The 109527-nt window shown below is 72.6% G+C and carries 116 protein-coding genes, 1 tRNA gene and 1 pseudogene (2 of these 118 cut by a window edge); 77 read left to right on the plus strand and 41 right to left on the minus strand.

Annotated elements, in window-relative coordinates; translation table 11 throughout:
* From AC6EI4_RS09060 to AC6EI4_RS09140, 17 genes are all read left to right on the plus strand, one after another.
* Nucleotides 1–187 carry the end of a sugar ABC transporter ATP-binding protein gene (locus AC6EI4_RS09060; RefSeq protein WP_498451253.1) on the plus strand. It extends 1454 nt beyond the left edge of the window, so only the last 187 of its 1641 coding nucleotides appear in the window; its start codon lies off the left edge, out of view; its stop codon occupies nt 185–187.
* Nucleotides 180–1208, plus strand: coding sequence for an ABC transporter permease (locus AC6EI4_RS09065; RefSeq protein ID WP_498451254.1), 1029 nt, complete (start codon nt 180–182; stop codon nt 1206–1208). Before AC6EI4_RS09060 ends, AC6EI4_RS09065 begins: the two co-directional genes overlap by 8 nt.
* Nucleotides 1205–2245: a galactofuranose ABC transporter, permease protein YjfF gene (gene yjfF / locus AC6EI4_RS09070; RefSeq protein ID WP_498451255.1), complete on the plus strand. Its 1041-nt coding sequence runs from the start codon at nt 1205–1207 to the stop codon at nt 2243–2245. The genes AC6EI4_RS09065 and yjfF overlap by 4 nt, the downstream gene beginning before the upstream one ends.
* Nucleotides 2242–3309 carry a LacI family DNA-binding transcriptional regulator gene (locus AC6EI4_RS09075; protein ID WP_498451256.1) on the plus strand — a complete coding sequence of 356 codons (1068 nt, stop codon included), beginning with the start codon at nt 2242–2244 and terminating at the stop codon, nt 3307–3309. Before yjfF ends, AC6EI4_RS09075 begins: the two co-directional genes overlap by 4 nt.
* Nucleotides 3309–5000, plus strand: a complete 1692-nt coding sequence (gene araB / locus AC6EI4_RS09080; RefSeq protein ID WP_498451257.1) for a ribulokinase — start codon at nt 3309–3311, stop codon at nt 4998–5000. Before AC6EI4_RS09075 ends, araB begins: the two co-directional genes overlap by 1 nt.
* Entirely contained in the window at nt 4997–5674 is a 678-nt protein-coding gene (locus AC6EI4_RS09085; RefSeq protein ID WP_498422311.1) for an L-ribulose-5-phosphate 4-epimerase, read from the plus strand. The genes araB and AC6EI4_RS09085 overlap by 4 nt, the downstream gene beginning before the upstream one ends.
* 60 nt (nt 5675–5734) lie before the next feature.
* Entirely contained in the window at nt 5735–7246 is a 1512-nt protein-coding gene (gene araA, locus AC6EI4_RS09090) for an L-arabinose isomerase (protein WP_498422313.1), read from the plus strand.
* A gap of 27 nt (nt 7247–7273) precedes the next feature.
* A complete protein-coding gene (locus tag AC6EI4_RS09095) occupies nt 7274–8269 on the plus strand; it encodes an aldo/keto reductase (protein ID WP_498422314.1) in 996 nt (331 codons plus the stop codon).
* A 35-nt stretch (nt 8270–8304) separates the two neighbouring features.
* The gene (locus AC6EI4_RS09100) at nt 8305–9300 is read left to right on the plus strand and encodes a LacI family DNA-binding transcriptional regulator (protein ID WP_498422316.1); all 996 of its coding nucleotides are present in this window, start codon (nt 8305–8307) and stop codon (nt 9298–9300) included.
* The gene (locus AC6EI4_RS09105) at nt 9297–10361 is read left to right on the plus strand and encodes an aldose epimerase family protein (RefSeq protein WP_498451258.1); all 1065 of its coding nucleotides are present in this window, start codon (nt 9297–9299) and stop codon (nt 10359–10361) included. Before AC6EI4_RS09100 ends, AC6EI4_RS09105 begins: the two co-directional genes overlap by 4 nt.
* Nucleotides 10362–10611: 250 nt before the next feature.
* Nucleotides 10612–11541 (plus strand): cysteine synthase A, encoded by a 930-nt coding sequence (gene cysK / locus AC6EI4_RS09110; RefSeq protein ID WP_498422318.1) that lies wholly within the window; start codon nt 10612–10614, stop codon nt 11539–11541.
* 1 nt (nt 11542) lies between these two features.
* On the plus strand, nt 11543–12145 hold the full coding sequence (cysE, locus tag AC6EI4_RS09115; protein ID WP_498422319.1) for a serine O-acetyltransferase: 603 nt from the start codon (nt 11543–11545) through the stop codon (nt 12143–12145).
* Between the two features lie 94 nt (nt 12146–12239).
* Entirely contained in the window at nt 12240–13751 is a 1512-nt protein-coding gene (locus tag AC6EI4_RS09120; protein WP_498451259.1) for a methylmalonyl-CoA carboxytransferase subunit 5S, read from the plus strand.
* Nucleotides 13752–13788: 37 nt separating this feature from the next.
* Nucleotides 13789–15327, plus strand: a complete 1539-nt coding sequence (locus AC6EI4_RS09125) for an acyl-CoA carboxylase subunit beta (RefSeq protein WP_498451260.1) — start codon at nt 13789–13791, stop codon at nt 15325–15327.
* Nucleotides 15324–15602: a hypothetical protein gene (locus AC6EI4_RS09130; RefSeq protein WP_498451261.1), complete on the plus strand. Its 279-nt coding sequence runs from the start codon at nt 15324–15326 to the stop codon at nt 15600–15602. Before AC6EI4_RS09125 ends, AC6EI4_RS09130 begins: the two co-directional genes overlap by 4 nt.
* Before the next feature lie 6 nt (nt 15603–15608).
* Entirely contained in the window at nt 15609–15974 is a 366-nt protein-coding gene (locus AC6EI4_RS09135; RefSeq protein ID WP_498422325.1) for a biotin/lipoyl-containing protein, read from the plus strand.
* A 34-nt stretch (nt 15975–16008) separates the two neighbouring features.
* Nucleotides 16009–17160: an AI-2E family transporter gene (locus tag AC6EI4_RS09140; protein WP_498451262.1), complete on the plus strand. Its 1152-nt coding sequence runs from the start codon at nt 16009–16011 to the stop codon at nt 17158–17160.
* Nucleotides 17161–17166: 6 nt separating this feature from the next.
* Here the strand turns inward: AC6EI4_RS09140 and AC6EI4_RS09145 are convergent, their stop codons facing one another.
* The 3 genes from AC6EI4_RS09145 to AC6EI4_RS09155 all read right to left on the minus strand — a co-directional run bounded on the left by AC6EI4_RS09145 (nt 17167) and on the right by AC6EI4_RS09155 (nt 20279).
* Complete coding sequence (locus tag AC6EI4_RS09145; RefSeq protein ID WP_498451263.1) at nt 17167–18075, minus strand: universal stress protein; 909 nt, start codon at nt 18073–18075, stop codon at nt 17167–17169.
* A gap of 102 nt (nt 18076–18177) precedes the next feature.
* Nucleotides 18178–19755, minus strand: a complete 1578-nt coding sequence (locus AC6EI4_RS09150; RefSeq protein WP_498451264.1) for an MXAN_6640 family putative metalloprotease — start codon at nt 19753–19755, stop codon at nt 18178–18180.
* Between the two features lie 125 nt (nt 19756–19880).
* Nucleotides 19881–20279, minus strand: coding sequence for an FAD synthase family protein (locus AC6EI4_RS09155; RefSeq protein WP_498422334.1), 399 nt, complete (start codon nt 20277–20279; stop codon nt 19881–19883).
* Between the two features lie 59 nt (nt 20280–20338).
* On the opposite strand from AC6EI4_RS09155, the gene AC6EI4_RS09160 reads away from it, so the two are divergent.
* Together AC6EI4_RS09160 and AC6EI4_RS09165 are read left to right on the plus strand one after the other, a co-directional pair.
* Nucleotides 20339–21598 carry a DUF445 domain-containing protein gene (locus tag AC6EI4_RS09160; RefSeq protein WP_498451265.1) on the plus strand — a complete coding sequence of 420 codons (1260 nt, stop codon included), beginning with the start codon at nt 20339–20341 and terminating at the stop codon, nt 21596–21598.
* 74 nt (nt 21599–21672) lie between these two features.
* Complete coding sequence (locus tag AC6EI4_RS09165; protein ID WP_498451266.1) at nt 21673–21918, plus strand: RNA-binding S4 domain-containing protein; 246 nt, start codon at nt 21673–21675, stop codon at nt 21916–21918.
* 63 nt (nt 21919–21981) lie between these two features.
* Here the strand turns inward: AC6EI4_RS09165 and AC6EI4_RS09170 are convergent, their stop codons facing one another.
* The 3 genes from AC6EI4_RS09170 to hisN all read right to left on the minus strand — a co-directional run bounded on the left by AC6EI4_RS09170 (nt 21982) and on the right by hisN (nt 23866).
* Nucleotides 21982–22350: an FKBP-type peptidyl-prolyl cis-trans isomerase gene (locus tag AC6EI4_RS09170; RefSeq protein WP_498451267.1), complete on the minus strand. Its 369-nt coding sequence runs from the start codon at nt 22348–22350 to the stop codon at nt 21982–21984.
* 82 nt (nt 22351–22432) lie between these two features.
* Nucleotides 22433–22864 (minus strand): CBS domain-containing protein, encoded by a 432-nt coding sequence (locus tag AC6EI4_RS09175; RefSeq protein ID WP_498451268.1) that lies wholly within the window; start codon nt 22862–22864, stop codon nt 22433–22435.
* Between the two features lie 93 nt (nt 22865–22957).
* The gene (hisN, locus tag AC6EI4_RS09180; protein ID WP_498422343.1) at nt 22958–23866 is read right to left on the minus strand and encodes a histidinol-phosphatase; all 909 of its coding nucleotides are present in this window, start codon (nt 23864–23866) and stop codon (nt 22958–22960) included.
* A 41-nt stretch (nt 23867–23907) separates the two neighbouring features.
* On the opposite strand from hisN, the gene AC6EI4_RS09185 reads away from it, so the two are divergent.
* Complete coding sequence (locus tag AC6EI4_RS09185) at nt 23908–24393, plus strand: DUF2231 domain-containing protein (protein WP_498422345.1); 486 nt, start codon at nt 23908–23910, stop codon at nt 24391–24393.
* A gap of 26 nt (nt 24394–24419) precedes the next feature.
* On the opposite strand, the gene rsgA is transcribed toward AC6EI4_RS09185, so the two are convergent.
* From rsgA to AC6EI4_RS09205, 4 genes are read right to left on the minus strand one after another with little or no spacing between them, the layout of a single operon-like run.
* Nucleotides 24420–25436 (minus strand): ribosome small subunit-dependent GTPase A, encoded by a 1017-nt coding sequence (gene rsgA / locus AC6EI4_RS09190; protein ID WP_498422346.1) that lies wholly within the window; start codon nt 25434–25436, stop codon nt 24420–24422.
* Between the two features lie 7 nt (nt 25437–25443).
* Complete coding sequence (gene aroA, locus AC6EI4_RS09195; protein ID WP_498451269.1) at nt 25444–26739, minus strand: 3-phosphoshikimate 1-carboxyvinyltransferase; 1296 nt, start codon at nt 26737–26739, stop codon at nt 25444–25446.
* Between the two features lie 22 nt (nt 26740–26761).
* The gene (locus tag AC6EI4_RS09200) at nt 26762–27292 is read right to left on the minus strand and encodes a DoxX family protein (RefSeq protein WP_498451270.1); all 531 of its coding nucleotides are present in this window, start codon (nt 27290–27292) and stop codon (nt 26762–26764) included.
* A 29-nt stretch (nt 27293–27321) separates the two neighbouring features.
* Nucleotides 27322–28749: a sigma-70 family RNA polymerase sigma factor gene (locus AC6EI4_RS09205; protein WP_498451271.1), complete on the minus strand. Its 1428-nt coding sequence runs from the start codon at nt 28747–28749 to the stop codon at nt 27322–27324.
* A gap of 257 nt (nt 28750–29006) precedes the next feature.
* Between AC6EI4_RS09205 and AC6EI4_RS09210 the strand changes: the two genes are divergently transcribed.
* The 5 genes from AC6EI4_RS09210 to AC6EI4_RS09230 all read left to right on the plus strand — a co-directional run bounded on the left by AC6EI4_RS09210 (nt 29007) and on the right by AC6EI4_RS09230 (nt 31659).
* Complete coding sequence (locus AC6EI4_RS09210; RefSeq protein WP_498451272.1) at nt 29007–29819, plus strand: SOS response-associated peptidase; 813 nt, start codon at nt 29007–29009, stop codon at nt 29817–29819.
* A 7-nt stretch (nt 29820–29826) separates the two neighbouring features.
* Nucleotides 29827–30474, plus strand: coding sequence for an alpha/beta hydrolase family protein (locus AC6EI4_RS09215; RefSeq protein WP_498451273.1), 648 nt, complete (start codon nt 29827–29829; stop codon nt 30472–30474).
* A 128-nt stretch (nt 30475–30602) separates the two neighbouring features.
* Nucleotides 30603–31232 carry a sigma-70 family RNA polymerase sigma factor gene (locus tag AC6EI4_RS09220; RefSeq protein WP_498422352.1) on the plus strand — a complete coding sequence of 210 codons (630 nt, stop codon included), beginning with the start codon at nt 30603–30605 and terminating at the stop codon, nt 31230–31232.
* Nucleotides 31229–31489 carry a mycothiol system anti-sigma-R factor gene (gene rsrA / locus AC6EI4_RS09225; protein ID WP_498422354.1) on the plus strand — a complete coding sequence of 87 codons (261 nt, stop codon included), beginning with the start codon at nt 31229–31231 and terminating at the stop codon, nt 31487–31489. Before AC6EI4_RS09220 ends, rsrA begins: the two co-directional genes overlap by 4 nt.
* Before the next feature lie 95 nt (nt 31490–31584).
* Nucleotides 31585–31659, plus strand: coding sequence for a 50S ribosomal protein bL37 (locus AC6EI4_RS09230; protein WP_369759046.1), 75 nt, complete (start codon nt 31585–31587; stop codon nt 31657–31659).
* Nucleotides 31660–31721: 62 nt separating this feature from the next.
* Here the strand turns inward: AC6EI4_RS09230 and AC6EI4_RS09235 are convergent, their stop codons facing one another.
* From AC6EI4_RS09235 to AC6EI4_RS09270, 8 genes are all read right to left on the minus strand, one after another.
* The gene (locus AC6EI4_RS09235; RefSeq protein ID WP_498451274.1) at nt 31722–32216 is read right to left on the minus strand and encodes a bleomycin resistance protein; all 495 of its coding nucleotides are present in this window, start codon (nt 32214–32216) and stop codon (nt 31722–31724) included.
* Nucleotides 32217–32258: 42 nt separating this feature from the next.
* Entirely contained in the window at nt 32259–32639 is a 381-nt protein-coding gene (locus AC6EI4_RS09240; protein ID WP_498451275.1) for a hypothetical protein, read from the minus strand.
* 155 nt (nt 32640–32794) lie between these two features.
* Nucleotides 32795–34252 (minus strand): HNH endonuclease, encoded by a 1458-nt coding sequence (locus AC6EI4_RS09245; RefSeq protein ID WP_498451276.1) that lies wholly within the window; start codon nt 34250–34252, stop codon nt 32795–32797.
* 163 nt (nt 34253–34415) lie between these two features.
* Nucleotides 34416–34745: a hypothetical protein gene (locus tag AC6EI4_RS09250; RefSeq protein ID WP_498422360.1), complete on the minus strand. Its 330-nt coding sequence runs from the start codon at nt 34743–34745 to the stop codon at nt 34416–34418.
* Nucleotides 34746–34909: 164 nt separating this feature from the next.
* Entirely contained in the window at nt 34910–35308 is a 399-nt protein-coding gene (locus AC6EI4_RS09255; RefSeq protein ID WP_498451277.1) for a thioesterase family protein, read from the minus strand.
* Nucleotides 35290–35811, minus strand: coding sequence for a GNAT family N-acetyltransferase (locus tag AC6EI4_RS09260; RefSeq protein WP_498451278.1), 522 nt, complete (start codon nt 35809–35811; stop codon nt 35290–35292). The genes AC6EI4_RS09255 and AC6EI4_RS09260 overlap by 19 nt, the downstream gene beginning before the upstream one ends.
* Complete coding sequence (locus tag AC6EI4_RS09265; RefSeq protein ID WP_498422365.1) at nt 35811–37511, minus strand: acetolactate synthase; 1701 nt, start codon at nt 37509–37511, stop codon at nt 35811–35813. Before AC6EI4_RS09265 ends, AC6EI4_RS09260 begins: the two co-directional genes overlap by 1 nt.
* A 13-nt stretch (nt 37512–37524) precedes the next feature.
* A complete protein-coding gene (locus tag AC6EI4_RS09270) occupies nt 37525–38382 on the minus strand; it encodes a DUF2785 domain-containing protein (protein WP_498422366.1) in 858 nt (285 codons plus the stop codon).
* Between the two features lie 68 nt (nt 38383–38450).
* Between AC6EI4_RS09270 and AC6EI4_RS09275 the strand changes: the two genes are divergently transcribed.
* Nucleotides 38451–39965 (plus strand): histidine kinase N-terminal domain-containing protein, encoded by a 1515-nt coding sequence (locus tag AC6EI4_RS09275; protein WP_498451386.1) that lies wholly within the window; start codon nt 38451–38453, stop codon nt 39963–39965.
* 31 nt (nt 39966–39996) lie between these two features.
* On the opposite strand, the gene AC6EI4_RS09280 is transcribed toward AC6EI4_RS09275, so the two are convergent.
* The gene (locus AC6EI4_RS09280) at nt 39997–40248 is read right to left on the minus strand and encodes a WhiB family transcriptional regulator (protein ID WP_011755173.1); all 252 of its coding nucleotides are present in this window, start codon (nt 40246–40248) and stop codon (nt 39997–39999) included.
* Nucleotides 40249–40489: 241 nt separating this feature from the next.
* On the opposite strand from AC6EI4_RS09280, the gene AC6EI4_RS09285 reads away from it, so the two are divergent.
* Nucleotides 40490–40876, plus strand: a complete 387-nt coding sequence (locus AC6EI4_RS09285; RefSeq protein ID WP_498422368.1) for a hypothetical protein — start codon at nt 40490–40492, stop codon at nt 40874–40876.
* On the opposite strand, the gene AC6EI4_RS09290 is transcribed toward AC6EI4_RS09285, so the two are convergent.
* The 3 genes from AC6EI4_RS09290 to sodN all read right to left on the minus strand — a co-directional run bounded on the left by AC6EI4_RS09290 (nt 40873) and on the right by sodN (nt 42683).
* Complete coding sequence (locus AC6EI4_RS09290) at nt 40873–41733, minus strand: RNA polymerase sigma factor SigF (protein ID WP_498422370.1); 861 nt, start codon at nt 41731–41733, stop codon at nt 40873–40875. The two genes, AC6EI4_RS09285 and AC6EI4_RS09290, sit on opposite strands and share 4 nt — an antisense overlap.
* A gap of 1 nt (nt 41734) precedes the next feature.
* Nucleotides 41735–42130 (minus strand): anti-sigma factor, encoded by a 396-nt coding sequence (locus tag AC6EI4_RS09295; RefSeq protein WP_498422371.1) that lies wholly within the window; start codon nt 42128–42130, stop codon nt 41735–41737.
* 151 nt (nt 42131–42281) lie between these two features.
* A complete protein-coding gene (sodN, locus tag AC6EI4_RS09300; RefSeq protein WP_498422373.1) occupies nt 42282–42683 on the minus strand; it encodes a superoxide dismutase, Ni in 402 nt (133 codons plus the stop codon).
* A gap of 61 nt (nt 42684–42744) precedes the next feature.
* Here sodN and AC6EI4_RS09305 point away from each other — a divergent pair, with 61 nt between their 5' ends.
* From AC6EI4_RS09305 to AC6EI4_RS09320, 4 genes are all read left to right on the plus strand, one after another.
* On the plus strand, nt 42745–43074 hold the full coding sequence (locus tag AC6EI4_RS09305; protein ID WP_498451387.1) for a S24/S26 family peptidase: 330 nt from the start codon (nt 42745–42747) through the stop codon (nt 43072–43074).
* A gap of 193 nt (nt 43075–43267) precedes the next feature.
* The gene (locus tag AC6EI4_RS09310; protein WP_498422375.1) at nt 43268–44485 is read left to right on the plus strand and encodes an NAD(P)-dependent malic enzyme; all 1218 of its coding nucleotides are present in this window, start codon (nt 43268–43270) and stop codon (nt 44483–44485) included.
* 115 nt (nt 44486–44600) lie between these two features.
* Nucleotides 44601–45569, plus strand: a complete 969-nt coding sequence (locus AC6EI4_RS09315) for a zinc-binding dehydrogenase (protein ID WP_498422376.1) — start codon at nt 44601–44603, stop codon at nt 45567–45569.
* The gene (locus AC6EI4_RS09320) at nt 45566–46276 is read left to right on the plus strand and encodes an SDR family oxidoreductase (RefSeq protein ID WP_498451279.1); all 711 of its coding nucleotides are present in this window, start codon (nt 45566–45568) and stop codon (nt 46274–46276) included. Before AC6EI4_RS09315 ends, AC6EI4_RS09320 begins: the two co-directional genes overlap by 4 nt.
* Before the next feature lie 12 nt (nt 46277–46288).
* Here AC6EI4_RS09320 and AC6EI4_RS09325 read toward each other — a convergent pair whose 3' ends face one another.
* From AC6EI4_RS09325 to AC6EI4_RS09340, 4 genes are all read right to left on the minus strand, one after another.
* Nucleotides 46289–46948: a TetR family transcriptional regulator gene (locus AC6EI4_RS09325; protein WP_498422379.1), complete on the minus strand. Its 660-nt coding sequence runs from the start codon at nt 46946–46948 to the stop codon at nt 46289–46291.
* Nucleotides 46949–46984: 36 nt separating this feature from the next.
* Complete coding sequence (locus tag AC6EI4_RS09330; protein ID WP_498451280.1) at nt 46985–47569, minus strand: acetoacetate decarboxylase family protein; 585 nt, start codon at nt 47567–47569, stop codon at nt 46985–46987.
* 73 nt (nt 47570–47642) lie between these two features.
* A complete protein-coding gene (locus AC6EI4_RS09335; RefSeq protein ID WP_498422383.1) occupies nt 47643–47819 on the minus strand; it encodes a DUF6104 family protein in 177 nt (58 codons plus the stop codon).
* Between the two features lie 7 nt (nt 47820–47826).
* Nucleotides 47827–51603, minus strand: coding sequence for a multifunctional oxoglutarate decarboxylase/oxoglutarate dehydrogenase thiamine pyrophosphate-binding subunit/dihydrolipoyllysine-residue succinyltransferase subunit (locus tag AC6EI4_RS09340; RefSeq protein ID WP_498451281.1), 3777 nt, complete (start codon nt 51601–51603; stop codon nt 47827–47829).
* Nucleotides 51604–51769: 166 nt separating this feature from the next.
* Between AC6EI4_RS09340 and AC6EI4_RS09345 the strand changes: the two genes are divergently transcribed.
* Nucleotides 51770–52354 (plus strand): hypothetical protein, encoded by a 585-nt coding sequence (locus AC6EI4_RS09345; protein ID WP_498451282.1) that lies wholly within the window; start codon nt 51770–51772, stop codon nt 52352–52354.
* A complete protein-coding gene (locus AC6EI4_RS09350; protein WP_498451283.1) occupies nt 52354–53274 on the plus strand; it encodes an LCP family protein in 921 nt (306 codons plus the stop codon). The genes AC6EI4_RS09345 and AC6EI4_RS09350 overlap by 1 nt, the downstream gene beginning before the upstream one ends.
* Nucleotides 53275–53305: 31 nt before the next feature.
* On the opposite strand, the gene AC6EI4_RS09355 is transcribed toward AC6EI4_RS09350, so the two are convergent.
* The 4 genes from AC6EI4_RS09355 to AC6EI4_RS09370 are packed head-to-tail and all read right to left on the minus strand — an operon-like array spanning nt 53306 to nt 57217.
* Entirely contained in the window at nt 53306–54115 is an 810-nt protein-coding gene (locus AC6EI4_RS09355; RefSeq protein ID WP_498422390.1) for an ABC transporter ATP-binding protein, read from the minus strand.
* Entirely contained in the window at nt 54112–55146 is a 1035-nt protein-coding gene (locus AC6EI4_RS09360; protein ID WP_498451284.1) for a FecCD family ABC transporter permease, read from the minus strand. The genes AC6EI4_RS09355 and AC6EI4_RS09360 overlap by 4 nt, the downstream gene beginning before the upstream one ends.
* Entirely contained in the window at nt 55143–56195 is a 1053-nt protein-coding gene (locus tag AC6EI4_RS09365) for a FecCD family ABC transporter permease (RefSeq protein ID WP_498451285.1), read from the minus strand. The genes AC6EI4_RS09360 and AC6EI4_RS09365 overlap by 4 nt, the downstream gene beginning before the upstream one ends.
* The gene (locus AC6EI4_RS09370) at nt 56192–57217 is read right to left on the minus strand and encodes an iron-siderophore ABC transporter substrate-binding protein (RefSeq protein ID WP_498451286.1); all 1026 of its coding nucleotides are present in this window, start codon (nt 57215–57217) and stop codon (nt 56192–56194) included. The genes AC6EI4_RS09365 and AC6EI4_RS09370 overlap by 4 nt, the downstream gene beginning before the upstream one ends.
* A gap of 148 nt (nt 57218–57365) precedes the next feature.
* On the opposite strand from AC6EI4_RS09370, the gene AC6EI4_RS09375 reads away from it, so the two are divergent.
* From AC6EI4_RS09375 to AC6EI4_RS09385, 3 genes are read left to right on the plus strand one after another with little or no spacing between them, the layout of a single operon-like run.
* Entirely contained in the window at nt 57366–58145 is a 780-nt protein-coding gene (locus AC6EI4_RS09375; RefSeq protein WP_498451287.1) for a siderophore-interacting protein, read from the plus strand.
* Nucleotides 58142–59938: an ABC transporter ATP-binding protein gene (locus tag AC6EI4_RS09380; RefSeq protein WP_498451288.1), complete on the plus strand. Its 1797-nt coding sequence runs from the start codon at nt 58142–58144 to the stop codon at nt 59936–59938. The genes AC6EI4_RS09375 and AC6EI4_RS09380 overlap by 4 nt, the downstream gene beginning before the upstream one ends.
* Nucleotides 59935–61677, plus strand: coding sequence for an ABC transporter ATP-binding protein (locus tag AC6EI4_RS09385; protein WP_498451289.1), 1743 nt, complete (start codon nt 59935–59937; stop codon nt 61675–61677). Before AC6EI4_RS09380 ends, AC6EI4_RS09385 begins: the two co-directional genes overlap by 4 nt.
* Nucleotides 61678–61746: 69 nt before the next feature.
* On the opposite strand, the gene AC6EI4_RS09390 is transcribed toward AC6EI4_RS09385, so the two are convergent.
* Nucleotides 61747–61821: transfer RNA gene (locus AC6EI4_RS09390), tRNA-Arg, on the minus strand.
* Between the two features lie 71 nt (nt 61822–61892).
* On the opposite strand from AC6EI4_RS09390, the gene argS reads away from it, so the two are divergent.
* From argS to AC6EI4_RS09525, 27 genes are all read left to right on the plus strand, one after another.
* On the plus strand, nt 61893–63557 hold the full coding sequence (gene argS / locus AC6EI4_RS09395; protein ID WP_498422405.1) for an arginine--tRNA ligase: 1665 nt from the start codon (nt 61893–61895) through the stop codon (nt 63555–63557).
* Nucleotides 63558–63564: 7 nt separating this feature from the next.
* Nucleotides 63565–64971 carry a diaminopimelate decarboxylase gene (gene lysA, locus AC6EI4_RS09400; RefSeq protein WP_498451388.1) on the plus strand — a complete coding sequence of 469 codons (1407 nt, stop codon included), beginning with the start codon at nt 63565–63567 and terminating at the stop codon, nt 64969–64971.
* Complete coding sequence (locus AC6EI4_RS09405) at nt 64968–66308, plus strand: homoserine dehydrogenase (RefSeq protein WP_498422406.1); 1341 nt, start codon at nt 64968–64970, stop codon at nt 66306–66308. Before lysA ends, AC6EI4_RS09405 begins: the two co-directional genes overlap by 4 nt.
* The gene (gene thrC, locus AC6EI4_RS09410) at nt 66305–67396 is read left to right on the plus strand and encodes a threonine synthase (protein WP_498422407.1); all 1092 of its coding nucleotides are present in this window, start codon (nt 66305–66307) and stop codon (nt 67394–67396) included. Before AC6EI4_RS09405 ends, thrC begins: the two co-directional genes overlap by 4 nt.
* 17 nt (nt 67397–67413) lie before the next feature.
* Nucleotides 67414–68382 (plus strand): homoserine kinase, encoded by a 969-nt coding sequence (thrB, locus tag AC6EI4_RS09415; RefSeq protein WP_498451290.1) that lies wholly within the window; start codon nt 67414–67416, stop codon nt 68380–68382.
* A 336-nt stretch (nt 68383–68718) separates the two neighbouring features.
* Nucleotides 68719–70824, plus strand: a complete 2106-nt coding sequence (rho, locus tag AC6EI4_RS09420; protein ID WP_498451291.1) for a transcription termination factor Rho — start codon at nt 68719–68721, stop codon at nt 70822–70824.
* Nucleotides 70825–71028: 204 nt separating this feature from the next.
* Nucleotides 71029–71397 carry a response regulator transcription factor gene (locus tag AC6EI4_RS09425; RefSeq protein ID WP_498422411.1) on the plus strand — a complete coding sequence of 123 codons (369 nt, stop codon included), beginning with the start codon at nt 71029–71031 and terminating at the stop codon, nt 71395–71397.
* On the plus strand, nt 71397–72938 hold the full coding sequence (locus AC6EI4_RS09430; RefSeq protein WP_498451292.1) for an ATP-binding protein: 1542 nt from the start codon (nt 71397–71399) through the stop codon (nt 72936–72938). Before AC6EI4_RS09425 ends, AC6EI4_RS09430 begins: the two co-directional genes overlap by 1 nt.
* Nucleotides 72935–74155: a multidrug effflux MFS transporter gene (locus AC6EI4_RS09435; RefSeq protein WP_498422414.1), complete on the plus strand. Its 1221-nt coding sequence runs from the start codon at nt 72935–72937 to the stop codon at nt 74153–74155. The genes AC6EI4_RS09430 and AC6EI4_RS09435 overlap by 4 nt, the downstream gene beginning before the upstream one ends.
* 116 nt (nt 74156–74271) lie before the next feature.
* Nucleotides 74272–74490 carry a 50S ribosomal protein L31 gene (gene rpmE, locus AC6EI4_RS09440; RefSeq protein WP_498422415.1) on the plus strand — a complete coding sequence of 73 codons (219 nt, stop codon included), beginning with the start codon at nt 74272–74274 and terminating at the stop codon, nt 74488–74490.
* 81 nt (nt 74491–74571) lie between these two features.
* On the plus strand, nt 74572–75645 hold the full coding sequence (gene prfA / locus AC6EI4_RS09445; protein WP_498422418.1) for a peptide chain release factor 1: 1074 nt from the start codon (nt 74572–74574) through the stop codon (nt 75643–75645).
* A complete protein-coding gene (gene prmC, locus AC6EI4_RS09450; RefSeq protein ID WP_498451293.1) occupies nt 75642–76499 on the plus strand; it encodes a peptide chain release factor N(5)-glutamine methyltransferase in 858 nt (285 codons plus the stop codon). Before prfA ends, prmC begins: the two co-directional genes overlap by 4 nt.
* Before the next feature lie 29 nt (nt 76500–76528).
* The gene (locus AC6EI4_RS09455) at nt 76529–77188 is read left to right on the plus strand and encodes an L-threonylcarbamoyladenylate synthase (protein ID WP_498422421.1); all 660 of its coding nucleotides are present in this window, start codon (nt 76529–76531) and stop codon (nt 77186–77188) included.
* Nucleotides 77189–77192: 4 nt separating this feature from the next.
* Nucleotides 77193–78374, plus strand: coding sequence for a glycosyltransferase family 4 protein (locus tag AC6EI4_RS09460; RefSeq protein ID WP_498422423.1), 1182 nt, complete (start codon nt 77193–77195; stop codon nt 78372–78374).
* 70 nt (nt 78375–78444) lie between these two features.
* Complete coding sequence (locus AC6EI4_RS09465) at nt 78445–78939, plus strand: hypothetical protein (RefSeq protein ID WP_498451294.1); 495 nt, start codon at nt 78445–78447, stop codon at nt 78937–78939.
* Between the two features lie 30 nt (nt 78940–78969).
* Nucleotides 78970–79251, plus strand: coding sequence for an AtpZ/AtpI family protein (locus AC6EI4_RS09470; protein WP_498422427.1), 282 nt, complete (start codon nt 78970–78972; stop codon nt 79249–79251).
* Nucleotides 79252–79273: 22 nt separating this feature from the next.
* Nucleotides 79274–80098, plus strand: a complete 825-nt coding sequence (gene atpB, locus AC6EI4_RS09475; protein ID WP_498451295.1) for a F0F1 ATP synthase subunit A — start codon at nt 79274–79276, stop codon at nt 80096–80098.
* A gap of 60 nt (nt 80099–80158) precedes the next feature.
* Complete coding sequence (locus AC6EI4_RS09480; RefSeq protein ID WP_275887100.1) at nt 80159–80362, plus strand: ATP synthase F0 subunit C; 204 nt, start codon at nt 80159–80161, stop codon at nt 80360–80362.
* A 34-nt stretch (nt 80363–80396) separates the two neighbouring features.
* Complete coding sequence (locus tag AC6EI4_RS09485; RefSeq protein ID WP_498422431.1) at nt 80397–80945, plus strand: F0F1 ATP synthase subunit B; 549 nt, start codon at nt 80397–80399, stop codon at nt 80943–80945.
* Nucleotides 80945–81760, plus strand: a complete 816-nt coding sequence (locus tag AC6EI4_RS09490) for a F0F1 ATP synthase subunit delta (protein ID WP_498422433.1) — start codon at nt 80945–80947, stop codon at nt 81758–81760. The genes AC6EI4_RS09485 and AC6EI4_RS09490 overlap by 1 nt, the downstream gene beginning before the upstream one ends.
* 53 nt (nt 81761–81813) lie before the next feature.
* A complete protein-coding gene (atpA, locus tag AC6EI4_RS09495) occupies nt 81814–83454 on the plus strand; it encodes a F0F1 ATP synthase subunit alpha (protein WP_498422434.1) in 1641 nt (546 codons plus the stop codon).
* A gap of 2 nt (nt 83455–83456) precedes the next feature.
* Nucleotides 83457–84389: a F0F1 ATP synthase subunit gamma gene (locus AC6EI4_RS09500; protein ID WP_498422437.1), complete on the plus strand. Its 933-nt coding sequence runs from the start codon at nt 83457–83459 to the stop codon at nt 84387–84389.
* Nucleotides 84390–84394: 5 nt separating this feature from the next.
* The gene (atpD, locus tag AC6EI4_RS09505; RefSeq protein WP_498451296.1) at nt 84395–85855 is read left to right on the plus strand and encodes a F0F1 ATP synthase subunit beta; all 1461 of its coding nucleotides are present in this window, start codon (nt 84395–84397) and stop codon (nt 85853–85855) included.
* A gap of 62 nt (nt 85856–85917) precedes the next feature.
* Nucleotides 85918–86310 carry a F0F1 ATP synthase subunit epsilon gene (locus AC6EI4_RS09510; RefSeq protein ID WP_498451297.1) on the plus strand — a complete coding sequence of 131 codons (393 nt, stop codon included), beginning with the start codon at nt 85918–85920 and terminating at the stop codon, nt 86308–86310.
* Between the two features lie 79 nt (nt 86311–86389).
* Nucleotides 86390–86830 (plus strand): DUF2550 domain-containing protein, encoded by a 441-nt coding sequence (locus AC6EI4_RS09515; RefSeq protein ID WP_498422442.1) that lies wholly within the window; start codon nt 86390–86392, stop codon nt 86828–86830.
* Nucleotides 86831–86922: 92 nt separating this feature from the next.
* On the plus strand, nt 86923–87849 hold the full coding sequence (locus AC6EI4_RS09520; protein ID WP_498451298.1) for an ATP-binding cassette domain-containing protein: 927 nt from the start codon (nt 86923–86925) through the stop codon (nt 87847–87849).
* Complete coding sequence (locus AC6EI4_RS09525; RefSeq protein ID WP_498451299.1) at nt 87846–88658, plus strand: ABC transporter permease; 813 nt, start codon at nt 87846–87848, stop codon at nt 88656–88658. The genes AC6EI4_RS09520 and AC6EI4_RS09525 overlap by 4 nt, the downstream gene beginning before the upstream one ends.
* 3 nt (nt 88659–88661) lie before the next feature.
* Here AC6EI4_RS09525 and AC6EI4_RS09530 read toward each other — a convergent pair whose 3' ends face one another.
* Entirely contained in the window at nt 88662–89234 is a 573-nt protein-coding gene (locus AC6EI4_RS09530) for a cob(I)yrinic acid a,c-diamide adenosyltransferase (protein ID WP_498422447.1), read from the minus strand.
* 64 nt (nt 89235–89298) lie between these two features.
* Between AC6EI4_RS09530 and AC6EI4_RS09535 the strand changes: the two are divergent.
* Nucleotides 89299–89700: pseudogene (locus AC6EI4_RS09535) on the plus strand (FAD-dependent oxidoreductase); the annotation flags it as partial.
* A 10-nt stretch (nt 89701–89710) separates the two neighbouring features.
* A complete protein-coding gene (locus AC6EI4_RS09540; RefSeq protein WP_498451300.1) occupies nt 89711–91183 on the plus strand; it encodes a PAS domain S-box protein in 1473 nt (490 codons plus the stop codon).
* 6 nt (nt 91184–91189) lie between these two features.
* Here the strand turns inward: AC6EI4_RS09540 and AC6EI4_RS09545 are convergent, their stop codons facing one another.
* Complete coding sequence (locus AC6EI4_RS09545; RefSeq protein WP_498451301.1) at nt 91190–91405, minus strand: hypothetical protein; 216 nt, start codon at nt 91403–91405, stop codon at nt 91190–91192.
* 1 nt (nt 91406) lies between these two features.
* Nucleotides 91407–92099 (minus strand): endonuclease NucS, encoded by a 693-nt coding sequence (gene nucS, locus AC6EI4_RS09550; RefSeq protein ID WP_498451302.1) that lies wholly within the window; start codon nt 92097–92099, stop codon nt 91407–91409.
* A 102-nt stretch (nt 92100–92201) separates the two neighbouring features.
* Here nucS and AC6EI4_RS09555 point away from each other — a divergent pair, with 102 nt between their 5' ends.
* Nucleotides 92202–94004, plus strand: a complete 1803-nt coding sequence (locus tag AC6EI4_RS09555) for a 3-hydroxyacyl-CoA dehydrogenase family protein (RefSeq protein ID WP_498451303.1) — start codon at nt 92202–92204, stop codon at nt 94002–94004.
* 51 nt (nt 94005–94055) lie between these two features.
* Here the strand turns inward: AC6EI4_RS09555 and AC6EI4_RS09560 are convergent, their stop codons facing one another.
* Both AC6EI4_RS09560 and AC6EI4_RS09565 read right to left on the minus strand, forming a co-directional pair.
* Entirely contained in the window at nt 94056–94652 is a 597-nt protein-coding gene (locus tag AC6EI4_RS09560; protein ID WP_498422466.1) for a DinB family protein, read from the minus strand.
* The gene (locus tag AC6EI4_RS09565; RefSeq protein ID WP_498422468.1) at nt 94652–95269 is read right to left on the minus strand and encodes a DinB family protein; all 618 of its coding nucleotides are present in this window, start codon (nt 95267–95269) and stop codon (nt 94652–94654) included. The genes AC6EI4_RS09560 and AC6EI4_RS09565 overlap by 1 nt, the downstream gene beginning before the upstream one ends.
* A gap of 61 nt (nt 95270–95330) precedes the next feature.
* Here AC6EI4_RS09565 and AC6EI4_RS09570 point away from each other — a divergent pair, with 61 nt between their 5' ends.
* Genes AC6EI4_RS09570 through AC6EI4_RS09585 form a run of 4 tightly spaced genes read left to right on the plus strand, consistent with a single transcriptional unit; the run spans nt 95331 to nt 97710 of the window.
* Nucleotides 95331–96299, plus strand: coding sequence for a helix-turn-helix transcriptional regulator (locus AC6EI4_RS09570; protein ID WP_498451304.1), 969 nt, complete (start codon nt 95331–95333; stop codon nt 96297–96299).
* 4 nt (nt 96300–96303) lie between these two features.
* Nucleotides 96304–97074, plus strand: a complete 771-nt coding sequence (locus AC6EI4_RS09575) for an endo alpha-1,4 polygalactosaminidase (protein WP_498451305.1) — start codon at nt 96304–96306, stop codon at nt 97072–97074.
* Nucleotides 97075–97130: 56 nt separating this feature from the next.
* Complete coding sequence (locus AC6EI4_RS09580; protein ID WP_498422473.1) at nt 97131–97325, plus strand: helix-turn-helix transcriptional regulator; 195 nt, start codon at nt 97131–97133, stop codon at nt 97323–97325.
* On the plus strand, nt 97312–97710 hold the full coding sequence (locus AC6EI4_RS09585; protein WP_498422475.1) for a hypothetical protein: 399 nt from the start codon (nt 97312–97314) through the stop codon (nt 97708–97710). The genes AC6EI4_RS09580 and AC6EI4_RS09585 overlap by 14 nt, the downstream gene beginning before the upstream one ends.
* Nucleotides 97711–97729: 19 nt before the next feature.
* Here AC6EI4_RS09585 and AC6EI4_RS09590 read toward each other — a convergent pair whose 3' ends face one another.
* The gene (locus AC6EI4_RS09590) at nt 97730–98266 is read right to left on the minus strand and encodes a CGNR zinc finger domain-containing protein (RefSeq protein ID WP_498451306.1); all 537 of its coding nucleotides are present in this window, start codon (nt 98264–98266) and stop codon (nt 97730–97732) included.
* 39 nt (nt 98267–98305) lie between these two features.
* Between AC6EI4_RS09590 and AC6EI4_RS09595 the strand changes: the two genes are divergently transcribed.
* Entirely contained in the window at nt 98306–99274 is a 969-nt protein-coding gene (locus tag AC6EI4_RS09595) for an EamA family transporter (RefSeq protein ID WP_498451307.1), read from the plus strand.
* A gap of 6 nt (nt 99275–99280) precedes the next feature.
* Here AC6EI4_RS09595 and AC6EI4_RS09600 read toward each other — a convergent pair whose 3' ends face one another.
* From AC6EI4_RS09600 to ccrA, 3 genes are all read right to left on the minus strand, one after another.
* Nucleotides 99281–100261, minus strand: a complete 981-nt coding sequence (locus AC6EI4_RS09600; protein WP_498451308.1) for an AI-2E family transporter — start codon at nt 100259–100261, stop codon at nt 99281–99283.
* A 110-nt stretch (nt 100262–100371) separates the two neighbouring features.
* Entirely contained in the window at nt 100372–101616 is a 1245-nt protein-coding gene (locus tag AC6EI4_RS09605) for a hypothetical protein (RefSeq protein WP_498451309.1), read from the minus strand.
* A 135-nt stretch (nt 101617–101751) separates the two neighbouring features.
* Nucleotides 101752–103089: a crotonyl-CoA carboxylase/reductase gene (gene ccrA / locus AC6EI4_RS09610; protein WP_498422484.1), complete on the minus strand. Its 1338-nt coding sequence runs from the start codon at nt 103087–103089 to the stop codon at nt 101752–101754.
* A gap of 173 nt (nt 103090–103262) precedes the next feature.
* Between ccrA and AC6EI4_RS09615 the strand changes: the two genes are divergently transcribed.
* From AC6EI4_RS09615 to AC6EI4_RS09625, 3 genes are read left to right on the plus strand one after another with little or no spacing between them, the layout of a single operon-like run.
* The gene (locus AC6EI4_RS09615) at nt 103263–104027 is read left to right on the plus strand and encodes a LamB/YcsF family protein (protein WP_498422485.1); all 765 of its coding nucleotides are present in this window, start codon (nt 103263–103265) and stop codon (nt 104025–104027) included.
* Nucleotides 104024–104686, plus strand: coding sequence for a 5-oxoprolinase subunit B family protein (locus tag AC6EI4_RS09620; RefSeq protein ID WP_498451310.1), 663 nt, complete (start codon nt 104024–104026; stop codon nt 104684–104686). The genes AC6EI4_RS09615 and AC6EI4_RS09620 overlap by 4 nt, the downstream gene beginning before the upstream one ends.
* Nucleotides 104683–105555, plus strand: coding sequence for a 5-oxoprolinase subunit C family protein (locus tag AC6EI4_RS09625; protein WP_498422489.1), 873 nt, complete (start codon nt 104683–104685; stop codon nt 105553–105555). The genes AC6EI4_RS09620 and AC6EI4_RS09625 overlap by 4 nt, the downstream gene beginning before the upstream one ends.
* Nucleotides 105556–105601: 46 nt before the next feature.
* Here AC6EI4_RS09625 and mce read toward each other — a convergent pair whose 3' ends face one another.
* Nucleotides 105602–106054: a methylmalonyl-CoA epimerase gene (mce, locus tag AC6EI4_RS09630; protein WP_498422490.1), complete on the minus strand. Its 453-nt coding sequence runs from the start codon at nt 106052–106054 to the stop codon at nt 105602–105604.
* Nucleotides 106055–106248: 194 nt separating this feature from the next.
* Here mce and AC6EI4_RS09635 point away from each other — a divergent pair, with 194 nt between their 5' ends.
* The 3 genes from AC6EI4_RS09635 to AC6EI4_RS09645 form a co-directional block, all read left to right on the plus strand.
* On the plus strand, nt 106249–107436 hold the full coding sequence (locus tag AC6EI4_RS09635; RefSeq protein WP_498422491.1) for an acetyl-CoA C-acetyltransferase: 1188 nt from the start codon (nt 106249–106251) through the stop codon (nt 107434–107436).
* Nucleotides 107437–108429, plus strand: a complete 993-nt coding sequence (gene meaB / locus AC6EI4_RS09640; RefSeq protein WP_498422493.1) for a methylmalonyl Co-A mutase-associated GTPase MeaB — start codon at nt 107437–107439, stop codon at nt 108427–108429.
* A gap of 96 nt (nt 108430–108525) precedes the next feature.
* Nucleotides 108526–109527: the 5' portion of a FecCD family ABC transporter permease gene (locus AC6EI4_RS09645; RefSeq protein WP_498451311.1), read on the plus strand. Its footprint extends 81 nt past the window's final position; 1002 of the gene's 1083 nt are visible here — the first part of the coding sequence; it begins with the start codon at nt 108526–108528; its stop codon lies off the right edge, out of view.

Here is a 109527-nt window from a genome sequence, read left to right on the forward strand (position 1 = left end):
GGTGCTCCGGCTCAGCGACCGGCTCGTGGTGATGCGCGAGCACCGCAAGATCGCGGACCAGCCGAACGACGGGACGACCGTCAGCGACCTCCTGGAGATCATCGCGGCGCAGGCCGTCGGGCCCGAGGAGGACGCCGGGGGCGCGCCCGCCGACTCGCCGGCCACCGAGGAGGCGTCACATGCCTAGGATCCTCGGCCACCGACTCTTCTGGCCGCTCTTCGCGCTGGCGCTGCTGGTGGCGGTCAACGTCGTGGCCACGCCGTCGTTCCTGGAGATCAGGCTGCAGGACGGGCACCTCTACGGCAGCGTGATCGACATCCTGCGCAACTCCGCCCCGGTCCTGCTGGTGGCGTTGGGGATGACCCTGGTCATCGCCACCCGCGGGATCGACCTCTCGGTGGGAGCCATCGCGGCCATCGCCGGCGCGGTCTCCTGCGTCTACATCGCCGGCTCACCCGAGCAGAGCGCCGCGGCCACCGCGCTCGTCGCGATCTCCATGGCCCTGGGGGTGGCGGTGCTGCTGGGACTGTGGAACGGCTTCCTGGTCAGCGTGCTCGGGATCCAGCCGATCATCGCGACGCTGGTGCTGATGACCGCGGGCCGCGGCCTGGCGATGCTGATCACCGACGGCCAGATCACCACGATCAACAACCCGACGTTCAAGAAGCTCGGCACCGGGTTCGTCGCCACGCTGCCGGTCGCCATCCTGGTCGCGCTCGCCATCTTCGCGGTGGTCGCCGTACTGACCCGGTACACGGCGCTGGGGCTGCTGATCGAGGCGGTCGGGATCAACCCGGGCGCGAGCCGGCTCGCGGGGGTGCGCGCACGCACGATCATCTGGACCGTCTACGTGTTCGCCGGCTTCTGCGCCGGCCTGGCCGGGCTGATGATCGCGGCCAACACGAGCGCGGCGGACGCCAACAACGCCGGCCTGTGGATCGAGCTCGACGCGATCCTGGCCGTCGTCATCGGCGGCACCTCGCTGGCCGGCGGCCGGTTCTCGCTCGCCGGCACCCTGATCGGCGCGATGTTCATCCAGACCCTCGCCACCACGATCACCACGATCGGCATCCCGGTCGAGACCAACTACGTGTTCAAGGCGGTCGTCGTCATCGCGGTGTGCCTGCTGCAGTCGCCCAAGGCACGCGCATCGCTGAGCCTCGGCCGACGCGGCGCCCCCGCTCTCGCAAAGGCAGGCCAGGCATGAGCACCACCACCGCCCCCGCCGGCACCACCCCCCGCCCGACCGGCCCGGGTCCCGCGCCGAGCTCGGCGTGGAGCCGGGTACGCCGCTACAGCCCGCCCTCGCGCTACTACCCGGTGCTCGCCACCCTGGCCCTGCTCTTCGGGCTGTTCGGCAGCGGCGCGGCACGCTACGAGGGGTTCTCCTCCCCGCAGGTCGTGATCAACCTCTTCATCGACAACGCGTTCCTGATCGTCCTCGCCGTCGGGATGACCTTCGTGATCCTCACCGGGGGCATCGACCTCAGCGTCGGCTCGATGATGGCGCTGTCCACGATGATCGCGGCCTCGACGCTCGAGGCCGGCTGGCCGCCGCTGCTGGTGATCGCGGCGGTGCTGCTCAGCGGCACCGTGCTGGGCCTGCTGATGGGGCTGATCATCCACTTCTTCGACATCCAGCCGTTCATCGCGACCCTCGCCGGGATGTTCCTGGCCCGCGGCCTGTGCTACCTGATCAGCGTCGAGTCGATCGCGATCCGCGACGACACCTTCCGCGAGATCGCGACGTACTCGCTGGTGATCGGGGACTACTACATCACCGCGCCGGTGATCATCTCGCTGATCGTGCTCGCGGTGGGGCTCTGGGTCCTGCACCTGACCCGGTTCGGGCGCACCGTCTACGCCGTCGGCGGCAACGAGGGCTCGGCGATGCTGATGGGGCTCGGGGTCGGACGGGTCAAGGTCGGGGTCTACGCGATCAGCGGTTTCTGCTCCGCACTCGCCGGACTGCTCTTCGCCCTCTACATGCTCTCCGGCTACAGCCTGCACGCGATGGGCATGGAGCTCGACGCGATCGCGGCGGTCGTGATCGGCGGGACCCTGCTCACCGGTGGCCGCGGCTTCCTGATCGGGTCGCTGCTGGGGGTCCTGGTGCTCGGCACCATCCAGACGTTCATCTCCTTCGACGGCACGCTGAGCTCGTGGTGGACCAAGATCACCATCGGCGCCCTGCTCCTGCTGTTCGTGATCCTGCAGCGGGTGCTCACCCGGCGGCAGCCGTGAGCACCGGGAGCCGGGGCCGTGCACGCGAGCCCGCCAAGGCCCCGGTGATGGCGGACGTCGCCCGACTGGCCGGGGTGTCACACCAGACGGTCTCCCGGGTGGTCAACGGCCGCAGCAACCTGCGTCCCGCCACCCGCGAGCGGGTCGAGCAGGCGATCGACCAGCTCGGCTACCGTCCCAACACGCTGGCCCGGGCACTGGTCACCCGACGCTCGGGGACCATCGGGGTGATCGGCACCAAGAGCGGCTTCTGGGGCCCGGCCAGCGTGCACCGCTCGGTGCAGGCCGCGGCCCGGGAGGCGGGGTTCTTCGTCAGCTCGGTGAACCTGCCCAGCGTCAGCCGCGAGGACTTCGCCGGGGCGGTGGACCACCTGCGGGCCCAGCCCGTGGAGGGCATCATCCTGATCGCCGCCCAGGACGAGGCGCTCGAGGTCGCGCGGGCCCAGGAGATCGGGGACTTCCCGCTGGTGGTGGTCGAGGGTGACCTCGCCGAGGCCCGGCGCACCGTCGGCGTGGACCAGGTCAAGGGCGCCGAGCTCGCGGTCCGTCACCTGGTCGATCTCGGGCATCGCGAGATCGTGCACGTCGCCGGGCCCCAGGACTGGACCGAGGGCAAGGCGCGACTGCGCGGGTACCGCGAGGAGATGGCACGCGCCGGACTGCGTGCCTCGCGGCCCTACACCGGCGACTGGTCCCCCGAGAGCGGCTACCGCGCCGGGCTCCGGCTGGTCGAGCGCCCCGGCGTCACCGGGGTCTTCGTCGCCAACGACCACATGGCCATCGGGCTGCTGCGGGCGCTGCACGAGGCCGGGATCGCCGTCCCGGACGACGTCAGCGTGGTCGGCTTCGACGACCTCCCCGAGTCGGCCTACCTGATCCCGCCGCTGAGCACCGTCCGCCAGGACTTCACCGCCGTCGGGCGCCGCGCCATCGAGGTGCTCGGCTCCGCGATCAACGACGCCGTGACGGGTGCGGCGCCGGGCGCCGAGGGCCTGCACCAGCTGATCGACCCCGAGCTGGTGGTCCGCGCCAGCACCGCACCGGCACCGGGAAGGAACCCATGATGGACCAGGTTCAGTACGTCGTCGGCGTCGACTTCGGCACGCTCTCGGGGCGGGCCCTGGTGGTCCGGGTCGGCGACGGCGCGGAGCTGGGCGCCGCGACCCACGAGTACCGCCACGGCGTGCTCGAGGAGCGCCTGCCGGGTACGCAGCGGCGGCTGCCGCCGGACTGGGCGCTGCAGGTGCCCGACGACTACCGGGAGGTGCTGCGCACGGCGGTCCCCGAGGCGGTGGCCGCGGCCGGGATCGACCCGGGCGACGTGATCGGCATCGCCACCGACTTCACCGCCTGCACGATGGTGCCCACGCTCGCCGACGGCACCCCGCTGTGCGAGCTCCCCGAGCTGGCACAGCGCCCGCACGCCTACGTCAAGCTGTGGAAGCACCACGCCGCGCAACCCCAGGCCGACCGGATCAACCGGCTCGCCCGCGAGCGCGAGGAGGCCTGGCTGCCCCGCTACGGCGGACTGATCTCCTCGGAGTGGGAGTTCGCCAAGGCACTGGAGCTCTTCGAGGAGGACCGCGAGGTCTACGACCGCATGGAGCGCTGGGTGGAGGCGGCCGACTGGATCGTGTGGCAGCTGTGCGGGCGCTACCTGCGCAACGCCTGCACCGCCGGCTACAAGGGGATCCGCCAGGACGGCCGCTACCCGTCGCCGGACTACCTGGCGGCGCTGTCGCCGGGCTTCGAGACCTTCGTCGAGGACAAGCTCGACCAGGTCATCGGCCAGCTGGGGGAGCGCGCCGGCGGGCTGAGCGCGCAGGCGGCCGCCTGGACCGGGCTGCCCGAGGGCATCGCGGTGGCGGTCGGCAACGTGGATGCGCACGTGACCGCCCCGGCCGCCCAGGCGGTCGGGCCGGGGCAGATGGTCGCGATCATGGGCACCTCGACCTGTCACGTGATGAGCGCCGACGTGCTGCGCGAGGTGCCCGGCATGTGCGGGGTCGTGGACGGCGGCATCGTCGCCGGCAGCTGGGGCTACGAGGCCGGGCAGAGCGGCGTGGGAGACATCTTCGGCTGGTTCACCCGGACCTCGGTCCCCGCGCCGTACGCCGCCCGGGCCGAGGCCCGCGGGGAGTCGGTGCACGAGCTGCTGACCCGGCTCGCGGCCGAGCAGGAGGTGGGCGAGCACGGCCTGGTGGCCCTGGACTGGCACAGCGGGAACCGCTCGGTCCTCGTCGACCACGAGCTGTCCGGGCTGGTGGTGGGTCAGACCCTCGCGACCCGCCCCGAGGACGTCTACCGCGCCCTGCTCGAGGCGACCGCGTTCGGGACCCGCGTCATCGTGGAGACCTTCGGGCGGGCCGGGGTGCCGGTCGAGGAGTTCGTCGTGGCCGGGGGGCTGGCCAAGAACCGCCTGCTGATGCAGATCTACGCCGACGTCACCCGGCTGCCGCTGTCGGTGATCGGCTCGGCTCAGGGTCCCGCCCTGGGCTCGGCCATCCACGCGGCCGTCGCGGCCGGCGCCTACCCGGACGTCGCGCTGGCCGCGAAGAGCATGGGCAAGGTGCAGCGCGCGGCGTTCGTGCCCGACGAGGCCCGGGCCGCGGCGTACGACGCGATGTTCGAGGAGTACCTCGCGCTGCACGACCACTTCGGCCGCGGCGGCGACACCGTGATGCGGCGGCTGCGGGCCATCCGGCGCGCGGCCGCCGACCGCAGGCTCACCCGCGAGCAGGAGGCCCAGGCATGAGCGTCGTCACCGAGGTCCGCGACACCATCACCGCACTGCGCCGCGAGGTCTGCGCGCTGCACGCCCAGCTCACCCGCTACCAGCTGGTGGTCTGGACGGCCGGCAACGTCTCGGCCCGGGTGCGCGGCGCCGACCTGATGGTGATCAAGCCCAGCGGCGTGGCCTACGACGAGCTGACCCCGGAGAACATGGTCGTCTGCGACCTGCACGGGCGCGTGGTGGAGGGCGAGCTCGCGCCGTCCTCGGACACCGACGCGCAGGCCTACGTCTATCGGCACCTGCCCGGAGTGGGCGGCGTCGTGCACACCCACTCCACCTACGCCACCGCCTGGGCGGCGCGGGCCGAGCCGATCCCGTGCGTGCTGACCATGGTCGCCGACGAGTTCGGCGGGGAGATCCCGGTCGGGCCGTTCGCGATCATCGGCGACGACTCGATCGGGCGCGGCATCGTCGAGACGCTCAGCGCCAGCCGCTCGCCCGCGGTGCTGATGCGCAACCACGGCGTCTTCACCGTCGGCCCGGACGCCCGGGCGGCCGTCAAGGCGGCCGTGATGTGCGAGGACGTCGCCCGCACGGTCCACGTCGCGCGCCAGCTCGGCGAGCCGGTGCCGATCGAGCAGTCGTGCGTGGACAGCCTCTTCGAGCGCTACCAGAACGTCTACGGCCAGCACTGACCCACCGCCCGCACCCGCACCTACCGTCGGCCCGCGCCGGCCTGCACCTGGAGGACCACCATGACCACCGCCGAGACGTCGCTGCCCGAGATCTGGTTCCTCACCGGAAGCCAGGGCCTCTACGGACCCGAGACGCTCGAGCAGGTCGCCCGGCAGTCCCGGGAGATCACCGAGCGCCTGCACGCGGCGCTGGACCTGGCCTGTGAGGTGGTGTGGCAGCCGGTGCTGCTGGACGCGTCCGCGATCCACCGCCAGATGCTGGAGGCCAACGCGGCTCCGGCGTGCGTCGGCGTGATCGCCTGGATGCACACCTTCTCGCCGGCCAAGATGTGGATCTCCGGTCTCGACGCGCTGACCAAGCCGCTGCTGCACCTGCACACCCAGGCCGGCATGGAGCTGCCGTGGTCGAGCATCGACATGGACTTCATGAACCTCAACCAGGCCGCGCACGGCGACCGGGAGTTCGGGTTCATCCAGAGCCGGCTCGGAGTCGCCCGCAAGACCGTGGCCGGGCACGTCGCCTCGCCCGAGGTGGGGCGCCGGGTCTCGCAGTGGGCCCGGGCCGCGGTGGGGCGCGACGAGCTGCGCCACCTGCGCCTGGCCCGCTTCGGCGACAACATGCGCGAGGTCGCGGTCACCGAGGGCGACAAGGTCGAGGCGCAGCTGCGCTACGGCGTGTCGGTCAACACCTACGGCGTCAACGACCTGGTCGCGGTCGTCGACGACGTCGCCGACGCGGACATCGACAAGCTCGTCGACGAGTACGCCGACAGCTACCGGGTGGCCCCCGAGCTGCTGCCCCAGGGGGAGCGGCACGACTCGCTGCGCGACGGGGCCCGCATCGAGCTCGGCCTGCGGGCCTTCCTGGAGGCCGGCGGGTTCGGCGCGTTCACCACGAACTTCGAGGACCTGGGCGGGCTGCGCCAGCTGCCCGGCCTCGCCGTGCAGCGGCTGATGGCCGACGGGTACGGCTTCGGTGGTGAGGGCGACTGGAAGACCTCGGTGCTGCTGCGCGCGACCAAGGCGATGGCCGCGGGCCTGCCCGGCGGCACGTCGTTCATGGAGGACTACACCTACCACCTGGTCCCGGGCGAGGAGAAGATCCTCGGCGCGCACATGCTCGAGGTCTGCCCCTCGATCACCGCCCAGACCCCGTCGCTGGAGATCCACCCGCTCTCGATCGGCGCCCGCGAGGACCCGGTGCGGCTGCGGTTCACCGCGGCCCCCGGCCCCGGCGTGGTCGCCGGGCTCTGCGACCTGGGCGACCGGTTCCGGCTCACGGTCAACGAGATCGACGTCGTCGAGCCCGACGCGGAACTGCCGAGGTTGCCGGTGGCCTGCGCCGTGTGGCGCCCGCGGCCCTCGTTGGCCGTCTCGGCCGAGTCGTGGCTGATGGCGGGTGCGCCGCATCACACGGTGCTGTCGAAGGCGATCGGTGTGGAGGTGCTGGAAGACTTCGCGGAGATGACGGGTACCGAGCTGGTCGTCATCGACCGCGACACCACCACCCGCGCCTTCGGGCGCGAGCTGCGCTGGAACGCGGCGTACCACCGGCTCGCGCAGCGGCTGTAGCGGGCATCGGACAACGAGGAGGACGGCATGGAGCAGCGGCGTCTGGGACGCACCGGTCGAGAGGTGTCGGTCGTCGGGCTGGGCACGTGGCAGCTGGGCGCCGACTGGGGCGAGGTCTCGACGACGGCCGCCCGCGAGGTGCTCGAGGGGTCCCTGGAGGCCGGGGTCACCTTCTACGACACCGCCGACGTGTACGGCGACGGGCGCAGCGAGCAGATCATCGGGGGCTTCCTCGCCGCGCACCCCGACGCCGACCTCACGGTCGCCACGAAGATGGGACGCCGCGCCGAGCAGGTGCCGCAGAACTACGTGCTGGAGCACTTCCGGGCCTGGACCGACCGCTCGCGCACGAACCTCGGCGTGGACCGGCTCCAGCTGGTGCAGCTGCACTGCCCGCCCTCGGAGGTGATCGACGCGGACGCGACCTACGACGCGCTGGACACCCTCGTCGAGGAGGGCCGGATCGCCGCCTACGGGGTCAGCGTGGAGACGGCCGCCCAGGCGCTGAGCGCCCTCGCGCGCCCGCACGTGGCCTCGGTGCAGATCATCCTCAACGCGTTCCGGCTCAAGCCGCTCGACGAGGTGCTGCCCGCCGCCGAGGCGGCGGGCGTCGGGATCATCGCCCGGGTCCCGCTGGCCTCGGGGCTGCTGTCGGGCCGCTACCGCCGCGACACCACCTTCGCCCCCGACGACCACCGCTCCTTCAACCGCGACGGCAGCGCCTTCGACGTGGGGGAGACCTTCTCCGGGGTGCCGTTCGAGACCGGCGTGCTGGCCGCGCAGGAGTTCGCCGACCTGGTGGCGCGGGTGGCGCCGCCGGGCGTCACACCCGCCCAGGCGGCGCTGGCCTGGGTGTGGCAGCAGCCCGGGGTGACCACGGTGATCCCCGGTGCCCGCAGCCTCGAGCAGGCGCGCGCCAACGCCGCCGCGGGCGCCGTCGCGCCGCTGGGGGAGGAGTTCGTCCAGGGCGTGCGCCGCATCTACGACGAGCACCTGCGGGCCGGCGTGCACCCGCGATGGTGAGCGCCGACACCGTCCGGCCGCGACGACCGCCGAGCATGGCCGACGTCGCCCGCATGGTGGGCGTCTCCCACCAGACCGTCTCCCGGGTCCTCAACGACTCGCCGCTGGTGCGCCCCGAGACGCGCAGCAGGGTGCTGGCGGCCATCGACCAGCTGGGCTACCGCCGCAACGGGGCCGCCCGGGCGCTGGCGACCAACAGGTCCGGGCGGATCGGGGTGGTCGGCGCCGACCTCATCGAGCGGGGCCCGGCGATGGTGGCCACCGCCCTGCAGGAGGCGGCCCTCGCGGCCGGCTACGAGGTCGCCCTGGTCGGCCTCGGGGAGGTCACCGCCGCCACCCTGCGCGGCGCCGTGGACCGCCTCCTCGAGCAGTCCGTGGAGGGGCTGGTGGTCGCGGTCACCCATCGCGAGGCGCTCGCCCTGAGCCAGCAGCTCGACACCGGGGTGCCGGTGGTGCTCGTCGAGGGCGTCACCGGGGGACAGCCGCTGACCGCGGGCGTCGCCCAGCGTGAGGGCGGGCTGCTGGCCACCGCGCACCTGCTCGAGCTGGGACACCGCAGCGTGGCGCACCTGGCGGGTCCTACGGCGTGGATCGAGGCGAGCGAGCGCCGCGAGGGCTGGCTCGCCGCGCACGCCCGCGCCGGGGTCGAGCCGGGACCCGAGTGGGCCGGCGACTGGACCGCCGCCAGCGGGTACGCCGCGGGGCTGGGCATCGCCGCGGATCGTGACGTGAGCGCGGTCTTCGTCGCCAACGACCAGATGGCCCTGGGGGTGCTGCGCGCGCTGGGCGAGGCGGGCCGCGAGGTCGGACGCGACGTCAGCGTCGTGGGCTTCGACGACCTGCCCGAGGCGGAGTACTTCAGCCCACCGCTGACCACCGTGCGCCAGGACTTCCCCGAGCTGGCCGCGCGAGCGATGGACCTGCTGGTGCGCGTCCTGGCCGGCGAGGTGGACCCGGTGGTGCCGCTGGTGCCCGCCCAACTGGTGGCCCGGGCCTCGAGCGGGCCACCGCAGCCAGGAGAGCGACGATGACCGAAGCCGGCGGTGCCGCGCTCGCCACGATGCCGGACACGATGCCCGACGGGCGCCCGGTCCACCGGGTGCGGCTGGGCCGGGCGCCCGGCCTGGTCGCCGAGCTGCTCACGCTGGGCGCCACCCTGCACCGCCTGGAGGTCGCCACCGCCTCGGGCGCGCGGCGCAACGTCGTGCTGGGCCACCCCACGGTCGCCGAGCACCTGGCCAGCACCGACTACGTCGGCGCGGTGGTCGGCCGCTACGCCAACCGGATCGCCGGCGCCCGGTTCGTCCTCGACGGCGTGGAGCACACGCTCGGCGCCAACGACCGCGGCCACAGCCTGCACGGCGGCCCCGACGGCTTCGACCGCCGGCTCTGGTCGGTGCTCGAGGCCGGCCCCGAGCACGCGGTGCTCGCCCTGGACAGCCCCGACGGGGACCAGGGCTTCCCCGGCGCCCTCGCCGTCCGGCTCACGGTACGTGTGGAGGACGACACGTTGCGCAGCGAGTACGTCGCGACGACCGACGCTGCCACCGTGGTGAACCTCAGCAGCCACGCCTACTTCAACCTCGACGGCGAGGGGGCGCCGAGCATCGACGCTCACCTGCTGCAGGTGCACGCCGAGCACTACACGCCCACCGACGCCTCCTCCATCCCATCCGGCGGGCACGAGCCGGTGCTCGGGACGCCGTTCGACTTCCGCGAGCCGGCCCGGATCGGCGAGCGGGTGCGCCGCCCCCACCCGCAGGTGCTGGCGGCGAAGGGCATCGACCACAACCTGGTGCTGCGCGGCAGCGGCCTGCGCGAGGTCGCGGTGCTCGAGTCCGGTGCCGGCGACCTGCGCCTGGCCCTGCACACCGACCAGCCGGGTCTGCAGGTCTACACCGGCAACTTCCTCGACGGCACCACGGTAGGGACGAGCGGGCGCCTGTACCGCCAGGGCGCCGGCATCGCCCTCGAGCCCCAGCTCTTCCCGGACTCCCCGCACCGGCCGCAGTGGCCCAGCGCGGTGCTGCGCCCGGGAGAGACCTACCGTGCGGTCACCGAGCTGCGGCTCAGCCGCCCGGGCGCGGGCTGAGCGCCGCGGCGACGACCGCGCCGGTCGACCGCTGGGCGCATGCGCCATGCTTGAGCGTGGTCAGTGCTCCAGGCTCCGACCTCTCGTCGTGCGTGCCCTCGGTCGGCGCCGGGCCCGCCCGGTCCGGTTGATCCGGCGGCGCGTGGTGGACCACTGCCACGTCTCCTCGGCGAGGTGTCGGAGGTCCTGGACGTCCTGACCGCGGCCCGCCCGCCGGCGGCGCCGACGACACACGCATCAAGGAGCACACATGCACATCCATGACGACGTCACCCAGCTCGTGGGCAACACCCCCCTGGTCCGCCTGAACCGCGTGGTGGGAGACGCCGGCGCCACCGTCGTGGCCAAGCTCGAGTACTTCAACCCCGCGCACAGCGTGAAGGACCGCATCGGCGTCGCGATGGTGGAGGCCGCCGAGGAGGCGGGCGCCCTCGAGCCGGGCGGCACGATCGTCGAGGCGACGTCGGGCAACACCGGCATCGCGCTGGCCATGGTGGGCGCCGCCCGCGGCTACAAGGTCGTGCTGACCATGCCCGACACGATGTCGCGCGAGCGCCGGGCGCTGCTGCGCGCCTTCGGGGCCGAGCTGGTGCTCACCCCGGGCAGCGACGGGATGAGCGGCGCGGTCGCCAAGGCCGAGGAGATCGGCAGCCAGTCCGGCGCGGTCCTGGTCCGTCAGTTCGACAACCCGGCGAACCCGGCCGTGCACCGCCGCACCACCGCCGAGGAGATCTGGCGCGACACCGACGGCACCGTCGACATCGTGGTGGCCGGCGTCGGCACCGGCGGCACCATCACCGGGGTCGGCCAGGTGCTCAAGGAGCGCAAGCCCGGCCTGCAGGTGATCGCGGTCGAGCCGGCCGAGTCGGCGATCCTCAACGGCGCCGAGCCGGGCCCGCACAAGATCCAGGGCATCGGCGCCAACTTCGTCCCCACGAACCTCGACACCGAGGTGTACGACGAGGTCGTCGACATCGACTCCGAGACCGCCGTGGCCTGGGCGCGGCGTACCGCCGTCGAGGAGGGCCTGCTCGTGGGCATCTCGTCGGGGGCCGCCATCGCCGCCGCGGTGCAGGTGGCCGCGCGCCCGGAGAACGCCGGCAAGACGATCGTCGTGATCGTCCCCTCCTTCGGCGAGCGGTACCTGTCCACGGTGCTCTTCAGCGACCTGATGGACTGAGATGACGACGACGCAGATGCCCTCCCGGGCCCAGCCGGGTGCGCTGGTGCGCCTGCGCGAGGACGTGTCCGCCGCCCTCACCCGCGACCCGGCGGCCCGCTCCCGCCTCGAGGTGGTGCTGACCTCCCCGGGCCTGCACGCGGTGTGGGCGCACCGGGTGGCGCACCGGCTGTGGGCGCGCCCCGGCCTGCGCCTCGCGGCCCGGCTGGTCGCCTACGTCTCCCGCTCGGTCACCGGGATCGAGATCCACCCGGCTGCCGTGATCGGGCGGCGGTTCTTCATCGACCACGGGATGGGCGTGGTGATCGGCGAGACCACCCGGGTCGGGGACGACGTGATGATCTACCACGGCGTGACGCTCGGGGGGCGCTCGACCGCCAAGGGACGGCGCCACCCGGTGGTCGGCGACCGGGTGGTGATCGGCGCCGGAGCCCGGGTCCTGGGGCCGGTCACCATCGGCGACGACGCCCGGGTGGGGGCCAACGCGGTGGTCGTCCACGACGTCGAGCCGCACACCACGGTGGTCGGCATCCCCGCCTCCACCCGGGTCGCCCGAGGAGGCGACAGCCGCGGCGAGATGGTGGACCCGGCCCTGTTCATCTGATCCTCCGACACCACCGCAGGCGCACGAGATGCGTCAGCCAGACAATTGCTCGCGGGGGCTGCAAGTCCCGGCGAGATGGTGCAGGGTGGGGGGCATGACGGAGAACCCCACTCCCCGCGAGATCGGTGTCACCGAGCTGGTCCTGCGCGATGCGCACCAGAGTCTGATGGCCACCCGGCTGGCGATGGAGGACATGGTCGACGCGTGCGCCGACATCGACGCGGCGGGCTACTGGTCCGTGGAGTGCTGGGGCGGCGCGACGTTCGACGCGTGCATCCGCTTCCTCAACGAGGACCCGTGGGAGCGGCTGCGCACGTTCCGCGAGCTGATGCCGAACAGCCGGCTGCAGATGCTGCTGCGCGGGCAGAACCTGCTCGGCTACCGCCACTACGAGGACGACGTCGTGAACCGCTTCGTGGAGCGGTCGGCCGAGAACGGCATGGACGTCTACCGCGTCTTCGACGCCCTCAACGACGTCCGCAACGTCAAGCAGGCGATCGCCGCGGTCCGCCGCGTCGACAAGCACGCGCAGGGCACGATCTGCTACACCGAGTCGCCGCTGCACACCGTCGAGGGCTACGTGCAGATGGCGCGCGACCTGATGGAGCTGGGCTGTGACTCGCTGTGCATCAAGGACATGGCGGCCCTGCTCAAGCCGCAGCCGGCCTACGACATCGTCAAGGCGATCAAGGACGACCTCGGTCCCGAGACCCGCATCCACGTGCACTGCCACTCCACGACCGGGGTGACGCTGGTCAGCCTGATGAAGGCGATCGAGGCCGGCGCGGACGTCGTCGACACCGCCATCTCCTCGCTCTCCCTGGGCCCGGGGCACAACCCCACCGAGTCGCTGGTGGAGATGCTGCGCGGCACGCCATACACCACCAACCTCGACGACGACCGGCTGCTGAGCATCAAGGACCACTTCGCGAAGGTGCGTCCGAAGTACAGCCAGTTCATGTCCGCGATCACCGGCGTGGAGACCGAGATCTTCAAGAGCCAGATCCCCGGCGGGATGATCTCGAACATGGAGAGCCAGCTGCGCCAGCAGGGGGCCGGCGACCGGCTGCGCGAGGTGCTCCTCGAGGTGCCCCGGGTCCGCGCGGTGGCGGGCTACCCGCCGCTGGTGACGCCGTCGAGCCAGATCGTCGGGACCCAGGCGGTGTTCAACGTGCTGATGGGCCCCTACAAGGTGCTCACCGCCGAGTTCGCGGACCTGATGCTGGGCTACTACGGCGAGACGCTCGGCGGGCGCGACCCCGAGATCGTCGAGGCGGCCCGGGTGCAGACCGGGAAGGAGGCCATCGAGGTCCGGCCCGCCGACCTGATCGCGCCCGAGTGGGGCCGGCTGTCCAGTGAGGCCGGTGCGCTCGAGGGATCCGACGGCAGCGACGAGGACGTGCTCACCTACGCGATGTTCCCCGGCGTCGCTCCCGGGTTCTTCCGCGATCGCCCCGAGGGGCCCAAGAACGTCGGGCGAGACCCCGCCGAGGTGGCCGCCGACGAGCTGTCGAAGTCCAGTGGCAGCGGACCCGTCAAGGGGCCGATCCGCTACGACGTGCGGCTGGACGGCAAGTCCCACCACGTCACCGTCGAGAGGGCGTGAGGCCACCGTGACCAAGAAGCTGCACCACCAGGCATCCATGGCAGAGCGGACCGAGGAGCTCCTCGAGCGCCGCGCGGTGATCGAGCAGGGCGGCGGTGAGAAGCGACTGGCCAGGCAGCACGAGCAGGGCAAGCTGACCGCCCGCGAGCGGATCAGCGCGCTGCTCGACCCCGGCACCTTCGAGGAGTCCGGGATGTTCGCCCGGCACCAGTCGACGTACTTCGGGCTCGACCAGGCCGAGCTGCCGGCCGATGGCGTGGTCACCGGTGAGGGGGCCGTGCTCGGCCGACCGGTCCACGTCGCCAGCCAGGACTTCACCGTGGCCGGTGGCAGCGCCGGGGAGATGCACTCCAACAAGGTCGCCGCGACGATGCGCGCCAGCCTCGCCACCGGCTCGCCGTTCGTGTTCATCAACGACTCCGGCGGCGCCCGCGTCCAGGAGGGGATCGGCTCGCTGGCCGGCTACGGCCGGGTCTTCTACAACAACGTCCTGCTCTCCGGGGTGGTGCCGCAGATCTCGATCATCGCCGGCCCGTGTGCCGGGGGAGCCGCGTACTCCCCGGCGCTGACCGACTTCGTGATCCAGACCCGCAAGGCCCACATGTTCATCACCGGGCCGAACGTGATCGCCAAGGTGACCGGTGAGCAGGTGACCTCCGACGCGCTCGGTGGCGCCGACGCGCACATGGTGCTCTCCGGGGTCAACCACTTCGTCGCCGATGACGACGAGCAGGCCATCCTGATCGCGCAGAAGCTGCTCAGCTTCCTGCCGCAGAACAACTCCGAGGACCCGCCGATCGTCGACCCCGACTTCGTCGTGGAGCCGGACCCCTCGCTGGGCGACGTCGTCCCGGTCTCGGACAAGAAGGGCTACGACGTCCGCGAGATCATCGTCCGGATCGTCGACCGCGGGGACTTCCTCGAGGTGCAGGCCGGCTACGCGGCCAACATCGTGATCGGCTTCGCCAGGATCGCCGGACGCACCGTGGGCGTGGTCGCCAACCAGCCGCTGGTCCTCTCCGGGGTGCTCGACATCAACGCCTCCGACAAGGCCTCGGCGTTCGTGCGGTTCTGCAACGCCTTCAACATCCCGCTGGTGACGCTGGTGGACGTGCCCGGGTTCCTGCCCGGGGTGGGCCAGGAGCACGGCGGGATCATCCGGCACGGCGCCAAGCTGCTCTACGCCTACTCCGCGGCCACGGTCCCGAAGATCACGGTGGTCCTGCGCAAGGCGTACGGCGGGGCCTACGTCGCGATGTGCTCCAAGGACCTCGGCGCCGACAAGGTGCTCGCCTGGCCCACCGCCGAGATCGCGGTGATGGGCGCCGAGGGCGCCGCCGAGATCGTCTTCCGCCGCGAGATCGACGGCGCCGACGACCCGGACACCCGCCGCGCGGAGCTGGTGGAGGAGTACCGCTCCACGTTCGCGACGCCGTACGTGGCCGCCTCGCGTGGCCTCGTCGACGACATCATCGAGCCGGCGCGGACCCGCGAGCACGTGTCGCGCGCCCTGGCCATCCTGGTCAACAAGCGCACCATCCGGCCCGCCAAGAAGCACGGGCTGGGGCCGACGTGAGCACGGCGGACCCGACGGCCGGCGAGCTGCTCGCCGCCGTCCGCTCGCTCACCGAGCGGGTCAGCCAGCTGGAGTCGGAGCTGGCCGAGCTGCGCGCCGTCGTCCCCGTCGACGAGGTCCCCGAGGACGTCGTGGTCGCGATCTCCGCGGCCGTGGCCGCGTTCCTGGGCCACCGGGCGAAGGTCAAGCAGGTGCACTACCGGACCGGGCAGGCCTACGCCCAGCAGGGCCGGGCAGTGGTCCAGGGCCGTCACAACATCCCACGGGCGAGGTAGGTAACCATGCTGCTCAAAGTGACCGTCAACGGTGTCGAGTACGGCGTCGAGGTGGAGGTGGAGGAGGAGCCGAGGCCCTCCCTCGGCGCGATCTTCATGACCGGTGGCGGATTCGCGCCGCCCGCGGCGGCGGCGGCACCCAGCTCCACCGGCGGCGGGGGAGACGGGGTCCGCGCGCCCTTGGCCGGCACCGTCGCCCGGGTCCTGGTCGAGGAGGGCCAGGAGATCGAGGCGGGAGCCGTCGTCGTGGTCCTCGAGGCGATGAAGATGGAGACCGAGATCACCGCGCCCACCGCCGGGAAGGTGTCTGCGGTGCTGGTCGCCCCCGGCACGGCGGTGAGCGGAGGACAGGTTCTCGTCGAGCTCGCCTGAGTGCGACGCAAGACCGGGGCCACGGACCAGGGCAATGATCGTCGTGGAGGGGCCGGTCAACTTCCGGCGCGCGGTGGTCTTCGTCCTGCTCGCGGTCGCGGCCTACCACGCGGCCGTCTGGTTGTTCCTGGGCCTGCGCGACTTCCTGGGGCTGGTCTTCCTGTCCTGGATGCTGAGCATCAGCATGGAGCCGATCGTCTCGCGCCTGGAGCGCCGGGGCTGGCGCCGCGGCCTGGCCACCGGGGCGGTGATGCTGGCGCTGGCGGTCTTCGCGATCGCCTTCGTCGGTGTCTTCGGGGCGCTGCTGGTCGATCAGCTGGCCGAGCTGGTCACGAGCCTGCCCTCGGTGGTCGGCGACGTCGTCACCTGGGTCAACCGCACGTTCGGGACCAGCCTGCGCTCGCGCGACGTCGTCGACGCCCTGCAGCTGACGCCGGACCACACCGGTGAGCTGGCCCGGGACCTGGCGCCGGGCTTCTTCGGCATCCTCGCCTCGCTGCTCGGGTTCCTCTTCCACGCGCTGACCCTGACGCTGTTCACGTTCTACATGTCCGCGCAGGCCCCCCACCTGCGGCGCACCCTGTCGAGCTGGCTGCCGCCGGCGCGCCAGCTGATCGTGATGACGGTGTGGGAGATCGCGGCCGAGAAGACCGGCGGCTACGTCACCTCGAAGGTGATCCTGGCCGTGCTGAGCTCGGCCTTCTCGGGGGTGCTGATGTGGGGGCTGGGGGTGCCCTACTGGCTGCCGCTGGCGATCTGGACCGGTTTCGTCTCGCAGTTCATCCCGACCGTGGGGACCTACATCGCCATCGCCGTGCCGGCGCTGATCGCGCTGGCGCACGACCCTCTGGACGCGCTCTGGATCGTCCTGTTCGGGATCGCGTACCAACAGGTGGAGAACTACATCTTCTCCCCGCGGATCACCTCGCGGACGATGGCGATCCATCCCGCGGTGGGCTTCGGCGCCGCGATCGTCGGCGCGACGCTGTTCGGCGCACTGGGCGCGCTCGTCTCCGTCCCGGTGGTCGCGGCCATCCAGGCGCTGGTGCAGACCTACGGTCACCGCTACGAGCTCGTCGCTGAGGTCGAGGAGGCGACCGCTGCGGCCAACGCGACCGCTGCGGCCAACGCGGCCGCTGCGGTGGAGGAGGAGCCACCCCCGCCGGGACCCCCCGGCCCGGTCTAGGGCCGGCTAGTGCCGAGCGTCCGGTGCCGCGCCCTGGTGGGTGGGCACGAGCGCCAGCGGGCACCGGGCCTCACGCAGCACGGCCCGGGCGATCGAGCCGAGGTGCGGGATGTGGTGCGGTCCGCGGTGGCCCAGGAGCAGCACGTCGGAGTCGACCGAGGCCTCGGCCAGCGCGTCCGCGGGGCGCATGTGGACGACGGCGACCCGCACCGCCACGTCCGGGAAGCGCTCGCTCCAGGGAGCCAGCCGCTCGGTGATGCCGAGCTCGGCGCGCGCGGTCCAGTCGTTGGTCTCCGTGCGGTCGACGAGCATGTCGTCGTACATCGACGGCACGTACCAGGCGTGCAGCACGGTGAGCGTGGCTCCGAGCCGGGCGGCGGTGGTGAAGGCCTCCTCGAGCAGGTGCTCGTCGCTGTCGGCCTCGTCGATCCCGACCGTCACGCGCGGCTCGCCGTCGCGCGGCGCCCAGTCCTCCGGCACCGAGACCACGGTGACCGCGGCGCGCGACGCCACGCCCGAGGTGATCGAGCCGGTGAGGATCCGGCGCGCCCGGCTCTGGCGGCGGTGCTGGAGCACGACGCAGTCGCTGGACTCGGAGAGGCCGACAAGCATGTCGACGGTGCTGCCGTGCCGGATGAGGGTCTCCACCTTCACCGTGTCGTCGCTCAGCTGGCGGACCCGCTCGGCGGCCGAGGCGATGGCCTCACGGCCGATCTGGTCGGCCGCCTCGAGGTCCAGGGCGTACGCCTCGGGCACCACGAAGCCGCTCGTCGGATGCACGACGTGCACCAGGCGCAACACCCGGTCCTCCTGTTGCGCGCGGGTGACGCACCAGCGCAGCAGCGCGTCGTGGCCGGCGTCGCTCCCGGGGGCCCCGACTGCGACGAGCAGCGGGAGGTTGGCGTGCTGGGTCATGATCATCCCTTCGATGGTCCTGACCCCACCCTCTCCTCGCGGCGAGAGGGCCGTTAGGGCCCTACGTCCCGCCGCCGGTGAGCAGAAGGGCGTGCGGCCGCCTCAGCGCACGGCACGAGCCGAGACCGTGAAGATCTGGCCGTTGTCACGCGGGGTGCCGGAGCAGGCGAAGGGCGTGCCGCTCCAGCAGCTCGCGTAGCGCGAGGACCCGTTGGCCACGGTGACGGTGACGCGGCGGACCTGGCTGGGGGTGAACCGGACCCGGATCCCGCCCCGGCCCTTGGCGTCGAGGTTGATCGGCTTGCGCACCACCTTCCCGCTGCGCAGGAAGACCAGCGCGTGCGCGCCGGGACCGGCTGCGCGCGCCGGACCGTCGACGTCGATGCGCAGCCCCCACCTGCCCTTCAGCGCGGCGGCGGGGCGCACCTGCAGGCTCTTGGTGGTCAGGTGCGAGAGTCGCGCGCTCCAGCCGCGCAGCTGGCGCCGCGCCGGGCGCAGCGTCACCTTCTTGGCGAGCGGGGCCGCGCGGTAGGCCGAACCCTCGGCGTACGTCACCGAGGGCGCGAGGTTGCCGGCGCCGAAGGCGGCGTAGAAGGCCGGCAGGGTGGTGCCGCGGTTGCGAAGCACCCGGGCGATGGCCTGCACGGAGAACTCGTCACGCGCGCCCGGCGCGGAGTCGAGCCGCTCCCAGATCTTGCGCACGATGTCGACGCCGTAGGTCCGGCTGAGCTTCTCGATGAAGATCCACTGGCCGTAGTGCGCCAGCCCGCCGAACTTGTCGAGGGGGATGCCCGGGCGGCCCAGCTGGCCGTGGCGCAGGTACTGCCGGTTGTCGTTGACGCCGGTGGCGTAGCGCTCCTCCATCCAGGTCGCGGTGGCCTCCTTGAACCAGGAGTCCTCGCTCGCGTCGTAGCCGAACTGGATGGCGTGGAAGAACTCGTGGGCGGCGGTCACGGCGAGGCTCTGCGCGGCGCTGCCGCGGAACTCGCTGAAGTCGTTGTCGAGCACGCAGTAGCCCGAGCGGCGGAAGTCGTCGGTGCGGTCGCTCAGGCGGCCCTCGGGCACGCAGTAGCCGTAGATGCCCTCGGTGCCGACGTCGGCGAGGTAGACGTCGAACTCGGCGGTGCCGCCGCGTCCGCCGTCGGCGGGGGGCTGGCGGTAGCCCATCGCGGTCTGCTGGCGCCACACCGCGATCACCTCGGCGAGGGAACGCTCGACCCAGGCGTCCATCTGGGTGGCACTCGAGCCCGCACCGGCCGGGCGGTGCCGGCCGCTGGTGAGGTGCTGGACGCAGACGTTGCTGCGGCACTTCTTGGCCGGGGTCGCGCCCGTGGGGTACTTCGCCGTGCCGGGGTCGATCGAGCTGTCGTCGTTGGGACGCGCGAGCAGCGCGTCGGCGCGACGCTGCTGCGCGGGGGTGAGGGCGTCGTAGGAGGCGCTGAGCTCGCTGAGCGCGATGGAGGGGCTGACCGCGCTCTCTCCGGCCAGCGAGCGGGCCGCGACGGTGAGCGCGGTGCGCGCCGCCTCGCGCGCCTGGGCGGTGGTCTCCGACGCGACGTCGGGCTTGATCACCCCGGCGTGCTCGGGAGCCGACGGCTGCTCCTCGGCGGCCAGCGTGGGCGACAGCGTCGTCATCGCGATGGCCAGGGCCAGGATGCTGGCGGCCAGGGATCGGCGCATGGAGGAGCCCCCTCGGGAACAGTTCGGGTCTGGACATCGAGGACGTCGCCCCGCGCCCGGCGACCAATGTAGCCGCAGAGCGTGAGGTGTCGAGAACCGAGCATGCGGCCGATCGGCCACCGGCCTCAGGGAATGGCGGCGATCTTCTCGATCAGCGCGGTGGTGGAGATCGCCGGCGTGCGCGGCAGGTACACGACCTCGCAGATGTCCTTGAACTCGTCGAAGCGCCCGGCCCAGTCGTCGCCCATCACCAGCACGTCCGCGCCGTACTTGACGATGTAGTCGCGCTTGAGCTCCAGGCTCTCCTCCACGAAGACCTCGTCGACGGCCTTGAGCGCCGCGACGATGGCGAGGCGCTCGTCTTCGCCGAAGACCGGCTCGCGGCCCTTCTTGCGAACGTTGAGCGCGTCGGCCGACACGCCCACGACGAGACGGTCGCCGAGTTCGGCGGCGCGCTGGATCACCCGGAGGTGACCGACGTGGAACACGTCGAACGTGCCGAACGTCATAACGGTGCGTGACATGTCCGGAATTATGGCATCGGGGCGGTCGTCTTGACCGACGTGGGCAAGAATCGACGGTGATGACTACCTTCTCGCTGGTCGCCGACCCCTCTGCCGACGCGGAACGCCGCACCGCCCTGCGCCGGATGCGGATGGTGGCGCTCGCCCTGCTGCTCTTCGCCGCGGTCGTGTACGTCGCGACGCTGGACCGCGACGGATGGCTCGGGTTCGTCAACGCCGGGGCGGAGGCCTCGATGGTGGGCGCCATCGCCGACTGGTTCGCGGTCACCGCGCTCTTCCGGCACCCGCTGGGGCTGCCGATCCCGCACACCGCGCTCATCCCGAAGCGCAAGGACGAGCTGGGCCGCGGTCTGCAGGAGTTCGTCGGGGAGAACTTCCTGCACGAGGAGATCATCCGTGAGCGGGTCGGCGCCGCCACCATCTCGCTGCGCGCCGCGCGCTGGGTGGGGGAGGAGGCCAACGCCCGCCGGGTGGTGGACGAGGTCTCCGAGCTCGCGGCCCTCGGGCTGGCGCGGGTGCGCGACGAGCACGTGATCTCCCTGGTGGAGGAGGCGGTCGTGCCCCGGTTCCGTACCGAGCCGATCGCGCCGCTGCTGGGCGGCCTGCTCGGCGAGGTGGTCCGCGACGACCTGCACCACGGGTTGGTCGACCTGGCCCTGGAGGAGCTGCACCGCTGGCTGGTGAGCAACGAGGAGACCTTCTCGCAGGTGCTCGGTGAGCGGGCGCCGTGGTGGTCCCCGCCGCGGCTCAACGAGGCGGTCACCGGCCGGGTGCATCTCGAGGTGATCCGCTGGGTCGCCGACATCCGCGAGGACCCGCACCACCACGCCCGCCAGGCGCTCGACTCGATGCTGGTCCAGCTGGCCAGCGACCTGCTCGAGGACCCGGACACCCAGGCGCGCGCCGAGCGGCTCAAGGAGCGGGTCCTGGACCACCCGCAGGTGATGGCGACCGTCGTCTCGGTGTGGCAGAGCTTCCGCACCGCGCTGCTGGAGGCCCTGCACGACCCGGAGGGGGCGGTGCGCGCGCGGATGCTGAGCGAGCTCACCGCGTTCGCCGCGCGGCTGAGCGAGGACGAGCGTCTGCGCCGACGCCTGGACGGGTTCGCGGCCGACGCGGCCGTCTTCGCGGTCTCGCGCTACGGCGCGGAGCTGACCACGGTGATCACCCACACCATCGAGCGGTGGGACGGCAAGGAGGCGGCCGAGCGGATCGAGCTGCACGTCGGCCGGGACCTTCAGTTCATCCGGATCAACGGCACCATCGTCGGCGGCCTGGTCGGTGTGCTGATCCACACGGTCGCGGTGCTGGTGGGCTGAGGCTTGGTGGGGCTGAGCCTGGCGGGCTGAGGCTGGTGGACTGAGCACCTGCCCGGGGGGCGCACAATGGCCCCATGAGCGCACCGGTCGACGTACCCATCCGAGACGAGTCGATCCGGCTCGGGCAGTTCCTCAAGCTCGCGAACCTGATCGAGAACGGCGCCGACGCGAAGCCGCTGATGGCCGACGGGGCGGTCCAGGTCAACGGCGAGGTGGAGACCCGCCGCGGGCGTCAGCTCGTCCGCGGCGACGTGGTCACGCTGGCCGGGATGTCGGCGCGCGTCGCCGACGAGGCAACGCCCGACAACCTCCCCTGGTAGCCGACCCGTCACTGCCTCGACCAGACACGCCGTGCCCGGCCGAGTCAGTGACGGGTCGACGGGTCAGGAGACGTCGAGCAGGTCGACGACGAAGATCAGCGTCTCGCCCGGCTTGATGATGCCGCCGGCGCCGCGCTCGCCGTACCCGAGGTGCGAGGGGATCACCAGTTGGCGACGGCCGCCGACCTTCATCCCCTCGACGCCCTGGTCCCAGCCGGAGATGACCTGGCCGGTGCCGAGGCGGAACCGCAGCGGGGTGCCGCGGTTGTAGGAGGCGTCGAACTCCTCGCCGGTCGAGTGCGCGACCCCGACGTAGTGCACGGACACGGTCGACCCCGAGGTGGCGACCTCTCCGTCGCCCTCGACGAGGTCGGTGACGACCAGGTCGGCGGGCGGCTCGAAGTCGGGGAACTCGATCTCAGGCTTGTCCATCGTCTCGCTTTCGTCTGAAGTGGGTCCACCACCGTAGCGGAGGCGCTCTGGGCGCAGCCGCGGCGTGCCCGCCGGGGTCGGCTCAGCCGCCGTGGACGTACTTGTCGAGCTCGTCGCGCTCGAACTCCAGCTCGCCGATGCGGCTCTTGACGACGTCGCCGATGCTGATGATCCCGGTGAGCACGTCGCCCTCGACCACGGGCAGGTGGCGGACGCGGTGCTCGGTCATCGTGCGCATCAGCTCCGGCACCGAGTCGTCGGGGGCGCAGCTGCGCACCTCGACGGTCATGATCGAGGAGACCGCCGCGTCCAGGACGCGCTCGTCACGGGCCAGGTGCCGTACGACGTCGCGCTCGCTGACGATGCCCTCCACGTGCGAGCCGTCGCTGCTCACGACCAGGGCGCCCACGTTGTGCTCGGTCAGGAGCGCCACCAGCTCACGCACTCCGGCGGTCGGGGCGATCGTGACGACCTCGGAGCCGCCCTTGCCCTGCAGCACGTCGTTGATGCGCATCTGCCACCTCTTGTCCTGTGAGTCGTCGAGCCGTGACCCACCACGCTAGTGCTGCCCTGCCCCGCTGAACAGAGGCCCGATGGCGCCGTGAGATCAGGGCGCGGCCGGCCCGTTGACGTCGGTGCGCCGGGCGCGCTGGGCGCTCAGGTCGTGGACCGACCCGACCCCGTGCGGGACCGAGTCCGGGTCGTCAGCGTCGTGGGGCAGGGAGCCCAGGAACGCCAGCGCCGCCTCGTGCAGGTGGCCGTTGGTGGCCAGCGCGTTGCCGCCCCAGGGGCCGTCGTTCCCGTCCAGCCCGGTGAACCGCCCGCCGGCCTCGCGCACGATCACGTCGAGGGCAGCCATGTCGTAGAGCTCGAGCTCGGGCTCGGCGGCGATGTCGACGGCTCCCTCGGCGAGCAGCATGTAGGACCAGAAGTCGCCGTAGGCCCGGGTCCGCCAGCAGCGCCGCGACAGGGAGAGGAAGTCGTCGAGCCGGCCGCGCTGGTCCCAGCCGGACAGGGAGCTGTAGGAGAACGAGGCGTCCTCGAGGCGCCGTACGTCCGAGACCTGGCACGCGGTCGCCTTGAGCAGCGAGCGGCCGGTCCAGGCGCCGCCGCCCTTGGCCGCCCACCAGCGGCGCTGCAGCTGGGGGGCCGACACCACGCCGGCGACCACCTCGCCCTCGACCTCGAGGGCGATCAGCGTGGCCCAGACCGGCACGCCGCGCACGAAGTTCTTGGTGCCGTCGATGGGGTCGATGATCCAGCGCCGCTGGCTGTGCCCGGTCTCGCCGGTCTCCTCCCCGAGCACCGCGTCGCGCGAGCGGGCCCGGGACAGGGTCCGCCGGATGCCCTCCTCGACGGCCTGGTCGGCGTCGGTCACCGGGCTGAGGTCCGGCTTGCTCATCACGTGCAGGTCCAGGGCGCGGAACCGGTTCACGGTGAGCGAGTCGGCGTCGTCGGCGAGGACGTGCGCGAGCCGCAGGTCGTCGGTGTAATCGGGTGCCCCGGTGTTGGCCATGGGCACAGGCTATTCCCAGGTACCTGGTTTAACGTTCACCCATGGAGTTCGACGGCCTTCCGGTTCATGTCCTCGCCGTGCACGGTGCGGTGGTGCTGGCGCCGCTGACCGCGCTGGTGGCGCTCGCGTACGCCGTGCTGCCGCGGTGGCGGTGGGCGCTGCGCTGGCCGATGCTGGCGGGCGCGGTGGTGGCCGCCGGCGCGACCGGGCTGTCCTACCTGAGCGGGGAGGATCTGTTGGAGCAGCGGCCGAACCTGCTCGAGGTCCCCGCGCTGGCCGAGGCCATCCGCCTGCACCAGGACCGCGCCGAGGTGCTGCTGTGGGTCGCGCTGGCCTTCGTCGTCATCGCGGCCTTCGCGGCCTGGGCGCTGGGCGGGCCCAGCGCGCTGGTCTCCGACGGCGGGGCCCGGGAGACGCGTGCGGGCTGGGGCGTGCTCGCGCTGATCGCACTGGTCGCCGGTGCGCTCGCGCTGATGGTGCTGACCTACCTGACCGGCGAGGCGGGCGCCCGGGCCGTCTGGGGCTGAGCCCCGTCTGCGACTGAGCGGGGCGCTCAGTCGCTGCCGGCGTCGGACACCGAGCCGTCGCGCGCGGCGAGCAGCCGACGGAACGAGCTGACCCGGTCGGGGTCGGCCTGGCCGGCGGCGAGTGCCTCGTCGAGGCCGCACTCGGGCTCCCCGAAGCCGTGGGTGCATCCGCGCGGGCACTCCTCGGTCATCTCGTCGAGATCGGGGAACGCCTCGATGAGCCGCTCGGGCTGCACGTGGGCCAGCCCGAAGGAGCGGATCCCGGGGGTGTCCACGATCCAGCCCTCGCCGCCGGGCAGCGCCAGCATGATCGCCGAGGTCGAGGTGTGCCGCCCGCGCCCGGTCACGGCGTTCACGTGCCCGACCTCCCGCCTGGCCTCGGGCACCAGCGCGTTGACCAGCGTGGACTTGCCGACGCCACTGTGACCGATCAGCACGCTGGTGCGCCCGCGCAGCTGCTCGCGGACCTCCTCGAGGTCGCCGCCGCGCTGGGTGACCACCCAGGGCACCCCCAGCGAGCGGTACGTCGCCAGCAGGGTCTCGGGGTCGGCCAGGTCGGACTTGGTCATGCACAGCAGCGGCTGCATGCCCGAGTCGTACGCCGCGACCAGGGCGCGGTCGATCAGCCGGGGCCGGGGCTCGGGGTCGGCCAGCGCCGCGACGATCACCAGCTGCGAGGCGTTCGAGACGATCACCCGCTCCACCGGGTCGTCGTCGTCGGCGGTACGGCGCAGGGTGGTGGTGCGCGGGTGCACCTCCACGATGCGGGCCAGCGACCCCTCCTCGCCGGAGGTGTCGCCGACCACCCGGACCCGGTCGCCCACCACGACGGCCTTGCGGCCCAGTTGGCGCGCGGTCATGCAGACGATGGGCGGGTCCTGCGGCGACGCCTCGAGGATGACGGCGTACCGGCCGCGGTCCACCCGGGTCACCAGCCCGTCCACGGCGTCGTCGTGGCTGGGCCGCTCCTTGGTCCGGGGGCGGGTGCGTCGCCGCGGCCGCTCGTAGTGCTCGTGGTCGTGCTCGGTGTAGCGGCTCCTCACGACTGGCTCACAGCAGGCCGGCCCAGAACCGGGCGAAGTCGGGGAAGGTCTTGGCGGTGGTGGCGACGTTCTCGACCAGGACGCCGTCGACGCCCGCGCCCACGATCACGCCCGCGTGCGCCATCCGGTGGTCGGCGTAGGTGTGGAAGACGCCGCCGTGCAGCCGGGCGGGGCGGATGCTCAGGCCGTCGGGGTGCTCGGTGACGTCGGCGCCGAGCGCGCTCAGCTCGGTGGCCAGCGCACTGATCCGATCGGTCTCGTGGGCCCGGATGTGGGCGATGCCGCGCAACTGCGAGGGCGAGTCGGCCAGCGCGCAGAGCGCCGCGACGGCCGGGGTCAGCTCGCCGACGTCGTGCAGGTCGAGGTCGACTCCCTGGAGGCGGTCGGGGCCCTGGACGCGCAGGCCCTCCTCGACGTACGTCACGGTGCAGCCCATCGCGGTGAGGATGTCGCGCAGGGCGTCGCCGGCCTGGGTGGTGTGCCGCGGCCAGTCGCGCACCACGACGCTGCCGCCGGACACCGCGGCCAGGGCCAGGAAGGGCGCGGCGTTGGACAGGTCGGGCTCGATCAGGTGGTCGACCCCGCGGATCGGGCCGGGGGCCACGGTCCACCGGTCCGCGGCGGAGTCGTCCACCGCGACGCCGTGCTCGCGCAGCATCGCGACGGTCATCTCGATGTGCGGCAGCGACGGGACCGGCTCGCCCTCGTGGCGCACGTCCACGCCGTGCTCGTAGCGGGCGCCGGCCAGCAGCAGCGCGGAGATGAACTGCGACGACGCGGAGGCGTCGACGACCACGGTGCCGCCGGGGACGGCGCCGCGGCCCCGGACGGTGAACGGCAGCGCACCGCGCCCGGCGTCGTCGACGTCGATGCCGAGGCCGCGCAGGGCGCTGAGGACCTCGCCGACCGGGCGGTTGCGCATGTGCGGGTCGCCGTCGAAGGAGATGGTGCCCGACGAGAGCGCCGCGACCGGCGGCACGAAGCGCATCACGGTGCCGGCCAGCCCGCAGTCGACGCTCGCGTCGGCCGTGAACGGGCCGGGGGTCACGGTCCAGTCGTCGCCGCTGGTGTCCACCGGCGAGCCGAGAGCGGTCAGCGCCGCCGCCATCAGCGACGTGTCACGCGAGCGCAGGGCACGGCGTACGACGCTGGGGCGGTCGGCGAGGGAGGCGAGCAGCAGCGCCCGGTTGGTCAGCGACTTGCTGCCGGGCAGCGTGAGGGTGGCCTCCACCGGCTCCCGCACGCGCGGCGCTGGCCAGGGGTCGGCGGGGGCACTGCTCGGCTCGATGGGCGCTCTCGTCACGCCGGAAGACTACCGAGCCCGCTCAGCCGACCTTGGCGGCGGCGAGCCTTGCCTCACGGCGAGCGGCCCGACCCAGGTGCGTGGCCTCGCGCCGTACGTCGTGCGCGGCGTGCTGGGCACGCCAGGCGACCCCCGGCTTGCCGGCGGTGTCGGCGCTGGCCAGGAGCAGACCGCCGAGCGTGGAGAGGTTGGCCAGGAAGGCGTTGCGCTGGGTGCGGCGGGCCTGCGGGTCGGTCTCCTCCCAGAAGGGGTGTCCGGCGACGGTGGTCGGGATCAGGGAGGCGGCGAGCGCCGCGGAGCTGAGTCGGGGGGCGCGACCGGTGGCCAGGGCGAGGCCGGCGGCGAGCTGGACGCCGGCGTTGATCCGGACCAGCGTGGTCGGGTCCTCGGGGATCGGGACCTGGGGGACCAGCCGCTTGACCGTGGGCACCAAGCGGTCGGTGATCGGCTTGGCGGTGGCGGCCAGGGCGTCGGCGTTCTTGAGGGCCTGTGCGCCCCCGACGACGAACATGGACGCGAGCATCGGGCGGGCGAGCAGTCTGATGGCGGTCATGGGTGGCTCCATACCCGATCCCGGCGGTTCTAGTCCCTCCGCTCCTCCTGGACGCCGCCCGAGATGTCCGGCTCGGCGGCGGGCGGCGCCTCGGGGGGCGCCTCGGGAGGCACGGGGGCCTCAGTGGCGGCCGGCGCGGGCCCGGGGTCCGTCGGCGGGGCCGGGGCGTCGGTCGGTGCGGGTGGCTGGTCCGCGGTGCCCGGGGGAGAGCCCGGCTCCACCGGGGGCGACGGCGCGGGATCTGCGGCGGGTGTCTCGGTGGCGGAGGGCCCGGCCGGGTCCGGCGCCGCCGGGGTGCCGGCCGGGTCCCCGGGTGCGGTGGGGGAGGCGGGCGCAGAGGCGGAGGGGCCGGGCGAGGCCGGGTCGCGGGCGGAACCCTGGCGTCGAGGGTGTCGCCCGTCGTCGGCCAGGGGAGCGCGGTACGGAGCCGGGTCGGCCCACAGGTCGCTGCCGGCGGCCTGGGGCGCGGTGGGCCGGTGGGTGAGGACGACGGCGGGCGGGCGCCCGTTGCGCTCGGCGGTGCCGGGGTCGGGCAGCGTCACCACGGTGCCGCCGGTGACCACGGTGGTGGCGGCCACCCCCGCCACGGCGCTCGCCTGGGCATGGGTGAGCACGAAGTCCCTGGCCCGGTCCAGGAGCATCAGCAGCGTGCCGGGGAGCGCCACCGCCCCGGTGGGGGCGCCGAGGTAGCCGGCGGCGACGCCGCCGAGGACGACGGGCCCGAGCAGGGCCGCCAGACCGGAGTTGACCTCGGCGAGCTCCAGGTGCGTGCCCAGGCAGCGCGGACAGCCGCGCAGGTGCTCGGCGACACGCCTGGCGTCGCGGCGGGCGAGGCCCTGGCGGACGTAGCTGCCGAGGTGCGCCCGCGTCCACCGGCAGGTGTCCGCGTCGAGGCCGCTCGCGTGCATCGTCAGGTAGGCCTGGCGCAGCCCCTCGCGGGCTCGGTAGGCCAGCGCCGAGACCGAGTTCGGGCTCATCCCGAGCACGGTGGCCACCTCGGCCGGCTTCTGGCCCTCGACCTCGGTGTGCCACAGCACCACCTGCCAGCGCTCGGGCAGGGAGGCGAAGGCCCGTGCCGTCGCGCTGCTCTCGAACCCCTCGACGGCGGTGTCGCGGAACGGGACGCCGGGAGCGAGCGGCTCGAGGTCGTCGGTGGTCTGCAGCCGGGAGACCGCACGGGCCCGGTCGACGTGCAGGTGGCGCAGCGTGGTCAGCAAGTAGGCGCGGAAGGCCAGGTCGGGGCCACCGCCACGCTGCAGGACTCCGAGCACCCGGGCGAACGCGTCGGAGACCAGGTCGTCGACATCGCCCGGGCGGGCCAGCTGACGCGCCAGGCGCCGGGCGGCGTCGACGTGGCGCGCGAAGAGCGCGCCGTAGGCCTCGACGTCGCCGGTTCGGACCGCCGAGATCAGCTCTCCGTCGGAGGGGGCCTCCGGCTGGGCGAGGGTCTCGCTCACGTAGGGAACAACGAGCCGGTGGGCCCGAGGCGACGCCCGTGGGTAAAAAAAGTTGCCGGTCTCGCGTCATAGCGCGCCCGGCCCTGCGTCTCACTGAGGAAGGGCCGGCCGAGAGGCCGTCTCGAGGCCGGGGCCGGGGGAGCTGCCGGACCGGGTGCGCAGGGGGATGTCGCACCGGTCCGGGCAGCGGGGGGAGGCCCTCGGCCGCGGGATCCGAGGCGGTGGAGGCGGGGCGGCCCGCGGGCTAGCCTGAGCGCATGTGTGGTCGCTACGCCTCCAATCGCCGGCCCGAGGATCTCGTCGAGGAGTTCGAGATCGAGCAGCCGGCCATCGCCGCGCCGCTGCCGGCCGACTACAACGTCGCCCCCACCAAGGAGGTGTACGCCGTGCTCGAGCGCCCGCCGCGCAGCGAGGAGCGTGAGCGCGCCGAACCCGAGCGCCAGCTGCGGGTGCTGCGATGGGGGCTGGTGCCCTCGTGGGCCAAGGACCCCGGCATCGGCAACAAGATGATCAACGCCCGGATGGAGACCGTGGCCGAGAAGCCGGCGTACCGCAAGGCGTTCGCGGCGCGGCGCTGCCTGCTCCCGGCAGACGGCTACTTCGAGTGGTACCCGACCTCGGCGCTGACGAAGGCGGGCAAGCCTCGCAAGCAGCCCTTCTTCATCCGCCCCCGCGACCACGGGGTGCTGGCGATGGCCGGGCTGTACGAGATCTGGCGCGACCCGACCCGCGCCGACGACGACCCCGAGCGCTTCCGCTGGACCTGCACGGTGATCACCACGCAGGCCGAGGACACGCTGGGCCACATCCACGACCGGATGCCGATGATGGTCGAGCGGGAGCGCTGGGGTGCCTGGCTGGACCCGCGGACCGCGGGACGCGACGAGCTCCTCGCCCTGCTCGCGCCGGCCGCGCCGGGCAGCCTGGAGGCGTACCCGGTCTCGACGCTGGTCAGCAACGTGCGCAACAACGGCCCCGAGCTCCTCGAGCCGCTGCCGCTGGAGGACGTGCCCGAGGAGGTCCGCGGCGACGTCCATCTCGGCGCGGCCGCCGGCCCGGACCTGCGATGATGCCCCCGTGCCCAGCGAGCTGACCGTCCGCACCCCGCACGGGGACGCGCGCCTGGAGACCCACCGGTCGCGTCACCCGGTGGCCACGCTGCTGCTCAGCCACGGAGCCGGCAACGGCATCGAGACCCCCGACCTGCAGTGCCTGGCTCGCCACCTGCCGGGGCAGGGCATCTCGGTGGTCCTGCTGGAACAGCCGTGGAAGGTGGCCGGGCGCAAGATCGCGACCGCGCCGCGCACCCTCGACGACGCGCTGCGTGCGGCCGCCGACCGGATCCGTCCCCGCACGCCGCTGGTCGTGGGCGGCCGCTCGGCAGGCGCCCGATCGGCGGCGCGCAGCGCCCGCGAGCTGGGCGCGTCGGGATGCCTGGCGCTGGCCTTCCCGCTGCATCCACCCGGCAGGCCGGAGAAGAGCCGGGTCGAGGAGCTCACCGGGGCCCGGGTGCCGGTGTTGGTGATCCAGGGCGAGCGGGACCCGATGGGTCGGCCCGAGGAGTTCCCCGAGGGCGTGGACCTCGCGGTCGTCCCCTCGGCCGATCACGGCTTCAAGGTCCCCAAGCGGGGGCCGCTCACCGAGAAGGACGTGCTCGCGATCATCGTCGAGGCCACCTTGGAATGGATCATCCGGGATGTGGTCGGGAATCCCTCGGCGCGCTGAGCTGTTCACCCCCCGTGACCTGCCTGCTCTCCGAACCCGAGGTGAACCCGTCCGCCCCGGCCGATCCCGCGCCCACGCGGCCGGCCGCGCAGCGGACTCCGGACGACGCCGGGCTACTCTGGAAGGCGATGACCGAATCCCTGAGTGGCACCGTCCCCGAGACCGCGCCTGAGACCGAGGAAGAGCGCTCACTTCGTTTCGAACGTGACGCGCTCCAGTACCTGGACCAGCTGTACTCCGCGGCCATGCGCATGACGCGCAACCCGCAGGACGCCGAGGACCTGGTGCAGGAGACGTTCGCGAAGGCGTACTCCTCGTTCCACCAGTTCCGCGAGGGCACGAACCTCAAGGCCTGGCTCTACCGGATCCTGACCAACACCTTCATCAACACCTACCGCAAGAAGCAGCGCCAGCCGCAGCAGTCGATGTCCGAGGACGTCGAGGACTGGCAGCTGGCTCGCGCGGAGTCGCACACCTCCGCGGGGCTGAAGTCCGCGGAGACCGAGGCGCTCGAGCGGCTGCCCGACAGCGAGGTGAAGGAGGCGCTGCAGCGGCTCCCGGAGGAGTTCCGGCTCGCGGTCTACCTGGCAGACGTAGAGGGCTTCCCCTACAAGGAGATCGCCGAGATCATGGACACGCCCATCGGGACGGTGATGTCGCGTCTGCACCGCGGACGTCGCCAGCTGCGCGACATGCTGTCGGACTACGTGCGCCGCAACGACCTGCTCCCCGCGGGCACCGTGGAGGCGAAGTCATGAGCGACAAGACCGATGAGGGTTGCGCCGAGTACCTCGAGCAGATCATCTACCTGATCGACAACGAGCTCGACGAGGCCGACTGCTCCGTCGTACGCCGCCACCTCGACGAGTGTGGTCCGTGCCTGGAGAAGTACGACCTCGAGCGCACGGTGAAGTCGGTGGTGGCGCGGTCGTGCTCGGAGGCTGCTCCGGCATCGCTGCGTGAGCGGGTGATGGTCCAGATCCGCGAGGTCCACGTCCGCATCAGCGAGCCGTGAACGGCGCGCAGATGAGACCGATTAGCCCGTAGCGCTGTCGTTTGACAAGATATCCCTCGGCCTCACGGCCGACGACCCCGATCCAGGAGGACACCATGGGCAAGACCGGCCGCAAGCGCCGCGCTCGTAAGAAGAAGGGCGCGAACCACGGCAAGCGCCCCAACGCCTGAGCGCAATCAGCATCGCGAGCCCCCAGCCTCTCGGCCGGGGGCTCGAGTGCATTTCGGGGCGGCTAGGAGCCGGCTGCCGGTGAGGTGATCGTCCGGCGGCCCAGGGAGGTCTGGAACCGGACGAGGTACCCGTCGGGGTCTTCGACGAGGAACTGCTCGACGCCCGCCTCCTGATCGCCTACGCCGTACCACTTCGTCTCCGGCGCCATGAAGAGCGGATAGCCCGCCTCGTGCAACGAGGAGAGCACCGATGCCAGGTCGGTCAGGGTGACCTGGAAGTTGACCCCGCGTCCGAAGGGCCGCTCCAGCGGCCCGGTGATCCAGTCCCGGCCGAGTCCGCGCTGCTCGAGCATGAGGTGCGCGGACCCACGCGAGATGTAGGCGAACCCCTCGTCTGCGCGCTGGTAGTCGATCTCGAAGCCGCAGAGACCGCACCAGAACGCGATGCTGCTCGAGGTGTCCGTGACGAGGAGCTCGGGGACGAGGGCAGGCTCAGCCGGTGGCCCGGGTGTGGGGGCGGCTGCACGTGCGGTGGGAGGGTCGGTAGCGGGAGTCACGCTGCCATGTTGACAGTCCCCCTGGGGTGCGCAGCCGGTGCGTCAGTCGCTGCCTGGACGCGGGGGCCGGCAAGCGGGAGAGCGCGCGTACTTCGACATCTGGCAGGCGCCGTCCACCAGCTCCCTGCCCGCGAGCGGCGCCGCCAGCTCGACCCGGATGGCGTGGGAGACGGCCACGTCGCTGCACGACATCGCACGGCCCGTCTCTCGGACCGTGATGGTGACTCGCTCCGAGTCCTCGTCCACGTCCACGTACGCACCGGCCCTGCACTCGCTGCCGGTGTAGGTCAGCTGCACGATCGCCCCGTCCACCCGCGCGGGCTTGTGCCAAGGCGTCGGCTCGGATGGGCCGAAGAAGTACCACGCAGCGACGCCGACCACCGCGATCACCGAGGCAGTGGCGAGGACGAGCCGCACTGTCACGGCTCCACGCTGCGTCGGCGTCGACATCGAACCTCCTCCGACCGGGGTCCTCACTATGACGCGTCGGAGTCATCAGCGGTTTCGGCGCGGGTAGCGACCGGCGTTCCCACCCCGCTCACACGGCTCGCTGCTCCCACACTCGGGTCCAGACCACGCTAGGGGTCGGGCGCCGCGCGCGTGGGGGACGACGAGCGGCCTGCGGGGCGTGGGCGGCGTCGGTCGTGGGAGACGTCGAGGGTGCCGGTGTGGTCGCGGAGGTACTGGTAGCCCTGGGGGCTGGTCCAGAGGTAGCTGCCCGTGTCGAGGGCGGTGTAGCTCCAGGGGCTGTGGGTCTTGTGGCGGTGATGTCGTCGGCAGAGCGGGGCGAGGTTGCATGAGCAGGTGGTGCCGCCGGTGGCGTGGTCTTGGATGTGGTCGCAGTCGGCGCGATGGCCGTCGGGGGTGAGTCTTCGGGCGGGGCGGGTGCACCAGGGGAAGACGCAGGTGTGGTCGATGAGGGCGAGGCGTTCGACGAGGCGGTCGGGGGTCTCGTAGGCGTTGACGTGGACGTGGTCCTCGAGGTCGATGACCGGCTTCACGGTCACCCGGGCATCGGGGGTGGAACACCAGTCGCGGACCTGGTCGAGCGAGACGAACGAGGCGGTGTTCTCCACGCGAGCCAGGTGGACGCCGGTGTCGTCGAGGCCTCGGGCGCGCAGCGCGTCGTGGGAGAGGTGGACGTAGAGCACCACCTGACGCGACCGCGCCGGGCCGGTGCTGGCCGGCTTGTGCGGTTGATCGGGAGCACCTGGTGCGTCGGATCCACCGCACTGACCGGTGACCGCGCCGTCGGTCGCCTCAGTCGATGTCGCGACGACCAGATCGAGGGCGAGCTGGCGTCGGGCGAGGTCTCCGGCGGCCTTCGCGCGCCGCACGTCCAGCGGGTCCACCGATCCGAGCGCTTGCTGCTGCGCCGCCCCAGCGGCGACCGCAGCGTCGAGGTCGAGGGCGTCGGCGAGGTCGAGCTCGCCGCGCACGGTCATGGTGCCGTCGTAGGAGACCTGGTCGGTGTCGATGTCGAAGCACCGCCCGTCCGCAGCGGCCCGGCGCCGCTGCTCGGCCTTCTCGGGCTGGAACCGCACCCGCGCCTCCTCGACCAACCGGTCCAGGGCGGCGAGACCGATCTTGTGTGCGACTGCGGCGACGTGGGTGTCCACGAACCCCGCACCGGCCGGGACCAGGCTCATCGTGGCGTCCGCGATCCGGCGTGCCTTCCACGCCACGAGATCCCCAGCCAGCACCCGCTTCCAGACCTTCGGGAGCCGGTGGCGCAGCTCCAGGGCCTGACCCACATACCGGCGTCCGGCGTCGGTGGACATGCCGATCGCGAGGGCGAACTCGGTGACCGCGAACTCCGCCACCAGGGGCGCTCCTGGCCCGGCGACGGGGATGCCGTGGTCGCCGTACGGGCCGTGGATGACCGCGGCCGCCTCCAGAGAATCCACCGAGTGCATCGCAGCCCAGTCCACCGCCAGCTGCAGCTGACGTGCCTCGGCCGCATCCGCAGCACCGCGTGAGACCCGGGCGGCGTCCAACACCGCACGAGCGGTGTCAGGGGTAGCGGTCCGGGTCATGGCTCCACTCAAGCAGGCGCCACCGACAGTCCTGCCCCCAGAGACCGCCACGACACGCGGACTGTGGAGAACTCGCTATGGGTCGTCGCTCCGTAGCCGAAAGCCCAGTTCCGAGCTCGATGCCCGAGGGCGGCCGAGCGACGCAAGACGAGAGGCGCAGGCGTCACAGCCACACGAGGATCACCACGAGCGCCCACGCGATGGAGAGGGCGAGCTCGACCGGCACGGCCACGGCTGCCGCGACGAGAAGTCCATTGCCCGCCCGTGGCGCGGCCAGCCGCAGAACCACACCCAGGGCGGCGCTCACGACCGCGAACACGCCCCCGGCGCCCAGCACCAGTGGACTGAACAGGTACGAGTCGAGCAGCACCATGACCGCGACCGTTGCCAGGGTGTTGGCGAGCAGGCAGACGATGAGTGCCCGGACGGAGAGCCATCCACGTGGCCGCGCCGGCGCACCGTCGCTGGCGTCAAGAAGGGGGGAGCTGGCCATGTGTCTCCTTCGCCAAACGTGGTCATGCGGGCCGGGTGCATGCGGAGTCAGGACCCCCACTCGCGAAGTCACGCCGACTCGGCACCCTCAGCGCGCGAAGTTACGCCGACTCGGCACGCTCAGCGCGCGAACTCAAGCCGACTCGGCACCCTTAGCGCGCGAAGTTACGCCGACTCGGCGGGGGGTGGGGTTTGGCGGGTGAGGAAGCGGTCGGCGTCTACTACTACGCGGGTGATGTCGCCGGTGGCTACCAGCTTGCCGTCGCTGTGGCGGGCGGAGACGGTGAAGCGCATCAGGCGACCGTCCGCGTAGGAGCGGGAGGCGCTCACCTCGACGGTGCGCCCGACCAGGCTGGCGCCGCGGTGCTCGAGCTCGACGCGGGTGCCGACGCTGGTCTGGCCGGCCTCCAGGCGGGGGTCGATCGCCGCGCAGGTGGCGGCCTCGCACCAGGCCAGCAGCCGCGGGGTGGCCAGCACCGGCAGGCTGCCCGAGCCGAGGGCGGCGGCGGTGTCGTCGTCGCCGACCGTGAAGGTCAGCACGGCGCTCACGTCGTCGGTGTCCATGGTTCCTCCTCGGGTCGTAGGGCGAGCTTGAAGCCGAGCAGGGCGAGCCCCTCCTCGGGGTACCAGTCGCGCTCGGGGTCACGGACGAAGCCCATCCGCTCATAGAGGCGGTGGGCCGTCGTCTGTCCGGGCAGGCTGCACAGCACGACCGCGCCGTTGCCGGCGCCGCGGGCCTCCTCGATGCAGTGCTCGACCAGCGCGGAGCCGACTCCCCGGCCGCGAGCCGCGGCAGCCACGGCCAGCATCCGGAACTCGCCCTCCCCGTCCCGCGAGACCTCGCGCCACGGCGAGCCCTCGGGGCAGATCGTCACGGTGCCGAGCAGCTCGTCGTCGGGGCCGTCCACGGCCACCCAGACCTCCGCCTGGGCGGCCCGACCGGCGGTGTCGCGCAGCCGCTCGACGTAGCCGTGGTCGTGCTCCACGTGCCCGTCCCCGACGTAGGCGTCCACCACGAGCTCCCCGATCGCGTCGTACTCGGCGACGCTCGCGAGCCTGACCCGCATCAGATGCCGAAGGTGCTGCGGGGGTAGGCCGCGTCCACGTCGGTGACGATGTTGACCAGGTAGGGGACCCCGGAGGCGAAGGCCCGATCCAGCGCCGGACCGATCTGGCGCGGGTCGGTGACCTTCTCGCCGCCGCCGCCGAGCGCCTTGACCACCCCGTCGTACGACGTCGCCGGCGAGAGGTCGGCGACCACGTCGTAGCCGTAGAGCATCTGCATCGGGCCCTTCTCCAGGCCCCACGCGGAGTTGTTGCCCATCACCATCACCACCGGCAGGTTGTGGCGCACCAGCGTGTCCACGTCCATCAACGAGAAGCCCGCGGCGCCGTCGCCGAGCAGCAGCACCACCTGCGCCGAGGGGCGGGCCAGCCGGGCCGCGATGGCGGCGCCGAGACCTGCCCCCAGGCACCCGTAGGGGCCCGGGTCGAGCCAGCCGCCGGGGCGCTTCGGCTCGACGTACTTGCCGGCGAAGCTGACGAAGTCGCCACCGTCGCCGATCACCACCGCGTCGTCGGCGAGCCGGGGGACCAGCTCGCCGTAGATCCGGGCCGGGTGGATCGGGTCGGCCTCGGCGGACAGCAGCGCGCGGTCCCGCTCCGCGGCTGCCGCGACGGTGTCCTGGAGCCGGCTGACCCACGGTCCCCACGCGGGGCGGCTGGGCAGGCGCTCCACGGCCGCGTGCAGGCCGTCGAGGACGAGCGTGAGGTCGCCGGCCACGGAGCCGGCGAGCTCGGCGTGCCCGGAGAGCTGGGCGGGGGAGTCGGCGACGTGGACGACCCTGGCCGGCGGCGCGTCCTCCTTGCCGCCGAAGGCGCCGTAGGAGAGCCGGAAGTCCAGCGGCGTCCCGACGACGACCACCAGGTCGCTGGTGCCGAGCGCCTGGCTGCGCGCCTTGGTCACCAGCAGCGGATGCCCGCCGGGGACGATGCCGCGGCCCATGCCGTTGGTGATGACCGGGACGCCCAGGCCCTCCACCAGGCGCAGCGCTGCCTCCTCGGCACCGTCGGCCCAGACGTCGGTGCCGAGCACGAGGACGGGACGCGAGGCCGCGCCGAGCAGGCCGGCGATCGCGGTGAGGGCGTCCGGGTCCGGCTCGAGACGCTCGACGCGCCGACCGGTCGGCGCGGCGCCCGAGGCGGAGTTGAAGAACTCGTCCATCGGCACGTCGACGAAGACCGGCCCGCGGTGCGACGACCCGGCGGCGGTGAACGCCTCGTCCATCCCGCCGAGGATGTCGTCCGCGGTGTGCAGGGTGCGGGCCAGCTTGGAGACCGACGCCACGATCGGGGGCTGGTCGAGCTCCTGCAGGCTGCCGGTGCCCCACCGGTTCGCCGGCGCCCGGCCGCCGACGACGACCATCGGGGACCCGGCGAACTGGGCCTGGGCGATGGCGCTGACCCCGTTGGTCACGCCGGGGCCGGCGGTGAGGACCGCCAGGCCGGGGACCCGGGTGAGCTTGCCGGTCGCCTCGGCGGCGAACGCGGCCGTCTGCTCGTGGCGGACGTCGAGCAGCCGCATCGGCGGGTCGGCCTTCACCGCCCCGTCGTACATCGGGAACACGTGGGCCCCCGAGAGCGTGAACATGGTCTCGACCCCGTGGGCCCGGGCCACCGCGACGGCCAGCTCGCCGGAGTGACCGGACAGGGAGCCGTCCTTCGGGGCGTCGGAGGCGGTGGGCGCTGCGTCGTCAGTAGCCGTCATGGCTGCAGGTTACTCACGAGAAGCGGGTGCGCGGGGCCTCCAGATGATGTGCGTTGCTGATTCGCAGCGCATCGACCAGCACCAGGAGCAGGTCCGAGCGCACGGCGGGCGGGCGGGGCGCCAGCGCCAGCTGCAGGTGCAGGGCGCGCAGGAAGGCCTCGGCGTTCCCGGTGGACAGGTACGGGTCTCGGTCCTCGTGCGGCGGGTTGCTCGCCGTCGCCGCGATCCGGGCCACCCAGGGCTCGAGGATCCGCAGCGGGACCACGTCGCGGCGCAGCAGCCGCAGCGTGGCGCGGGCCATCCGGTCCGGCTCGCCGGCCTGCAGCAGCCTCGGGGTGGGCTGGACCACCCGGTCGGCGAGGACGTCGAGCACCACGGTGAGCTCGGGCACTCCCAGGTGCGGGGACGCCGCCAGGCTGCCCAGCGCGTCGGCGCCGTGCGCCAGCGCGCGCGCCCAGCCGTGACCGGGCACGTAGCCGCGGGTGTCGCGCTCGCGCAGGAACCAGGTGGCGATCCGGTCGCCCCACTCGAGCACCTTGCCGCCCGGCACCAGCGCCAGCGCGGTGTCGCGCTCGATGCAGTCGGCCAGCACCAGCGCGGAGTAGCTGCGCCGGAACACGGTGTCGCTCTCGCGCTCGCCGACGCCCACGCCGAGCCCCGCGGCCATGCCGTCGCCCAGCCCGGTGAGGAGGTCGTCGTAGACCCCGCGCTCGAGCCACGTCGACAAGGTGGGGTACGCGGTCCCGTCCCGCTCCGCGGCGTCGGCGGAGCCGAGCATCGTGGTCAGCTCGGCGGTGAGCTCGGCGAGGGGGCGATCGGACGGGACGGCCAGCCCCCGGGAGAGGACCTGCTTCCAGTACGACGCGGACATGGCACCTATCCTGCCAGCCGGTGCCGGCACGCGCCGAACCGGTCACTAGGCTGACGGCCGTGCCGTCGATGACCGAGCTCGTGCGGGCCCACACCGACCTCGCCGAGGACGACGTGGCCTGGCTGCAGCTGCTCATGGCCGACTGGCAGATCGTCGCCGACCTGTCTTTCGCCGACCTCGTGCTGTGGCTGCCCGACCGCGCCGGCGGCGGATTCTGGGCGGCCGGTCACATGCGGCCCACGACCGGCCCCACGGCGTACGTCGACGACGTCGTCGGCACCTTCGTGCCCGTCGGGCGCCGCCCGCTGCTCGACGAGGCGTGGCTCACCGGCCGCCTGGTCCGCGAGGGCGACCCCGAGTGGCGCGACGACGTGCCGGTGCGGGTCGAGTCGATCCCGGTGCGGCGCGAGGGCCGGGTGATCGCCCTGGTGGCCCGCAACACGAACCTGCTCGGGGTGCGCACCCCCAGCCGCCTGGAGCTGTCCTACCTGCAGACCGCCGCCGACCTCACCCAGATGATCGCGCGCGGCCTCTTCCCGGCCCCCGGGCAGCGCAGCGACCACGCCGACAGCCCCCGGGTCGGCGACGGCTTCCTGCGCGTCGACGCCGCCGGCCGGGTCGTCTACGCCAGCCCCAACGCGCTCTCGGTCTACCGCCGCCTCGGCCTGTCGGGCGACCTCGCCGGGTTGGTCCTGGCCGACCTCACCCGCGAGCTGGTGGCGCCGCGTCACCGTCCCGACGAGGAGACGCTCAGCGCGGTGCTGGGCGGGCGGACCCATCGCGACACCGAGCTCGGCTCGGCCACCCCCGGCGCGCCCGGCTCGGGGGAGGTCTCGCTGATCGTCCGCTCGATCCCGCTGCGCCCCGAGGGCGAGCACATCGGCGCGCTCATCCTGGTGCGCGACGTCACCGACCTGCGCCGACGTGACCGGGAGCTGATCACCAAGGACGCGACCATCCGCGAGATCCACCACCGGGTGAAGAACAACCTGCAGACCGTCGCGGCGCTGCTGCGGCTGCAGGCGCGCCGGATCGAGGCCCCGGAGGCGAAGTCCGCTCTGGAGGAGGCCGTGCGGCGGGTGGGGTCGATCGCGATCGTGCACGAGACGCTCAGCCAGGCGGCCGCGGAGGAGGTCGACTTCGACGACATCGCCGACCGGCTGGGACGGATGGTCACCGAGGTCAGCGCCGCGGGCGACCAGGTGCGGGTGCGTCGTGAGGGGACGTTCGCGTCACTGCCCTCGGAGCAGGCCACCGCACTGGCGATGGTGTTGACGGAGGTGCTGCAGAACGCCGTCGAGCACGGCTACCGGGCCGCCGACGACGAGGCCGCGAGCGGGGAGATCCTGCTCGCCACGCGCCGGACGGCGGACCGGCTGCACGTCACGGTGGACGACGACGGGGCCGGTCTTCCCGAGGGCTTCGACCTCGACGGGTCGACCAACCTCGGACTGTCGATCGTGCGGACCCTCGTGGAGTCGGAGCTCGGGGGACGACTCCGGATCGGTCCCCACGACAGCGCCGAGGGCGCTGCCGGGGGACGGCGGGGGACCAGGGTCGCGATCGATCTCCCGCTCGGATGAGCGACGACGGCTCGTGGGCCTCGGGCCCGGATCAGGCGGTGCGGACCCGTGCGCGGGCGTTGCGGCGCTTGAGGGCCCGCCGCTCGTCTTCGCTGAGACCACCCCAGACGCCGTGGTCCTGACCAGCCTCGAGCGCCCAGGCGAGGCACTGCTCGCGCACCTCGCAACGTCGGCACACCTGCTTGGCCTCCTCGATCTGGAGAATGGCCGGACCGGTGTTGCCGATCGGGAAGAACAGCTCCGGGTCCTCGTCGAGGCAGGCAGAGCGATGGCGCCAATCCATGGCTGGGGGTTCCTTCTTTCTTTCAGCGTCTGCGGCAGGGGACTGCGGGGCCCTGCGTGAAGGGCACGGCAAGACGGGCTCAGTTGTGGTGAGCGCGATGCCCAGCGTTGCAAGAACTCGGGACCGGCACAACCCCTGGTGCTGGTCACCTTTGTCACAGGCGCTTCTGCGGACAGCCACCCGGCCGGGATGCGCACCGCCCGGCCGAGGGTCGAGAGGCGCCGGGCTAGGCTCTCAGGTCGTGACCACCTCGACCCGTTCCCCCCAGCCAGCACCCCTCGTGGTCGCCGTCTCGCTCGTCGCCGTCGAGGGCGTCGTCTTCGTGCTCCTGGCGCTGATGGAGCTGGCGAGCCTCTCCTCGGGCCGGATGACGATGGCCCTGACCACGGCCGTCTTCTTCGCCGGGTACGGCGCCGGGCTGGTCCTCTGCGCCTGGGTGGTACGGCGTGGACAGTCCTGGGCGCGCAGCCCCATCGTGCTCGCGCAGCTGATCCACCTGCTGCTCGCCTGGTCGTTCCGGGGTGGGGAGACCACGACGTACTCGATCGTGCTGGCGGTGGTGGCCGTCATCGTGCTTGCCGGTCTCTTCCATCCCGCCAGCATCGACGCCCTCTCCGACGAGTCCTAGGACTGCTCCTCGAGGGAGACGCGCAGCTGCTCCAGGGTGCGGTTGAGGAGCCGGGAGACGTGCATCTGCGAGACGCCGATCTCGGCGGCGATCTGGGACTGCGTCATGTTCTTGAAGAAGCGCAGCAGCAGGATCTTCTTCTCGCGCGGCTCGAGACGGTCCAGCAGCGGCTTGATCGACTCGCGGATCTCCACGTGCTCCAGGCCGGCGTCGTCCACCCCGATCGCGTCGAGCATCGTCGCGGCGCCGTCGTCGGAGCCGTCGGTGGCGTCGAGGGAGAGGGTCGAGTAGGCGTTGCTCGACTCCAGGCCCTCGACGATCTCCTCCACCGTGCAGCCGACGCGCTCGGCCAGCTCGGTGGGCGTCGGGGAGCGGCCCAGGCTCTGGGTCAGCTCCGCCGTGGCCGTGCTGATCTGCATGCGCAGCTCCTGCAGGCGCCGGGGGACGCGGATCGCCCAGCCCTTGTCGCGGAAGTAGCGCTTGATCTCGCCGATGATGGTGGGGGTGGCGTAGGTGGAGAACTCGACGCCGCGGTCGGAGTCGAACCGGTCGATCGACTTGAGCAGGCCGATGGTGCCGACCTGGACCAGGTCCTCGAACGGCTCGCCGCGGTTGCGGAAGCGACGGGCGCAGTGCTCCACCAGAGGCAGGTGGAGGTGGACCAGATCGTCGCGGGCGGCGCTGCGGGCCGCCGAGCCCGGCTCGGCCGCGCGCATCTGCACGAAGTAGTCCGCGCTGCGGCGTCGGGTCAGGTCGATGCCGGTCAGCTCGTCGAGGTCCAACTCGTGGACGGGCTCGAGCACCGGCTGCTCGCCTGTCGAGGCGCCGGGCCGCCCGGCTACGGGATCGGGAGTCATCTCAGAGGCCGGATCCCGACCGCAGCGTGAGGCTGACGGTGAGCTGCTGGTCGTCGACCTCGGAGGAGGCCTCCGCGAGGGTGCTCAGCACCTGCCACGCGAAGCTGTCCTGGTCGATCGGGTGGGCGGATCCCTCGACGCTCACGCTGACGGTGAGCACGCCGGGAGCCAGGAAGAAGCGGCACAGCATCGAGGAGCCCGGGGCGGACTCGGGGAGCACCAGCGCGCTGGCCTCGCCGACCGCGATCCGCAGGTCCTCGATGTCGTCGATGGTGAAGTCCAGGCGTGCGGCCAGCCCGGCGGTGGTGGTGCGCAGCACCGAGACGTAGGCGCTGTCGGCCGGCAGGCGCAGCTCGACGTCCGCGAGGCGCTCGCGCTGTAGTCCACCCATAGCCATGTCTGCCCGTCCTTCGAGACCGAGTGTGTCACCTGCGGGGACAGGCTAGCGGCGAGACTAGTCGGGGCCGAGGCCCTGGTGTGTCACCAGGGCCCCGGCCCCGACCGTGTCGTTGCGCGAGCGCCGCTCCTGCACGCGGGCAGGGGGTGGTTCAGGCCTTCTTGGTCGCCCAGAAGATCTCGGCGATCTCGTCGATCTTCGCGAGCAGCTTGTCGGCCACCTCGGCGTCCAGGACGCCCTTGGTGCCGGACGCACCGGCCAGCTTGGTGGCCTCGTTGAACAGCGTGTGCAGCTGCGGGTACTTCTCGAAGTGCGGAGCCTTGAAGTAGTCGGTCCACAGCACCCACAGGTGGTGCTTCACCAGCTCGGAGCGCTGCTCCTTGATGAGCACGGCACGCGTGCGGAAGTCGGGGTCGTCGTTGTCGGCGACCTTGGCGATGATGGCCTTGATCGACTCGGCCTCGATACGGGCCTGGGCCGGGTCGTACACGCCGCAGGGAAGGTCGCAGTGTGCGGAAACCTCGACGGTCGGTGCGATGAGTCGCGCGAGCATCCGGGGTCCTCTCGTTGTCATGGGTCGGTGATCGACTGCGACACTACTCCGCGTGGAAGAGGTGGCACAGACGGGCCGACCGCCCCTCGGTCTGGCGCGGGTGCGCGGACGATCCATGCAGCCGACGCTGCATGAGGGCGATCTGCTGCTGGTGCGCCACCGAGCCGCGGTGCGGCCTGGCGCCCTGGTCGTCGCCCGGTTCGTGGACGGGACCGTCGCGGTCAAGCGCGCCGTCGAGCGTCGTACGACGCGGACCGGGGCCCCGGCCTGGTGGCTGCTCAGCGACAACCCCGCGGAGGGCGTCGACTCGCGCCACCGCGGCCCGGTGCCCGACGCCGAGGTCCGGGCGGTCGTGCTCGGGCGGCTCTGGCCGCGGCCCCGCCCGCTGTGAGCCCGCCTGGGCCGGCGGTTTGTCTGCTGCGCCACATGGGCGGGCCGAACCGGACGCGGGGCGGCGGGCTGTGTCACACTTGCCCGCGGGAGACCCCCGGTCCATGTAGTTCCGCGACACACCTCTCGCGTCGAGCTGCGCCCACCCGTTCGCCGAACGGCCAGCTGGCCACCCAGGAGAGTTCTGATCCGCCATGTCTGCTGACGCCACCTCGCCCGACCTCGCCCCCGCTCCCGTCGTCCCCGCGCACCCGCATGCCGGGGACCCGGTCTTCGACCTCCACGTCGGCGGCAAGATGGAGATCCGCTCGCAGGTCGCGCTGGCCGGCAAGGACGAGCTCTCCCTCGCCTACACCCCGGGCGTGGCCCGGGTCTGCGAGGCGATCGCGGCCGACCCCGAGCTGACCCAGCACTACACCTGGGTGCCCAACACCGTCGCGGTCGTCACCGACGGCACCGCGGTGCTGGGCCTGGGCGACATCGGCCCCGCCGCCGCGATGCCGGTGATGGAGGGCAAGGCGGTGCTGTTCAAGCAGTTCGGCAACGTCGACGCCGTCCCGATCTGCCTGGCCACCACCGACGTCGAGGAGATCATCGAGACCGTCGCCCGGCTGGCCCCGAGCTTCGGTGGCATCAACCTCGAGGACATCTCGGCGCCGCGCTGCTTCGAGATCGAGGACCGGCTCAAGGCCATGCTCGACATCCCGGTCTTCCACGACGACCAGCACGGCACGGCGGTCGTCGCGCTGGCCGCGCTGAAGAACGCGCTGGTGATCACCGGCCGGGTCATGGAGACCACCCGCGTGGTGATCTCCGGGGCCGGCGCCGCCGGCGTCGCCGTCGCCAAGATCCTGCTCGCCGCGGGCGTGCGCGATCTCGCGGTCATCGACCGGCAGGGCGTGGTCACCTCCCAGCGCAGCGACCTGACGCCGGTCAAGCGCGCCCTGGCGGCCGAGACCGCCGACAAGACCGGCCGCGCCGGCTCGCTGGCCGACGCCCTGGACGGGGCGGACGTCTACATCGGCGTCTCCGGCGGCACCGTGCCCGAGGAGTACGTCGCCACGATGGCCGACGACGCGATCATCTTCGGCCTCGCCAACCCCACCCCCGAGGTGCTCCCCGAGGTCGCCCACCGCCACGCCCGCGTGGTGGCGACCGGCCGCTCCGACTTCCCCAACCAGATCAACAACGTGCTCGCCTTCCCGGGGATCTTCCGCGGCGCGTTCGACGTGCACGCCACCGCGATCACCGAGGGCATGAAGCTCGCCGCCGCCAACGCGCTGGCCGAGCTGGTGGGCGAGGAGCTGAGCGAGGAGATGATCATCCCCTCGCCGTTCGACCCCCGGGTCGGCACCGCCGTGGCCACCGCGGTCGCCGAGGCCGCTCGACGCGACGGGGTCGCCCGCCGCTGATCCGCCCCGCCGGCGCCGCGCCCTCGGGTGCCCGCGCCGGTCGGGTCGGCTCGCAGTGTGGACGTGCCGCGTCCGCACGCGCCCGAGGTTGTGCTCTGCCGCTAGCGTGAGCGTCATGTTCGCCGTCTACGCAGAGTCCTTCTCCTCCGACGACCCGCTGAGCGGCCTGGTGGTGGGGGAGCGCCCCGACCCGGTCGCCCCCGACGGGTGGACCACGGTCACCGTCAAGGCCGCCTCGCTCAACCACCACGACCTCTGGTCGCTGCGCGGGGTCGGGCTCAAGGAGGAGTCGCTGCCGATGATCCTCGGCTGCGACGCGGCCGGGCTCGACGAGGACGGCAACGAGGTCGTCGTGCACGCGGTCGTCAGCGACCCCTCGTGGACCGGCGACGAGACGCTGGACCCGCGACGCTCGCTGCTCTCCGAGCGCCACCAGGGCACCTTCGCCGACAAGGTCGTCGTACCCCGGCGCAACGTCGTGGCCAAGCCGGCGTCGCTCTCCTTCGAGGAGGCCGCCTGCCTGCCGACCGCCTGGCTGACCGCCTACCGGATGCTGTTCGTGCAGGGCGGGCTCAAGGCCGGCGACTGCGTGCTCGTGCAGGGTGCCGGCGGCGGCGTGGCGACGGCGCTGATCGTGCTGGCCCGGGCCGCCGGCCTGCGGGTGCTCGCCACCAGCCGCGACGAGGCCAAGCGGGCCCGGGCGCTGGAGATCGGCGCCCACGAGGTGTACGAGAGCAACGCCCGGCTCCCGCGCAAGGTCGACGCGGTGATGGAGACCGTCGGGCGGGCCACCTGGTCGCACTCGGTGCGCGCGCTGCGTCCCGGCGGCGCGATCGTCATCTCCGGCACCACGTCCGGGCCCAAGCTCGACGACGCCGAGCTCACCCGGATCTTCTTCCTGCAGCTGCGGGTGATCGGCTCGACCATGGGCACCCGTGGCGAGCTGGCCTCGCTGGTGGAGATGCTGGACGCGACCGGCACCCGCCCGCTCGTCGACCGGACCCTGGCGATGACGGACGCGCGCGAGGGCTTCGCGGCGATGGCCTCCGGCGACCTCTTCGGCAAGGTCGTCTTCACCCGGTGAGCGCGCCGCGCACCCACCTGATCACCGGCGCGAGCTCCGGCATCGGGGCCGGCCTCGCCCGAGCCCTGCACGAGCGCGGCGACCGGCTGGTGCTGCTGGCGCGCTCGGCGGCGCGGGCCGACGAGCTGGCGGCCTCCTACCACGGCGCGCTCACCGTGGTGGCCGACCTGTCCGACGCCGACTCCCTCGACGACGCCGTCCTCGCCGGCCTGGCCCACCACGACATCGAGCTCCTGGACACCGTGCTGCAGGTGGCGGGCGTCGTCGAGCTGGGCACCGTCGGCGAGCTCTCCACCCGGGCCTGGCGCGCCCACCTCGACGTCAACCTGCTGGCGCCGGCGGTGCTGACCCGGGCCTGCCTGCCGGCGCTGCGGGCGGCGAGGGGGCAGGTGCTGTTCGTGAACTCCGGCGCCGGGCTGAGCGCGAACCCGCAGTGGTCGGCCTACGCCGCCTCCAAGTTCGGGCTGCGGGCGCTGGCCGACGCGCTGCGCGCCGAGGAGCACGCGCACGGCGTACGGGTCACCAGCGTCTATCCCGGCCGCACCGCGACCCCGATGCAGGAGCTCGTGCACCGTCAGGAGGGCAAGGACTACGACCCCGGGCAGTGGATCGACCCGGCCTCGGTGGTCGCCACGGTGCTGCACTGCCTCGACCTGCCGCCCGACGCCACGATCCCGGACGTGACGGTGCGCCCCGGTCCCCGCTGAGGCCGCCCCCGGTCACCGCGCCGGGGCGTCCTCCGGGGGCGAGCGCCAGTGGGCGGCGCCGACCAGCATCATCCGCAGCTGGGTGCGGGCGTCGTCGGCGATCGTGCTCTCCGCCTCCGGGTCGCCGTCGGCGCGCAGGATCGCCTCCACGATGGCGACCATCGCGGTGACGATCAGGTTGGCGAGGACTCCGGCGTCGCGCGCGGAGTAGCGCCCGGTGCCGACGATCTCGACGACGTCGGCGGCGAGCTCCTGCTCGACCAGGTCGATCTGGTGGCGTACGGCGTCGCGCACGGCCGGCGGGCCCGCCGTGCGCTCGCGGGAGATGAAGCCGAAGTGTGCCCGGTGGGCGTGCACGTGCGCGAGCAGCACCGTCACCGAGCGGTCGGTGACGCCGAGCAGGTCGGTGTCGCCGCGGCGTACGTCGCGCAGCATCGCGCGCAGGGAGGCGAACGACTCGGTGACCAGCTCGAGGCCGAGGTCGTCGAGGGAGGCGAAGTGCCGGTAGAACGCCGTCGGCACGATCCCCACCTCGCGGGTGACCTGGCGCAGGGTCACCGTCGCGAACGTGTGCTGCTCGGAGAGGGTCAGGGCGGCCTCCAGCAGCGCCTGGCGGGTCAGCTCCTTGCGCTCGACCCGGGAGGCGCGCGGGGCGCTCTCGGTACCGCTCACCTGAGGATCGTAGCCCGCGCGCGGGCGCCGCTCTCCTCAGCGGAAGGACATCCGGAAGTCCACCATCCGCACCGTCGCCAGCGGCCGGCTCCCGTGCAGCCAGCCCAGTGGACCGTCAGCGGCGAAGTCCCAGTGGCCCCGGGCCGGCAGCGAACGGGCCGACCCGGTGAGCTGGGCGACCACCGGGCGCCCGTCCTCGTGGCGCTGCCAGGTGCTGCCCGCGAACGGCACCCGTACCGCCAGCCGGGAGGCGTCGCGGAACGTCGCGGAGACGATCGGCCGCTCGCCCAGTGAGGCGGACCAGCGGGCGCTGCCCAGCGGCCCCAGCCGGGTGGTCTCGTGGCGGAAGTCGGCCAGCTCCTTGGGGATCGCCCACAGCGCGCGCCCGCCCTGCATGGAGGCCGCCGAGTCGACCCAGATGTCGCTGATCGTCACCCGCCGGTGTCGCCCGTCCTTGACCAGCCGGGCCACCAGCAGCTCGTGGTAGGTGAGCGGGCTGCCCGGCCGGTAGTCGACCAGCGCCACGCCGCACACGCCGTCGGGACGACCCGCGACGTCGCGCACGCGGAACAGCGAGAGCCACAGGTCGCCGACCATGTTCCAGGGGGGAGACGGAAACATGCCCGCAGCCTTGCGGCTGCGGGCATGTCCGGGCGAGGGGCCTTCTCAGATGCCGGGATCGGCTGGGGTGGAGCTAGTCGTCCGGATCGTCGAGCCGGGCCAGCCAGGTGGCGAAGCGCTCCACCGGCGTCTCGAACTCCGGGTGGGTGTCGGTGAACTCCTGCAGACGCGCCGCCACCCACGCCAGGGTGACCTCCTCGTCACCCCGGCGCTTCTCGAGCTCCTCGATCCCGCGATCGGTGAAGTACACGACCGACCTAGCCCGCGAACGCCCGGTCGAGCAGGTCGCGCTGCTCCTCCTGGTGGCGCTTGATCGTGCCGACCGACGGCGACGACGAGGCGGTGCGGGTGACCGGCTCGACGGTGACGTCCAGATCGGTCCACAGGTTCAGCTGGTAGTGCGGCCACGGGCCCATGTTGGCGGGCTCGTCCTGCACCCAGCGGACCCGCTTGAGGTTCGGGTACTTGGCGATCTCGGCGCGGATCTCCGCCTCGGGGCGCGGGTAGAGCTGCTCCACGCGACCCACGGCGAACGTCTCGGCGTTGTCGAGCTTGGCCCGCTGGACCATCAGGTCCCAGGTCACCCGACCCGAGCACAGCAGCAGCGTCTCCACCTTGTCGGGGTCGGCGTTGTCGTCGCCGATGAAGGGCCGGAAGGAGGTCCCCTCGGTGAAGTCCGACGGCTTGGAGGCCGCCTCCTTGCGCTTGAGCATCGACTTCGGGGTGAAGACGATCAGCGGCTTGTGCTCCTCGCCCAGCGAGTGGCGACGCAGCAGGTGGAAGTACGACGCCGGCGTGGACGGCTGGGCCACCACGAAGGCCTCGTCGGCCGCCATCATCAGGAACCGCTCGATGCGCGCCGAGGAGTGGTCGGGTCCCTGACCCTCGTAGCCGTGCGGCAGCAGCAGCACGACACCCGACTGCTGGCGCCACTTGGTCTCGCTGGAGCTGATGAACTCGTCGATGATCGTCTGCGCGCCGTTGACGAAGTCGCCGAACTGCGCCTCCCACAGCACCAGCGCCTCGGGACGGGCCACGGAGTAGCCGTACTCGAAGCCGAGCGCGGCGTACTCGCTGAGCAGCGAGTCGTAGACGTGGAACTTCGCCTGGTCCTCGGTGAGGGTGGCCAGCGGGGTCCACTCGTCGGCGTTGGTGCGGTCGATGATCGTCGCGAAGCGCTGCACGAACGTGCCGCGGCGCGAGTCCTGGCCGGCCAGGCGCACCGGGCGCCCGTCCATCAGCAGCGCGCCGAAGGCGAGGATCTCGCCGGTGCCCCAGTCGATCGGTCCGTCGGTGATGGCGGCGGCCCGGCGCTGCAGCTGCGGCATCACCTTCGGGTGGACCGTGAAGCCCTCCGGCGGGGTGATGTAGGCGTCGGAGATGCGCTTGAGCACCTCGGCGGAGATGGCGGTCTTGGTCTCGCCGGCGGGCTTCTCCGGGTAGTCCGGGACCGTGGTCCACTCCGAGGGCTGGCCGGTGGCCTCGCGGACCTCGGTGAATACCCGCTCCAGCTGCTGCTGGTAGTCGCGCAGGACCTGCTCGGCCTCCTCGACGGTGATGTCGCCGCGACCGATCAGGGACTCGGTGTAGAGCTTGCGCACCGAGCGCTTCTGCTCGATCAGGTCGTACATCAGCGGCTGGGTGTACGACGGGTCGTCGCCCTCGTTGTGCCCGCGCCGGCGGTAGCAGACCAGGTCGATGACGACGTCCTTGTTGAACGCCTGGCGGTACTCGAAGGCCAGCCGCGCCACCCGGATGCACGCCTCGGGGTCGTCGCCGTTGACGTGGAAGATCGGCGCCTGGACCATCCGGGCCACGTCGGTGCAGTACAGCGACGAGCGCGAGGAGCCGGGGGAGGTGGTGAACCCGACCTGGTTGTTGACCACCACGTGGATGGTGCCGCCGGTGCGGTAGCCGCGCAGCTGCGAGAGGTTGAGCGTCTCGGCGACCACGCCCTGGCCCGCGAAGGCCGCGTCGCCGTGCACGAGCAGCGGCAGGACGGGGTAGGCCGCGCCGCGGTCGAGCACGTCCTGCTTGGCGCGGGCGATGCCCTCCAGGACCGGGTCGACCGCCTCGAGGTGCGAGGGGTTCGCGGCCACGGAGACCTTGATCTTGTCGCCGGACCCGGCCACGAACTCGCCCTCGGCGCCGAGGTGGTACTTCACGTCGCCGGAGCCCTGGACGGTGCGCGGGTCGATGTTGCCCTCGAACTCGCGGAAGATCTGGGAGTAGTTCTTGCCGACGATGTTGGCGAGCACGTTGAGCCGGCCGCGGTGGGCCATCCCGATCGCGACCTCGCTGAGCCGCGCCTCGGCGGCGGCCTCGCAGAGCTCGTCGAGCAGCGGGACGGTGGTCTCGCCGCCCTCGAGGCTGAACCGCTTCTGGCCGACGAACTTGGTCTGCAGGAACGTCTCGAAGGCCTCGGCCTGGTTGAGCTTGAGCAGGATCCGCAGCTGCTCCTCGCGCGGCGGCTTCACGTGCGGCTGCTCGACGCGCTCCTGGATCCAGCGGCGCTGCTCGGGGTCCTGGATGTGCATGTACTCGATGCCGGTGGTGCGGCAGTAGGAGTCGCGCAGGATGCCGAGGATGTCGCGCAGCTTGAGGAAGCGTCGGCCCTCGCCACCGAACGAGCCGGTGGCGAACTCGCGGTCGAGGTCCCACAGGGTGAGCCCGTGCGTCTCCACCTCGAGGTCGGGGTGGCTGCGCTGGCGGTACTCCAGCGGGTCGGTGTCGGCCATCATGTGCCCGCGCACCCGGTAGGCGTGGATCAGCTCGAGGATCCGGGCCTGCTTGCTGATCTCGTCGTCGTGGGTGGCCGCGATGTCCTTGGCCCAGCGGATCGGCTCGTAGGGGATCCGCAGCGAGCGGAAGATCTCGTCGTAGAAGTCGTCCGCGCCGAGCAGCAGCTGGTGCACCTTGCGCAGGAACTCGCCCGAGAGCGCGCCCTGGATCACCCGGTGGTCGTAGGTGGACGTCAGCGTCATCACCTTGCTGACCGCGTTGCGGGTCAGCGTCTCGTCGGAGGCGCCCTGGTACTCCGCGGGGTACTCCATCGCGCCGACGCCGATGATCGCGCCCTGGCCCTTCATCAGCCGCGGCACGGAGTGCACGGTGCCGATGCCGCCGGGGTTGGTCAGCGACATCGTGGTGCCCTGGAAGTCGGCCACGGTCAGCTTGTTGTCGCGCGCCTTGCGCACGATGTCCTCGTAGGCGGTCCAGAAGGCCGCGAAGTCCATCGACTCGGCCGCCTTGATGGAGGGCACCAGCAGCTGGCGGCTGCCGTCGGGCTTGGGCACGTCGATGGCCAGGCCGAGGTTCACGTGGGCGGGCGTGATCAGGTTGGGCTTGCCGTCGACGGTGTCGAAGCCGACGTTCATCTCGGGGATCGCCTTGAGCGCCTGGACCAGGGCGTAGCCGATGATGTGGGTGAACGACACCTTGCCGCCGCGGGCGCGCGCGAGGTGGTTGTTGATCACGGTGCGGTTGTCCCACAGCAGCTTGACCGGGACCGAGCGCACCGAGGTCGCGGTGGGGACGCTCAGCGACTCGTCCATGTTCTTCGCGGTGCGGGCCGGGGCCCCGCGCATGACGGTGTACGTCGGCTGGTCGCTGGCCTCGCTGCGCGCTGCCGGGGCCGACTCCTTGGCGACCGGCGGGGTGTTGCTCCGAGCCGGCTCGGCGGCAGCGGCCGGCGGACGGGGCGTCGCCTTGGGGGCGGGCGCCGGGGCCTTGGCGGGAGCCTTGGCCGGAGCCGGTGCGGCGCTGGGCGCAGCGGCCGCGGGCTCGGCGGCCGGTGCGGCCGGGGGAGTCGCCGCGGGCTGGGCGGCGGGCGAGGAGGTCGCGCTGGCGGCGGTGCTACCGTTCCCGGCGGTTCGGCTCGGGTCGCCGTTGGCGGCGAAGAACTTCGCCCAGACCGGGTCGACGCTGTTGGGATCCTTGCGGAACTGCTCGTACATCTCGTCGACGAGCCACTCGTTGGCTCCGAAGTCGGCGGTGGGATTTTCGTGAGACTGGCTGCCTGGGGACTGCGGCACGGCTGTGTTCGCCCTCTTCCGGTACGCGCGCGGGGTGTGAGTACTAAGGCTCAAGGCTAGTCGCAGGGATCAACAATTGCAGGCTCCGGGGTCCGAACTGGCGCCGTGGCGTGGTGGCAGGGTCCCGCGCCGCTCCCCGGGGTCCTCGACGGAAGGAGGCACACGGATGAGGACGACACGACTCAGGCGGGTGTGCGTCGGCGCTCTGGCCCTCCTGGTGGGTGTGACCGGGGTCGCCTGCTCGGGTGACTCCGAGGAGCCCGACCGGGAGCCGGCGCCCTCCGCGAGCGCCGCGGCTGCGGAGCTCAGCACGCAGTCGCGACTCGGCGAGGTGGCCGGCAGGCTCCCCGCCCGCAGGCGGGGCCCGGTGGTGCGTGCGGTCACCTCGGTGGTGGAGGACTGGACGGACGCGGCCTTCCTCGCCGGCGACTACCCGCGGGCGTCGTTCCGGGCCTTCTCCGGGTTCACGCCCGGGGCGCGCAAGCAGGCCGTGCGCGACGCCGCGCTGATGAGCAACGCCGACATCGGGGAGCGGATCGAGAGCGTCACCGGAGTGCGCCGGGTGGTGGCCGTCGACGTGCTCGCCAGCCGCTCGCGCGCCGTCGGCGCCACCGCGCGGGTGCTGCTGCGCTTCGACACCGCCGGCGAGGTGGAGCGCCGGGTCACGCTGCGGGGGCGGCTGATGCTCACCCGGGGCCGGGACGGCGCCTGGAAGGTCTTCGCCTACGACATGAGCAAGGGGAGCCGCTGATGAGGTCCAGGACGCGTGGGATGACCGGCCGGGCGCTGCGCGGGGTGGTGCTCGCCGTGGTGCTCGGCGTGACGGCGCTGGTGGTCCCGGACGCCTCGGTGCACCGCGCCGAGGTGGCCCTGGTCAAGGTGGAGCGGGCCTTCGGGGTCGACCTGAGCCCGGACGTGGTCTGGATCCTGGCGGTCGGCTCCGACGCCCGGCCGGGCCAGGACATGCTCCGCAGCCGGGGTGACGCGCTGCAGCTGGTCGGGATCAACACCCGCACCGGCGCCGCCAGCGCGATCGGCATCCCGCGCGACTCGTGGGTGCCCATCCCCGGGCACGGCTCCAACCGGGTCAACGCCGCGCTGTACTTCGGCGGACCGCAGCTGATCGGGCGCACCGTCGGCGACATGATCGGCATCCAGCCCGACTACGTCTTCGTCACCCGGTTCCCGTTCTTCGAGGACATGGTGGACGCCATCGGCGGCATCGAGGTGCGCAACCCGCGTGCCTTCAGCGACGCCGACCTCAAGCAGGACGGCTTCAAGCGGGGCCGGATCAAGCTCGACGGGTACGGCGCGATGGCGTTCTCGCGGATCCGCAAGTCGCTGCCCGGTGGGGACTTCGAGCGCTCGGCCAACCAGCAGCGCACGCTGCGCGGCATCCACGCCAAGCTGCACGCCAAGGCCGCCCGGCCCGGGTTCCTGGAGAAGGGGGTGCTCAGCGCGATGCGGAACCTGCACACGAACCTCCCGCCTGCGGAGCTGTTCCGCATCGCCCAGGCGGTGGCCCAGGTCCAGCCGCGCCGGATCACCACCTGCGTCGTGCCGGGCAGCACCGGGATGGCCGGCAGCGCAAGCGTGGTCTTCGCCGACCTCGCCACGGCCCGCCGCTACGGCGACCTCGCCCGCAAGGACGCCACCATCGAGCGCTGCTGACGCCCCGGCGGCCCCGGCTCAGCCGGGGAGCTCAGCCGGGGACGCCGGCGTGGTGGCGCCCGATCGGCAACATCAGCGGGCGCCCGGAGACGGGGTCCTCGATGACGCTGCACTCCAGGCCGAAGACCGCGCGCACGGTGTCCTCGGTGAGCACGTCGTGGGGGTCGCCGGCGGCGTGCAGCCGGCCACCCGCCAGCGCGATCAGCCGGTCGGCGTAGCGGGCCGCGAGGTTGAGGTCGTGCAGGACCATCACGATCGTGGTGCCGCGCGCCCGGTTGAGGTCGGTGAGCAGGTCGAGGACCTCCACCTGGTGGCTCACGTCGAGGAACGTGGTCGGCTCGTCGAGCAGCAGGATGTCGGTCTGCTGCGCGAGCGCCATCGCGATCCACACCCGCTGACGCTGCCCGCCGGAGAGCTCGTCGACGGGGCGGTCGGCGAGCGCCACGGTGTCGGTGGCCTCGAGCGCGCCGGCCACCGCGGCGTCGTCCTCGGCGCTCCAGCGCGCGAGCATCCGCTGGTGGGGATGGCGCCCGCGCCCGACCAGGTCGCTGACGGTGATGCCCTCCGGTGCGAGCGGGGACTGGGGGAGCAGACCGAGGGTGCGGGCCAGCTCCTTGGCCGGCATCCGGTGCACCTGCTTGCCGTCGAGCAGCACGTGCCCGGCGCGGGGACGCAGCAGCCGCGACATCGAGCGCAGCAGCGTCGACTTGCCGCACGCGTTGGCGCCGACGATCGCGGTCACCGCGCCGCTGGGCACCAGCAGGTCGAGGGACTCGATGACGGTCCGCTCGCCGTAGCCGAGGGTGAGGTCCTCGACGGTGAGGGTGTGGTGGGCGGTCACAGGGAGCCTCCGACGCGGTTGGTGCGGACGATGAGGTAGACGAGGTACGGCGCACCGAGCACGCCGGTGACCACGCCGACCGGGTAGCGGTGGCCGAAGGCGTACTGGCCGCACAGGTCGGCGACCAGGACGAGCAGGGCCCCGACGAGCGCGGAGGGCACCAGCAGCGAGGCCCCGGGGCCGACCACGCGCGCCGCGATCGGGCCGGCGAGGAACGCGACGAAGGCGATCGGCCCGGCGGCCGCGGTGGCGAAGGCGACCAGGCCGACCGCGGTGACGATCACCACGAGCCGGGTGCGCTCCACGCGCACGCCGAGCGCCGAGGCGGCGTCGTCGCCGAGCTGGAGCATCTCCAGGTCGCGCATCCGCGAGAGCAGCAGCGGGCCGAGGACGAGCAGTGCGAGCGCGGTGGGCACCACGTCGTCCCACCCGGAGCTGTTCAGGCTCCCGGTGAGCCAGCGGGTGGCCTCCTGAAGGTCCCACTGGGCGGCCCGGCTGAGGATGTAGGCGGTGACGCTCTCGAGCATCGCCGCGATGCCGATGCCGATCAGGATCAGCCGGGTCCCGGCGACGCCGTCGCGGAACGACAGCACGTAGATCAGCAGCGCGACGCCGAGCCCGGCGAGGATGGCGATGACCGAGACGTTCGGGCCGGACAGGCCCAGGGTGACGATCGCGAACGCCGCCGCGGCGCTCGAGCCGGCGCTGATCCCGATGATGTCGGGGCTGGCGAGGGGGTTGCGCAGCATGGTCTGGAAGGTGACGCCGGCCAGCCCGAAGCTGAGCCCGACCAGCAGCGCCAGCACCGCCCGGGGCAGCCGGAGCCGGCCCACCGTGAAGGACGCGCCGGGCACGTCGTGCCCGGCGATCACGGCGAGGACGTCGCCCGGCGGGTAGAACGTCCGTCCCACCATCAGGCTCGCCGCGAAGAAGGCGACGACCAGCAGGCCGAGCACGGCGACGACCGTACGGCGCCGGCGGCCGCGGCGGGCGCGACCGGCGCTGACCCGCTCGAGACTGGTGAGGCTCACAGCGCGCGCACCTTCTGACGACGGACGACGTGGATGAAGAACGGGGCGCCGACCAGCGCGGTGATGATCCCGACGTCGACCTCGCTCGGGCGGGCCACGATCCGCCCCAGCACGTCCGCGGCGGTGAGCAGCCCGGCGCCGGTGATCGCCGAGAACGGCAGCAGCCAGCGGTGGTCGATGCCGACGAGCATCCGGCACAGGTGCGGCACGACGAGCCCGACGAAGCCGATCGGCCCGGCCGCCGCCGTGGCGGCGCCGCACAGCAGCACGGCGCCCAGCGCGGCCGTGCCGCGGGTCAGCGCCACCCGCTCGCCCAGGCCGGCGGCGACCTCGTCGCCGAGGGCCAGGGAGTTGAGGCCCTTCGCGCAGAGCAGGCAGATCGCCAGCCCGGCCAGCAGGAACGGCGCGACCAGGCGGATCGTCTCCGGCGACGCGCCGCCCACCCCGCCGACCTGCCAGGAGCGCACCGCCCCGGCGATGTCGCCGCGCGGCAGCGAGACCGCGGTGATGAAGGAGGCGAACGCCGCGGAGGTGGCGGTGCCGGCCAGGGCCAGCTTCAGCGGGGTCGCCCCGCCGCGGCCGAGCGAGCCGACGGCGTACACGAACGCCGCGGAGAGGCCGGCGCCGGCGATCGCGACCCAGACGTAGCCGGCGGCCGTGGAGAGGCCGAACCAGGCCATCGCGGTGATCACCGCCAGCGACGCGCCCATGTTGACGCCGAGGATGCCGGGGTCGGCGAGCGGGTTGCGGGTCACGCCCTGCATCACCGCGCCGGCCAGGCCGAGCGCGGCGCCCACGGCGAGGGCGAGCAGGGTGCGCGGGATGCGCTTGGTGACCGCCGCCTCCTCGAGGGTGTCGCTGGAGCCGCCCAGGGCGGCGACGATGTCGGCCCAGGCGACGTCGCGCGAGCCGATCGCCACCGACCAGGCCGCGAGCACGACGAGCACGCCGAGGGCGGCCAGGAGCCAGAGGGCGCGCAGCCGCCTCGGGCGCCGCACGACGGCGGCGCCCGAGGCGGTCTGCTTGCTCGCGGTGGCTGCGGGGCTCACTCGGCCCCGGCTGCCTCGGCGAGCATCGCGGCGTAGTCCTCCAGGACGTAGGAGATGGACAGCGGCGTCGGGTTCGCCGCGGTGCCCAGCGGGTTGTTCGGCAGCAGCACGATGGCGTCGTTCTTCACCGCGGGCATCTTCGAGAGCAGCGGGTCGCCCTTCAGTGCGTCGACCAGCTCCTGGTCGCCGTAGGTCACGATGATCTCGACGTCGTCGAGGGCGTCGATCTGCTCGGCGCTGAGCGTGCCCGAGAATTCCTCGGACTCCGCGGAGGCGGTCGCGATGCTCTCCGGGGTGCCCAGGCCCAGGTCGGCGAAGAACTTCGCCCGGGTGTCGTGGGTGGTGTAGTAGCTGACCTCGCTGAGGTCGCTGGTGTCGACGTGGGTGAGGAACATCGCCGACTTGCCCTCGAGCTCGGGGTGCTCCGCGACGGTCTCGCTGATCTCGCTCTCGAGGTCGGCGACGAGCTTGTCGCCCTCCTCGGCCATCCCCATCGCCTCGCTGCTGAGCGTGATCATGTCGCGCCACTCGGTCGCCCACGGCGCCTCGGGGTAGGCGACCACGGGAGCGATCTCGCTCAGCGTCTCGTAGTCCTCCTGGGTCAGCCCGGAGTAAGCGGCCAGGATGACGTCGGGCGCGGTGTCCGCGACGGCCTCGAAGTCGATGCCGTCGGTCTCGTCGAAGAGCACCGGCGTCTCGGCGTCGAGCTCCTCGAGCTTGTCGGCCACCCACGGCAGCACGCCGTCGCCGTCGTCGTCGCCGAAGTTGGCGGCGGCCATGCCCACCGGCACCACGCCGAGGGCCAGCGGCACCTCGTGGTTGGCCCAGTTGACCGTGGCGACCCGCTCCGGGGCCTTCTCGATGACGGTCTTGCCGAGCGCGTGCTCGATGGTGATCGGGAACTGCGTCGACGAGGAGTCGTCGGCGGCGGCTGCCTTCGGCTCCGAGTCGTCGGTGCCGCAGCCGGAGAGCAGGAGGCCGGCGACGGCGGCGGAGCCGGCCAGGAGGCGCAGAGAACGCACGGGGGTTGTCCTTTCAGCGGGGAGGGCGCGCAGACAGGCGCCCGCGCCGGGGCGGGAACGGACCCCGTTCGGAGCCCAGGCGAGGGAAGGCTAACCTAAGCGCATGTCGCCAGAGCGCAGCGGTCCCCAGTTCGGCCGAGTGCACACCGTGAGTCGGCTCACCCCGACCATGATCCGGGTGGTGCTGGGCGGAGAGGGCCTCGCCGGGTTCGCGACCCCGCTCGGTGCCGACGCCTACGTGAACATCGCGGTGCCGCCCCCGGGCGCGCCGTACGGGCCGGTCTTCGACCCGGCTGCGGTGAGCGCCGAGCACGAGCGCCGCTGGTGGCCGGCGCGCCGGCGCTACACGGTGCGCGCCTGGGACCCCACCCGCCGTCTGCTCACCCTCGACTTCGTCGTCCACGGCGACGCCGGCGCGGCCGGCCCCTGGGCGGCTCACGCGCAGCCCGGCGACGTGCTGGTCCTCGACGGCCCGGCCGGCGGCTACCGCCCGGACGCCGACGCGGACTGGCACCTGATGCTCGGCGACGAGTCCGCCCTGCCGGCGATCGCGGCCTGCCTCGAGCAGGTGCCGGCCGGCCGGCGGGTCGTGGTGCGGCTGGTGTGCGACACCGCCGAGCACGAGGTGCCCCTGGAGACGCCGGGGAGCCTGGACCTGCGGTGGCTGCACCGCGTCGGGGCCGAGGAGCCCGCGGGGCTGCTGCTCGCGGCGCTCGAGGAGCTGGACTTCGCGCCCGGTCGGGTGGACGCCTTCGTGCACGGAGAGGCCGACGAGATCCGCGCGATCCGCCGCCACCTGCTCGTCGGGCGCGGTCTGGAGCGCGCCGCGATGTCGTGCTCGCCGTACTGGCGGCGCACGATGACCGACGAGGACTGGCGCCGGGTCAAGGCGGACTTCGTCGCCGCCATGGATGCCGACGTCGCTTGAGCGAGGTCGCGCAGGAGCAGCCCCCCGCACTCGCCCCCCGTACGGCGGTGCCGCGCACGCCCGGAGCGCTGATCCGCAGCACCCTGGCTCGCGAGTGGCGCGCGGTCACGCTCGCCGCCGCCCTGATCACGGTGTGGCAGGTCGCCGAGCTGATGGTGCCGGTGCTGATCGCGGTCTTCATCGACCGCGCGGTCACCACCGGTGACGCCGCCGAGCTCGGTTGGTGGGCCGGGGTGCTCGTGGTGCACTTCGTGGTGCTGAGCCTGTCGTACCGGTTCGGGGCCCGGGCCGGGCTGCGGGCCCTGCAGACCCAGGCGCACGCGCTGCGCTGCGAGATCTCCGCCCGCGTGCTCTCCGCGCGCGGCGTCCGCTCCGAGCGGCTGCCGGGCGACGTGCTGACGATCGCGACAACGGATGCGGAGATGGTCGCGACGGTGATCCGCCAGCTGGCCTTCGCCGTGGCCGGCGTCGTGGGGCTGATGGTCAGCGCCGTGGTCCTGGCCGCCATCGACGTGGTGCTCGCCGCGCTGGTGCTCCTCGGCGTGCCCACGGTGCTGGTGGTGACCCAGCTGCTGTCGCCGAGGCTGGCGCGCCGCAGCGGGGTCCGGCAGGAGTCGCTGGGCGCCGCGGCGGGCATCGCCGGCGACTTCGTGCGCGGCCTGCGACCGCTCAAGGGCATCGGAGCCGAGGACGCCGCCCTGGCCCGCTACCGCCGCGAAAGCCAGCAGGCGGTGCGCGCGAGCGTCGGCGCAGCCTGGTGGGAGGGGCTGATGCACGCGGTCACCGCGGGGCTCAGCGGCGTGTTCCTGGCGGTGGTGGCCCTGGTGGCCGGGGTGCGCGCGGCCCAGGGGGACATCGGGGTGGGGGAGTTCGTGGCGGTCGTCGGGATCAGCCAGTTCCTCTCCGAGCCGATGCACACCCTCACCTTCATGCTCACCCAGCTGGCCCAGTCGCGCGCCTCGGCGGCGCGCGTCGTCTCGTTCCTGAGCAGCGGCCCGCTGGTCGTCGCGGCGGCCGAGCCGGACGACGAGCCGGGCGACGAGCCGGCCGGCGCGCACGAGCAGCCGCCCGCGGTGGGCCTCGAGCTGCGCTCGGTCACCGCAGGCCCGCTGCGCGACCTGTCCTTGGTCGCGGACCCGGGACGCTGGCTGGGCATCGTCGCCGAGAGCCCGGCGGAGGCCGCCGCGCTGCTCGGGCTGCTGCGCGGCGAGGCCGAGCCCGAGTCCGGATCGGTCCTGCTCGACGCGGTCGCGCTGAGGTCGTGGGAGATCGACGCGCTGCACGCCACGATGCTGGTCAGCGACCACCACGTCGATCTCCTGGCCGGCACGCTGATCGACAACATCGACCCGCGCGCTCGCCTCGACGACGCCGCGCTGGCCCGGGTGCTGACCGCGTCCGCGGCCGACGAGGTCGTCGCCCATGTCGGGGCCGGGCGGGGCGCGGACGCGGACGCGGAGCAGGAGGGTCCGGGCGTGCCGGCGCTGTCCGGCGGCCAGCGCCAGCGCGTCGGACTGGCCCGGGCGCTGGCGGCCGATCCGGCCGTCCTGGTGCTGCACGACCCGACCACCGCCGTGGACGCCGTCACCGAGGCGCGGGTCGCCGACGGGCTGCGCCGGCTGCGGCACGGGGCCGGCGCGGGGGCGCGCACCACGGTCGTCCTGACCAGCAGCCCGGTGCTGCTCGCGTCGGCCGACTGCGTGGCGCACGTGCGGGCCGGCCGGGTGGTGGCGCGCGGGACCCACGCCGAGCTGTTGCACCACGACGACTACCGAGCGGCGGTACTGCGATGAGTCGGCTTCCGGTGTCGAGCGCGGGGGAGGCCGCGGGCCTGGCCCTGAGGCTGCTGAGCCGGCGGCGAGCGGCGTTCGCGCTGAGCGCCACCGCGTTCGCCGTCGCCGGCGTCGCCGGCCTGGTCGCGCCCTGGCAGCTGGGGCGCATCGTCGACCTCGTCGGGAGCGCCGAGGGCGGCGGCGACACCCGCGGCATCGTGGTGGCGGCGCTGTGGATCGGCGCGGCGGCGCTGGTGGGGTCCGTCTGCACGCTGGTCTCGGTCGGCGCCCTGGCCCAGACCGCGGAGCCCGCGCTCGCCGAGCTGCGCGAGCAGGTGCTCTCCCGGGCGCTGCACCTGGAGACCGAGGAGCTCGAGCGCACCGGCACCGGGGACCTGATGTCGCGGGTCAGCGACGACGTCCGGGTGGTGGCGGGGTCGCTGACCGACGCGGTGCCGCTGGTGGTGAACTCGACGCTGGCGATCGTGCTCACCGTCGGGGGCCTGCTCGCCCTCGACTGGCGCCTCGGGGTGGCGGGGCTGCTGGCGGCCCCCTTCTACGCGCTCGCGCTGCGCTGGTACCTGCCGCGCTCGGGCCCCTACTACCGGCGCGAGCGCGAGGCGAACGGCGAGCGCGCCGAGGCCCTGCTCACCGGGATCCACGCCAGCCGCACCCTGCGCGGCCTCGGCCTGGGCGACGCCCACAGCGCGCAGGTCGCGGAGGCCTCCTGGCGCTCGGCCCGGCTCTCCATCGACGTCTTCGACCTGCTGATGCGCTTCGGCGGCCGGACCAACCGCGCGGAGGCGATCGGGCTCCTGCTGGTGCTCAGCGCCGGGTTCGTCCTGGTGCGCGAGCACGGGGTCACCGTGGGGGCGGTGACGGCGGCCGCGCTGTACTTCCACCGTCTCTTCAACCCCGTCGGCGCGATCCTCTTCCTCTTCGACGAGGTCCAGTCGGCCGGGGCGTCGCTGACCCGGCTCGCCGGCATCGCGCTGCTGCCGGCGGCGCGGAGCACGGTCGGCACCGCTCCGCGCGACGGCGGGGTCTCGCTGAGCGAGGTCTCGCACCAGTACGCGCCCGGCGAGAGTGCCCTGCGCGGCGTCAGCCTGGAGATCGCGTCCGGCGAGCGGCTGGCCGTGGTGGGCGCCAGCGGCGCCGGCAAGAGCACCCTCGGGCTGGCCGTGGCCGGTGGCCTGATCCCCACCGGCGGGACGGTCTGCATCGGCGGCGTGCCGGTGCGCGAGGCCCGGCTCGAGGGACGCCGGGTGGTCGCCACGGTCAGCCAGGAGCTGCACGTCTTCGCCGGGAGCGTGCGCGACAACCTGCTGCTCGCGCGCCCCGACGCCACGCTCGAGCAGGTGGACGCGGCCCTGGCCACGGTGGGCGCGCACTGGGTGGCTGCGCTCGCCGACGGCGCCGACACCGTGGTGGGGGAGGGCGCGCTGGCGCTGACCCCGGCGCAGGCCCAGCAGCTCGCCCTGGCCCGGGTGGTGCTGGCCGACCCGTGGGTCGTGGTCCTGGACGAGGCGACGGCGGAGGCCGGCTCGGCCGGCGCCCGCGACCTGGAGGCGGCGGCCCTGGCCGCCACCCGGGGGCGCACCACGATCACCATCGCCCACCGGCTGGTGCAGGCCAGCACGGCCGACCGGGTGCTGGTGCTGGAGGAGGGCCGGCCCGTCGAGCTGGGCACCCACCAGGAGCTGCTCGCCTCGGGCGGGCGCTACGCCCGGCTGTGGGCGGCCTGGTCGAGTCAGGCCTGAGACGGGGCCGACGGCCGCACGAGTGCGGCCTGAGGCGGCGGGGCCGACGGCCACACGCTGGTTTCTTGCTGGTGCCCCCGGAAGGATTCGAACCTTCGCTCCCGCCTCCGGAGGGCGGTGCTCTATCCCCTGAGCTACGGGGGCTCAAGGTGCGGGGTTGACCATACAGGCGGGCGGTGGCTGAGGGGAAACCGGTACGCCGATAGGCTTGCCTGGTGACCCCCGAGCAGCTCTCCTCCGCCATCGTCGACGTCCTGACCCAGCTGGTCGAGGAGGGCGCTCTCGCGTTGCCGGACGGGCCGCCCCAGACGGTCACCGTCGAGCGGCCCCGCCAGAAGGGCCACGGGGACTACGCCACCAACGTGGCGCTCCAGCTGGCCAAGAAGGCCGGCACCAACCCGCGCGCCCTCGCCGAGCTGGTCAGTGCCCGACTGGGCGCCGTGGACGGCATCGCGGGCATCGAGATCGCCGGCCCCGGCTTCCTCAACATCACCGTCGACGCGGGCGCCCAGGGCGCGGTCGCGGCCCAGGTGGTCGCCGCCGGCGCGGCGTACGGCCACACCGAGACGCTGAGCGGGAACCGGATCAACGTCGAGTTCATCTCCGCCAACCCGACCGGTCCGCTGCACCTGGGCCACACCCGCTGGGCCGTGGTCGGCGACGCGATCGGCCGGGTCCTCGAGGCCGCCGGTGCCGAGGTGACGCGCGAGTTCTACATCAACGACCGCGGCAACCAGATGAACCTCTTCGCCGCCTCCCTCGAGGCGGTCGCGCTGGGCCGGGAGGTCCCCGAGGACGGCTACCGCGGCGCCTACATCGTCGACCTGGCCCACAAGATCGTGGCCGCGCAGCCCGGCATCGTGGACCTGCCCGCCGACGAGCGGCTGGTCGCGTTCCGGGAGGCCGGCTACCAGCTGCAGCTGCAGGAGCAGCGGGACCAGCTGGAGATGTTCCAGACCCACTTCGACGTGTGGTTCTCCGAGCGCTCCCTGCACGAGAGCAACGACGTGGCGGCCGGGCTGGACAAGCTGCGCGCCCAGGGCCACCTCTACGACGCCGACGGTGCGCTGTGGATGCGCACCACCGACTTCGACGACGACAAGGACCGGGTGCTGATCCGGTCCAACGGCGAGCTGACCTACTTCGCCAGCGACACGGCGTACTACGTCAACAAGCGCGAGCGCGGCTTCGACCGGTGCCTGTACCTGCTCGGCGCCGACCACCACGGCTACGTCAACCGGCTGCGGGCGATGGCGGCCTGTGCCGGCGACGACCCGGACAAGACCCTCGAGGTGCTGATCGGCCAGCTGGTCAAGATCATGCGCGGCGAGCACGAGGTGCGGCTCTCGAAGCGCTCCGGTGAGATGGTCACCCTCAACGAGCTGGTCGACGAGATCGGCGTCGACGCGCTGCGCTACCACCTGGCGCGCTACCCCGCCGACTCGCCGCTGACCCTCGACATCGAGGAGATCACCCGCGCCTCGAGCGACAACCCGGTCTTCTACGTCCAGTACGCCCACGCCCGGGTCGCGTCGATCCTGCGCAACGCCGCCGACATGGGCCTGGCGCCGGCCGGTGACGACTTCGAGCCCGGCCTGCTCACCCACGAGAAGGAGGGCGAGCTGCTGCGCGGGCTCGCCGAGTTCCCGCGGGTCGTGGCCGCCGCCGCCCAGCTCCGCGAGCCGCACCGGGTGGCGCGCTACCTGGAGGAGACGGCCGCCTCCTACCACCGCTTCTACGACAACTGCCGCGTCCTGCCCCAGGGCGACGAGGAGCCCGGCGACCTGCACCGGGCCCGGCTGCTGCTGGTCGCCGCCACCCGCACGGTCCTCGCCAACGGACTGGCTCTGCTCGGGGTCTCCGCCCCCGAGCGGATGTGAGAGGACGCTGATGCGCGCACACGAAGCAGGCTGGGCCCACGCGGAGGGCGCCATGCGGGGCCCGTCCTGGCTGCGCCCGCCCAGCGACCCCAACGAGCTGGTCACGCAGCTGTGGTCCACCACGGCCCGCAAGGTCGACGGCGTCCTGCAGGTGGGCGGCGTCGACCTGCCCGACCTCGTCGCCGAGCACGGCTCCCCGGCCTACGTCCTCGACGAGCTCGACTTCCGCACCCGCGCCCGCGCCTTCCGTGACGCCTTCTCCGGCTACGACGTCTACTACGCCGGCAAGGCGTTCCTGTGCACGGCCGTGGCCGGCTGGATCGCCGAGGAGGGGCTGCACCTCGACGTCTGCTCGGGCGGCGAGCTGACCGTGGCGCTGCGCGGCGGCATGGACCCGGCCCGGATCGGATACCACGGCAACAACAAGACCCCGGCCGAGCTGCGCCGCGCGGTCGAGGCCGGGGTGGGTCGGATCATCGTCGACTCCTTCCACGAGATCGCCCGCCTGGACCAGATCACCGCGGAGACCGGGGCCCGGGTCCGGGTGATGGTGCGGGTCACCGCCGGGGTCGAGGCACACACCCACGAGTACATCGCCACCGCGCACGAGGACCAGAAGTTCGGCTTCTCGATCACCTCCGGTGACGCCCTGGAGGCGGTGCGCCGCGTCGAGCGGGCTGCGGGACTGCAGCTGCAGGGGCTGCACAGCCACATCGGCTCGCAGATCTTCGACTCCTCCGGCTTCGAGGTGGCCGCGCGCCGGGTCCTCGCCCTGCACGCCCAGGTCAGCCGCGAGCTGGGCGTGACGATGCCCGAGATGGACCTCGGCGGCGGGTTCGGCATCGCCTACACCACCCAGGACGACCCCGCGGACCCCTTCCAGCTGGCCACCGAGATGACCAAGATCGTCGAGCACGAGTGCCGCGCCCTCGGTGTGGCCCAGCCGCGGCTCTCGATCGAGCCCGGGCGGGCCATCGCCGGCCCGGCGATGTGCACCGTCTACGAGGTCGGGACCGTCAAGGAGGTCGCCCTCGACGGCGGCGCGCGACGCACCTACGTCTCGGTCGACGGAGGGATGAGCGACAACATCCGCACCGCGCTCTACGACGCCGACTACTCCTGCACGCTGGCCTCGCGCCGCTCGGAGTCGGCGCCGGCCCTGGCCCGCGTCGTCGGCAAGCACTGCGAGGCCGGCGACATCGTGGTCAAGGACGAGTTCCTGCCCGGAGACCTCGCGCCCGGAGACCTCCTGGCGGTGCCCGGCACGGGTGCCTACTGCCGCTCGATGGCCTCCAACTACAACCACGCGCTGCGGCCGCCGGTGATCGCGGTGCGGGACGGCGCCGCGCGCGTCGTCGTACGACGAGAGACTGAGGACGACCTGTTGGCAACCGATGTGGGAGCAGACGCGTGAGTGAGGGTCTCGAACCGGGCCAGGACGGCGGCGCCCCGCGCCCCCTCCGGGTCGCCGTGCTGGGCTGCGGATCCGTGGGGTCGCAGGTCGTCCGGCTGCTGAGCGAGCAGGCCGACGACCTCGCCGCGCGGGTCGGCGCGCCCGTCGAGCTGGCCGGGGTGGCCGTGCGCCGCCTCGAGGCCGAGCGCGAGGTCGAGGTGCCGGCCGAGCTGCTGACCACCGACGCGCTCGCGCTGGCCAGCCGCGCCGACGTCGACCTGGTGGTCGAGGTGATCGGCGGCATCGAGCCGGCCCGCTCGCTGATCCTGGCGGCGCTGGAGAACGGCGCCTCGGTGGTCACCGCCAACAAGGCGCTGCTGGCCGAGGACGGCTCGACGCTGTTCGAGGCGGCCGCCAAGGCCCAGCGCGACCTCTACTACGAGGCCGCGGTGGCCGGCGCGATCCCGATCCTGCGCCCGCTGCGCGAGTCGCTGGCCGGCGACCGGGTGACCCGGGTGCTGGGCATCGTCAACGGCACCACCAACTTCATCCTGGACCGGATGGACACCTCCGGGGCCGGCTTCGCAGAGGCCCTGCAGGAGGCCCAGGACCTCGGCTACGCCGAGGCCGACCCGACCGCCGACGTCGAGGGCTTCGACGCCGCGGCCAAGGCCGCGATCCTCGCCTCGCTGGCGTTCCACAGCCGGGTCACCGCCGCCGACGTGCACCGCGAGGGCATCTCGGAGGTCACCGCCGGGGACATCGCCTCGGCGCGGGAGATGGGCGCGGTGGTCAAGCTGCTCGCGATCTGCGAGCTGCGCCGCGACCCGGCCGGTGAGGACGCGGTGGCCGTGCGCGTGCACCCCGCGATGATCCCGCGCTCGCACCCGCTGGCGTCGGTGCGCGAGGCCTACAACGCTGTCTTCGTCGAGTCCGAGGCCGCCGGCCAGCTGATGTTCTACGGGCCCGGCGCCGGTGGCTCGCCCACCGCCTCGGCCGTGCTCGGCGACCTGGTCACGGTGGCCCGCAACCGGATCGCCGGCACCTGCGGCCCCGGCGAGTCGGCGTACGCCGCGCACGACGTGCTGCCGATGGGCGAGACGATGACCCGCTACCACGTGGCGATCGACGTCGAGGACCGCGCCGGCGTGCTGGCCAGCGTCGCCACCGCCTTCGCCGAGCACGACGTCTCGATCCAGACCGTGCGTCAGGAGGGGCGGGGCGCGGACGCCCAGCTGGTCGTGGTCTCGCACCGCGCCAGCGACGCCCAGCTGTCGGCGACCGTGGAGACCCTGCGAGACATGGACATCGTGCGCGAGGTCACCTCGGTGATGCGCGTCGAAGGAGAGAGCGAATGAGCGCCAGCATCCAGGCCGGGCCCGGCACCCACCAGTGGCGTGGGGTGATCGAGGAGTACCGCGACCTGATGGAGATCCCCGCCGACACCGTCGCGGTGACGCTGGGGGAGGGCGGCACCCCGCTGGTCGCCTCCGAGTGGCTCTCCGAGCTCACCGGGGCCGAGGTCTGGCTCAAGGTCGAGGGCGACAACCCGACCGGCTCGTTCAAGGACCGCGGGATGACCGCCGCGATCTCGGTGGCGCGCCACGAGGGCGCCCAGGCCGTGGTCTGCGCGTCGACCGGCAACACCTCGGCGTCGATGGCCGCCTACGCCGCCAAGGCCCGGCTCAAGCCGCTCGTGCTGGTGCCCGAGGGCAAGATCTCCGCGGGCAAGATGGCCCAGGCGATCATGCACGGCGCCCAGGTGATCATGGTGCGCGGCAACTTCGACGACTGCCTGCGCCTCTCGCGCGGGCTCGCCGACCACTACCCGGTGGCGCTGGTGAACTCGGTCAACCCGGTGCGCCTGGAGGGGCAGAAGACCGCCGCCTTCGAGGTCGTCGACCGGCTCGGTGACGCCCCGGACTACCACCTGCTGCCGGTGGGCAACGCCGGCAACATCTCGGCGTACTGGCTCGGCTACCAGCAGTACGCGGCACTGGGCCGCAGCACCCGCAAGCCGGTGATGCGCGCCTTCCAGGCCGAGGGCGCCGCGCCGCTGGTGACCGGCGAGCCGTTCCCCAACCCCGAGACCAAGGCGACCGCCATCCGGATCGGCAACCCCGCCTCGTGGAAGCTCGCGGTGGCCGCGGCCGAGGAGTCCGGCGGCCGGTTCGCCTCGCTGAGCGACCGGCAGATCCTGTCGGCCCAGCACGACCTGGCCCGCCGCGACGGCGTCTTCGTGGAGCCGGCCTCCGCGGTGGGCATCGCCGGGCTGCTCCAGGAGCTGGAGCAGGGCGAGTCCTACGCGGGCAGCCGGGTGGTCATCACGGTCACCGGCCATGGCCTCAAGGACACCGCCACGGCGCTCGAGGGGGTCGGCCCGATGGTCGACACCGTCATCGACGCCGAGGTCGACGCGGCCGCGCACGCCGCCGGCCTCGGCTGAGGCCTGATGCTCTCGTGGTGAGCTTCGTCGAGGGGCCGGTGCGCGTCAGCGTGCCGGCCACCTCCGCCAACCTCGGCCCCGGCTTCGACTCCCTGGGCCTCGCCCTGGGCCTGCGCGACCGCGTCGAGGCGCAGGTCGGCGGCGCCGGCGCCGCGCCGGGGGTACGGGTCGAGGTGGAGGGCGAGGGGGCCGGGACGGTCCCGCTCGACGAGTCGCACCTGGTGGTGCGCTCGATGCACGCCGCCTTCGACGCGATGGGCGGGCGCCCGGACTCGCTGCGCGTGGCCTGTCGCAACGTCGTACCGCACGGGCGTGGGCTCGGCTCGTCGTCCTCGGCGATCGTGGCCGGGGTCTGCCTGGCGCGTGCGCTGGTCGCCGGCGGCTCGCTGCTGCTCGACGACCGCGCGCTCCTCTCGCTCGCCGCCGACCTGGAGGGCCACCCCGACAACGTCGCCCCCGCGCTCCTCGGCGGCTTCGTCGTCTCCGGGCGCGAGGACGACACCTGGTACGCCGCGTCCTCCCCGGTCGACCCGCGGATCTCGGTGGTGGTGTTCGTCCCGACCCAGCCGGTGGAGACGAAGGTGGCCCGCTCCCTGCTGCCCGCCTCGGTGCCGCACCAGGACGCCGCGGCGAACGCCGGTCGCGCGGCGCTGCTCGTCGCCGCACTGGCCGGCCAGCCCGAGCACCTGCTCGCGGCGACCCGGGACTACCTGCACCAGGACTACCGCGAGCCGGCCATGCCGCAGACGCTGGAGCTGGTCCGCGCGCTGCGACGCGACTCGGTGCCGGCGATCGTGTCGGGGGCCGGGCCCACCGCCCTGGCCTTCGCCGACTCCTCGCCCGCCGCCGGCTCCTCGCCCGCCGCCGGCTCCTCGCCCGCCGCCGGCTCCTCGCCCGCCTCGGTCGCCGCCCTGCTCGCCCGGTGCCCGAGCGGGTGGACCGCGCGCCACCTCGAGGTCGACCACGCCGGGGCGGTGCTCTGCTGAGACCGCGCCAGGTGTGGCGTGTGGGTTGACCACGTACCCGATCTCGGGTGGTACCGTGGCCGCGCGTCGCATTCTCGACGCAGCACTCGGGCGACACGCGTCGCACCCGGTGCGAACCTCCTCCTTGATCCCTCTGCGGATTCCTTTGCGTGAACCCGTCGGCACACCTGCCGGGTCCTCGTGTCGGTGAGGAGACATCGACCAGGAGGCCGACGGCATCTCCGCCGGATCGGCACTGATACGTGGGAAGGACCTCACGTGACGGAAACGACCGAATCCACCACAGCTCCGCAGGCGTCTGCCGGGGCACCCAAGAAGCGTGGTGGACTCAGCACCATGCTGCTCGCTGACCTGAGGGCGATGGCGGGTGGCATGGGGATCGCCGGAGCAGGCGGGATGAAGAAGGCCCAGCTCGTCGAGGCGATCCGCGCACAGCAGTCCGGGGGCGCCGCCCCGCGGGCCGCGGTGAAGAGGTCGGCGCCGGCTGCCGAGGCGCCCGCGAAGGCCGAGGCGCCTGCGAAGGCTGAGGCGCCCGCGAAGGCTGAGGCGCCCGCGAAGGCCGCCGAGCCCGGCGCGAGCGATGCCCCTGCCGGCGACACCGCTGCGCAGGAGGCTCCGCGCCGGCCCCGGACCCGCCAGCGGGCCGGTCGAGAGACCACCGCCGAGAGCCAGGGGAACGCGGCTGGGGACAAGCCCAGCTCGGACAAGCCCGGCTCGGACAGGTCGGGCGCCGGACAGCCGGCGTCCGAGTCGGCCGACCGCGCGGAGGGCCGCGACGCTCAGGGCAACCGGAATCGGGACCGCGCCGAGGCCCGGGGTCGGTCCGAGGGGCGCGACAAGCGCGAGCGCTCCGAGGGCAGGGACGGCCAGGCACCCGCGGCCCGCGAGCAGGACCGGGACCGCCAGGACCGCGACGGTCAGGACCGCGACCGTCAGGACCGCGACCGTCAGGACCGGGACCGTCAGGACCGCGACCGGGACCGGCAGGACCGCGCGCGTCAGGACCGCGACCAGGACCGGGACCGCCAGGACCGCGACCAGGACCGCGACCGCCAGGACCGCGACCAGGACCGCGAGGGCCAGTCCCGCGACAACCGGTCGGAGGAGGAGGGCGGCAGCCGCCGCAACCGCCGCCGCCGGGGCCGCGACCGCGACGGCCGCGACGGTCGTGACACCCGCGACGGGCGCGACGGTCGTGACACCCGCGACGGGCGCGACGGCGCCCGCGACACCCGTGAGCCGCGCGGCGAGCGCGGTGGCCGGGGCGGGCGCAACGAGCCCGACACCACGGTCCTCGAGGACGACGTGCTGGTGCCCGCCGCGGGCATCCTCGACGTGCTGGACAACTACGCCTTCGTCCGGACCAGCGGCTACCTGCCCGGCACCGAGGACGTCTACGTCTCGCTGTCGATGGTGCGCAAGTACGGTCTGCGCCGCGGCGACGCCATCGTCGGGCAGGTGCGCCAGCCCCGGGAGGGCGAGCGCAAGGAGAAGTTCAACCCGATGGTGCGCATCGAGAGCGTCAACGGGGGCGACCCGGAGACCTCCCGCTCGCGCGTGGAGTTCGCGAAGCTGACCCCGCTCTACCCCTCGGAGCGGCTGCGGATGGAGACGACACCGGACAACCTGATCGGGCGCGTCATCGACATCGCCGCGCCGATCGGCAAGGGACAGCGCGGCCTGATCGTCTCCCCGGCCAAGGCCGGCAAGACGATGGTGATGCAGTCGATCGCCAACTCGATCACCGCCAACAACCCCGAATGCCACCTGATGGTGGTGCTGGTGGACGAGCGTCCCGAGGAGGTCACCGACTTCGAGCGCTCGGTGAAGGGCGAGGTCATCTCCTCGACCTTCGACCGGCCGGCCGTCGACCACACGACGGTCGCCGAGCTGGCCATCGAGCGTGCCAAGCGGCTCGTCGAGCTGGGCCACGACGTGGTGGTGCTGCTCGACGGCATCACCCGGCTGGGACGCGCGTACAACCTCGCCGCGCCGCCGAGCGGCCGGATCCTGTCCGGCGGCGTCGACTCCGCGGCCCTGTACCCGCCGAAGCGCTTCTTCGGCGCCGCGCGCAACATCGAGAACGGCGGCTCGCTCACCATCCTGGCGACCGCGCTGATCGAGAGCGGCTCGAAGATGGACGAGGTGATCTTCGAGGAGTTCAAGGGCACCGGCAACATGGAGCTGCGGTTGCGCCGCGACTTCGCCGACAAGCGGATCTTCCCGGCCATCGACGCGGTCCAGTCCGGTACCCGCCGCGAGGAGCTCCTGATGAGCCAGGAGGAGACCGCGATCGTGTGGAAGCTGCGACGCGTGCTCTCCGCCCTGGACGGGCAGCAGGCGCTCGAGCTGCTGCTGGGCAAGCTGCGCAAGTCGCACACCAACATCGAGTTCCTCACCGAGGTCCAGAAGACCACCCACATGGCCCCCAACGCCGACTGACCCCCCGCGAGTCGGCGCGAACTCGCACCCCCACCCCGCCGAGTCGGCGTGAACTCCTGAGTTCGCGCCGACTCGGCGTCGTACGGGGGCGAGTTCGCGCCGACTCGGCGGTTGGGCGGGGGTACCGGTCTGGTCCGAGTGCGAGTGGGGTGGTGGTTGCGGCTAGGCTCCGCGTGGGACGGACGAGGAAGCAAGGGGTGAAGTGTGGCGCGCATCGTGGTCGCCGACGACGACGTCGACATTCGTGAGCTCGTGGAGTTCAAGCTGTCGACGATGGGGCACGAGATCGTCGCCGTGGGTGATGGTGCAGCCGCGCTGGAGGCCTGCCGCGCGCAGCGTCCCGACCTGGCGATCCTCGACGTGATGATGCCGGGGATGTCCGGGCTCGAGGCGATGAAGGCGATCCGCGAGGAGCCCACGCTGGTCGGTCTCCCGGTCATCCTGCTCACCGCGCGCGCCCAGGAGTCCGACGTCGAGAGCGGCCTGGGCAGTGGCGCGGACGACTACATCACCAAGCCGTTCAGCCCTCGCGAGCTGGCGGCTCGCGTCGATGCGCTGGTGACCGGAAGCTGATGGCCCGACGCCTCCCCGAGGCCGTCGCTCAGACCCCCGCCGGGGAGGCCAGTTCGGTCGCGCGGGCGGTCGCGCCCACACTCGCGACGCTCGCGACGCTGGTCTTCCTGGTCTCGCTCATCGGTGTCGGAGGGCTGGTGCTCTCCGAGCGCGCCGTGCACGAGCTGACCGACCACCTCCAGCCGGCCTCCCTCGCCAACGAGCGCGTCCTGCGGGCGTGGACCGACGCCGAGACCGGCGTGCGCGCCTGGTCGCTCAGCGGCCAGCAGGTGGCGGTCGAGCCCTACCGCAAGGCACGCAGCCGCCTGCCCCGGCTGGAGGAGGAGCTGCGCGCCTACGCGGCCGACGACCCGGCGATGGCCGAGCTGGTCCGCGCCCAGGAGAAGGCCGGCGCCGCCTGGCTCGAGCAGTACGCCGAGATCCGGATGTCGCGGCCCGGTGGCGCCAAGACCTACGACGCCGAGCTCTTCGCCCAGGGCCGTACCCGCTTCGACGAGCTGCGCGAGGCGCACGCCCGGGTCGCCCGCAGCCTGGGCGCCCGGATGGAGGAGGCTCGCGACGAGGCCGCGGACCGCAGGCGGATGATCGGTGCCGCCCTGCTCCTGGTCGGGCTGCTCGGCGCCCTGCTGGCGCTGGGGGGCGGGCGTCGGGCGATGGCCCGCGTCGCGGATCCCCTCGTCGCGCTGCACGCGACCGTGGCCCGGCTGCGCAGCGGCGACGAGTCCGCCCGCGCCGAGATCGAGGGGCCCCGCGAGGTCCGCTCGGTGGCGCAGGCCATCAACGAGATGGCCGAGTCCCGGCAGCGCGCGCGGGCGATGGAGCAGCAGGTGCTGGCCGAGCTGCGCCGCCTGGACAACGCGAAGGGCGACTTCGTCTCCAACGTCTCGCACGAGCTGCGCACCCCGCTGACCACCATCGCCGGCTACGTCGACCTGGCCGGCGAGGAGTTCGAGGGACGCCTCGACGAGCGCCATCAGCGGATGCTGCACGCGGTCCAGCGCAACGTGAAGCGGCTGCAGGTGCTGATCGAGGACCTGCTGGCGCTCTCGCGCGCCGAGCAGCATTCCACCGACCTCCATCAGGTCGACCTCGTGGAGCTGCTGCACGACGTGGTCGCCGACCTGCGGATGACCGCGGCCCGGCGCGACATCCAGGTCACCCTGTCGAGCGTGGAGGCCCCGGCGCTCGTCCTGGCCGACCGCGGCCAGCTCGCCCGCGTGTTCGTCAACCTGCTCTCCAACGCCGTGAAGTTCAGCCACGACGGCGGCGCGGTGGCGGTGTCGGTGGAGCGCACCGCCGACGAGGTGCTGGTGGTGGTGGCCGACCGGGGGATCGGGGTGCCGGCCAGCGACCTGGACCAGCTGGGCTCGCGCTTCTACCGGGCCTCCAACGCGGTGGCCAGCCACGTCCCCGGCACCGGCCTGGGGCTGCGCATCGTGCAGACCATCGTCGACAACCACGCCGGGTCCCTGCAGCTGGAGTCGGTCGAGGGGGAGGGCACCACGGTCACCGTGCGGCTGCCCGGTCAGGCCCGGTCGTGAGCGCCCCGGACCTGCCCGCGACCGGCAAGCCCGCCCTCGACGGGCGCGGCTACGTCCGGCTGGTGCTCAGCCTCGGCTGCCTGATCGCGCTCGGGCCGCTGACCATCGACATGTACCTCCCGGCGTTCCCCGAGATCGCCCGCGACCTCGACGCCACCCAGTCGCAGGTGCAGCTCACGGTCACCGGCATCCTGATCGGGCTCGGCCTGGGGCAGCTGATCGTCGGGCCGCTCTCCGACGCCCTGGGCCGGCGTCGTCCGCTGCTGGTCGGGCTGTGCCTGCACGCGATCGCCTCGCTGGGCTGCGTGCTGGCCCCCACCGTCGAGACGCTGGCCGCGGTGCGGGTGCTGCAGGGGCTCGCCGGCGCCGCGGTCTCGGTGACGGTGATGGCGATGGTGCGCGACCAGTTCTCCGGCAAGGCGATGGCCGGGCTGATGGCTCGGCTGATGCTGGTGATGGGCCTCGCGCCGATGCTGGCCCCCAGCCTGGGCGGCCTGGTCCTGGAGTGGTCGAGCTGGCGCACCATCTTCGCGGTGCTGGCGGTCACGGCCCTGGCGCTCGCGGTCTTCGCCGGCCTCGGGCTGCGCGAGACCCTGCCCGCCGCGCGGCGCCACCCTGCCCGGGGCCGGGCCGTGCTCGCGGCGTACGCCCGGCTGGTCCGCGACCCCTACTTCATGTCGCTGGCGGTCATCGGGGGCTCGATGATGGCGACGATCTTCGCCTACGTGGCCGGGGGCTCCTTCGTGCTGCAGGAGGGCTACGGCCTCTCGGAGGGGACCTTCGCGGTCGTCTTCGGCGTCAACGCCCTGGGCCTGGTGCTGGGCTCGCAGGCCAACCCCGTGCTGCTGCGTCGCTTCTCGCTCGCCCAGGTGCTCACCGGCGGGATCTGCCTCGCCTTCGCATCGGCGACGGTGCTGGTGGTGCTGGCGGCGCTGGGGATCGGCGGCCTGGCGGGCCTGCTGGTGCCGCTGTTCGTGATGCTCTCCGCGGCGGGGCTGTCGATGGCCAACACCCCGGCGCTCGCGCTCGAGCGCCAGGGCGGGGCCGCGGGTACGGCGGCGGCCGTCCTCGGCTGTCTGCAGTTCGCGGTGGGCGGGCTCGTGGCGCCGGTGGTGGGCGCCTTCGACACCGTCAGCGCGGTGCCGATGGCCGCGGTGATGGCCGCGGTGAGCGGGCTCTCGCTGCTGTTGGTGACCACCGTCGTACGGCGCGGCTGAGCGCGGGAATACCCGGATTCGCGCGCACGTTGCGGCAGGTGGCACACTTGTGCGCTGGTTCCGGTTCACGTCTTCCTCGCTGGGAGGAGACGACCCGGCGGCTGAGAGGACACCCCATGCAGAAGGACATCCACCCCGCTTACGTCGAGACCCAGGTGACCTGCACCTGTGGCGCGACGTTCACGACTCGCAGCACCGCGACCTCCGGCACCCTCAAGGCCGACGTCTGCTCGCAGTGCCACCCCTTCTACACCGGCAAGCAGAAGATCCTCGACACCGGCGGTCGCGTGGCCCGCTTCGAGGCGCGCTACGCCAAGGCTGGTCAGAAGAAGTAGCTCTCCTCACTGCGCCGGTCCCCGCCCTGTGGCGGGGGCCGGCGTTCGTGGTTTCCGTCCACTGACCACCGAGGAGCCCCCATGTTCGAGGCCGTCACCGGACTCGTCGCCGAGCACGCCGAGCTCGAGACCAGGCTGTCCGAGCCCGAGACCCACGCCGACCAGGCGCTGGCCAAGCGGCTGAACCAGCGCTATGCCGAGCTGAGTGCCGTGGTGCGCGCCTGGCACACCTGGCGCGAGCTGGGTGACGACATCGAGGCCGCCCGCGAGCTCGCGGGGGAGGACGCCTCCTTCCTGGAGGAGGCCGCCGAGCTGGTCGTCCGGCAGGAGGCGGTCGCCGAGCGGCTGCGCCTGCTGCTGGTGCCCCGCGACCCGGCCGACGCCAAGGACGCGATCCTCGAGGTCAAGTCCGGGGAGGGCGGCGAGGAGTCGGCGCTGTTCGCCGCGGACCTGCTGCGGATGTACACCCGCTACGCCGAGAACCGCGGCTGGCGCACCGAGGTGCTGGACTCGACGCCCTCGGACCTGGGCGGCTTCAAGAGCGTGACGCTCGCGGTCAAGGCGAAGGGGACCCCCGAGCCGGGGGAGGCCCCCTACGGCCTGCTCAAGTTCGAGGGGGGCGTGCACCGCGTCCAGCGGGTGCCGGTCACGGAGTCGCAGGGGCGGGTGCACACCTCCGCGGCGGGCGTGCTGGTGATGCCCGAGGCCGAGCAGGTCGACGTGCAGGTCGACGACAACGACCTGCGCATCGACGTCTACCGCTCGTCGGGTCCCGGCGGGCAGAGCGTGAACACCACCGACTCGGCCGTGCGGATCACCCACCTGCCGACCGGGATCGTGGCCAGCTGCCAGAACGAGAAGAGCCAGCTGCAGAACAAGGAGCAGGCGATGCGGATCCTGCGCGCGCGGCTGCTCGCCGCGGCCCAGGACGCCCGTGACGCCGAGGACAGCGAGGCGCGACGCAGCCAGATCCGCACCGTGGACCGCTCCGAGCGGATCCGCACCTACAACTTCCCGGAGAACCGGATCTCCGACCACCGCACCGGCTACAAGTCCCACAACCTCGACCAGGTGCTGGACGGCGCCCTCGAGCCGGTGATCGAGGCCTGCGTGCGCTCGGACGTGGAGGCCCGGATGGAGGCGCTGGAGTCGTGAGCGCCGCACGCCGGGCACTGCGCGAGGCGGCCGAGCGCCTGGAGCGTGCCGGGGTCGTCTCCGCGCACCGCGAGGCCGAGCTGCTGCTGGCCCACGTCCTCGGCGTCACCCTCGGGCGCCTGCCCCTGGTCGACGACGTCACGCCCGAGCAGCTCGCGGCCTACGAGGCGCTCGTGGCTCGGCGGGCCACCCGGGTGCCCCTGCAGCACCTCACCGGGACCGCCGCGTTCCGCCACGTCGAGCTGGCGGTCGGGCCCGGGGTGTTCGTGCCGCGGCCCGAGACCGAGCTGCTCGCCGGCTGGGCCGTCGAGCAGGCCCGCGCCGTCGCGCAGGAGCGCGGCGAGGAGCCGGTCGTGGTGGACCTGTGCACCGGCTCCGGGGCGATCGCCCGCGCCCTGGCCGACGAGGTGCCCGGCGCGCGCATCCACGCCGTGGAGCTCGACGACGCGGCGTACCCCTGGGCCCAGCGCAACCTGTCGGGTACCGGGGTGGACCTGCGCCACGGCGACATGGAGACCGCCTTCCCCGAGCTCGCCGGCTGCGTCGACGTGGTCGTGTGCAACCCGCCGTACATCCCGCTCACCGCCTGGGAGGGCGTCGCCGTCGAGGCGCGCGACCACGACCCGCACCTGGCGCTGTTCTCCGGCGACGACGGGCTGGACGCGATGCGGGTGCTCGAGCGCCGTGCGGCGCTGCTGCTGCGTCCCGGAGGCGTGCTCGGCGCCGAGCACGCCGACCAGCAGGGCGAGTCCGCTCCGGCCGTGCTCACCGCCACCGGCCGGTGGCGTGAGGTGCGCGACCACCACGACTTGGCGGGCCGTCCGCGCTTCCTGACGGCGCGACTGGCACGATGAGCAACGGCCATGACGAGGAAAGGCAGCTCGTGAGCACGCGATACCCCACGGACACCGACGAGCAGCGTGAGGAGGCCGTCTCCGCGGCCAGCCTGGCGGTACGCCGCGGCCGGCTCGTGGTGCTGCCGACCGACACCGTCTACGGGATCGGCGCCGACGCCTTCGACCCCGCCGCGGTCCGCGCGCTGCTGGCGGCGAAGGGACGCGGCCGGGAGATGCCGCCGCCGGTGCTGATCAGCGCCGTCACCACCGTCGATGCGCTCGCCGTGGGGCTGCCGGGCTACGCCCGGGCGCTGATCGAGGAGTTCTGGCCGGGAGCGCTGACGCTGGTCTGCCGCCAGCAGAGCTCGCTGCAGTGGGACCTCGGCGACACCCGGGGCACGGTGGCGGTGCGGATGCCCGATCACGAGCTCGCGCTCTCCATCCTGGAGCGCACCGGGCCGCTGGCGGTCAGCTCGGCCAACCGGACCGGGATGGCGGCGGCCGTGAACGCGGACGAGGCCGAGGAGATGCTGGGCGAGAAGGTCACCGCGATCGTCGACGGGGGACCGGTCCCCGGCAAGCAGGCCAGCACGATCGTCGACGTCACCGGCGCGCAGCCGCGCCTGCTGCGTCGCGGCGCGCTGAGCGTGGAGCAGCTCAACGCGGTCCTCGAGCCGCTCGGGGTCACCGTCACGGACGAAGGCTGACCCTGTGCGCGAGTACGTCCTGGTCTTCCTCGTGGCGGCGGCGGTCACCTACCTGCTGACGGTGATCGCCCGTGAGATCGCGCTGCGCACCGGAGCGGTGGCGCGGGTGCGCGACCGGGACGTCCACGCCGAGCCGATCCCGTACCTGGGTGGGCTGGCCATGCTGGGCGGCCTGGTGGCGGCGTACCTGGTGGCGCGCGAGCTGCCCTTCCTCTCCCGCAGCCAGGACTTCGTGTTCCGCGACGCGGCGGTGGTGCTCGCGGCGGGGGCGCTGATCTGCGCGGTGGGAGTGCTCGATGACATCTTCGAGCTGGACGCGCTGACCAAGCTCGGCGGGCAGGTGCTCGCCTCGGGGTTCCTGATCGCCTTCGGGGTGCAGTACTTCTTCTTCCCCCAGCCCGGGGACGCCCAGTTCGCCGTGGACCCGGTCCAGGGGGCCCTGCTCACCGTGCTGGTGGTGGTCGCGACGGTCAACGCGGTGAACTTCGTCGACGGCCTGGACGGCCTGGCCGCCGGCGTGGTCGGCATCGGCGCGATCGCGTTCTTCGTGTTCAGCTACAAGATCGCCGACCTCAACGGCCTCGCGCTGGCGTCCACCGGCGCGCTGCTCAGCGCCTCGCTGGCCGGTGCCTGCTTCGGCTTCGTGGCACACAACTTCCACCCGGCGCGGCTGTTCATGGGCGACAGTGGCTCGATGCTGATCGGGCTGGTGCTCTCGGCCAGCGCGCTGACGCTGACCGGGCAGTTCTCCGGCACGGACCTGAGCCAGGGCAACAGCCTGCTGCCCACGCTGCTGCCGGTGCTGCTGCCGGTGTCGATCATGATCGTGCCGTTCGCGGACCTGGTGCTGGCCGTGGTGCGCCGGACCAGGGCGGGCCGCTCGCCGTTCGCCCCGGACAAGCAGCACCTGCACCACCGCCTGCTCGAGATCGGGCACTCGCACCGGCGCGCGGTGCTGATCATGTGGCTGTGGGCCGGCCTGATCGGGTTCGGCACGGTGACCGCCAGCCTGTACAGCGGCCGGCTGATGTGGCTGGCGCTGGCGTTCATGGTGGTGTTCACGATCGCTGCGACGTTCGTCCTGCCGGTCGTCAAGAAGCCGCGGATCCCGGTGGTCGACGACCTGGTCGAGGAGCTCACCAGGGGCGATGATCCCGCGGGTTTCGAGCCCCCGGGGACCTTGTGATAACTTTCACGAGCGTCGCTGGACCAGTCCGGTGACACCCACTAGCTCCCTCAGAGGACGGCCGCCGAGCATGACGACCGAGTCGAAGACAGACCGCCGCGCCAGCGGTGGGCTCGTCCTCCTCGGAGCCGGCGTGGCCTCGCTGGGGGTCGCCGCCGTCGGGACCGGGCTCGGCGCCCTCGTCGCCGGTGGTCCGGGCGCGCTCGGCGCCCTGGCCGGGTCGCTGCTGGCCACCGTGGTGCTCGCCTTCGGGCTCCAGGTCATCCACGTGGTCACCATGCTGCAGCCGGCCCTCTCGCTGATCGTGGCGCTGATGACCTACGGGCTGCAGATCGCCATGGTCACCGCCGTCCTGGCCGGCCTCTCCCGTTCCGGTGCGCTCGGCTCGCAGCTCGACGCGTCGTGGACCGTCGGGGGAGTGGTCGCCGCGGTCCTGGTGTGGACATGCGTCCAGGTGGTGCTCTTCATGCGCCTGCGGATCCCGCTCTACGACCTTCCCGACGCGACTGACAGCACGTCGCGCGACTCCGCGGCGTCCGTCCCCGCGAAGGCGGGTGAACGATGACCTCGTCCGACTGCTATTGTCCGGGGCGCGATGGCTCAGAAGAAACCACCTACTGGCCGCGTCGGCGACACCTCGGGGGTGCCCGGACCGGACCCCTGGCGGGCGTTCAGCTACCTGGTGACCGGCGTGCTGATGTACGGACTCATCGGCTGGGCGCTGGACCTCTGGCTGGGCACCACCTTCCTGGTCGGGATCGGCGTCGTCTTCGGTGCGGTCCTGGGGTTGTACCTGACTTTCAAGATCTTCAAACAGCCACGGGCGGACTCCTCGCAGGAGCCGCCGGGCGATACGCAGCAGAACAGGCATCCGTAGTGCGGCAGACACAGGAGACAGCGTGAGTGCGATCGCGATGAACGCGGTCCGGGCCGAGGGGTTCACGCCCCCCGGGCCGGGAGACTTCAACCTCCCCCCGATCGGCCCGGACAAGACGTTCGAGTTCCTGGGCGAGACCATGTACCTCGGCGTCACCAAGCCGATGCTGCAGATGGTGCTGGCCGCGATCCTCGTCTTCGGTCTGCTCTACGCCGCGGGCCGCAAGCGCGCCATGGTGCCGGGCAAGTTCCAGTACGTCGGCGAGGCCGGCTACGGCTTCGTGCGCAACTCCCTGGGCCGCGACATCATCGGCAGCCACGACTTCATGAAGTTCGTGCCCTACCTGGTCGCGCTGTTCTTCTTCATCCTGGTGAACAACCTGATGGCCGCGGTCCCGTTCTTCCAGTTCCCGACGTTCTCGCGCGCCGGCATCGCCTACACGCTGGCGCTGATCAGCTGGCTGGTCTACAACGGCGTCGGCATCAAGCGGCACGGGTTCGGCGGCTACTTCAAGCTGCAGACCGTCCCGAACGGGATCAAGGGCCCGGTGCTCCTGCTGCTGATCCCGCTGGAGTTCTTCTCCAACATCCTGGTCCGCCCGGTCACGCTGGCCCTGCGACTGTTCGCGAACATGTTCGCCGGCCACCTGCTGCTGATCCTCTTCGCCCTGGGCGGCGAGTACCTCCTCCTGCACGGTGAGGGCCTGGTGAAGCTCGCCGGTCCCATCGCGTGGCTCATGTTCGTCCTGATCAGCTTCCTCGAGCTGCTGGTTCAGGTCCTTCAGGCGTACGTCTTCGTGCTCCTGACCTCCATGTACATCTCGGGTGCTCTCGCAGACGAGCACTGAGATCCCGCAAGACTGCACCACCGCACGACCCCTCCGTAGGAACAACGAAAGGAAGAAGCCGTGGACGGCTCTCTGAACATGCTCGGCTACGGTCTCGCCACCGTGGGCCCCGGTCTGGCTGTCGGCCTGATCTTCGCCGCCTACATCAACGGCGTTGCTCGCCAGCCCGAGGCACAGGGTCGCCTGCAGCCGATCGCGATTCTGGGCTTCGCCCTTGCCGAGGCGCTCGCCATCATCGGCATCGCCCTCGCGTTCGTGCTCTGACCCTCCTGACCAGCACTGACGAAGGACCACGCCCATGAACTCGATCACCCTCGCGGCAGGAGGGGACCTCAATCCCCTCATCCCGCACCCGGTGGAGATCGTCCTGTCGCTGGTTGTCTTCGGCCTGCTCTGGTTCGCCGTCAAGAAGTGGGTTGTCCCCAACTTCGAGGCGACGTTCGCGGAGCGCACGTCTGCTATCGAAGGCGGCCTCCACGCCGCCGAGACCAAGCAGGCTGAGGCCGACGCCAAGCTGGCCGAGCTCGAGCAGCAGCTCGCGCAGGCACGCCACGAAGCGGCGCGCATCCGTGAGGAAGCGCGCGAGCAGGGCGCAGCCATCGTGGCCGAGATGCGGGACCAGGCCCAGGCCGAGTCCTCCCGCATCGTGGAGCACGGCAAGACCCAGATCGAGGCGGAGCGCCAGCAGGCCGTCGCCTCGCTGCGGGCCGAGGTCGGCACCCTGGCCACCAGCCTGGCCGGTCGTATCGTGGGCGAGAGCCTCGACGACGAGGCTCGCCAGAGCCGCGTGGTCGAGCGGTTCCTCGCCGAGCTCGAGACCGAGCGGCCGCAGAGCGGAGTCAACTGATGACCTTCCGCGGAGCATCGAAGGACGCCGTCGCGACCCTGTCCGAGGAGCTGAGCAGCACGCTCACCCTCGAGCAGGACGCTGCGGCGGTCGGCGCCGACCTGTTCTCGCTGGCAGCGGTGCTGCGCAGCGAGCCGGGGCTGCGCCGGGTCGCGACCGACGTGTCGATCCAGCCTGGTGCCAAGTCCGACCTGGTCCAGCAGATCTTCGCGGGCAAGGTGCACGGCGCGGCACTCACGCTGCTGGCCAGTGCCGTGACCCGTCGGTGGACCTCGACGCGGGACCTCCCCGACGCTCTCGAGCGTCTCGGTGTGGTCGCGGTCGTGCGCTCCGCCGGTAGCGGGGACGGCGCGGCTCGTCTCTCCGACGAGCTGTTCGCCTTCGGGCAGGTCGTGAAGGACAACCCGGACCTCCGGGACGCCCTCTCCGACCCGTCGCGCTCCGCGCAGGACAAGCAGGCACTGGTCCGCGGCCTCCTCGACGGAAAGGCGCTGCCGGCAACGGCGGCGCTCGTCGAGCAGGCCCTGGCCGGTACCTACCGCACCATCGGTGTCGCCCTGCGTGAGTTCCAGCAGATCGCCGCCGAGGTCCACCAGGAGACGGTGGCCACCGTTCGCGTGGCACGTCCGCTCTCCGACGGTGACCGCCAGCGGTTGACCGACGCTCTCTCCCGCCAGTACGGCCGCGACATCCACCTGGACGTCGTCGTCGACCCGCAGGTGATCGGCGGCATCCGTGTGGAGATCCGCGACGATGTGATCGACGGGACGGTCTCGAGCCGTCTCGACGACGCGCGTCGCAAGCTGGCCGGCTGAGACCGTCCTTCGTAACGTATGAACCCGAGCAGACTTAGAGAACAGGAAGACGTATGACGGAGCTTTCGATCCGTCCGGACGAGATCCGCGACGCGCTGACGCGCTTCGTGTCGGACTACAAGCCCGAGACCGCCAGCCGTGAAGAGGTCGGCACCGTTGCCGAAGCAGGCGACGGCATCGCCCGCGTCAGCGGTCTGCCGTCGGTCATGGCCAACGAGCTGCTCGAGTTCGAGGACGGCACCCTGGGCCTGGCCCTGAACCTCGACACCCGCGAGATCGGTGTCGTCGTGCTCGGCGACTTCGACAAGATCGAGGAGGGCCAGGCGGTCCGCCGTACCGGCGAGATCCTCTCGGTCCCCGTCGGTGACGGCTACCTCGGTCGGGTCGTCGACCCGCTGGGCAAGCCGATCGACGGCCTCGGCGAGGTCGAGACGGTCGGGCGCCGCGCCCTGGAGCTCCAGGCTCCGTCGGTGGTCCAGCGCAAGTCGGTGCACGAGCCCCTCGCCACCGGCATCAAGGCGATCGACGCGATGACCCCGATCGGCCGTGGCCAGCGTCAGCTGATCATCGGCGACCGCGCGACCGGCAAGACCACGGTCGCCATCGACACGATCATCAACCAGAAGCAGTACTGGGAGACCGGCGACCCGAGCAAGCAGGTTCGCTGCATCTACGTCGCCATCGGCCAGAAGGGCTCGACCATCGCCTCCGTGCGTGGCGCCCTCGAGGAGGCCGGCGCGCTGGAGTACACCACGATCGTGGCGTCGCCCGCGTCCGACTCCGCCGGCTTCAAGTACCTGGCGCCCTACACCGGCTCGGCCATCGGCCAGCACTGGATGTACGAGGGCAAGCACGTCCTCATCGTGTTCGACGACCTCACCAAGCAGGCCGAGGCCTACCGCGCGGTGTCGCTGCTGCTGCGCCGCCCGCCGGGCCGTGAGGCGTACCCCGGTGACGTGTTCTACCTGCACAGCCGGCTGCTCGAGCGTTGCGCGAAGCTCTCCGACGAGCTGGGCGCGGGCTCGATGACCGGTCTGCCGATCATCGAGACCAAGGCCAACGACGTCTCGGCGTTCATCCCGACCAACGTCATCTCGATCACCGACGGTCAGATCTTCCTGCAGTCCGACCTGTTCGCGGCCAACCAGCGCCCGGCCATCGACGTCGGCGTCTCGGTGTCCCGAGTCGGCGGCGCGGCGATGACCAAGGCGATGAAGGCCGTCACCGGCTCGCTCAAGGTCGACCTGGCGCAGTTCCGCGCCATGGAGGCGTTCGCGATGTTCGCCTCCGACCTCGACGCCGCCTCGCGTCAGCAGCTCGACCGCGGTCAGCGGCTGATGGCGCTGCTCAAGCAGCCCGCCTACAGCCCGTACCCGGTCGAGGAGATGACCGTGTCGCTGTGGACCGGCACAAGTGGTCGCCTCGACCGCGTGCCGGCCGAGGACGTGCTCCGCTTCGAGAACGAGTTCCTCGACTTCCTGCGGCGTCAGCACTCCGGCATCCTGTCGGCGATCCGCGAGTCGCTGAAGTTCGAGAGTGAGACCGAGACGTCGCTTGAGGACGCCTACGACTCGTTCCTGGACCAGTTCGAGACCTCCGACGGCCAGTCGATCAAGCCTGGCAAGGAAGAGCACGTCGCGCTCGAGGACGCGGACATCGAGCAGGAGCAGATCGTCAAGCAGAAGCGGGGCTGACGATGGCACTGTCGCTGCGTGAGTACCGCGCGCGGATCAAGTCGACGGAGTCGATGAAGAAGATCACGCGCGCCATGGAGCTCATTGCTGCGTCCCGGATCATCAAGGCGCAGCAGCGGGCGCAGGCGGCCGCGCCGTACGCCCGCGAGCTGACCCGTGCGGTGTCGGCCGTGGCGACGTTCTCGAACGTCGAGCACGCCCTCACCACCGAGCCCGAGAACCCGCGCCGCGCCGCGGTCCTGGTCGTGACCAGTGACCGCGGCCTGGCGGGGGCCTACTCCTCCAACGTTCTCAAGGAGGCCGAGCGCCTCGTCGAGAAGCTGAAGGAAGAGGGCAAGGAGGCCGACCTGTACGTCGCCGGCCGCAAGGGCGAGGCGTACTTCAAGTTCCGCCAGCGGCCGATCCAGCGGGCGTGGACGGGCTTCTCCGACCAGCCGACCTACGACAAGGCCGACGAGATCGGCGCGACGCTGATCCAGGCGTTCCTCGCCGACGACGACACCGAGCTGGCCGAGGGCGACCCGCGTCCGGTGGACGAGGTGCACGTGATCTACACGCGCTTCCGTTCCATGCTTCTGCAGGAGCCCACCGCCAACCGTCTGCTGCCCCTCGAGGTCGTGGAGGGCACGGAGGCGCCTGAGGAGTCGGAGCTGCTTCCGCTCTACGAGTTCGAGCCCTCGGCAGAAGAGGTGCTCGACCTGCTGCTGCCTCGCTACGTCCAGAGCCGGATCTTCTTCTCCCTGCTGCAGTCGGCCGCCTCCGAGCTGGCCGCCCGTCAGAAGGCGATGAAGTCCGCGACGGACAACGCCGACGAGCTGATCAAGAAGTACAAGCGCATCGCCAACCAGGCTCGCCAGGCTGGCATTACCCAGGAAATCAGCGAGATCGTCGGTGGCGTCAACGCCCTTGCCGACGCCAACGCCGGGAATGAGTGAGAGATATGACTGCCACTGTTGCTGAAACGACCGACCGGGGCGGCTCCGCCCCCGGGGTCGGCCGTATCGCCCGCGTCATCGGTCCGGTCGTGGACATCGAGTTCCCGACCGACGCGATGCCCGAGATCTACAACGCCCTCAAGGTCGACATCGAGCTGGGCGGTGAGACCAACGAGATCACCCTCGAGGTCTCGCAGCACATCGGTGACGGCATGGTCCGCGCCATCTCCATGCGCCCGACCGACGGCCTGGTCCGTGGCACCCAGGTGCGCGACACCGGCGAGTCGATCAGCGTCCCCGTCGGCGACGTCACGCTCGGCAAGGTGTTCAACACCACCGGCGAGTGCCTGAACCTCGAGCCCGGCCAGACCCTCGACGTGAAGGAGCGGTGGGGCATCCACCGCAAGGCGCCGGCCTTCGACCAGCTGGAGTCGAAGACCCAGATGTTCGAGACGGGCATCAAGGTCATCGACCTGCTCACGCCGTACGTGACCGGTGGAAAGATCGGTCTGTTCGGTGGTGCCGGGGTCGGCAAGACCGTGCTGATCCAGGAGATGATCGCCCGCGTCGCCAAGAACCACGGTGGTGTGTCGGTGTTCGCCGGCGTCGGTGAGCGCACCCGTGAGGGCAACGACCTGATCGTGGAGATGGAGGAGGCCGGGGTCCTCGGTCAGACCGCCCTCGTCTTCGGTCAGATGGACGAGCCGCCGGGCACGCGTCTGCGCGTCGCCCTGTCCGCCCTGACGATGGCGGAGTACTTCCGCGACGTGCAGAAGCAGGACGTGCTGTTGTTCATCGACAACATCTTCCGGTTCACGCAGGCCGGCTCGGAGGTCTCCACGCTGCTCGGCCGGATGCCGTCCGCGGTGGGCTACCAGCCGAACCTCGCCGACGAGATGGGTCAGCTCCAGGAGCGGATCACCTCGACGCGCGGTCACTCGATCACCTCGATGCAGGCGATCTACGTGCCCGCCGACGACTACACCGACCCGGCGCCGGCCACGACGTTCGCGCACCTCGACGCGACGACCGAGCTGTCGCGTGACATCGCGTCGATGGGCATCTACCCCGCCGTCGACCCGCTGACCTCGACCTCGCGGATCCTCGACCCGCAGTACATCGGTCAGGCGCACTACGACTGCGCCATCCGGGTCAAGGGGATCCTGCAGCGCAACAAGGAGCTGCAGGACATCATCGCGATCCTCGGTGTCGACGAGCTGTCGGAGGAGGACAAGATCGTCGTCCACCGTGCGCGTCGTATCCAGCGGTTCCTGTCGCAGAACACCTACGTCGCCAAGCAGTTCACCGGCATCGAGGGCTCCACGGTTCCCGTGGCCGACACGATCGAGGCGTTCGACAAGATCGCCGCGGGCGAGTACGACCACGTGGCCGAGCAGGCCTTCTTCATGTGTGGTGGGCTCGACGACGTCGAGGCCAAGTGGGCCGAAATCCAGAAGAGCCTGTGAGCGGACGGTGGCCCCGGTCCTGCCGGGGCCACCACCTCTCGTGACACCAGAAAGGAGTCACCATGAGTGACCTGCTGCAGGTCGAACTCGTCGCGGCGGACCGCTTGATCTGGTCCGGCGAGGCGAAGATGGTCATCGCGCGCACCACGGAGGGCGACGTCGGCATCCTGCCGGGGCACGCGCCGCTGCTGTCGCTGCTCGTCCATGGCGTGGTCGACGTCCAGACGAGCGAGGGCGAGACCTGGGTCGCGGCCGTCGACGCCGGCTTCCTGTCGGTGGCCGACAACCGCGTCTCGATCCTTTCCGAGCGTGCGGAGATGTCGCACGAGATCGACCTCGAGAAGGCGCGTCACGAGCTCGACCGGGCTCGCGAGGTCGGCGAGGTCAACGACGAGGCTCTCGACAACGTCAACCGCCTCGAGGCACGCGTGCGGGCGGTCGAGAAGGCCTCCTGACACCACGCCGGGAGGCGCCCGCTAGGGTGTGCCCACTGACGTGAATGGCGGGCCCCGGGGCCCGGCGGAGGAGGGATGGATGCCGCTGTGGCTCTGGCTGCTCGATGCGGCCGGCATCCTGCTCCTGCTCGTCCTGGCCTACGGCTTCTGCCTGGTCGTCCGCCGTCGTCTGCTCTCCCGTAACCGGGGGACCTTCGAGCTCAGCTACCGCGTCCGGTCCGAGAGGGCCGGACGCGGTTGGCTTCTCGGGCTCGGCCGCTACTCGGGTGACTCCCTGGAGTGGTTCCGCATCTTCTCGCTGTCGCCGCGGCCCAAGCGGGTCTGGCGTCGTACGGGGCTCTCCTACGTCGGCCAGCGCGCGCCCGCCGGCGTCGAGCAGGTCTCCCTCTACGCCGACCACGTGGTCGTCGTGTGCTCCACCCCCGAGGGCGAGATCGAGCTGGCGATGAGCCGCTCCTCGCTCACCGGCTTCCAGTCCTGGCTGGAGGCCGGACCACCCGGTTCGAGACGGGTGCGCTGAACCCTGGCCGGGCGGCCGGGAACGTTGCGCCGCCCCCTCGTGGGCTAGACCCCCGCAGGCACGGTGTCGGAGCCCTTCGATACGGTGCGGCGATGAGTGCGACGATCGAGGTCTCCGGCCTCACCAAGACCTTCCGCGGGGTGCGGGCGGTCGACGACCTGTCCTTCACCGCGCGACCCGGGGTGGTCACCGGCTTCCTGGGGCCCAACGGCGCCGGCAAGACGACCACCCTACGGATGCTGCTCGGGCTGGTGCGCCCCGACGCCGGCAGCGCCACCATCGGCGGAAAGGCCTACGCCGAGCTCAGGCGCCCGGGCGCCATCGTCGGCGCCGACCTTGACGCCGCCAGCTACCACCCCGGGCGCACCGCACGCGACCACCTCCGGGTCTACGCCCCGCTGGTGGGGGCGGGCGACGCGCGCTGCGACGAGGTGCTCGCGCTGGTCGGCCTGGCCGAAGCCGCCAGGCGCCGGGTCGGCGGGTTCTCGCTGGGCATGCGTCAGCGACTGGGTCTGGCCACCACCCTGCTCGGCGACCCCAGCGTGCTGCTCCTCGACGAGCCGGCCAACGGGCTGGACCCCGAGGGCATCGTCTGGCTGCGCGGGTTCCTGCGCCACCTCGCCGCCGAGGGCCGCACGGTCCTCGTCTCCAGCCACGTGCTGGGGGAGGTCCAGGCCACCGTGGACGACGTGGTGATCATCGCCCGCGGCCGGCTGGTGCACGCCTCGCCGCTGGCGGAGCTCGTGGCGCTGGCCGCGCCCCAGGTCCGCGTGGTCACCCCCGACGTGCCGGGCTTCGAGCGACTCGCGCTCGAGCAGGGCTGGGGGATCACCCCGACGTCCGACGGGCTGCTGATGGCCGGGCCGACCTCGGCCGCGGTCGGTGCGGCGGCACACCGCGCAGGCCTGGAGATCCACGGCCTGGCGGGGGACGGCGTCTCCCTCGAGGAGGTCTTCCTGCGGCTCACCGCGGCCCCGGACCCCAGCGACGTCGCGGCCGGCCGGGAGGTGGCGGCATGATGGCCCCGCTCGTCTCGGAGCTGCGCAAGATCACCAGCACCCGGATCTGGTGGATCATGGCGCTGCTGCTGTTCGCCTACATGGCCTTCCTGGGCGCGGTGATGGCGCTGAGCCTCACCATCGACGGCGGTGCGGAGGCGATGACCGGCCAGCCGGGCGCCGCGCAGCTGCCGGCGGTGGACGTCGCGCTGTCGGCGTACACGCTGGCCGCCGCGCTGGGCTACGTGTTCCCGCTGGTGGTCGGCGCGCTGGCGATGACCGGCGAGTTCCGGCACAAGACGATCACCCCCTCCCTGCTGGCCGAGCCGCGCCGCGGCGTCCTGCTCGGCGCCAAGCTGGCAGCGGGTCTGCTGGTGGGTCTGCTGCACGGCGTGCTGGGCACCCTCGGCGGGGTGGTCGGGGCCGCCCCGGTCCTCGCGCTGAGGGAGGAGCCGGTGCTGCTCGGGGACGGCGAGGTGCTCACCGCGCTGCTGCTGTGCGTGGTGGCGCTGGCGATCTGGGCGGTGATCGGCGTCGGACTCGGCACGATGCTCACCAACCAGGTGGCCGCCGTCGTGGTGATCCTGGCGTTCACGCAGTTCGTGGAGCCGATCCTGCGGGTGGGCTTCGCCGCCTTCGACGCCCTCGAGGGCGTGTCCCGATTCTTCCCCGGCGCCGCCGCCGAGGCGCTGATCGGGACGAGCCTGTACAGCACCACCGGGCTGGCCACCCTGCTCTCGCGCTGGGAGGGCGGGCTGGTGCTCCTCGGCTACGCCGCGCTGTTCGCGCTGATCGGGCGCTACACCACCCTGCGCCGCGACGTCACCTGATCCTCAGCGCTCGCCACCGGGCACCCAGAGCACGTCGCCCTGGGCCCGGTTGGCGTGCCTGGCCAGGATGAACAGCAGGTCCGAGAGCCGGTTGAGGTAGGTCAGGGCCACGACGTTCATCGTCTCGGCATGCTCGGCGTACGCCGCCCAGCCCGAGCGCTCCGCACGCCGTACGACGGTGCGCGCGACGTGCAGCAGGGCCGCGCCGGGCGTGCCGCCGTTGAGGATGAACGAGCGCAGGTTGGGCAGCTGCTCGTTGTACTCGTCGCACCAGGCCTCGAGGCGGTCGACGTAGGACTGCTCGATGCGCAGCGGCGGGTACTGCGGATCGGGCACCACGGGGGTGCAGAAGTCGGCACCGACGTCGAAGAGGTCGTTCTGCACGCGCGTCACGATCGCGGCCACGTCCTCGGCCAGGTCGCCCTGGGCGAGGGCCACGCCGAGGTGGGCGTTGGCCTCGTCGACGTCGGCGTACGCGTGCAGCCGTAGGTCGTTCTTCGACGTCTCGCTCATGTCGCCCAGGCGGGTGGTGCCGGCGTCGCCGGTGCGGGTGTAGATGCGGGTGAGGTTGACCATGGGGCCCAGCCTAGGTGCCGCCGCGTGGCGCTGAGCGGGCGCTCACCCGCTCGCCGGTGACCGCACGGTGGTCCCGGTGCGGGGACAGGTGCTGTACCTGGAGCAGGTCGGCCTGCGCAGGTGGTGGCTCGACAGCGCGGTCCCGACCTACGTCATCCCGCGCACGCACGACATCGTGGTGGGCGGCACCGACGAGGAGGGCGACTGGAGCCGGACGCCGGATCCGCGCACGGCGGAGCAGCTGCTGGAGCGCGCCCGCGCGCTCGTCTGGGAGCTGCGCGACGCCCGGGTGCTGCGGCATCGGGTGGGGCTGCGGCCGGTGCGCCCCGCCGTCCGTCTGGAGCGGGTCGGGCGGCTGGTCCACTGCTACGGGCACGGAGGTGCCGGGGTGACGCTGGCCTGGGGTTGCGCCGACGAGGTGGTCGCCCACGTGGAGGATGCGCTCAGAGTCGATGCCCGCCGCTAGCATGCGCTCCATGCCCGAGCCGCTCTCGGCCGACGGCTCCCTGTTCCGGGAGATCGTCGAGTCCGCCCCCGACGCGATGGTGGTCGTGGACGGCGAGGCGAGGATCGTGCTGGTCAACACGCAGACCGAGCGGATCTTCGGCTACTCCCGCGCGGAGCTCCTCGGGCAGCCCCTGGAGATCCTCGTCCCGGATCGGGTCCGCGCTGCTCACCTGGAGCACCGGGCGCGGTTCGCCGCGGATCCGAAGGCTCGCCCGATGGGGATCGCCCGCGAGCTCGTCGGCGTACGTCGCGACGGCAGCGAGTTCCCGGTCGAGATCTCGCTGTCCCCGGTCCACGGCGCCCAGGGTCCGCTGATCTCCGCGGCGGTGCGTGACGTCACCGAGCGCAAGCGCGGCGAGGACCGGTTCCGCAAGCTGCTCGAAGCCGCCCCCGACGCGATGGTGATCGTGGACGACGCCGCCACCATCGTCCTGGTCAACCGCCAGGTCGAGCGGGTCTTCGGCTACCGCCGCGAGGAGCTGATCGGCCGGGAGATCGAGATGCTCGTGCCCGAGCGCTTCCGCCGCGGTCACCGCGCCCGCCGCGATGGGTTCCTGCGGACCGCCTCCGACGCCCGGCCGATGGCCAACGGCGTGGAGCTGGCCGGCCTGCGCAAGGACGGCACCGAGTTTCCCGCCGAAATCTCGCTGTCCCCCCTCGACACCGAGGAGGGGGTGCTGGTCTCGGCCGCGGTGCGGGACATGTCCGACCGCCTGCAGCTGCGCGAGCAGCACCACCGGATGCGCGAGCAGGTGATCGCCACGGTCTCCCACGAGCTGCGCACCCCACTGACCTCGATCCTTGGCTACGCCGAGCTGATGGGAGACCTCGGCGACGACGAGCTGGGCCCGGCGGCACGCCGCCTCCTCGAGATCGTCTCGCGCAACGCCTCGCGCGAGCTCCAGCTCGTCGAGGACCTGCTCACGCTGGCCTTCATCGGCGAGGAGCGGATGACGATCGACGCGGTCCCCATCGACCTGGGCGACATCGCACGGCAGGCGGTCATCGCCAGCCGGGAGCGGGCCGAGCGGGCCGCGATCGAGGTGCGCGTCATCGACGACGCGTCGAGCCCGGTGCTGGGGGACGCCCACCGGCTGCGGCAGGTGGTGGAGCAGCTGCTCGGCAACGCCCTGAAGTTCACCCCGGCCGGTGGCCGGGTCGAGATCCGCCTGCGCGACGTCGCCTCGATGGCCGTGCTCGAGGTCGAGGACACCGGGATGGGGGTCCCGCCCGACGAGCTGCCCCAGGTCTTCGAGCGGCTCTACCGGGCCGCCGGCGCGGTGGACGCGCACATCCCCGGCGCGGGCCTGGGGCTGCCGATCACCAAGGCCATCGTGGAGGCCCACGGCGGCTGGATCGACGTCGAGAGCGAGCCGGGTCGGGGCACCGTCTTCCGGGTGGGGCTGCCCTACGCCGAGCGGCGGGTGCTGGACGGGGCCTGAGCCGGCTCAGCGCTTGAACAGGGCGGTCAGCATGGCGCCGATCGAGCCGATCGCGATCACCAGGCCCCACAGCAGCAGCCCGAGCACCGCTCCGGTCCGCGCGGAGACGCCCAGCCCGGCGTCGGTGTCCACCAGCGGCCAGAGCACGGCGCCGAGCACAGCGCCCACGGCGATGAAGAGCAGCGCCACCCGGACGCCGTCGACGGCAGGAGTGCGCGCCACGTCAGAAGAGCCTGTGCTCTGAGTCGTCCATGCCGCGCAGGAGGTTGTAGTCCACCACCGCGCAGGCGATGCCGCGGTCGGTGGCCAGCACCCGCGCCTGGGGCTTGATCTCCTGGGCGGCGAAGATGCCCCGCACCGGGCCCCGGCGGGTGAGGGCGGGATCCCGGTTGAGCAGCTCCAGGTAGCGGGTGAGCTGCTCCACGCCGTCGATCTCGCCGCGTCTCTTGATCTCCACCGCCACCGACGCGCCCTCGGGGTCGCGGCACATCAGGTCGACGGGGCCGATCGCCGTGGGGAACTCGCGCCGGACCAGCGTCAGCCCCTCGGCCAGCGTGCCGGGATGCTCGGCGAGCAGCTCCTGCAGGTGCTTCTCCACCCCGTCCTTGCGCAGGCCGGGGTCGATGCCGAGGTCGTGGCTGGAGTCGTGCAGGATCTCCTCGATCAGGATGCGCAGGGTGTCGTCGGTCTTGCTGGTGACCGTCCACTCCACCCGCTGCGCGCCGTCCTCGTCGACGACCGACTCGCGCACCGTGCACGGCGGCGACATCCAGTTGAGCGGCTTGTAGGAGCCCCCGTCGGAGTGCACCAGCACCGAGCCGTCGCCCTTGATCATCAGCACCCGGGTGGCCATCGGCAGGTGGGCGGTCAGCCGGCCTGCGTAGTCGACCTGGCAACGGGCTACGACGAGTCTCACGGGGCGGCAATCTACCCGCCCGGCAGCCCGGGCGCCCATCGCCGCGACCTGGGTGGCTTAGGTCACTGTTACCGGAGGGTAGATACGTGCCATGATCCGGACATGACGAGCACCCCCACTGAGAGCCAGCGCGAGTTCCGCACCATCGGCGTCATCGGTCTGGGCACCATGGGTGCCGGAATCGCCGAGGTGTTCTCCCGCAACGGCTACACCGTCATCGGCGTGGAGCGCGACGAGGACGGCATCGCCCGCGGCCGCCAGCACCTCCAGGCCTCCACCAACCGTGCGGTGAAGCGTGGCAAGCTCAGCGAGGACGACGCCCAGGCGCTGCTCGACCGGATCACGCTGACCAGCGAGATGAAGGACCTGGCCCCCGCCGACCTCGTGGTCGAGGCCGTGGTGGAGTCGCTGCCGGTCAAGAAGGAGCTCTTCTCCGCCCTCGACGAGATCGTCTCGCCCGACGCGATCCTGGCGACCAACACCTCCTCGCTCTCGGTCACCGAGATCTCCACCGCCAACGCGCGCCCCGGCCGGGTCATCGGCGTGCACTTCTTCAACCCCGCCCCGGTCCAGAACCTCGTCGAGATCGTCCGCACGGTGGTCACCGAGCCCGCGGTCCTCTCCGACGTCCAGGGCCTGGTCGAGGGCCTGGGGAAGAACCCGGTGGTGTGCGGCGACAAGGCCGGCTTCATCGCCAACACGCTGCTCTTCGGCTACCTCAACCACGCGGTGCGGATGTTCGAGGGCCGCTACGCCACCCGCGAGGACATCGACGCCGGCATGCGCTACGGCTGCGGCTACCCGATGGGCCCGCTGGCCCTGCTGGACCTGATCGGCCTGGACACGGCGTACGAGATCCTGGACACGATGTACAAGCAGGGCCGCGACCGGCTGCACGCGCCCGCCCCGATCCTCAAGCAGATGGTCACCGCGGGCATGCTCGGCCGCAAGACCGGGCGCGGCTTCTACACCTACGAGGCGCCCGACAGCCCCGTCGTCGTCGCCGACGACAAGACCCCCTCGGCCGACTCCGCGCCCCAGTTCAAGCGCGACATCAAGCTGGTCGGCGTGGTCGGCACCGGCACGATGGCCTCGGGCATCGCCGAGGTCTTCGCCAAGAGCGGGTACGACGTGCTCTGCGTGGGTCGCTCGCAGGCCAAGGCCGACGGCGTCATCGCCGCGATCACCAAGAGCTTCGACAAGCAGATCCAGCGCGGCAAGAGCACCGAGGAGGCGAAGGCCGAGGTCCTCGCCCGGGTCACCGCCTCCAGCCGCCTCGACGACCTCAAGGACGTCGACCTGGTGGTGGAGGCGATCGCCGAGGACCTCGCCATCAAGACCACCCTGTTCGAGAACCTCGACGAGATCTGCAAGCCGGGCGCCATCCTGGCCACGACCACGTCGAGCCTGCCGATCATCGCGATGGCCAAGGTGACCAAGCGTCCCGAGGACGTCATCGGCATGCACTTCTTCAACCCCGCGACGATCATGAAGCTGGTCGAGGTGGTCTCCACGGTGTCGACCTCCGACGACGTCGCCGAGACCGTGCTGGCGCTGTGCGCGAAGGTCGGCAAGGTGGCCGTCTCCTGCAGCGACCGCGCCGGGTTCATCGTGAACGCGCTGCTGTTCCCCTACCTCAACGACGCGGTCAAGATGCTGGACGCCCACTACGCCTCGGCCGACGACATCGACATCGCCATGAAGCAGGGCTGTGCGCTGCCGATGGGCCCCTTCGAGCTGCTCGACGTGGTCGGCAACGACGTCTCGCTGGCGATCCAGCGCGAGCTCTACCTGGAGTTCCGCGAGCCCGGCTTCGCGCCGGCGCCGCTGCTGGAGCACCTGGTCACCGCCGGCTACCTGGGCCGCAAGACCAAGCGCGGCTTCCGCGACTACAGCGCCCGCTGAGCGGCCGGGCCGGTCACGCCACCCGCCGTGGCGTGGCCGGCCCTGACGCTCTCAGGCCGGCTGGGCGGGCTGCCACGGAGTGAGCCAGGGCGTGGCCGGCCAGCCCTCGCGCCCGGCCACCAGCTCGTACATGGTGGCGCCGTCCACCGCCTCGCGGACGATGTCGGCGTGCCCGGCGTGCCGGGCCAGCTCCTCGATCAGGTGGAACCACGCCCACCGCACCGACCACGCCTCGATGTCGGTGGGGTTCCACGGCGCCGGCGGCACCGGGACGGGGGTGTCCAGGTCGAGGCGCGTCACGGCGTCCAGCACCCGGCCCGAGACGTCGTCGAACGCGGCGAGCGCCGCCTGGACGGTGTCGCCGGGCAACCAGGTGTACGCCGCCTCCCGGGCGGCGTACCGCTCCTCGTCGCTGCGCTCGTCGACGGGGTGCTCGGGCGCCGCGAGCGCCTGGGCCAGCCAGCCCTCCTGGACGTCGCTCACGTGCTTGACCAGCGCTCCGACGCTGAGCGCGCTCGGGGTCGGAGCCAGCCCGGCCTGCTCGTCGGTGAGGCCGTAGGCCACGGCCCGGAAGGCATCCTGCTGCTGGAGAAGGTAGGCGCGTAGGGCGTCGCGCTCGTCGCGTACGGGTGGGGCCTGTCCGGGCATCAGCTGTGCTCCTCGGTGGTGGCGGCGACGTGGTCGCCGGGGGTCCGGTTCACGGTGGTGGCGCGGTGCAGGTCGCGCAGCAGCGCGATCTCGGCACCGTGGTGGATCAGCTCGCGGTGGATGTGCAGGACCAGTTCGGCCATCGGGTGCTCGGCCCAGGGCCCCTCGGCCTCGCCGCACGGCCGGGTCAGGCCCTCCTCGCCGAGGGCGCGCACGCCGGCCGTCCAGGTCGCGTACGCGTCGTCGAGCTGGGCGAGCGCTCCCTGCGCGGTGCCGGCGTAGTCAAAGGAGACGTAGTCGGTCGGCGGAGCGCCGAAGTGGGCGGCGTTGCGCCCGGCGAGGACGCCGACGATCACGTGCCCCAGCCGCCAGGCGATGGTGGTCACCGGCGCCGGGTCGGGCTCGGGGAAGGCGAAGTCGATCGTGAACGGGCCGCTTCCTCCCTGCACCGGGGCGGTGCCGGTGCCGCGCGGGCGCACGTTCCAGGTCTCGGGCGCCGGCTCCCAGAAGTACTCGGCGTCGGTGAGGTCATCCAGCCGCGGGCGCAGCTGGTGGCGCCAGTGCCAGTCGATCTGGTCGAGGAGAAGGGGGTTCCAGGTCAGGGTCGTCGTGGTCATGAGCCCACCCTGGCGGCAATACAGGACCGTTTCGGTCCGCTACCTCTGCGATCCTGGGGGTATGGCCGACACGACCCAGCGGGTGCTGACCCTGCTCTCCCTGCTCCAGTCGCGTCCGGTGTGGACCGGGCCGGAGCTGGCCGAGAGGCTGGGCGTGACCACCCGCTGCATCCGGCGCGACGTCGAGCGGCTGCGGGAGCTGGGCTACCCGGTCAACGCCACGCAGGGGGTGGGCGGCGGCTACCAGCTCGGTGCCGGCCGGGCGCTGCCGCCCCTGCTGCTCGACGACGAGGAGGCGGTGGCCGTCGCGGTCTCGCTGCGCCTGGCCGCGGGCGGCACCGTGGCCGGCGCGAGCGAGGCGGCGCTGCGGACCCTGGCCAAGCTCGACCAGGTGATGCCGCCGCGGCTGCGCGCGGAGGTGCGGGCGATCCGCGACGCCACCGTGACCCTGGCCGGCACCGCGATCGAGATCGACGGCGAGGCGCTGCTGACCCTGGCCCGAGCCTGTCGCGACAGCGTGCGCGTCCGCTTCGGGTACACCCCGCACGGCCGGGACGCCGGCGAGCGCACGGTGGAGCCGGTGCGGATGGTGGCCGCCGGCCGGCGCTGGTACCTGATGGCCTGGGACGTGGAGCGCGACGACTGGCGGACCTTCCGGCTGGACCGGATGAGCGGGGTCCGGGCGACGACCTGGCGCTTCCCGCCACGCGAGCACCCCGACCCGGCGGCGTTCGTGCAGCGGGCGGTGGCACACGGTCCCTATCGCTGGCAGACCCGGGTGCGGCTCGGCGCGCCGGCCGAGGAGGTGCGCCAGGTGGTCACCCCGCAGTCGGGCACGGTGACCCCGCTGGACGCGTCGAACTGCCTGCTCGAGGCCGGCGCCGACAGCCTGGCGTCGATGGCGCTGCACCTGGCCTGGCTGGGCTTCGAGATCGAGGTACTCGATCCACCCGAGCTGCGCGAGGCGCTGGGCGAGCTCGCGGCCCGGCTGCTCCGGGCAGCCGCCGCCCGGCCCGAGCAGGCACACTGAGCCCGTGCGCCTCGTCTCCCTCGCCCTGCCCGCCGTGCTGGTGACCCTCCTGCTGGGGCTGCTGGGCTCGCCCGCGGCGGCCGCCGGCCCTCCGCCGGGGGCCGGCTGGGACTACCAGCTGGGCGGGCCGCGCGCGGCCCCCGACCACGTCGGCGTGGTGGTCCGCGACCGGGAGGCCGCTCCCGTGCCGGGGCGCTGGAACGTCTGCTACGTCAACGCCTTCCAGACCCAGCCGGACCAGCGCCGGGTGTGGCGCGAGCGGCACTGGCGACTGGTGCTCAAGCAGGGCGGGCGCCCGGTGGTCGACTCCGGGTGGGGGGAGTGGCTGCTGGACCTGCGCACCCCCGCCCACCGGGCTGCACTGAGCGCCATCGTGGGGGAGTGGATCGACGGCTGCGCCGCCGACGGGTTCGACGCCGTCGAGCTCGACAACCTCGACTCGTTCAGCCGCAGCCGGGGGCTGCTGCGCCCGCGCCACGCGAAGGCCTACGCCCGGATGCTGATCGCGCGCGCCCACGACGCCGGGCTGGAGGTGGCGCAGAAGAACTGGGCGGAGCTGGACGGGAGGAGCCTCGGCTTCGACTTCGCCATCGCGGAGTCCTGCGGGCGCTGGCGCGAGTGCGGCGCCTACGTCGCGTCGTACGGGGCCCGGGTGCTGGCGGTGGAGTACGGCCGCGCCGACTTCCGTCGTACCTGCCGGCAGTGGGGGGAGCGGATCCCGGTGCTGCTGCGTGACCGGGCGCTGACGCCTCGGGGCGCGCGCCGGTTCTGCTGAGACGGGGATGTCAAGCACACTTGACACACCCGCATAGTGACAAGCATGCTTGACACATGAAGAACGTCGTGAGGGAGCTGCGCGCGGCCCGGGGCCTGTCCCAGGCGGACCTGGCCCGGGCGCTCGGTGTCTCGCGGCAGACCGTGAACTCGATCGAGACCGGTCGCTACCTGCCGTCCCTGCCGCTGGCCATCACGGTGGCCCGGTTCTTCGGCACGACCGTGGAAGAGGTGTTCGATGTCGATGCGTGAGAGCCCCACGTCCCTGACCCGCTGGGCCATCCCCGCCGTGGCGGTGCTGGCCGGGGTGGCCTACCTGGTGGCCGGCCTGCTGGGCGACGACCTGGCCTTCGGGGTGTTCGGCCTGGTCCTGATGCTGGCCGCCGGCGGAGGCTTCCTGCTCGCCACCCGCTTCAGCGAGACGGCCTCCGGGCTGCGTGAGCGGACCGACGAGCGGATCAACGAGATCGACCGCTCCGCGGCGCTGACGGCCGGGATGAGCGTGCTGCTCGCAGTGCTGGCGATGTTCGTGATCGAGCTGGCCCAAGGCGGGGACGGCTCTCCCTACTACCAGCTCGGAGCGCTCGGCGGCCTGGTGTACCTGGTCTCGCTGCTGTGGCTGCGCTGGCGTCGCTGAGCGGTCGCTCAGGCGCCGCTCAGGCGCCCGCGCGTCGCGCTCGATAGGCCGCCACCGCCACCCGGTTGCCGCACGCGGTGCTGCAGAAGCGCCGCGAGCGGTTGCGGGAGAGGTCGAGGACCAGCCCGTCGCAGCCGTCGTCGGCGCACACACCCAGGCGTGAGGTCTCGTCGGCGCGGATCACGTCGATCATCGCCATCGCGGTCTCCACCACGATCCGCGTCGCCAGCGGCTGCTCGGGGTCGACCGCGTGCAGGTGCCAGTCCCAGTCGTCGTGGCGGACCAGCTGGGGCAGGGCCCGCGCCTCGGCCAGCATCCGGTTGACGAGGCCGGCGGCCGCGTCGCGCTCGCTGGTGAGCAGCTCGCGCAGCGCGGGGCGCAGGGCGCGCACCGCGCCGAGCTCGGCGGTGTCGCGCTGGTGGCGCCCGGTGTACTCGAAGCGCGCGTAGAACGCGTCCAGGTCGGCCACGCTCTGCAGCGTGTCCGGGGGTGAGGCGGTGTTGACCAGGGTCACCGCAGCCAGGAGCGCCACCTCGGTGTCATGGGTGAAGGGCATGTTGACAGGTTACTCAGACCGGACCTAGCGTCATTGCCCATGGGCACGATCACTCATGACACCCGCGCGTCGTCGCGGCTGGGCTCCGGAGTGGCACTGGCGCTGCTGTCCGCGGCCGCCTTCGGCACGTCGGGAGCTCTGGCCCGCGGGCTGCTCGAGGCCGGCTGGTCGGCCGGAGCAGCGGTGACGGTGCGCGTCTGGCTCGGCGCCCTGATCCTGGGGGTCCCGGCTCTGGTGCTGCTGCGCGGGCGCTGGGGGCTGCTGCGCGCCCACGCGGGCCTGGTCGCGACCTACGGACTGGTCGCGGTCGCCGGGTGCCAGCTGTGCTACTTCTACGCGGTCGCCGAGCTGCAGGTCGGCGTGGCGCTGCTGATCGAGTACACCGCGCCGGTCGCGGTGGTGCTGTGGATGTGGGCGCGTCACGGACAGCGGCCCGGGTGGCTGACGGTAGCCGGAGCAGCGATCGCCACGGCGGGGCTGGTCCTGGTCCTGGACCTGATCTCCGGTGCCGACCTGAGCCTGAGCGGGGTGCTGTGGGCGCTCGGTGCGATGCTCGGTGCGGCGACCTACTTCGTGATCTCCGCCGACGAGGACAACGGCCTGCCCCCGCTGGTCCTGGCCGGAGGGGGGCTGCTGGTCGGCGGCCTCGTGCTGGCCACGGCGGGCCTGCTCGGGCTGGTCCCGATGGCGGCCAACACCCGCCCCGTGGCGTACGCCACGGGCACGGTCTCGTGGTGGGTGCCGCTGCTCGGGCTGGGCCTGGTCTCGGCGGCCCTGGCCTACACCGCGGGGATCGGCGCGAGCCGCCGGCTGGGCTCGCGGCTGGCCTCCTTCGTCGCCCTGACCGAGGTGCTCTGCGCCCTGCTCTTCGCCTGGCTCCTGCTCGAGGAGCTGCCGCGTGCCGGGCAGCTCCTCGGTGGCGTGCTGATCCTGGCCGGGGTCGTCGTGGTGAAGACCGGCGAGCGCAACGTCCCCGTGGGCGACCCGGAGTCGCCGCTCAGCGAGTGAGCCGTCTCAGCGGGCGTCCTGGCGCTTGACCACGACCTCGCGCATCAGCAGCAGGATGGCGGCGGCGGTGGGAATCGCCAGCAGCGCGCCGACCACGCCGAGCAGCCCCGCGCCGACCAGCGCCGCGATGACGATGACCGCGCCGGGCACGTCGACCGAGCGCGACATCACCCGCGGGTAGATCACGTAGTTCTCGATCTGCTGGTAGACGACGTAGAACACCACGCAGGCCAGCCCGATCCGGGGGTCGTTGGCCAGGCCGATCGCGCTGACGATGACGGCGCCGAGGGTGGCCCCGATCATCGGGATCACGTCGAGCAGCGCGACCACGAAGGCCAGCGCGACGGCGTACTCGCCGAGGCCGACGACGATCAGGAACACCAGCGAGGTCACACCCGCGGTCAGCGCGACCAGGAAGGCGCCGGAGACGTAGGCGCCGACGTTGCCGAGGATCTCGTCGCCCAGGGCGCTCACCCGGGGGCGCCGGCTGGCCGGCGCGAGCCGGTAGAGCGACGCCTTGAGGTGGGGCAGCGAGGCGAGGAAGTAGAGCGTCAGCGCGATCACGATGAACGCGTTGAACAGCACCGAGAGCACCGCGATGCCGAAGCCCAGCGCGCCGCCGAAGGCCGCCGAGGCGAAGCCGCCCTCGGCGATGTAGTCCTTGGCCCGGTCGATGATCCCGTAGCGCGCGTCGAGCTCCTGGACCCGGTCGTTGTGCTGGAGCTGGTCGAGCCAGTCCGGCGCGCTCTTGGTGATCTGGGTGACCTGCTCGGTGATCACCGGCACCAGCGCCAGCAGGAACAGGGTGATGCCGAGCACCACGAAGCCGATCACCACCGTGACCGCCCACGGGCGCCGCAGCCCGCCGTGCACGATCAGCAGCTCGACCCAGGGGTTGAGGCCCACCGCGAGGAACGCCGCGACCACGATCAGCAGCAGGCTCGAGCTGATCGAGACGACCTGCGTGCCGAGCCAGATCGCGAGCATCGCGCCCAGGGCCCCGAAGAAGCCGATGGTGAAGGGGGAGTGCGAGAGCAGCGGCCGCCCCTGGCGAGGTGCCCGGGGGCGGCCGCTGCGTGGCTCGGCGGGTGCCTCGGTCAGGACTCGTCCTCGGTGAACCCCGCGACGACGTCGCGCAGGGCGCCCAGCTGGGCGGCGATCGCGTCGCGACGCTTGGACATCCGCTCCACCTCGGCGCGGATCACGGCGAGCTCGCGCTCCGCCTCAGCGTCGCCGCTGGCGGCGATCGACTGGGCCTGGGTGCGCGCGGAGGTGACGATCTGCTCGGCCTCGCGCCGCGCCCGGCTGACCAGGGCCTCGGACTCGGTCTGGGCCTGCTGACGCTGGGCGTTGGCTTGGGTCATGGCCTCGCGGGCCCGCTCCTCGGCGGCGGCCGCGCGCTGCTCGGCCTCCTCGACGAGGCGACGCGTCTCGGCGGTGGCGCTGTTGTGGTGGTCGGTGGCCTCGCGGGCCAGGCGCTCCTTCTCCACCGCCAGCGTGCGGCGCGCCTCCTGCACCTCCCGGTCGGCGGCAGCGCGGGCCTGCTCGGACTCGCGGGTCGCGGAGATGCGCAGGTCGTTGGCCTCCTGCTGGGCGGCCAGCCGCAGCTGGTCGGCCTCGCGCCGTGCCGAGGCGAGGGTGTCGGCGGCCTCGGCCCGAGCCAGGGTCCGCTCCTGCTCGGCGTCGGCGAGGATGCGGATGCGCCGCTCCTCGAGGTCCTTGAGCTGGACGATGCGCATGTCCTCGGCCTCGCGGCTGGCGTCGGCGCGGATCGCCTTCGCGTCCCGGGCGGCCTGCTCGCGGATCTCCCCGGCGTCGCGCTCGGCCGAGGCCCGGACGTCGGCGGCCTCCTCCTCGGCCAGGCGCAGCATGGCGCTGGCTCGGCCGCCGAGACCGGCGTAGGAGGGGTTCTTGTTCTCGTCGAGCTCGGTGCGCAGCCGCTCGGTCTCGGCCTCGAGGCCGGCCAGGCGCTGCTGCGCCTGGGCCAGGTCGCCGGCCAGCGCGGCCCGCTCGGCGAGCATCGCCTGCAGCTGCGCGTCCACCGCCTGGCGGTCGTAGCCGCCGCGACGCACCACGGGCAGGCTGCCCGGGTCGAACGCGCTCGCGCCCGAGGCCATCGCCGGGCGCTGCTGTCCGGTCGGGCCGGGCTGAGCGACCGGGCGCTGCGCGGTCGGCGGCGCCGTCCGCCCGGGGGCGGTGGGAGGTGGCGTGGAGGCGGCGGATCGGGCGGTGCCGCCCTGCTCCTGCTCCACGGCCGGGATCAACCGGGTCGGCTGGTCATCGACGGACGCCTCGGTGCCCCCCGGCTCCTCGTCGAAGATGGACAGACCCTGGTTGCTCATGTCGTGGCTACCTCTTCCTGGCGGTGCGGCGAAGGACTCAAGTGTCGCGCATGGGCGGTGAACAACCCACCCCGGCTCGCAGGCGTTCGGCGAGCCGGGGTGGGAATGTCGCGGGGGCCCCGAGAGGCCGCCGGCTCAGACGCCGCGGAAGCGGTTGATCTCGGTCAGGTGGCGGCTGCGCATCTCCTGGTCGCGCACGCCCAGACCCTCCTCGGGGGCCAGGCAGAGCACGCCGACCTTGCCCTGGTGGGCGTTCTGGTGGACGTCGAGCGCGGCCTGGCCGACCTCGTTCAGGCCGTAGGTCTGCGACAGCGTCGGGTGGATCATGCCCTTCGCGATGAGCCGGTTGGCCTCCCAGGACTCGCGGTAGTTGGCGAAGTGCGAGGAGATGATCCGCTTGAGGTTCATCCACAGGTACCGGTTGTCGTACTCGTGCATGTAGCCCGAGGTCGAGGCGCAGGTGGTGATCGTGCCGCCCTTGCGGGTCACGTACACGCTCGCGCCGAAGGTCTCGCGGCCCGGGTGCTCGAAGACGATGTCGATGTCCTCGCCGCCGGTGAGCTCGCGGATCTTCGCGCCGAAGCGCTTCCACTCCTTGGGGTCCTGGGTGTGCTCGTCCTTCCAGAACTGGTAGTTCTCCTCGGAGCGGTTGATGATCAGCTCCGCGCCCATGCTGCGGGCGATCGCGGCCTTCTCCTCGTTGGAGACCACGCAGATCGGGGTCGCGCCGCCGTTGAGGGCGTACTGCGTGGCGAAGCCGCCGAGGCCGCCCGAGGCGCCCCAGACCAGGACGTTGTCGCCCTGCTTCATCGCGCCGCCGTTCTTGGAGACCAGCTGGCGGTACGCCGTGGAGTTCACCAGGCCGGGGGAGGCGGCCTCCTCCCAGGTCAGGTGGGCGGGCTTGGGCATCAGCTGGTTGGACTTGACCAGCGCGATCTCGGCGAGGCCGCCGAAGTTGGTCTCGAAGCCCCAGATCCGCTGCTGCGGGTCGAGCATCGTGTCGTCGTGGCCGTCGGGGTCCTCGAGCTCGACCGAGAGGCAGTGGGCGACGACCTCGGTGCCGGGCTTCCAGCGGGTGACGCCGGGGCCGGTCTTGAGCACGACGCCGGCCAGGTCGGAGCCGACCACGTGGTAGGGCAGGTCGTGGCGCTTGGTGAGCTCGGACTGGCGCCCGTAGCGCTCCAGGAAGCCGAACGTGGAGACCGGCTCGAAGATCGAGGTCCACACGGTGTTGTAGTTGATCGCCGAGGCCATCACCGCGACGTACGCCTCGCCGGGTCCGAGCTCGGGCAGCGGCACGTCGTCGAGGTGCAGCGACTTGCGGGGGTCCTTGTCGCGGGTGGCGACGCCCTCGAACATGTCGACCTCGTCCTTGTGGACCGTCACCGCCCGGTAGGACTCCGGGAGGGGCAGTGCGGCGAAGTCCTCCGCGCTGGTGTCGCCGGCGAGGATTGCGTCGAGAATCTGCTTCACGGGTACTCCTGTGTCGAGGCGGGGCTGCGGCAAGTGGTGCGGAATCTACTCAGGAGTAGCACCGGGTGTCAGCCCCGTGTGATCTATCTTGCGGACCCTCGACACAACTCCTACGCTGCGCGGGACCCGGGCGCCACCAGTCCGTCCCGCCGATCGAACTCCTCAGGAGACCTGTGACCGCGCCTCGCGTCGACCTCAACAGCGACGTGGGGGAGTCCTTTGGGCGCTGGGTGCTGGGCGACGACGAGGCCATGCTCGCCGTGGTGAGCAGCGCGAACGTCGCCTGCGGCTTCCACGCCGGGGACCCGCTCACCCTGCAGACGACCTGTCGCCACGCCGCGGCGCAGGGCGTCGCGGTCGGCGCCCAGGTGGGCTACCGCGATCTGGCCGGCTTCGGCCGGCGCTTCATCGAGATGGAGCCGGCCGAGCTGACCGCCGACGTGCTCTACCAGATCGGGGCGCTGGAGGCGATGGCGCGCGCGGCGGGGACGCGGGTGCGCTACGTCAAGCCGCACGGCGCCCTCTACAACGCGGTCGTGCACCACGAGGAGCAGGCGCGGGCGGTGGTCGCCGCGGTCCGCGCCTGGGACCCGTCGCTGCCGGTGCTGGGCCTGCCCGGCAGCGTGCTGCTGCGGGTGGCGCAGGAGGCCGGGCTGCGCGTGGTGCGCGAGGTCTTCGCCGACCGGGGCTACACCCCGCACGGCACCCTAGTGGCGCGCCGCGCGGCCGGCGCCCTGCTGAGCGACCCCGAGGTGGTGGCCCGGCGGGTGGTCCGGATGGTCACCGAGGGCGTGGTGGAGGCCGTCGACGGCAGCGAGGTGGCGCTGAGCGCGGAGTCGGTGTGCGTGCACGGCGACTCCGCGGACGCCGTGCGGATGGCGCGCCGGATCCGGGAGGAGCTGGCCCGGGTCGGGGTCGACGTGGAGCCGTTCGTGTGACGGGCCGGCGCGGCCCGACCCCCCGCCTGCTGCCGTACGGCGACCGGGCGGTGCTGGTCGAGCTGGCCGACACCGCGGCGGTGCTGCGCCTGGTCGACGCGCTGAGCGCCGCCGCTGTGTCCAGCGTGGGCGACCTGGTCCCGGCCAGCTCGACGGTCCTGTGCCTGGCCGGCGAGGGCGTGCCCGTCGCCCGCCTGCGCGCGGACCTGGCCGCGACCCTGGAGCGCCTCGCCGGCTCCACCGACCCGACCCCCGGCCCGCCGGCGTCCGCGCGAGAGGACGTGGTGGAGATCCCGGTGCGCTACGACGGCCCGGACCTGGCCGAGGTGTGCCGGCTGACCGGCCTGGCCGCCGAGGAGGTGGTCCGCGCCCACACCGGCACCCCCTGGCGGGTGGCGTTCGGCGGCTTCGCGCCCGGCTTCGGCTACCTCGTCGGCGGCGACCCCCGGCTGCGGGTGCCGCGCCGACCGCGTCCGCGCACGCGCGTGCCCGCCGGGGCGGTGGCGCTGGCCGACGAGTACAGCGGGGTCTACCCGCGTGAGTCGCCCGGGGGCTGGCAGCTGATCGGCACCACGCGCGTGTCGACGTGGGACCTGGAGCGCGAGCCGCCCGCGCTGCTGCGCCCCGGCGCGAGCGTCCGTTTCGTGGTGGAGTCGTGAGCCGCCCCCGGCTGCGGGTGCGCCGCGTCGGCGGTCCGTGCCTGGTCGAGGACCTGGGGCGCCCGGGCCAGGCGGCGATCGGGGTGGGTCGCAGCGGCGCGGCCGACCGGGCGTCGTACCTGCTCGCGAACCGGATGCTCGCCAACCCGCCCGGGGCGGCCGCCCTCGAGGTGGTGCTGGGGGGACTCGAGCTGGTCGTCGAGGAGGCCCTCGCCTGGGTCTGCGTGACCGGGGCACCCGCCCCGGTGAGCGTGGCGGGGCGCGAGGTCGGGCCCGGCCGGGTGGTGGCCGTCCCGGCCGGCTCGGTGCTCCGGCTGGGCACGCCGCCGGGCGGACTGCGCTCCTACCTGGCGGTGCGCGGCGGCATCGACGTGCCCCCGGTGCTGGGCTCACGCAGCCGCGACGTGCTGGCCGGGCTCGGCCCGGCGCCCGTCGTGCCCGGTGACGTGCTCGACGTCGGGGAGCCGGGGGAGGCCCAGCCCGTGGTCGGCGCGGTGGCGCTGCCCGGCTACCGCGACGAGGTGGTGCTGCGGGCGGTGCCGGGGCCGCGCCACCACCGGATCGCGGACCTGGGGGCTCTGGTCACCACGACGTGGACGGCCTCGGCGGACTCCGACCGGGTGGGCATGCGCCTGACCGGGGGAGTGCTGGCACCTGCCCCGGGTGCCGTCGCACTGGCCAGCGAGGGAGTGCTGCGCGGAGCGATCCAGGTCCCGCCCGCCGGCGAGCCCGTCCTGTTCCTGGCCGACCATCCGGTCACCGGCGGCTACCCGGTGGTGGCCGTGGTGCTCGACGCCGACGTCGACCGGGCGGCGCAGGTGCGCCCAGGTGAGCGGCTACGGCTCACCTGGGCGCGCACCTGGCGCTGAGTCATCCAGCGCCGAATCATCTAGTGCTGAGTCATCTAGTGCTGAGTCAGTGCGCGGGAACCTTCGCCGGTTCGACGAGCTCGACGAGCACGCCACCGGCGTCCTTGGGGTGCACGAAGTTGATCCGGGAGTCCGACGTGCCGCGGCGCGGGGCGTCGTAGAGCAGGCGCAGGCCGCGCTCGCGCAGGATCGCCGAGACCTGCTCGACGTCGGTGACGCGGTAGGCGAGCTGCTGCAGGCCCGGACCGGAGCGGTCGAGGAACTTGGCGATCGTGGACTGCTCGTTCAGCGGGGCCAGCAGCTGGATGCAGGAGCCGGAGTCACCGACGGCCACCATCGCCTCGCGGACCCCCTGCGCCTCGTTCACCTCCTGGTGCACCACATGCATGCCGAACTTGTCGCGATACATCGCGATCGCCTCGTCCAGGTCGGGCACGGCGACGCCGACGTGGTCGATGCAGGTGAACAGGTGCTCGGGAATCTCCAGCGGGGCTGTCATGAACGCCATCGTACGCCGAGGCCCAGGCCCCGCCAGGGGCTCAGCGCACTCGCCGCCGGCTGTGACGAGCGCTACAGTCCACGCGTGCGGCGGACCCCTCCCCGGAGACGGCTACTCATGGGTATCGTCGCTGGTCATGACCGGCCCGTGACTCGTGGGCCGGGAAAAAGTGAACCCGTTGCCAGGGAGGCACCATGTCCGGATCCGTCATCGTCGCGGGGGCACGCACCCCCATCGGACGCCTGCTGGGCGGACTGAAGAGCCAGTCGGCCGCCGACCTGGGCGGGGTCGCCATCCAGGGCGCCCTGGAGAGGGCCGGCGTCACCGGCGACCAGGTCGAGTACGTCATCATGGGCCACGTCATCCAGGCCGGGGCCGGGCAGATCACCGCCCGCCAGGCGGCCGTCAAGGGCGGCATCCCGATGAACGTGCCCGCGCTGACCATCAACAAGGTCTGCCTCTCGGGCATCAACGCCATCGCGCTGGCCGACCAGCTGATCCGCGCCGGCGAGCACGACATCGTCGTCGCCGGCGGCATGGAGTCGATGACCAACGCTCCGCACGTGCTGCCCAAGTCGCGCGAGGGCTTCAAGTACGGCGACGTCGCGCTGGTCGACTCGATGGCCTACGACGCGCTCTACGACCAGTTCACGAACCAGGCGATGGGCATCCTCACCGAGGAGTGCAACGCCGCCTCGGCCAAGCTCACCCGCGAGGAGCAGGACATCTTCTCCGCGCGCAGCCACGAGCTCGCCGCGGCCGCGGCCAAGAACGGCGTCTTCGACAACGAGATCGTCCCGGTCACCATCAAGGGCCGCGGTGGCGAGACCCAGGTCGCCACCGACGAGGGCGTGCGCGGCGACACCACCGCCGAGTCGCTGGCCAAGCTGCGTGCCGCCTTCGCCAAGGAGGGCACGATCACCGCGGGCTCCTCCTCGCAGATCTCCGACGGCGCCTGCGCCGTGGTGGTGATGAGCAAGGCCAAGGCCGAGGAGCTCGGCCTGGAGTGGCTCGCCGAGATCGGTGCCTCCGGCCAGGTCGCCGGCCCCGACTCGACCCTGCAGCTCCAGCCGTCGGCGGCGATCGCCAAGGCGGCCGAGAAGGAGGGCATCTCGGTCCAGGACATCGACCTGTTCGAGATCAACGAGGCCTTCGCGGCCGTGGGCATCGCCTCGGCGCGCGACCTCGGCGTCGACGAGGAGAAGGTCAACGTCAACGGCGGCGCCATCGCGCTGGGACACCCGGTCGGCATGTCCGGGGCCCGGATCGTGCTGCACCTCGCACTGGAGCTGCAGCGTCGCGGTGGCGGCATCGGCGCGGCCGCCCTGTGCGGTGGCGGCGGCCAGGGCGACGCGCTGATCGTGCGCGTGCCGAAGGCCTGAGTGAGCACCAGCAACGGGACCCTCGGGGGCCGACGTCGCGCTGCGGCGTCGGTCCCCGACCTCGTCTCCCGGGCCCGCGAGGGTGAGCCCCGAGCCGTCGCCCGGCTGATCTCCCTGGTGGAGGACGCCTCGCCGCTGCTGCGCGAGGTGATGGCCGCGCTGGCGCCGTACACCGGGAACGCCCAGGTCGTCGGGATCACCGGCTCCCCGGGCGTCGGCAAGTCGACCTCGACCAGCGCCCTGGTCACCGAGCTGCGCCGGGCGGGCAAGCGCGTCGGCGTGCTGGCCATCGACCCCTCCTCGCCGTTCACCGGGGGCGCCCTGCTGGGCGACCGGGTGCGGATGCAGGACCACGCGCTGGACCCCGAGGTGTACATCCGCTCGATGGCCTCGCGCGGGCATCTGGGCGGCCTGTCCTGGGCGACCCCCCAGGCGATGCGCGTGCTCGACGCCGCCGGCTGCGACGTGATCCTCGTCGAGACCGTCGGGGTGGGCCAGAGCGAGGTCGAGATCGCCGGCCAGGCCGACACCACGCTGGTGCTGCTCGCGCCCGGGATGGGCGACGGGATCCAGGCGGCGAAGGCGGGGATCCTCGAGATCGGCGACCTGTTCGTGGTCAACAAGGCCGACCGCGACGGGGCCGACCAGCTGCGCCGCGAGATCCGGTCGATGGTCTCGCTCTCCGAGCGACGGGAGGGAGCCTGGCAGCCGCCGATCGTGAAGACGATCGCGGCGAAGGAGGAGGGGGTCGACGAGGTCGTCGCGGAGATTGGGCGCCATCACGCCTGGCTGCGTGAGAGCGGCGAGCTCGAGCGTCGGCGCACTGCCCGGGCGCGCCACGAGATCGAGACGATCGCGGTCACCGCGCTGCGCGAGCGCTGGGGGGACGTCGGCGGCCGCACCGAGCTCGACGACCTCGCCGCCCGGGTCGCGGCGGGGGAGTCCGACCCCTACGCGGCGGCCGACGAGCTGCTCGCGGCGTACGCGGAGTAGCGTGACCGCGGGCCTGTGATCGGGCTCGCACGGCTGGGGCGGGGCAGAGCGTGCGAGGCGCCGGGTCCCGTGTGATAGTTAGGTGAGCCTCACCTGATGGGAACCCCTGTGACCACCCTCGACAAGCCTCGCCCGGTGCCGGAACGCGCCGCGCGGCGCGACGACGCGCTCCCCGGGCGGCGTCGCGGGACCACGGCACTGTCGCTGCTGGGACTCGCGCTGCTGCTGGTCGGGGTCTGCCTGGTCAGTCTCGCCTGGGGGACCCGCGACGTGGCCCCGGGGGCGGTGCTCGACGCCCTCCTCGCGCCCGACCTGTCCGACAACGACCACCGCGTCGTGCGCGAGCTGCGGCTGCCGCGCACGCTGGTCGGGCTGCTGGGCGGGATGGCGCTCGGCCTGGCCGGCGCGCTGATGCAGGGGCTCACCCGCAACCCGATCGCCGACCCCGGACTGCTGGGGATCAACTCGGGCGCCTCGCTCGCGGTGATCGTGGCGATCTCCGTCTTCGGCATCACCGGCGCGGCCGGCTTCATCTGGTTCGCCTTCGTGGGCGCCGCCCTGGCGGCCCTGGTCGTCTACGGCGTCGCGACGCTCGGCTGGGAGGGGCCCACCCCGGTCAAGCTGGCGCTGGTCGGCGCCGCCTTCACCGCCACCACCACCTCGCTGATCACGATGGTGCTGCTCACCGACCGCTCGGTGCTGGAGCAGTACCGCTTCTGGCAGGTCGGCTCGCTGATCAACCGCCCGCTCTCGACGGTGGCCGTGATCGCGCCGTTCCTGCTCGCCGGGATCGTGCTGACGATGCTGAGTGCCCGCTTCCTCAATGCGATGTCGCTGGGCGAGGACCTGGCCCGCGGGCTGGGCCAGCACGTCCTGCGCGGCCGGGCGATCGTCCTGCTCGCGGTGGTCCTGCTGTGCGGCGGCGCCACCGCCCTGGTCGGCCCGATCGCCTTCGTGGGCCTGATGGTCCCGCATGTGGCGCGCTTCGTGGTCGGCCCTGACTACCGCTGGATCCTGCCCTGGTCGATGCTGCTGGGGCCGGTCCTGCTGCTGTGCGCCGACATCCTCGGGCGCCTGGTGCTGCCCCACAGCGAGCTC

It is taken from the genome of Nocardioides sp. Z43_10 (genome assembly GCF_059766615.1).

Excerpts from the sequence above, each read along its gene's own strand:
- AC6EI4_RS09065 (WP_498451254.1), top strand. The coding sequence starts at position 180 with ATGCCTAGGATCCTCGGCCACCGACTCTTCTGGCCGCTCTTCGCGCTG.
- yjfF (WP_498451255.1), top strand. The coding sequence starts at position 1,205 with ATGAGCACCACCACCGCCCCCGCCGGCACCACCCCCCGCCCGACCGGC.
- araB (WP_498451257.1), top strand. The coding sequence starts at position 3,309 with ATGGACCAGGTTCAGTACGTCGTCGGCGTCGACTTCGGCACGCTCTCG.
- AC6EI4_RS09085 (WP_498422311.1), top strand. The coding sequence starts at position 4,997 with ATGAGCGTCGTCACCGAGGTCCGCGACACCATCACCGCACTGCGCCGC.
- araA (WP_498422313.1), top strand. The coding sequence starts at position 5,735 with ATGACCACCGCCGAGACGTCGCTGCCCGAGATCTGGTTCCTCACCGGA.
- AC6EI4_RS09095 (WP_498422314.1), top strand. The coding sequence starts at position 7,274 with ATGGAGCAGCGGCGTCTGGGACGCACCGGTCGAGAGGTGTCGGTCGTC.
- AC6EI4_RS09100 (WP_498422316.1), top strand. The coding sequence starts at position 8,305 with ATGGCCGACGTCGCCCGCATGGTGGGCGTCTCCCACCAGACCGTCTCC.
- AC6EI4_RS09105 (WP_498451258.1), top strand. The coding sequence starts at position 9,297 with ATGACCGAAGCCGGCGGTGCCGCGCTCGCCACGATGCCGGACACGATG.
- cysK (WP_498422318.1), top strand. The coding sequence starts at position 10,612 with ATGCACATCCATGACGACGTCACCCAGCTCGTGGGCAACACCCCCCTG.
- cysE (WP_498422319.1), top strand. The coding sequence starts at position 11,543 with ATGACGACGACGCAGATGCCCTCCCGGGCCCAGCCGGGTGCGCTGGTG.
- AC6EI4_RS09120 (WP_498451259.1), top strand. The coding sequence starts at position 12,240 with ATGACGGAGAACCCCACTCCCCGCGAGATCGGTGTCACCGAGCTGGTC.
- AC6EI4_RS09125 (WP_498451260.1), top strand. The coding sequence starts at position 13,789 with ATGGCAGAGCGGACCGAGGAGCTCCTCGAGCGCCGCGCGGTGATCGAG.
- AC6EI4_RS09135 (WP_498422325.1), top strand. The coding sequence starts at position 15,609 with ATGCTGCTCAAAGTGACCGTCAACGGTGTCGAGTACGGCGTCGAGGTG.
- AC6EI4_RS09140 (WP_498451262.1), top strand. The coding sequence starts at position 16,009 with ATGATCGTCGTGGAGGGGCCGGTCAACTTCCGGCGCGCGGTGGTCTTC.
- AC6EI4_RS09145 (WP_498451263.1), bottom strand. The coding sequence starts at position 18,075 with ATGACCCAGCACGCCAACCTCCCGCTGCTCGTCGCAGTCGGGGCCCCC.
- AC6EI4_RS09150 (WP_498451264.1), bottom strand. The coding sequence starts at position 19,755 with ATGCGCCGATCCCTGGCCGCCAGCATCCTGGCCCTGGCCATCGCGATG.
- AC6EI4_RS09155 (WP_498422334.1), bottom strand. The coding sequence starts at position 20,279 with ATGTCACGCACCGTTATGACGTTCGGCACGTTCGACGTGTTCCACGTC.
- AC6EI4_RS09160 (WP_498451265.1), top strand. The coding sequence starts at position 20,339 with ATGACTACCTTCTCGCTGGTCGCCGACCCCTCTGCCGACGCGGAACGC.
- AC6EI4_RS09165 (WP_498451266.1), top strand. The coding sequence starts at position 21,673 with ATGAGCGCACCGGTCGACGTACCCATCCGAGACGAGTCGATCCGGCTC.
- AC6EI4_RS09170 (WP_498451267.1), bottom strand. The coding sequence starts at position 22,350 with ATGGACAAGCCTGAGATCGAGTTCCCCGACTTCGAGCCGCCCGCCGAC.
- AC6EI4_RS09175 (WP_498451268.1), bottom strand. The coding sequence starts at position 22,864 with ATGCGCATCAACGACGTGCTGCAGGGCAAGGGCGGCTCCGAGGTCGTC.
- hisN (WP_498422343.1), bottom strand. The coding sequence starts at position 23,866 with ATGGCCAACACCGGGGCACCCGATTACACCGACGACCTGCGGCTCGCG.
- AC6EI4_RS09185 (WP_498422345.1), top strand. The coding sequence starts at position 23,908 with ATGGAGTTCGACGGCCTTCCGGTTCATGTCCTCGCCGTGCACGGTGCG.
- AC6EI4_RS09200 (WP_498451270.1), bottom strand. The coding sequence starts at position 27,292 with ATGACCGCCATCAGACTGCTCGCCCGCCCGATGCTCGCGTCCATGTTC.
- AC6EI4_RS09210 (WP_498451272.1), top strand. The coding sequence starts at position 29,007 with ATGTGTGGTCGCTACGCCTCCAATCGCCGGCCCGAGGATCTCGTCGAG.
- AC6EI4_RS09220 (WP_498422352.1), top strand. The coding sequence starts at position 30,603 with ATGACCGAATCCCTGAGTGGCACCGTCCCCGAGACCGCGCCTGAGACC.
- rsrA (WP_498422354.1), top strand. The coding sequence starts at position 31,229 with ATGAGCGACAAGACCGATGAGGGTTGCGCCGAGTACCTCGAGCAGATC.
- AC6EI4_RS09245 (WP_498451276.1), bottom strand. The coding sequence starts at position 34,252 with ATGACCCGGACCGCTACCCCTGACACCGCTCGTGCGGTGTTGGACGCC.
- AC6EI4_RS09250 (WP_498422360.1), bottom strand. The coding sequence starts at position 34,745 with ATGGCCAGCTCCCCCCTTCTTGACGCCAGCGACGGTGCGCCGGCGCGG.
- AC6EI4_RS09255 (WP_498451277.1), bottom strand. The coding sequence starts at position 35,308 with ATGGACACCGACGACGTGAGCGCCGTGCTGACCTTCACGGTCGGCGAC.
- AC6EI4_RS09260 (WP_498451278.1), bottom strand. The coding sequence starts at position 35,811 with ATGCGGGTCAGGCTCGCGAGCGTCGCCGAGTACGACGCGATCGGGGAG.
- AC6EI4_RS09265 (WP_498422365.1), bottom strand. The coding sequence starts at position 37,511 with ATGACGGCTACTGACGACGCAGCGCCCACCGCCTCCGACGCCCCGAAG.
- AC6EI4_RS09270 (WP_498422366.1), bottom strand. The coding sequence starts at position 38,382 with ATGTCCGCGTCGTACTGGAAGCAGGTCCTCTCCCGGGGGCTGGCCGTC.
- AC6EI4_RS09275 (WP_498451386.1), top strand. The coding sequence starts at position 38,451 with ATGACCGAGCTCGTGCGGGCCCACACCGACCTCGCCGAGGACGACGTG.
- AC6EI4_RS09280 (WP_011755173.1), bottom strand. The coding sequence starts at position 40,248 with ATGGATTGGCGCCATCGCTCTGCCTGCCTCGACGAGGACCCGGAGCTG.
- AC6EI4_RS09290 (WP_498422370.1), bottom strand. The coding sequence starts at position 41,733 with ATGACTCCCGATCCCGTAGCCGGGCGGCCCGGCGCCTCGACAGGCGAG.
- AC6EI4_RS09295 (WP_498422371.1), bottom strand. The coding sequence starts at position 42,130 with ATGGCTATGGGTGGACTACAGCGCGAGCGCCTCGCGGACGTCGAGCTG.
- sodN (WP_498422373.1), bottom strand. The coding sequence starts at position 42,683 with ATGCTCGCGCGACTCATCGCACCGACCGTCGAGGTTTCCGCACACTGC.
- AC6EI4_RS09310 (WP_498422375.1), top strand. The coding sequence starts at position 43,268 with ATGTCTGCTGACGCCACCTCGCCCGACCTCGCCCCCGCTCCCGTCGTC.
- AC6EI4_RS09315 (WP_498422376.1), top strand. The coding sequence starts at position 44,601 with ATGTTCGCCGTCTACGCAGAGTCCTTCTCCTCCGACGACCCGCTGAGC.
- AC6EI4_RS09330 (WP_498451280.1), bottom strand. The coding sequence starts at position 47,569 with ATGTTTCCGTCTCCCCCCTGGAACATGGTCGGCGACCTGTGGCTCTCG.
- AC6EI4_RS09345 (WP_498451282.1), top strand. The coding sequence starts at position 51,770 with ATGAGGACGACACGACTCAGGCGGGTGTGCGTCGGCGCTCTGGCCCTC.
- AC6EI4_RS09350 (WP_498451283.1), top strand. The coding sequence starts at position 52,354 with ATGAGGTCCAGGACGCGTGGGATGACCGGCCGGGCGCTGCGCGGGGTG.
- AC6EI4_RS09385 (WP_498451289.1), top strand. The coding sequence starts at position 59,935 with ATGAGTCGGCTTCCGGTGTCGAGCGCGGGGGAGGCCGCGGGCCTGGCC.
- thrC (WP_498422407.1), top strand. The coding sequence starts at position 66,305 with ATGAGCGCCAGCATCCAGGCCGGGCCCGGCACCCACCAGTGGCGTGGG.
- rho (WP_498451291.1), top strand. The coding sequence starts at position 68,719 with ATGCTGCTCGCTGACCTGAGGGCGATGGCGGGTGGCATGGGGATCGCC.
- AC6EI4_RS09430 (WP_498451292.1), top strand. The coding sequence starts at position 71,397 with ATGGCCCGACGCCTCCCCGAGGCCGTCGCTCAGACCCCCGCCGGGGAG.
- rpmE (WP_498422415.1), top strand. The coding sequence starts at position 74,272 with ATGCAGAAGGACATCCACCCCGCTTACGTCGAGACCCAGGTGACCTGC.
- prfA (WP_498422418.1), top strand. The coding sequence starts at position 74,572 with ATGTTCGAGGCCGTCACCGGACTCGTCGCCGAGCACGCCGAGCTCGAG.
- AC6EI4_RS09465 (WP_498451294.1), top strand. The coding sequence starts at position 78,445 with ATGACGACCGAGTCGAAGACAGACCGCCGCGCCAGCGGTGGGCTCGTC.
- AC6EI4_RS09470 (WP_498422427.1), top strand. The coding sequence starts at position 78,970 with ATGGCTCAGAAGAAACCACCTACTGGCCGCGTCGGCGACACCTCGGGG.
- AC6EI4_RS09485 (WP_498422431.1), top strand. The coding sequence starts at position 80,397 with ATGAACTCGATCACCCTCGCGGCAGGAGGGGACCTCAATCCCCTCATC.
- AC6EI4_RS09490 (WP_498422433.1), top strand. The coding sequence starts at position 80,945 with ATGACCTTCCGCGGAGCATCGAAGGACGCCGTCGCGACCCTGTCCGAG.
- atpA (WP_498422434.1), top strand. The coding sequence starts at position 81,814 with ATGACGGAGCTTTCGATCCGTCCGGACGAGATCCGCGACGCGCTGACG.
- AC6EI4_RS09500 (WP_498422437.1), top strand. The coding sequence starts at position 83,457 with ATGGCACTGTCGCTGCGTGAGTACCGCGCGCGGATCAAGTCGACGGAG.
- atpD (WP_498451296.1), top strand. The coding sequence starts at position 84,395 with ATGACTGCCACTGTTGCTGAAACGACCGACCGGGGCGGCTCCGCCCCC.
- AC6EI4_RS09510 (WP_498451297.1), top strand. The coding sequence starts at position 85,918 with ATGAGTGACCTGCTGCAGGTCGAACTCGTCGCGGCGGACCGCTTGATC.
- AC6EI4_RS09515 (WP_498422442.1), top strand. The coding sequence starts at position 86,390 with ATGCCGCTGTGGCTCTGGCTGCTCGATGCGGCCGGCATCCTGCTCCTG.
- AC6EI4_RS09520 (WP_498451298.1), top strand. The coding sequence starts at position 86,923 with ATGAGTGCGACGATCGAGGTCTCCGGCCTCACCAAGACCTTCCGCGGG.
- AC6EI4_RS09525 (WP_498451299.1), top strand. The coding sequence starts at position 87,846 with ATGATGGCCCCGCTCGTCTCGGAGCTGCGCAAGATCACCAGCACCCGG.
- AC6EI4_RS09530 (WP_498422447.1), bottom strand. The coding sequence starts at position 89,234 with ATGGTCAACCTCACCCGCATCTACACCCGCACCGGCGACGCCGGCACC.
- AC6EI4_RS09540 (WP_498451300.1), top strand. The coding sequence starts at position 89,711 with ATGCCCGAGCCGCTCTCGGCCGACGGCTCCCTGTTCCGGGAGATCGTC.
- AC6EI4_RS09555 (WP_498451303.1), top strand. The coding sequence starts at position 92,202 with ATGACGAGCACCCCCACTGAGAGCCAGCGCGAGTTCCGCACCATCGGC.
- AC6EI4_RS09560 (WP_498422466.1), bottom strand. The coding sequence starts at position 94,652 with ATGCCCGGACAGGCCCCACCCGTACGCGACGAGCGCGACGCCCTACGC.
- AC6EI4_RS09565 (WP_498422468.1), bottom strand. The coding sequence starts at position 95,269 with ATGACCACGACGACCCTGACCTGGAACCCCCTTCTCCTCGACCAGATC.
- AC6EI4_RS09570 (WP_498451304.1), top strand. The coding sequence starts at position 95,331 with ATGGCCGACACGACCCAGCGGGTGCTGACCCTGCTCTCCCTGCTCCAG.
- AC6EI4_RS09580 (WP_498422473.1), top strand. The coding sequence starts at position 97,131 with ATGAAGAACGTCGTGAGGGAGCTGCGCGCGGCCCGGGGCCTGTCCCAG.
- AC6EI4_RS09585 (WP_498422475.1), top strand. The coding sequence starts at position 97,312 with ATGTCGATGCGTGAGAGCCCCACGTCCCTGACCCGCTGGGCCATCCCC.
- AC6EI4_RS09590 (WP_498451306.1), bottom strand. The coding sequence starts at position 98,266 with ATGCCCTTCACCCATGACACCGAGGTGGCGCTCCTGGCTGCGGTGACC.
- AC6EI4_RS09595 (WP_498451307.1), top strand. The coding sequence starts at position 98,306 with ATGGGCACGATCACTCATGACACCCGCGCGTCGTCGCGGCTGGGCTCC.
- AC6EI4_RS09600 (WP_498451308.1), bottom strand. The coding sequence starts at position 100,261 with ATGCTCGCGATCTGGCTCGGCACGCAGGTCGTCTCGATCAGCTCGAGC.
- AC6EI4_RS09605 (WP_498451309.1), bottom strand. The coding sequence starts at position 101,616 with ATGAGCAACCAGGGTCTGTCCATCTTCGACGAGGAGCCGGGGGGCACC.
- mce (WP_498422490.1), bottom strand. The coding sequence starts at position 106,054 with ATGACAGCCCCGCTGGAGATTCCCGAGCACCTGTTCACCTGCATCGAC.
- AC6EI4_RS09635 (WP_498422491.1), top strand. The coding sequence starts at position 106,249 with ATGTCCGGATCCGTCATCGTCGCGGGGGCACGCACCCCCATCGGACGC.